We start from the raw sequence: 115,343 nt of genomic DNA, 5'->3' as shown, positions 1-115,343 counted from the left end.
CTTGGTTGCCAAGTCCAGCAAGCGTTATTGCTGGAATTAAGAAAGTACTTGAATTTTAATTCACCCAGTCGAAGGTAACAGGAGGTCGTACACGTGGCATTGTTTGAATACAAGTTCCCAGAGCTTGGTGAAGGCATACATGAAGGCGAGATCGTGAAAATGTTAGTTAAAGCGGGTGATACCGTAACTGACGAAACGATTCTTATGGAAGTACAGAATGATAAAGCTGTCGTTGAGGTTCCTTGTCCTGTTGAAGGTAAGATCGTCAGCGTAGCCGTCAAAGATGGACAAGTCTGCACAATCGGTGAGCTTGTGATGACGATTGAAGTCACAGGCGAGATGCCAGCTGCTTCGATGCATCACGGCTCCAGCCACGCGACACCAGCCGTGGCAGTAGCAACACCACCTGCTGCTGCGCCAGCACCAGCAGCGGTTGCAGTAGCAGCGCCTCCAGCCGCTGCATCAGTTCCAGCAGTAGCCGCGCCAACAGGTGGCGCGGGCCGCGAAGTACTTGCGACGCCTAGCGTGCGCAAGCTGGCAAGAGAGAAAGGCATCACACTCGCAGAGGTGACGCCTACAGGGAAGCACGGCCGCGTAACACGCGAGGACGTGCTAGGCTTTGGCGGAGCTGGCACTGTGAGTGCAGCTCCAGCAACAGACGCAGCAGCACCGGCTGCAGCTGACACAACAGCGGCACCTGCAGCAGCACAGCAGGTTGTCGTAGGCGATCGCGTCGAAGAACGGATTCCGTTCAAAGGCATCCGCAAACTCATCGCGAACGCGATGGTTAAATCCGTGTACACGGCTCCGCACGTGACATTGATGGATGAGATCGACGTGTCGGCACTCGTCGCTCTTCGCGAGCGTACGAAGCCTCTCGCAGAGAAAAAAGGCGTGAAATTGACTTACCTTCCTTTCATCGTGAAGGCGTTGGTTGCAGCTTGCCGTCAATTCCCGGTCATGAACGCAATGATCGACGAAGAGAAGCAAGAAATCGTCTACAAAAAGTACTACAACATCGGGATCGCAACAGATACAGAAAACGGATTGCTCGTTCCTGTTATCCATGATGCGGACCGTAAAAACGTATGGTCGATCGCTTCTTCGATCAAAGATTTGGCTACTCGCGGACGCGATGGCAAATTGGCGGCGAATGAGTTGAAAGGCAGCACGATCTCCATTACAAACATTGGTTCCGTTGGCGGTATGTTCTTCACACCGGTTATCAACTTCCCTGAAGTTGCAATCCTAGGTGCAGGCCGTATCACTGAGAAGCCTGTCGTGAAAAATGGCCAAATCGTTGCAGCACAAGTTATGGCGCTTTCCTTGAGTTTTGATCACCGTATTGTAGACGGAGCGACAGCACAAGGCTTCTTGAACTACATCAAACAGCTTCTGGCTGATCCAGAGCTTCTCGTCTTGGAGGTGTAACAGCATGGTTGTAGGAGATGCTTCTTTAGATATAGATTTGTTGGTCATCGGTGCAGGCCCTGGCGGTTACGTAGCCGCCATTCGGGCTGCTCAACTTGGCCAAAGCGTTCTTATTGTTGATAAAGACGCTTGGGGCGGCGTATGTTTGAACCGTGGTTGTATCCCATCCAAAGCTTTGATCTCAGCAGCGCATACGTATGAGCACGCTCAGCATGCGGACAGCATTGGGATCTCCGTAGAGAACGTGAAAGTGGACTTTGCGAAGGTACAAGCATGGAAAAACAGCATCGTTGCTAAGCAAACTGGCGGCGTAAGCGCATTGTTGAAAGGCAACAAGATCCAAACGTTCCAAGGTGAAGCAATGTTTATCAACGAGCACGAAGCACGTGTGTTCAATGATGCAGAAGCACCCCGTTACCGCTTCAAGAACTGTATTATTGCAACAGGTTCTCGTCCGATTGAGTTGAAAGCTTTCCCTTACGGTGGAAGAATCATCTCTTCAACAGAAGCTTTGAACTTGCCTGAGATTCCGAAAAGCATGATCGTTATCGGCGGTGGATATATCGGGATCGAGCTAGGTCAAACGTATGCGAAATTCGGTACAAAAGTTACTGTGTTGGAAGGCTCTGATTATGTGCTTCCAGGCTTCGAGAAAGAATTGACGAAGCTTGTTGCTAAGAACCTAGAGAAAGTTGGCGTAGAAGTTCATACAGAAGCGTTAGCACAATCCTGCACGAAAACCGACAACGATGTTACTGTAACATTTACAGTTAAAGGCGAAGAAAAACAAGTGACTGCAGATTATGTTCTTGTAACTGTAGGTCGTCGTCCGAACACAGATGGCGAGCTTGGTCTTGACCTGATTAACTTGAAAATGACAGACCGCGGCTTAATTGAAGTTGATAAACAAGGTCGTACAAGCATTCCTCACATTTTCGCAATTGGTGATGTTGTTCCGGGTCTATCCTTGGCGCACAAAGCTTCCTATGAAGCGAAAGTGGCTGCTGAAGCGATTGCTGGGCACGCAAGCATCGTAGATTACAAAGCTATACCAGCTGTAGTCTTCTCCGATCCGGAAATTGCTGGTGTAGGTCTAAGCGAAACCGAAGCTAAAGCGCAAGGTATCAATGTTACTATTGGTAAATTCCCTTACGCAGCTAACGGACGCGCGAACTCTTTGAACGCGAATCAAGGCTTTGTGAAGCTTGTCGGCGACAAAGAAACGGGCCAATTGCTTGGTGGTCAAATCGTAGGACCAGAAGCTTCTAACTTGATCGGTGAGCTTGCTCTAGCGGTTGAGATGGGCGCTAATCTGGAAGACATTGCACTAACGATTCATGCTCATCCAACATTGACAGAAATGATCATGGATGCCGCTGAAGGTGCGCTTGGACACCCGATTCACCAGCTTGGCAAATAATTATTAGTTATTTACGGTTTTCCATGCCTTTAGATAAAAGTCCCGAGAGTTCGGCTGCAAAGCCACTCTACGGGACTATTTTAATTGACGCCTCGAATCGGCTGCTTATATAATTTGGAGAGCAAGTCATGCACGCCATAACGTTGGGAGCGTTGAACATGAATACCTCGAAACCGATTATCATCGGCCATCGCGGCGCAATGGGTGAAGCGCCAGAGAACACGTTGGCTTCTTTTGCATTGGCCTTAGAGCAAGGCGCACAGGCGATTGAACTGGATGTACATATCACGAAGGATGATCAAATCGTCGTATGTCATGATGGAACATTAGATCGTACAACGAATGGTTCAGGATTCATTTGTAATCAAAGTTGGAATGATATTCAGAAACTAGATGCGGGAGCTAGGTTTTCTGGGAAGTTCATTGGAGAACGCGTACCGCTGCTAAGCGAGGTATTTGATTTAGTGCCACGTGGTACACTCATCAATGTGGAAGTGAAACATGCCTATGAGGGACGGATGGAAAGGGAGTTACTGACGTATTTGCGTGCTGCCAAGCGGTACGATGACGTGGTTGTTTCTTCTTTTGACCATAGAGTCATTCAGCGGTTAAAAAAGGCAGAACCTAAACTGAAAGTAGGCTTGCTGTATGAAGCGAATTTAAATAATCATGCAGCGTATGCGAAGCAAGTGGGCGTAGATATCTACTCCTTGCATCCCTATTATCGCCTCATTGCAAAAGAGGATGTTGAATTGGCAAAGGCCGCTGGTCTTGCTGTTTATCCCTATACGGTTAATGCGTTATCCGATTACAAAAGGATGGTTGAAGCTGGCGTATCCGGCATTATTACGAATTACCCTGGCAGGCTGAAAGCCTATTTAAATACTTAGTTCATAATTATTAGACCTCGGCCTATATGTGCTGAGGTCTTATTTTGTTTACGTGCATACAATGAACTATTGACAGGCGCTTAAGAGATACGATTAGGGGGAATTCCCATGTTTAAATGGATGTTCGTTACGCTAGTAAGGCTTTTACTTCCGTGCTTGCGTCTGTTTGTGTTGTTCGCCTTTAAAGTGAAAGTGACAGGCATGGAGAATCTCGTATTGGCGGGAAAAACGGTACTTATCCCGAATCACGTATCGCTGTTGGATGCGGTGCTGCTTGCTTTGATTTTGCCTCAAGATGCGGCATTTGTTGTCAATACGAACATCGCGAAGCGATTCGCGTGGGTGCTCCTATTCAGGGCGCATATCACGGTGGATACAGGGAATCCATATGCCGTTCGCAAAATGTTGAAAACGATACAAAGTGGAACACCGCTTGTTATTTTCCCAGAAGGGCGCATCACGACGACAGGCGGTATGATGAAAATATATGGAGGCATCGGGTACCTTGCGATGCGAGCTCAGGCTCGAATCGTGCCGATCGCCATCCAAGGCCTAGAGTATTCGAAGCTTTCCTATTTGCGAGGAAAAATAAAGCAACGATGGTTTCCTCCTGTGCATATCGCGTTTGGCAATGCCTTTTATGTACCAGCAGGGGATGAGCGGCTGACCAATAAAGTTCAAAAGGTGCAGTCGACGGAAGCTATTCGCAACAGGTTGTTGCTTCATTTGCTCGAAAGCCGGCTCCAGCCTGAGATCAACTTATTCAACGAGCTGCTGACGGCTGCTCGAAGACACGGCCAAACCACGGTCATCGTTGAAGATGTCGTGAGTAATTCCGCATTGACGTATCGGAAGCTGCAATTGGCAAGCTACACACTGGCAGTGAGGTTGGGGAAGCTTCTAGCAGGGCAAAAGCGGGTAGCCCTTCTATTACCCAATGCCGCGGGACATGTGGTGACGTTATTTGGACTGTATCGATTAGGCATCACACCAGCGATACTGAATTACTCAGCCGGGCGACAGGCAATGTTGGACGCATGTGAAACTGCTGAAGTAAAGAAGGTGCTGACGTCCAAGGTGTTTATCGAGAAGGCAGGGCTTGCGGATTTTATCCAAGGAGCTAGCAGTTCATTCGCCATCATTTATCTCGAGGATGTTAAGGAAGCGCTAACGTTACAAGAGAAGTTGGCTGGTGTGTTTCATTTTTTGCTGCGGAAGAAAGGTCCAGTGGCTGCTGGTCGGAATGAGGTTGTGCTCTACACTTCAGGAAGTGAAAGTAAACCAAAGGGTGTCGTTCTGACGCACCGTAATATCTACGCGAATATTCAGCAGGCGAAGCTTGTCATCGCTTTTAATAGTTCGGATATTGTCCTAGGTAGTATGCCAATGTTTCATTCGTTTGGTTTGACGGCGGGGACGATGCTTCCGATTCTTACGGGGATGAAGCTGGTTTTATATCCCAATCCCTTGCATTACAAGGTTATTCCAGAGCTTGTGTATGACCGGAATATTACGATTTTATTCGGTACATCAACGTTTCTTGGCGCTTATGCGAGAACGGCGCATCCCTATGATTTTGCCCATTCGTTGCGATATGTGGTAGCGGGTGCCGAAAGGCTGAAAGAGGAGGTCCGTCAAACCTGGCTGGATAAATTCGGGATTCGAATTCTGGAGGGCTATGGTACGACCGAGACGACGCCTGTTATTTCTCTGAACACGCCAATGAATGCAAAAAAAGGCTCTGTCGGCAAATTGCTCCCTGGGATTGAAGCCATTGTTGAAGAGGTGGAAGGAATTGCGACGGGAGGACATTTGCGCGTCAGAGGTCCGAATGTCATGAAGGGGTATTTGATTCACAGTAAGGGCTTCGTACCAGCCGATGAGTGGTATAGCACAGGAGATATTGTTACCTTGGATGATCAAGGGTACCTGTTCATTCAAGCTCGTTTACAGTCTTTTGCCAAAATAGGCGGGGAAAAGGTATCGCTTCTCATGGTCGAAGAGCTCGTATCAAGGAGCTTGGCGGCACCTGCGGTATGCGCTGCGGTACATGTGCCAGATCGGCGAAAGGGTGAGCGAATTATCGTGTTTCATACAAGTAAGGTGAGCCCTCTTGAAGCGCTTCGCGAGTCGATGAGACTTGAGGGGCAACCCGCCATTTATATGCCATCTGTGCTTCGGTATATCGAGAAGCTCCCGCTGCTAGGGAGTGGGAAAATTGACTATGTGACGCTGAAACAGTGGGCACTGCAGAAGGGCAACGAGGTTGGAACTGGAGAAGGAGATGGATCAACACCCACAGCTTAAGCTGTAGGTGTTGATCGAATGACGGAAATTGCCGCAGGAATAAGTTCGATGCGCAGTGGAGTGGAGCCAGCGAACTCCCCGTCCGCTTGGACAAGCAAGGACTTCTCAGTGCGAATGGAAATGGATTTCCCTTTATAAAAAGATACAGCAGGATGCTCGGTATGCTTGCCTTGATACACCGTGAAAAGAACAGGCAGGAGGCGTAAGCGGCCTTTGCTTTGAATGACAACCACATCAGCCACGCCGTCAGTTGGACTTGCTGTTGGACAAATTTGAATCGCCCCCCCGTAGAAAGGGATATTTGCAACGGCTGCCAGCCACATGTTAGGCAATTGGTTAACTCTCCCGTCAACTTCTAACCAAGCTGTGGAAGGTTGATAGGTTGCGAACACGCGAAGTATAGAAATGAAATAGGATAGCTTACCTAGTCCTAGACGGTTTAAGAGTTTTTTGTAGCTGGCTTCGTTCGTAATTTTGGCGACCATCCCGTCAAAGCCTGCGCCAATGCTATTCACAGCCACTAGTTTGTGATTGGCAAGCAGCAGGTCGATTTGCACGGTGCTGGGGGCAGATAAGGCGATTTGAAGGGCTTCCAACGGATGTTTGGGTATGCCATAGGCTTTGGCAAAATCATTGCCTGTCCCCGCAGGAATAACCGCGATGGGGCAAGTTACGCCCTTCTTTTGAAGCTGCCAAACGCCTCCTGCCACCTCATGAATCGTACCATCACCACCAATGATGATAATCCGCTGAACGTGATGCTCCTGAATCAGGGATATTGCGTGCTGCGTCGCTTCACCTGCTTGGGTCGTTAACTTTGCTAGATAAGAGATTTGATTCGCCTGAAGATGCGCTTGAATTTCTCCCCAGATGTTAGCTCCTCTGCCATTGCCTGAAAGTGGATTCACGATGATTCCGATGGATTCCATAGATATTTGCCCCTAATCCTTTAAGATGAAGTGGAAGTATTTAGTAAGTAAAATGAATGCTGTATACAGGTTGTACACGAATTTTGTCTTTACATAAGGGACGCTGTTTTGTAAAATAAACCATAGGTAAATTAAATAATCTTTATGTTAGGTTTTGTTACATAAGAATTTTTGCTTTGATTTACACTCGGGGGGAGAATGGGTCATTTTGAAATTCACATCTAAATTTAGCAGCATGAGCAGTACGGGAAAACTGAACGTCAACCTGTCTATCCTTCGAAATCTTAAACTACGTTTTAAATTGCTTTTGATGAATGCGATAGCGATCTTATTCTTATTAATTGTAGGTATTACTGGTTATCATTATATGGACAAGATGTCTAGTAATTCTACTAGAATGTACGAGGAAAGTCTGCTATCTGTCAAATGGATTAATCAATTAAAAACAAATTTCAATGAAACCGAATCTAATTTGCTAGAAATGATGCTGTCCACTGATGTGAAATATAAGGCTAAGCTCAAAGCTAAGTTAGATGAGAACTCGGGTACCAATAAAGATTTGGTTACGAAAATAGCAGGAATCGCGCTGAATGCGGAAGAGGCTGGAGCCTTCAAAAGCTTCGAGGAGCTGAATCTGAAATATCGTGAAGTCGTTGTTAAAACCATTGAACAGGCGACGCAAAATAATCAAGTTGCTTATCAGGTATACAACAATGAGGTATCCCCACAAGGTGATAAAACGGTAGAAGCATTGGATAAGCTTGTTGGGCTCAAGGAATCCGCGGCGGAACAATTCCAGAAATCGAGTACGGCTGATTCCAAGATTTCACATGGGGTCATTATTCTGACGATTATTATCGCCATTGTTGTGATGACTATAGGTGCATTGGCGCTAGACATGATCATCTCCACGCCGATTCGCAGACTTCAAGAAAACATGGAAAAAGCAGCCGGAGGTAATCTAGCTGTTAAAGGGGATTACCCGTTTGACGATGAGGTGGGTAAATTAACCAATTCCTTCAATGTCATGACAGGGAGCTTGCGCAGCTTAGTTATGCAAATCTCAGATAACGCGCTAACCCTTTCGGCAAGCTCAGAAGAGCTTCTTGCAAGCTCGGAGCAAAGCTCTTTGGCAGCGAAACAGGTTGCGACTTCAAGCCAGCAGCTATCGGAAGATTTCGATAAACAATTTGCTGGTGTGACGCAAGCCAATGAGGCTGTTAGTCTTATGTTGACAAGCACGAAGCAAATTGATGAGTCTGCGCAAGTAGTGGCCACGCTTGTGAATCAAGCAACACGCGCAGCGCAGAATGGGAAGCAATCCGTGGTATCTATCGCGGGCCAAATGTCCGAGATCTCCGAAGCGGTTCGCGACGTTAACGTGGTCATTGAAGCTTTGGGGAAAAATGCACACAAAATCGGTGAAATCGTGAATGTGATTAACGAGATTTCGACACAAACGAACCTGCTTTCGTTGAATGCAGCGATTGAAGCGGCGCGCGCTGGGGAAGCTGGACGTGGCTTTGCAGTTGTCGCAGGGGAAGTACGTAAGCTTGCAGAACAGTCGTCCACATCGGCACGAAACATTACGGATCTGGTCTCGACGATCCAAAGGCAGATCAATCAAGCCGTTAGCTCCATGCATACAGGTGCAGGAAAAGTGAAAGAGGGATTGACGATTTCCGAGGAAGCACAAGAATCGTTCGTACATATCGAGACGTCTGTCGAGAAGGTAAATACAAAAGTGGAAGATGTGAATCGGAACATTCACCAACTCGTGGATGCGAACCTGCGCATCGAGCAAGTGATGCGCATTGTGAGCTCCGTTTCGGAGACGGGGATTTCCGTCAGCCAGGAGACATCCGCTGCGAGTCAGCAGCAAATGTCGACGACGGAGGAGATCGAGAATTCCGCGAAGTCCTTAGCTGGACTAGCGGAGGAGTTGCAAATTTCGCTGCAGAAATTTAAGGTGTAATTGAGGACCCGCGGGCATTGTGCCTGCGGGTTTTTGGTTTTGAGGGGCGCCATCAAGCTGGCTGTAAGGGTGAAAAACACGCTTACAGCGTGAGGTCGGCGAGGAATGCGCCGTCAAGCAGGCTGTAAGGGTGAAAAACACGCTTACAGCGTGAGGCCGGCGAGGAATGCGCCGTCAAGCAAGCTGTAAGGGTGAAAAACACGCTTACAGCGTGGGGCCGGCGAGGAATGCGCCGCCAAGCAGGCTGTAAGGGTGAAAAACACGCTTACAGCGTGAGGCCGGCGAGGAATGTGCCGCCAAGTTGGCTGTAAGGGTGAAAAACACGCTTACAGCGTGAAGTCGGCGAGGAATGCGCCGTCAAGCAGGCTGTAAGGGTGAAAAACACGCTTACAGCGTGAAAACAACTGGCAATCCCCACGGCTTGAGCTCTAGTTGTCATTGCTCATGTTATCCCATCAACTGTTGTAACGTTTCAGCTGTAGGGCGGTAGTATTTTATTCGCTGAGTTCCTTTCCCGACGCTTTCAAGGAGCTTTTTCTCATGCATGACCTTGAGTAGTTTGCGAGCTTTCTGCTCTTTAATGGACAATACCTGGCACACATCTTGAATTGTAAGTGTAGTCTCTAAGTTTAACGCATAACGCAAGACTTCCTTCTCCACGTAGCTCATCGATTTGACTGAACCATCGTTCATCCCAAGATAGCGGCCCATGAACTGTTGTAGAATTTGTTGGCACATACGGGGGCGATCTTTGATATCGTCGTAGGAGAAACGGAGGATTTTCCAGCCATCGATGATGAGATGGTTCTGGCGAATCAACTGATCCGAGAATTGGGCGCGGCTTATTTGCGAGGCATGGGATACGAATCCATCAATTTCGATGGCAAGTTTGAGGGTGTGTCTAAGAAATGCAAAGTCAATGAATCGCTTGCCATCCCGAAAGTCGTTAACTTCATATTCGGGATGAAGATCGACAAAGCTTTTAAAGGCAGGCCACCAAACCTGCAAAAGAAATAATTTCTCGGCATAACTGTGGCCCTCCAGCAGCCTGCGAAGGGTGTCACCTTTTCGAGTGGATGCGTGGTAAGCGATAAATCCTTCATGTGCAAGTTCAAATTCTATTTTCAATTGGATTCCTCCCTGAAATAAATAAAGCCGCTTCTCTATATCAGCCCTGGCTGAAATTAGAAAAGCGGCGTATGCTCTACGACCAACTATTCCTATATAATAGCACACACACCGTATATCACCAGCGTATTGACACGCATGTACTATTGTTATATAATATTAAAGTTGATTGAAATGAAAACATATAAACACTTCATATTTAGCCTCATTTACCCCACACGAACGATTAGCGAGAAGAAAGTAACCCCTCTCCTTGTTTGTTTTTCTCCCAATGCGCAGTCCATCAGCTCATTTATGGTAAACCCGAGGCAACGTAAGTGTTTCGGCAGTAAGGTGTTTGTAACGCAATTCGCACTGGCGCGGTCATTGGAGCCGCAAGGATGAAAGAGAGGTAGGGCTTTCATTGTTTTGATTCCAACACATGAATTACGCAATTTCATAGAGATCAATTGATGTTAGATGAATCGTTTTCGTGCTGATGAGGTGCGGGAACGATTTTTTATGTTGTCGTTTTGTAAGTCGGATATACTCGTGTTGCAGTTTTCTGATAGAAAGCGTCAAATTGCTGGTGAATTCTGCCCTGTTCCTTTACAATAAAATCAAATCAACCGATGGTTTGTTAATGATAGATATGATAGCTTGGGTCTTTCTTAATATTGTTAGTGAAAAGAGGCGTAGAACCAATGGTCGAACAAGCCTTTATGCTCAAGGCAACATGGACAGGCGGTCTGGATGGAACCGGACAGTTACAGGCGGGAAGCCTTACAACGCCTATTTCCGTACCAAGTGAATTTGACGGACCAGGCATCGGATCGAATCCAGAAGAAATGCTGCTAGGTGCCGCGGCAACCTGCTATATCATCACGTTAGGAACATTACTCCAGCGGATAAGTATCACCTCACTTGAGCTCAATTCCCACATCTACGTCCAAAACCAACCTACGATGAAAGTAAACGCGATCATTCACCGTCCGCTCATTTCTGTACCTCCTCAGACGACGGAAGCGCAGCTTGATAAAATACGCAAAGCCGCCTTCCGTGCCGAACAAACCTGTATGATCAGCAAAGCATTGCGAGGCAATGTAACGATTACCGCCCAGCCAGAGATACGAATCTTAGATATATAGTTAAGTCTACCTAGAAGGAGAGCAGCGCAGCGATGAATCTGAACAAAAAAGTATTTATCGGTTTTTTACTTTTCATTATCATCCCTTTATTCGTTCTAGGGTCTGCGGTGTACACGGTCTCTCAACAGCTTATTGAAAAGAAATATGGTGATTTAACAGAAGTAACGCTGCAAGCGATCTCACGTAATATTTATTACATGTTCAAGGAAGCGAACTATTTCTCTGATTTCTGGATGGTGAAAGATAGCATTCAAGGCATCTATCGTACGATGGAAACGGTTCAGCCGAACAAGGACACGCTCTCCTCGTATGATTTGAATACGTTCGATACGCTGCTTCGCGGCTCGATCCTGACGTATTCACCTGTACAGTCTGTTGTCATTTACAACAATGGGGGCAAATCCTTCAGCGCAGGGCGAACGAGCGGAAGCGCGATTCCATGGACGACGATTCAACAAAGCATGGCCTTCAAACATATTCAGGAGCTGAACGGCAGTCCACTTTGGATTGGACCCTCGGAATTCAAGGAGTTCGGATCAGGCCGCGGTGAATTCTACCAAGCGAGAATGGTCAAGGATTTTTGGACGATGGATAATCTGGGCTATATGCTGTTGAAATTTAAATTCAATGAGCTGGATCAAATTTTCAAATCGTTCAATATGAATGAGCAAAGCTCCAAACGCTATCTGCTGATTAACAAAAACGGACTTATTTTTTACGATAATAAACAAAGCCTAGAAGGGGCCAATGTCCTGCAATTAACACAAGGGAAGTTGGATTTAGGACTCAACAATTACAGCTTCCAAGCTAATTTTCAAAGCGAAAAAAGCCTCATTTCCCTGTATCATTTAAATATTAATCAGATGGGTGTTCAGGATTGGAGTGTCGTATCCGTCACCTCGTGGAAGTATGTCGCTGGGGAAATTGAGACAATTATGAAGCTCGTAGCGGGAATTACGTTTATTTGTTTGTTCTTTGCACTCGTGTATAACCTCGTCTTCGTAAGACGTATTATTCAGTTGATTCTTCGCATGCTGAATTCGATGAAAAAAGTGGAGCGGGGAGATCTAACGACACGCATGGAAGAGAGCGGGAAGGATGAGACGACAGCATTAGCGAGAGGCTTCAACAGCTTGGTTGTGCGGGTCGAGGATCTTCTCGAAGAGGTGAAGCTTCAGCAAGACCGCAAAAACAAAGCCGAACTCATGCTGCTGCAAGCGCAGATTAAGCCTCATTTTCTTTTTAATACACTCGAGTCGATCAATGTGCTAGCCATCCAAAACCAAGGGAAGAAAGTTAGTCAGATGGTTATTCGTCTAGGGAATTTGCTGCGGATCGGGATGGAGAATCGGGAAGAGATTACACTGAAGCAGGAGCTTGAGCATCTGCGCAGCTATTTGGAAATCCAGGAGTTTCGCTTTGAGGATCAGTTCCAATACACAATCGAAGCGCCTGACGAGCTGCTGCATGAGAATATTTTGAAGCTGACGCTCCAGCCTTTGGTCGAGAATAGCTTACAGCATGGCTTTGAACCTATTGATTATATGGGCTTGATTTCAGTTAAAGTTGTGGATGAAGGAGACCGCATTGGGCTGTATGTGACAGATAACGGTGTTGGGATTAATAACGAGAAGCTAGCGAAGTTTCATTATAAAACAGAGCTGGAGACCCCTTTTCATGTCATTCTGGAATCGAATGAAGAGCGGAGAGGGCTTGGCGTAAGTAATGTGGCCGATCGGGTCCGGATTCAATATGGGGAGCATTATGGCATGTTCATTTGTTCGCAAGAAGGCCAAGGTACGACGATGAAGGTTGTAATTCCGAAGAGGAAGAGGGATAACCAATGAGATTGAAGGCTATATTGGCGGATGATGAGCCTAATATTTTACGAAATCTGCAGGCGGTCATTCCGTGGGAAGAACTTGAAATCGATATTGTAGGCAAAGCTAAAAATGGGCTTGAAGCCTTGGATCTCTGCGCTCAGCATATCCCAGACATCGTGATGAGTGATATTCGGATGCCGCAAATGGACGGAATTACGTTCATCCATAAGCTTCGGGAAATGAATGTGGACTGCACGGTGCTGATGGTGACGGGGTATCAGGATTTTGAATATGTGCGTTCGCTTCTAAGAGTGGGAGTTAGCGATTATATCTTGAAGCCGATCAATTACGAAGAGCTTGAGAACTCGATCCGTAAGCTGGCCGTCGAAATTCGAGCCAAAAAACAGATGCAGCAGGAGGAACTCCTGAAGTGGGGAAAAATCAGAAGCTTGGCTTATGAGAAGATTTTGCAGGATATAATGTTGGACTATACAGATATCACTGCGAATACGCAGCTTCCCATTGATCAAGGGGATTTGGAGACGCTGCGCTATGTATTTGCCATTATTGACGTGGATAATTACTCCCAGAAATCACTGCCGTGGTCGGAGCAGGAACGTAAGCTATGGAACTTCGCTGTGCGTAATGTCCTGCAAGATTCCTTGGCGGATGAGAAGTCGCAGTTCACCGTTCTTCAGATGCGCGAAGGCGAATGGGCTCTGCTTATCGCGTGGGAGGAGTCAGCTCACGATTCATTCGAAACGACCTGGAGTGACTTATCAGCTAAGCTGCAACAGAACGTTATGCAGTCTGTGAAGCTTGGCATCAGCATAGGCTACTTCCCTGAGGCGATAGGCTTGCAACGGCTGGCGGATACCTACAGAAAGCTGCAGCGATTCATGCAGTTGAATTTAGACAAGCAGCAATGCGTGTTTCCCTACAAAGAGAGCAAAGAGTCGGCGGATGCGAATAGCTCGCTTTGGTTCATGGTCGAGGAAATTGTAACGGGGCTTAAGCAGCTGAACCGTCTCAAAACCGAGGATGCACTTGATCGCCTGAAATTATTGCTGGAAGGTCTGTCGGAGAGCTCATTTGCTAGAGCCTTTCAGATGCTGCACTATTTAATCCTTCATGTACTCCGTGAGCTGCGTGAGATGAATGCTCTCGATAGTCAGGAAGAGGAACAGATATGGCGTGAGCTGGATAAAAGCGAGAGCATCCCGCATTTGCTGCAAGTCATGGTACAACTTGTATCGATCGGGCTGGAAGGTACGAATAAGAAGAAGAATAGTGAGTTACTTATGGCCTCAGCCAAAGAGTATATCCGATTGAATTATTCGACCGATTTTGGCATCGAGGATATTGCAAGCAGCCTAGGGATTAGCTCTAGTTATTTTAGTTTGTTGTTTAAACAGCATTTTGGGGAAACCTTTGTGGAACACGTGACGAAGCACCGAATGGAGCAGGCGAAATCCCTGTTGCTTCACAGTGACAAGAGCATTACGGACATTGGAAGATGTGTCGGCTACATGGAACGACGCTATTTTACAAAAGTATTTCAGAAGTTTACCGGCGAAATCCCTTCGGAGTTTCGGGATAAGCGAAAGGAAGGTAACTAGAGGAATTTGCCCCTAGATAAGGAATTTATCTGTCTTTAGCAGGTTCAAGGGTTCAATTATACTTAAATGGTAAGCTTAAAGGAGAACCAAGTGGATGAGAAAACGAACACTGATGAGTGGGGCGTGGGGCTTGGCTCTCACCGTGATGCTGTCGGGATGCAGCCTATTGTCGGACAAATCCGATGCACAGAGTGATGCGGCCAGCGGTAAAGGAGCTCAGAATGGTCCGATTCTGCTGACTATCCGTCATACACAGGTTAAAGATACTCAGAAGAAACGGCTAGCGATGCTGCAAGACGTTGTGAAGGCTACCGAAGCTAAGGTGCCTGGCTTGACGATTACGTTAGATGGTGTTGAGGATAAGGTAAATCGCTTCGAAAAGCTAAGGGCAGAAATGGCAGCGGGAAACCCGCCAGAAATATTTGATCTGTTCGGAGGCACGGATACGAAGGATTATGTGAAGGCCAACAGGCTGCTGGACCTCACACCTATTCTGCAAGAGCTTGGATTAACGGATAAGTTTTATAGTTTTGAAGAGTTTACTGTTAATGGCAAAATTTACGGGATTCCCATGGCTGGCTATGTGGAAGGCCTGTACTATAACAAAAAGATTTTGTCTGAGCAGGGGATCAAGCTGCCCCAAACCTGGGACGAGCTTGTAGCCGCTGCGGCTAAGCTGAAAGCGGCCAAAATTACGCCATTTGCGATGGCGGCCAAGGATTCCTGGGTTATTAATATGATGATTAACACCATGTGGGTACGCACAGCAGGTACGGATTCGATCGAGGGATTCTTGAATGGGAGTAAGCATTGGACAGACCCAGAGGTATTGAAAGCTTTTGAACAGTATCAATCGCTCATTCAGAAGGACTATTTCCAAGATGGCAGTCTAGCGCTTGCTTATGCGGAGCAGCAAAATACATTCAGCAGCGGAGGCGCAGCCTTCATGTTTGATGGCAGCTGGGCGAATACACCGCTGCTCGATCCGGAGAAATCAGTGATTGCCCGAGATGTCGGTTTCATGAACTTCCCGACCATGGGTGGTCCTGGAGATGGCTATATCAACGGCGGCTGGTCAAATGCCTATGGCTTTTCTCAAAAAGTCACGCCAGATCAGTTGGCAGCGATCAAGGAATTTATTAAACAAATGTACAATGAATCGATGCAAAAAAGACAACTCGTTGAAGAAGGCATGCCTCCGGCGATGAAGCTGAAGGATACGAGTCAAGTGAATCCACTGATTACCGAAATTTTGAATGTGTTTTCGAATAGTAAAGGAACTTTCCCAGCTTTCGATTCCCGTATTCAAACAAAGGTCAGAGAGAAACTTGAACGAGGTATGCAGGAGCTGCTTGGCGGGAGAACAGACCCAGCCTCGCTTATGATTGAGTTACAGAAGCAGCAGGAGGCTTCGAATAAAGAAGAAACCCATACCAAATAGTAGTAGGATGACATATGAACAAAATGGGAAGACATGCATGGGCGTACACGCTGTTTACTTTGCCGACGCTGCTTATATTCGCGATATTTTTTATCTACCCGATGCTGATGTCGCTTCGCTATGGATTCACAGAGTGGAACGGCATCACCCCGGCAAGGTTCAATGGACTGGACAATTTCATAACAGCCTTTCAAGATCCTTATTTTTGGATAGCTGTACGAAATAATTTGTATTTCATTGGTTTCTCAATCGGTATCCAGATCCCAATTATTCTAGCCATAGCGCTGTTGGTGAGTAAAATAAAGCGTTGGATCGGGTTTTATAAAACCCTGATTTTCCTGCCCACGATTCTCTCTACAGCGGTCGTAGGCGTGCTCTGGGAGTTCATTTACCATCCGCAGGCTGGGTTGCTGAACCAAGTTTTAGAAGCTGTCGGCTTATCCAGTTGGCAGCATGCTTGGCTGGCAGACGGCGCGACGGCGATGCTCGCCATTTTGATCACCAATGCTTGGCAATGGATGGGCTTCTACGTCGTACTCGTCGTTTCCGCCATTTATCAAATACCTAAACATTTGGTGGAAGCCGCTCAACTAGATGGTGCAGGCGGCATTAGACAGGCTTGGTCCATCATCCTTCCGCTACTGAAACCCGTCATTATCGTGATGATGCTCTTATCCATTACTGGCGGCATGAAAGCTATGGATATTGTTGTTGTCATGACGGGTGGAAATCCTTATGGAATTACGGAAGTTATGGCATCCTATATGATAAAAAAAGCTTATCGGATTGGTGAGTATGGCTATGCAAATGGCATTGCTGTGTTAATCCTACTCTTTACCGCCATGTTAACGTCCTTGTTTGGCTGGGTAACAAGAAAAGCGGATGAGGTGCGATTATGAGATGGAGCCTCTTACGTCGTGTTTTCCCGCATGCGGTACTAATCATCTACATTGGATTGATATTATTCCCGCTGGGCTGGACGCTAAATTCGTCCTTCAAAACAAATAAAGAAATCATTACTGCGCCATGGTCCTTTCCTTCAGAGTTATCCTTATCGAACTACTGGAACGCATGGACGGGTGCTCATGTAGGTCACTATTTTATGAATAGTGTGATCAATTCGACGGTTTCAGCTAGCGTCTCTCTGGCTTTAGGCACGGCAACCGCTTATGCGTTAACTAGAATGTCTTTTCCGAAGCTAAGCTTGGTGCTGAAAAGAATACTACTCCTTGCTCTGTTAGTACCTGCCGCGTCCTTGCTAGTCCCCTTGTATATGCTCCTTAGGAGCTTGCATCTGTACAACACATCCCTAGCGTTAATCCTTCCCTACATAACATTGGGGTTGCCGTGGACGGTATTCATGGTCAACAGCTTCTTTGCGTCGATTCCGAACGAGCTGGAAGAAGCGGGTATTATGGATGGGCTCTCCATTTATGGGCTGCTGTGGCGTGTGGTTGTCCCGATTTCCGTGCCGTCTCTGTTCACCGTATTTATGCTGAACTTTCTGACGAGCTGGAATGAATTCATCATGGCGAATTTATTTTTGACCAAAGAGAAGCTGCGGACGCTTCCTGTGAGTATGGTAGCCTTCTACGACCAATTGAATATGAACTATGGTTCCCTATGCGCGGCGATCATGATCGGTATGATTCCCGTTGTAGTGATGTATCTTATCCTGCAAAAAGGCATCATGGATAAAATAAAAGCATAACCACTTGATTAAGGAGCGTGTTCCATAGTGTCATCAGTAGGAATTACGAACAATAAACCGCTAACGCTACGTCAAAAGGTAGGTCAACTCTTTGCTTGCGGCTTTGACGCTTTGGAGCCTAATCCGCATATTACGCAGTTAATCGAAAAATATGGCATTGGCGGCGTCATTTATTTCCGTCGCAATGTGAAGGACGCACATCAGCTTGCGCAGCTGTCCGCTGACTTGCAAGCAATTAGTCTGAAGAGTGGAGGTCAGCCGCTATTTATCACAGTCGATCAAGAAGGCGGTATGGTCTCTCGGATTGAAAAAGGGGCAACTTTGCTGCCGGGGAATATGGCATTGGGGGCTGCTTTTGCGCCAGCTGGCGTCTATGCAAGTAGCAAGGTGATGGGCAAGGAACTTCGCCAAATGGGCGTGAATATGAATTTAGCGCCTTGTCTAGATATCAATAATAATCGATTGAACCCGGTCATTGGTGTTCGTTCCTATGGTGAAACGGCAGCGATTGTAAGTGATATGGGCACGCACGCCGTGAAAGGCTTGCAAGACATGGGTGTAATCGCAACAGTGAAGCATTTCCCTGGGCACGGGGATACGACAGCGGATTCGCATCATGATTTGCCTGTTGTTCCACATAGCATGGAGCGATTGATGGAGCTAGAGCTAGCACCGTTCATCAAAGCGATTGAGGGTGGCGTAGATGCCATCATGTCTGCACACGTAGTCTTCCAAGCCTTGGAAGACAGCAGCGTGCCTTCAACGTTATCGTATAAAATATTGACAGAATTACTTCGCGGCAAGCTTGGCTTCAAAGGGCTAATCGTGACGGATTGCTTAGAGATGAAGGCAATCTCAGAAGGCGTTGGCGTAGCGGAAGGTGCGGTTCGCGCATTAGAAGCGGGAGCAGATATTCTGCTGGTAAGCCATGAGCTGGAGCGTCAAATCGCGGCGATTGAAGCGGTCATTGCAGCTGTAGAAAGTGGCCGCATTCCTGAGTCACGTATTGATGAGTCTGTTCTGCGAATTATGACTTACAAATACAAGCGAGATATTCGCTTTGATACACTTGCTCCAATTCCCGATGGGCCCATCTCGACGCCTGAACACCAGCTCTTGGCCAAGGAATTGAGTCGTAAAAGCATCACCAAGGTCAAAGATGAGGTTGGCAAAGTGCTTCAAATTAACGATAAGACATGTGTAATTTGGACAGAAGTTCAATCGGGAACGGAGATCGACGAAGTTGTCGATCGTGAGGGAACGCTTGGCAGCGTGTTGTCCGAGTTGACGGGAGAGCCTGTTCGTGAGGTTTATTTAGGACTTCAACCAACCTATGAGGAAATTGCAGAGATGATCAAGTTTTGTGAAGGTGCAGAGCAAGTCGTTATCGTCACCTACAATGCGACCTTCTCCTTTGGTCAAACTGCGTTGGTCAAAGCTTTGGGACAATTGGATGGGGTGCAACTTATCGTAGCTGCAGGGCGTAATCCCTATGATCTGCTTGAATTCCCTGAAGTGAAGACGTACTATGCCTGCTACGAGAATCGACCGCTGGCGATGGTTTCCTTAGCGAATGTGTTGCTGGGTCGTGAAGCAGCAGTGGGTCGGTTACCTGTGACATTATCGGAGCAATATCCAGTTGGATGGAGACAGGACTAAGGAGAAAATAGGTTTACATAAATTTTCTCTAGCATCTTGCAGCATCTCTTTGTAAAATCAGATAGGCTTGTGAAACTTTTTGTTTCCTATTACGTAGGAACAATGCACATGTTTCACGCATTTCACAAGCGATCTATTTACAAAGGGGTGTTTTCTTTTCTTATGAGTCAATCCAATGCTCAAGCTGAGCCAACGATGAAATCATTTTTTGCCAGTCGATTCGTGCAAACGATTATGCTTTCTGGCCTTTTGCTCCAAGTCGGGATATGGATTCGTAACTTTGCGATCCTTCTTTATGTGACGGATATGACGAATAACGATCCCTACTCGGTATCCTTAATCTCCGTTGCAGAGTTTGCGCCGATATTCCTCTTCTCCTTCATCGGCGGAGCCTTCGCGGATCGCTGGAGACCGAAGTTGACGATGGTTTGGTGCGACATACTAAGCGCAGCCTCCGTGTTCATCATTTTGATAACGTTGTATATGGGATCTTGGAAAGCGATCTTCTTTGCCACCTTGGTATCATCTATCCTCTCCCAATTCTCGCAACCTTCCGGGATGAAGCTGTTCAAAGTGCACGTTCATGAATCCCAAATGCAAATGGGGATGTCGATGTTTCAGTCCATGATGGCGATTTTTATGATCCTGGGACCGATTCTAGGCACCTTCGTTTACTACCATTTTGGTATTGAAACGGCCGTTGGAATTATGGGAGCATGCTTCTTATTATCCGCTTTGGTCCTTACCTTCCTGCCTGCAGATCGCAAAGAAGAAAAGTCTTCAGAGCCGCGTACAACACATATTTTTGCTGAAATGGGTCAAGGCTTTCGTTATGTAATTAGAAACAAAATGCTAGTTATCCTTGGTGGATGTTTCGCTGTTTCGGGTCTGGCTATTGGTTTAATTAGCCCGCTCGGTATTTTCCTCGTTACAGAGCATTTAGGCTTGGCTAAGGATAATCTACAGTGGTTTATGGTGGCCAATGGGGTCGCGATGATTGTAGGCGGGGGCGTAACGATGGCGTTCTCCAAAAAAATATCGCCGCAAGCGATGCTTACCATTGGTATGGCTGTTAGTGCCGTTACCTTTGCGGTGATGGGAATGACACACTTATTCTGGCTGGCGCTAGTCATGCAGTTCCTTTCGGGTCTTGTCATGCCAGCTATCCAAATTGGGATAAGTACGTTAATTCTTGGAAACACGGAAGAATCTTTCGTCGGTCGTGTAAATGGTATTTTAACTCCGCTCTTTATGGGTGCGATGGTGATCATGATGAGTTTGGCTGGGACGATCAAAGCGTCGTTCTCACTTGAATCCATCTACCTGACATCGGCGTTATTGTTTGTTATCGGTATAGGTATTATGGTGCCGACTCTGAAAATGAAGTCAGCGCCAATTCCACAGCCGAGCAGTGAAATGAAATAGGAATAAAAAGCGAAAAAAGCGATCTCCCTGGCCTTGAAGGCCGGGGAGATCGCTTTTTTGTTGTATTTAGGGATTACAGGAAGGGAGTGCCGGCTTCCTTAAAGGCTAGCTTCATTTCGGGCGTGATGGAGGAATCGCTTATGATGCCGACGGCTTCCTGCACTTCGCCAATCACAAACAAGGAGCTGCGGCTGAATTTGGAATGATCAGCTACGAGATACGTTTCCATGGATTGCTTCATCATACGGCGATTCGTCTCCGCTTCAAGCTCATTGTAGATCATCATGCCGCGAGAGAGGGAGATCCCGTCGCAGCCCATGAACGTTTTGCGGATACTGAGATTCTCAAGTGTGGCATTCGCAAGCGGACCTGACAGCTCAAAGGTCTGTGTGCGAATCACTCCACCAGTCAAAATCAGCTGCAGCCCGGGCGTGCCAATGAGTTCATAGGCAATGTTCACGGCGTTCGTAATGACGGTCAAATTTTTGAATTGGTTTAGCTTTTTCGCAATAAAGGTCGTTGTCGTTCCGCCAGTCAGCCCAATAATATCACCATCTTCGATGTAACGAAGGGCCTTATCAGCGATTTCCTTCTTTTCATCGGTGAAGAGGTCCATTTTATTAAAGAAGGGGACTTCGACTTTCAAGCTTTCAAGTACGGCCCCGCCAAAGGTGCGGATGCAGCGTTTCTCTTGCTCGAGAATCTCCAAATCTCGTCGTGCTGTTGCTTCAGAGACATTGAACTGCTTCACAATATCCGTCAAGGCTATAGAGCCTTTATCTTTGATTGCATGCATGATGGCATCTCGGCGAACATCGGTCTTTCCCATGGTGTACCCCCTATCAGCTTCCCTTCTGGAAAGCTAAGTCACGATTCTATGTAAACATGCTTATTTTGCCAAAAATAACGCTTCTTTATATCTTAACATGGCGGGATAAGGTCGTCCATCAGATCATGCTTGTATCAGCCGTTAATGGCTTGAATTTTGCTTGAAGTGTGCAAAAGCAGAGAAAAGCAGGCATCCTTATTGAAAGGTATGCCTGCTTTATTCTTAGTGCGTATGCTCATTTTTTGGCTGCGAGCCAATTCGCTAATGCCTCGATATCTTCTGCTTTCAGCGTGTCTTTGAAAGGTGGCATTTCGACCTTGCCGTTCATGATTTGCGCGGCAATTTGATCTTTCGTTCTGCGCGAACCGACTTTCGTCAGGTTCGGACCGTAATCACCCGTAAGGCCTGCGCCATGGCAGACTAGGCAGTTGTCCTTGTACAGCAGCTCGGCTTTCGCGCTGCTGCTAGGTGTTGTGCTCGCCGTCGCCTCCGGCTTGACGGTAGGCACCGGGGAAGGCGATGGCGTCGCGCTCGCAGGAGCCGGCGTTGGGGCTGGCTTCGCCGTCGCTGGAATAGGCGAAGCTGAAGGTGTCGCCGCTGCTTGCGGTTGCGGCGAAGTGCTGGCAGCAGGCGACGGAGTTGCCGTAGCCGCAGCTGGAGCCGACGCTTGTGGAGTCGGCGTTGCGGATGCAACCGCCGTCGCTACAGGTGACGGCGTGGCGGTGACAGCGGCTGGCGAGCTGGCCGCTGGTTCGGCAGCTTTCTCGCTGCACCCTGTGGCAGCGAGTAGGATCATTCCACAAATGCTTATATGTATCCATTTGTTCAAAGCAATCCAACTCCTTATCATATATTCTACTTAAGGTAACGGAGGATAAAGGATATAGGTTTTCCCATTGCTGAATGTGTCACAAAATAGGGAGAAGGAGTAGTAGCTAGGTAAGTCAGTGGGGCAGAGTATGCTTAACAAGACCCAGCAACCCGTGGTTAGTTATTTGTTACTGGATCATAGAGGAAGCGGCGCAATAAAAGCCCAGCAAAGCCCGAGGTACCACGGGCCTTGCTGGGCTTCTAACGCCGCACTGGAGTAAACTGTCAGAGCTACACGGTGGCTCCGGTCAAATCAAGCCAGGCCAGCTCCTGCGCCGACAGCACAAGCTCTGCGCCATCGCGGCAGGAGACCATCTCGGCCTCGGTACGTGGACCGATGAGCGCGCAAGCCGGGAACGGCTGGCTCAGCACGTAAGCGAGCGCAATCTGGATCGCGCTGACGCCTTTCTCCTGAGCGAGCTGCTGCGCACGCTGCAGCCGCGTCCAATTCTCGTCGCTGTAGAATACGCGAACGAGATCGGCGTTGTCGCGGACCTCCGGCGAGAACCGGCCCGTGAAGAAACCGCGCGCCTGCGAAGACCAAGACAGCAGTGGGAACTGCTGCTCTTCGTACCAGCGCAAGGACTCTTCATCGGCTGACACGCAGCCAGCCCAGAATGGCTCGTTAGGCTTAGCGAGACTGAGGTTAGGCGAGCTGAAGCTAAAGCCGACAAGACCATGCTTTACGGCGTATTCATTCGCTTCTTGCAGGCGCTGATGGGTCCAGTTAGACCCGCCAATAGCGCGAATGCGTCCTGCTTCCAGATGCTCATTCAGTGCCTCGACAATGACACCTACAGGTATTGCCGGGTCATCACGATGCAGCCCATACAAATCGATGTAGTCAGTACGCAATCGCTCTAGACTTGTCATTAGATCATGGCGGATCGCTTCGGGATTGACGCGGGGACCGTTTTTATCATGATGCGCGCCTTTGGTGAAGAGCACCATTTCTTCCCTTTTACCCGTTTCCTCCAACCAAATGCCTAAGGCTTGCTCGCTTTGCCCCCCACAATAAATGTGAGCTGAATCAATCGTATTTCCGCCAATAGCCAGATAGTGATGAAGGATTTCGCTAACCTCTTGCCTGTTGTCCAATCTAAAAAAATCAGAGCCCATGACCAGCTTAGATACCGGTTTATCTAATCCTTTAATTTGAATATGCTTCATCTGTGTTCCCCAGCCTCTCGTTTAGAAATATTAGAGCTGAACGCGTGAACGCTCTGTTGCCGATTGCAAACAAGCATCAATCACTTGCATATTGAAAATGGCATCTTGAGCAGGGAAGCGTTGAGCTCTCTCACCCCATGCTGCATACGCCAAATCGTCGACTTGCAGGGCGTATTGGTTAAGGAAAGGAACCTTTTCTTCGCGCTGCTCGTTGCCAACATAGACCTGAAAATGACCGGATTCTTCAGTTGGTGTAACAAAAGCAGAAGGAATCACAATGCGCCCCTTGGAGCCGAGAATCTCAAGTGTGTTTCGGAACGATGCCCACATACCACAGTCGAAAGTGAGGGCTACATTGCCGCTGAATTCAACGAGTCCGGACATCATCATATCGACGTTATCATGTTCGGGGGAAAAGAATGCATGCGTAGTGACAGCTTCCGGCTCACGTTCTAGCAGAAATCTAGCTGCGCTGAGCGGATAGCAGCCTACATCATAGACCGAGCCGCCGCCCCATTCGCGGACGTAACGAACATTTTTGCTATCATTCGGGTTACTGAACGTAAATGAACCGTGAATACCGCGAATATCTCCGATTTCGCCGGATTGCATGATCGCTTTCACACGCTCGTAGCGAGGGTGATGGCGGTACATGAAAGCTTCAGCAAACAATACGCCTGCTTCTTCACTAGCTGTCACCATTTCTCGAACTTCAGCAGTTGTCAGAGCAGCAGGCTTCTCACAAAGCACGTGCTTACCGGCCTGAGCAGCTCGGATCGTCCACTCTTTATGTAAATGATTCGGAAGTGGGATATAGATGGCATCAATATTAGGATCCGCAATTAATTCTTCATAGCTTCCATATGCAGTAGGGATATCAAGACGAGCGGCAACCTCTTGTGACTTTTCCAAGCTGCGGCTTGCGATTGCGCTTACAACACCTGTTTGGGATTGTTGGATCCCTGGGATACAGGCTCGGATTGCAATATTTGCGCAGCCTAGAATTCCCCAACGAAGTTTGGTCATGACAGCATTTCTCCTTTTTTCAAGCGGAATATGTAACGTTATATTGCTATTATAAAATGAGTTATTTAAAATGAATATAACAATATATTGAATCGACTATCGTAATATTGTCATTAGAGATGAGGTTTGATTGTATGCGCCGTCATGTAATGTTACCTACCTTACAGCAATCCACATTCTTCATTTTCCCAGAATCCGTAGGTTGGTATCGAGAAGAGATCAATCATGAAGTCGAGCGGCCAGAGGGTTTGTGGTCGACGTATAGCTTGCATTTTGTCATCTCAGGGAAGGGTTATGTGGAGCTCGAAGGGCAGCAGTACACGCTGCAGAAGGGGGATGCTTTCTTATTTCCACCCTATCAAGAGCAGTGTTATTACAGTTCGAAAGATGATCCATGGGATATTCGTTGGGTGCACTTTTATGGGGATCAGATTAAGGAGTTTCTGTTGGAGAAAGGCTTTCTGCGCAATCTATGGACGTTAAAAAGAAGTGCCGAGCTTGAGAAAGCTTTCAATGAACTGCTGCTAGAAGCAGAACACTACCAAATTCTTCGCCCGACACAATTGAGCACATTGAATTATTTGATTTTGTGCGAATTCATGAGCTACGCCACGCCGTTAACGGTCAATCGAGGTACGGAGTCGGTGGATCGGATATTAGCCTTGCTTCCAGAGATGCAGCGAAGAGCATGCGAGCCCTTCAATCTGGAGGAGTGGGCGGAGCTCACAGGCGTGAGTACGTATTATTTTTGCAAAATTTTCCGTAAAGCCACATCGATGACACCACTCTCGTTTATTACGCTTTGTCGGATTCAATTCGCTAAGCAGCGCTTAATCGAGAAAGAAAATTGGCCGATCAAGGACATCGCGGTTGAAGCAGGCTATACCTCTGCGAGCTATTTCAATCAGCGATTTCATGAGCATGAAGGCATGACACCGAGTGAGTTTCGCAGCCTATATATGAAAGGTGTATTCAGTTGAAAGCGTGGATTTGAGGCGCGGTACTAGAAAAAGTTAGTACTTTTGGAAGGCATGCTGCCACGGTACTCTTAGTCTGTAGAGACGATGAGGGGGCTGAGCAGATGCAGACGAAAGTAAATACGAAACCTTTTAGAACCAATTGGATTTTGCATGTGATGATCGTTATATGGTTTGGTGTATGGGGATGGTTAGCGATTGCACCGCATAGCCGAGGGGACTGGGTCTTAGAAAATCTATTGATTTGGGCAGCATTAATTGGGCTCATTGCGACCTTTCGTGTCTTTACTTTTTCCAATATGTCGTATGGGTTACTTGCGATCTTTCTGTTGCTGCATAGTGTAGGAGCTCATTTTTCTTACAATGGCACGTGGTTCGATCCTTGGCTGCATCGCCTATTCGGTGCTGAACGCGATCATTTCGATCGGCTCGTTCATCTGAGCTTCGGACTGCTTTGCGCCTATCCTCTTTATGAAGGTTTGCGGGCTTGGACAACGCTTGGGAGAAGATGGATTTATGTGATGACGTGTGTTATCGTTTTGGCTATGGGTGCTTTCTATGAGCTTATCGAAATGTGGGTAGCCATGATCGTAGCTCCGGAGATCGGTACTTTATTTGTCGGTGCACAGGGGGATCCTTGGGATGCTCAGCATGATTTGGAGCTCGCGTTGTATGGAGCGATTATTGTGATGTGTGTGACGGCAGTGGGGAATCGATGGAAAGTGGGTAACCAATCATAGGATGAATGGGGAGGCAATATTGTAAATGGCGAATGAGCGTGTGAATGCAGGAGCAGATGCAAATGTGAAGAACGGTGTTTCTTACGTGTATATTGGTTCATATACGGATGAACAGCATCCAGTGGGCATTTCTTTATATAGCTTCAATGGGCAAAATGGTGAATTGACGCTGGTTGAAACCTACAGCGATTTGCCGAATGCTTCGTTTCTTGCGGTGAACAACGATCGGAATGTCTTATATGCCGTGAGTGAAACGGTAACCTACGAGGGACGTTTCGGTGGTTCCGCTGCGGCTTATGCGATAGAAGCAGGCACAGGTCGATTAAGCAAAATCAACCAACAGCCAGCGGATGGATCCGCACCTTGCTATATTAGCTTGGACGCCACAAATCGCAGGGTGTATGTGGCGAATTATTTAAGCGGCGACGTGACTGTGTATCCTGCCAACGCCGATGGCGGTCTAGGCTTACATACGCAGCTCGTTAAACACGAAGGCGAGCTTGGACCGCAAGCGGATCGCCAAGAAGCGCCGCATGCGCACTCGATTGTTCCGTCTCCGGACAATCGGTTTGCTGTTGCAGCCGATCTTGGCCTTGATCGGCTGATCATTAGCCGCATTGACGCGGAGAGCGCTAAGTTGCTGCCGCACGGCGCAGCAGCTTTGAAGCCGGGCGCGGGCCCGCGGCATTTGGTGTTTAACGCGGACAGCACGTATGTGTACGCGATCAATGAGTTGGACAGCACGGTGACTGTGCTGGCTTATGAAGCGGCCGCGGGAAGTATGACCGCGGTGCAGACCTTGTCGACGCTGCCGGAGGACTTCAGCGGTGTCAGTTACTGCGCGGACATCCACCTCTCCGAGGATGGCCGGTTCTTGTACGGCTCAAACCGCGGACACGATAGTATCGCGGTTTATGGGGTTGACCGAGGCAGCGGCACGCTGTCGGTCGTGGGTTGGCAGTCGACGCGGGGGCGGACGCCGCGGAACTTCGCGCTTTCGCCGCAGGACGAGTTCCTGCTCGCGGCGAACCAGGACTCGAACAGCATCGTTGTCTTCCGCAGGGATGCGGAGACAGGGATGCTGCAAGAAACAGGGCAAACGGCAGCGGTATCGCGACCGGTTTGCGTGAGATTTCTTTAAATAGGCGCTGAACGTGTAACGGCCAGGCGCAATAGCTGGAAAGGAAGAGGCGAGTATCTACTTGCTCCTTCCTTTTTTTCGTATTGGCATGAGGCGGGAACTCACTTTAAGGCCATAGAGAGGTCTTAAGTGAGCTCCCTGGCGCGGGGGAGGACTTTAAGGCCCAATATTGTAGGCACTATCCCAATGGCTCAGGAGGTGGATCGAAGTTTGCAGACCTGAGCGAAGGGGATAATGGCGAGAGGTAGCGTTTTGAGAATGTCGATGAATGAAAACAACCTCACAAATTTCCGCCAAAAATTAGTTGCAGATGCAACGTATTCGGCGTAAACTAAATTAGTGGCAAGTGCAACGATTCGGATGTTGTTTGTTTAATAAGTATCATTTATTTGGCACAGGAGGGGTTACTTTGATTGAAACGCGAAATTCGATTCCAAGGTGGGTCTCGTTGATTTACCGGTACGGACAGATGTACATCGGTGACCACTTGAAGCAATTTGATATCGGCAGGGGTCAGCATATTTTCCTCAATGCGCTGTATAAAGAGGATGGCTTGACGCAGGAAGAGCTCTCTGACTATTTGAAGATCGATAAAGGAACGACGGCGAAAGCTTTGAAAAAGCTAGAAGAGCAAGGCTACATAACGCGTACTGTCAGTGAAAAGGATAAGCGATGTTACGAGGTTCTTCTGACGGATAAAGCGCGTGGTATAAAGGAAGATGTGCGCAAGGTACTCACCGATTGGCGTGAGCGGTTGACGTTCGGCTTGTCAGAAGAGGAGAAGGAGATGGCCCTTGTTATTTTAGAAAAAATGGGTCATAATGCGGCACACTTTACTGAGGAAGAGGTAGACTTATGAATATGAGGACTGCGGGATCTGTGTTCATTGATCGTCATTTCCATGCCTTGACCCACAAGAATTATCGCTATATGTGGTTTGGGCAATGTGTGTCGCTTATTGGTACGTGGATGCAAAATATCGGGCAGTCCTGGCTCGTCCTGACACTTACAGGATCGTCTCTGAAACTTGGAATCGTAGCAGCGTGTCAATTCCTTCCGATTCTCTTGTTTTCGTTGTTTGCCGGTATTATTGTAGATAAATTCCCTAAGAAGAAAATCCTTATTGTGACGCAAACGGTTTCGATGATTCTCGCCTTTGCCTTGGCAACCTTGGTGCTTACAGATACGGTGAGATACGAATATATCCTAGTTCTAGCGCTGTTATTAGGATTGAATAATACGCTGGATATGCCTACTAGGCAGTCGTTCAATGTGGAAATTGTCGGTAAAGAAGATCTAATGAATGCGATCGCGCTCAATTCGACGACGTTTAATATGGCAAGAATTGTGGGTCCTTCGATTGGCGCTGTGATGATGGCGTGGTTAGGCGCTGGCTGGTGCTTTTTACTTAATGGCGTCAGCTTCCTTGCTGTTCTTTATGGCTTGTTTCATATTGAAGCAGCACCTTATGTACGTAAGATCAGATCGAAGGAAGGCGTCTTAAAAGAAATCAAAGATGGTATCGTTTACATCGCCAAAGATCCGATCCTGTCGCCGACGGTGCTACTTGTAACGGTGATTGGAACGCTTGCTTTTAACTTTAATATTCTCATTCCAGTGTTCACCAAAAATGTCCTGCATATGGGAGAGACGACCTATGGAACATTGATGTCTTGTTTGGGTGTGGGTTCGTTAGCGGGGGCACTGACGATGTCATTTCGCAGTAAGCGGGGGCCGAAGCTTAAGGTGAGTATGGCGGCGAGTTGTATGGTCGCGATTTGCTTGATATTGAATGGTCTGAGCGGTTCGGTGTGGGTCTGTGGGACGCTGTTGGCGTGTACGGGTTTCTTCAATATTATGTTCGCGACGAATAGTAACTCGGCCCTCCAAATGTTTGCCAAGGATGAGTATCGAGCACGTGTTATGAGCGTTTATGCCCTTGTGTTTGCTGGTTCTACACCGATTGGAAGCTTGTTCTCCGGGTACATTGCGGATCGATTTGGGGCGAATGGTGCATTCGTTACTTGCGGGGTTCTAACAGGACTTCTGTGCTTGTTCATTACGTGGAAATATAAATCTTCTCTCACAGCGAAATCTCTGAAAGAACAGGAAATGGCTTGAAACGACAAATAAGTCATCTTTACATTATAAAGATTCCTTTATTCGGGTTGTCAATTAACTAGGGATTCGCTACAATATGAGGATAAGTTCAAGTGTGAGGAGGAATCTTGTGCTGGGGATATGGAAGAAATGGATGCAGAAATCGAAGCAGCAACCAATGCAGGAACCGAAGCACACTGTGGATTATAAAACGATGGAAATCGACGTTGTCATTAAATGTTTTGTTTCGGATAAGGAGAAACCGTTTCGAGTCATTTTTAAAGTGGAGAAACAGGGTTCTTTCTTTTCGAAAGATATTTTTGTGAAAAATGTGGATTCGAAAACATCCTATGAGCTCGTGCATAACTTCTCCACACTTGGCATGAACAATGAAGAGTTGAACAAGTATGAAAGCACAGACTATGCTGAATACAGCTTCGCTACGTTGGAAGAAGCCAAAAAGGTAAAAGATACAACCGTCGATTACATACGCTTTTTGATCCGTGAGCATCAACAAGAAACACTCGCGAAAATTTCATAAAGGTTACGCAAAGAAAGGAGCTGGCGATTAATTCGCTGGCTCCTTTTGCTCGTGACCTCACTATGGACAATGCCTATGCGTCAGCTTTTTGTTGTTGTACAAGTTCTTTCAACCGATGTTGGCGAAGCTTCGTGATCGACGTGTATTTGGATTCGGAGCCTCTGACTTCGAAAAATACTTTGCCATCTTGAATATGTTGGATTTTACGTGTATTCACATAGCTATCGGTGTTTACTTTGAAAAAGCTGCTGTCTGAGGTCAAATTCTGGATTTGTTCTGTATTTAGGCGCTTCTTGATATGGTAGTTCTTCCCATGAAAGGAGACCAGGCCATGTTCACCAACGCGGAAATACATGATATCTTTTTCCAAAATAAAATCCTCATACGTATTCTTTACTTCGAGCGCTACATTCATTTTATTTGCCCCCTTTTTAAAATGATAACGCTTACATTTGGTAATGGCTTAATCTTACCATAATATGTGAAGCATGGGAAGGCTTTTTCCATTGAAAAAAACCAACATGTTTCTTCCAAATGGCGTGAAACGTGTTGGTTTTCTGCGGTTTTTGACAAACGAACTCTTATTTCCTCGGAAATAATTTATAGGGCGATATTGCGAGCAACCCAGACGCCAGCCGCACCTGCTTGAGCTAGTCCGCGTGTAATACCGGCCCCGTCACCGCCACAGTAAAGGCCTTTAATTTCAGTTTCAAAGCTCTCACTCAGCTTAGGACGAGCGGAATAGAACTTCGCTTCTACACCATAGAAAAGCGTATGCTCAGATGCGATACCTGGCGTTACCTTTTCGAGTGCATGGATCATTTCGATTAAGCTTTTCATCGTATTGTAGGGGAGAACGAGTCCTAAGTCACCCGGGACGGCTTCGGATAAAGTAGGTTCCAAGAAGCCTTCTCGAATCCGTTCAGCCGTAGATCTACGCCCACGCATAATATCTCCAAACTTCTGAACGATGACGCCACCGCTCGACAAGTCATTCGCGTGCTTACAAATCTCTCTCGCATATTCATTCGGTTTATCGAACGGTTCCGTAAATTTATGAGAAACAAGGAGTGCGAAATTCGTGTTGTTGGAACCAAGCGCAGGATCTTTATAGGAATGTCCATTGGCCGCCATGATGCCGCTGTGATTTTCTACCACAACATGCCCAGATGGGTTACTGCAAAAGGTTCTTACACGCGTACCGACCGAAGTGTTATACACGAATTTACCTTCATACAAATGTTCGTTGATTTCACGCATCACGACATCGGAAGTTTCGACGCGAACGCCAACATCGACTTGGTTGTTGGACATTTTGAGACGGCGTTTCTTAAGAACCTGCGTTAACCATGCAGAACCATCTCTACCTGGCGCAAGCATGACATAGTTGCTTAGGAGCTCCGTGCCATCCTTCAATCGAATACCTTGTACGACGTTTTTATCTTCTTTTTTAGTCGTGATGATATCGTCAACTTCGGTTTTGAATTGCATATCGATGCGTGTTTTCAAATATTCATAGATGGATTTGAGGATCATGAGATTTTGTTCCGTGCCCAAATGACGAACCTGAGCGCGAAGTAGCTTTAAGCCCGCTGCGTAGGAGCGTTGCTCGATCCCTTTTACGGCTTCGGTAGTAGGATCCGTTATGTTTTCAGTGGCCCCATGCTGCAGATTAATGCTATCCACATAGCGGATGAGCTCCATGACTTTGCTAGGCGCCAAATAATCCGTCATCCAGCCGCCAAATTCAGTCGTGATATTGAATTTACCATCACTATAGGCGCCTGCTCCGCCAAAGCCGGAAGTAATGGAGCAAGCAGGTAGACAACCAGAGTAGTCCTTTTTACCAGCTGGAGGTGGGCAAAGCTTGATTTTATTTTCAAGAATCGGACAACTGCGCTTGTAAATATCGTGGCCTTTGTCAACGAGTAAAATGTTCGCATTAGGGTGAAGCAATGTCATCTCATAGCAAGCAAAAATACCGGCAGGACCTGCACCAACAACGATAAAATCATAAGCGTTCATAACAGCAATCTCCTCTGGAACAGTCATATTTGGACGCAAAAAAACCTAGCCATACGGGTATGCGAAAAAGAGCACCCGTCGTAGCTAGGAAGTTATGGCTTCCTCTAGAGACCCTCAAGCCAATCCTCGAGGATATACGAACGATTCATTGTTATATGGCTAATTGTTATTGCATTGACTATCATAATACGAACGTTAACTAGTGTCAATGGGTTAATGTTCGTGAAATGGATGGCTGGTTCGCCTTGTGAAGCGACTAGTAGATGCCGAGGACGGGAATGAGCCATTACTGCATTTCCCTTCGCTTCTCGGTTGCACGTCCCAGTACGGCACGAGTAATCTCGACGTATACAAGCGCGCCATGCCGGGGCAGGAACTGAATGTCTTTTATGGCAGCGTGGAAGGAGACTTAATCAACGGAATCGAAGGCGCCTTGAAAAGAAGGGACGGCAAGACGCTTGCTTTTGCTTTTGTTATCATTCAAGCCAATCCATGGCAGGTAACTTATCAGAATTTCGTGAAGGCGAGAGAGATGTATCTCGATAACGACAATGTTGTCTTTAGACGGCCGGATATGTATTCCAGCTTGTTTGGGAAGTAAAGGCTTGCCGATCCGATCTTGTATTGACAGGTAAATGAGTTAAAACTAATATATTTATTATATCAATTATAGTTTGGTGAAAGGGTGTTACATTGATGAGTTCAATTCGTCCTTCTTCAGTGCCTCTAGTCACGATAGATCCTTACTTCAGCGTCTGGTCAGCTTCCGACCGTTTAACCGATGATTTCACCCGCCACTGGACAGGGCAGCGTCATGCCATGACGGGGCTGATTCGGATCGACGGAACGGTGTGGCGTTTTGCCGGACTTGTAGAGCCGAATGCGGAGCGTTATTATTCGGAGCCGCCTGCCATGGAGCAAGCCGGCTTGAACGTTTCGCCGCTGAGCACGGTCTATACGTTCGCAGCGTCAGGCGTGAACTTGACAGTCCGCTTCACGTCGCCGCTGCTGTTGGATGATCTGGATGTGCTGTCGCGGCCGGCATCCTACGTGGCGTTTGAGGCTTCTTCGGCGGACGGGTACAGCCACGACATCAGCATTTACTTCGATGTCACTGGAGAGTGGTGCGTTGATCATCCGGCACAGGCCGTCGTCTGCGGCAGAGCGGATGACAATGGGCTCGTTATGCTGCAGACTTCACACGAGGAGCAGGCTTATATGAACCGGTCCGGGGATGATCACCGCATCGACTGGGGCCATTTCTATCTGAGCGCGAAGCAATCCGGGAATGTGCAGGCTTATCTGAATTCGGCCTCGATCCGCAAGTCCTTCGTCCGGAACGAGGCGTTCGTACAGCGCGAAGCTTCGGCCGGCCCCCAAGTCGTTCGCGACAATCACCCCGTAATGGCGCTAGTGTACGATCTCGGCAGAGTCGGCACCGTCCCTGCAAGCGCACTGGCGGTGCTGGCGTACGACGATGTCTATGCCGTCGAATACTTCGGCGAGAAACTGCAAGCCTATTGGAAGCGGAGCGGGCAAACGGCAGAGCAGATGATCGCAGACGCCTTCGCGGACTACGAAGCGCTGCTGGAGCGGTGCTCCGAATTCGACCGCCAATTGCTTGCGGATGCCTTGAAGTCCGGCGGCAAGAGTTATGCAGACCTAATCGCTTTGTCATACAGACAGTCGATTGCCGCCCACAAGCTGGTTCTGGATACGGAAGGAGAACTGCTCTTTTTGTCCAAGGAATGCTATAGCAACGGCTGTATGGCGACGGTGGACGTCAGTTATCCGTCCGTGCCGTTGTATCTCCTTTACAATCCTTTGCTGGTTGAGGGCATGATCCGGCCGATCGTGAAGTATGCCGAAAGCGAGGCATGGCCGTTCGAGTTTGCACCGCACGACATCGGGCAGTATCCGATCGGCAACGGCCAAGTGTATAGCGACAACGCGGTCGAAGGGCAAATGCCTGTCGAGGAATGCGGCAATATGCTGATCATGGCCGCGGCAACCGCTGTGGCCGGGGGCATGATGGAATATTTGTTGAACCATATTGGGCTCTTCGCGCAATGGGCTGATTACTTGACGGAGCACGGGCTCGATCCCGAGAACCAGTTGTGTACGGACGACTTCGCCGGCCATTTGGCACGTAACGCCAATTTGTCTGTAAAAGCTGTTATGGGCGTAGCAAGCTTCTCCATTCTGAAACAGCTGCAAGGCGATGAAGGAGAGGCGAAGCGGTATCTCAAGCGGGCGCGGGAAATGGCGGTAGAGTGGGCGAAGCTAGCCGATGACGGCGACCATACGAAGCTGGCGTTCGGTCAAGAGGGAACTTGGAGCCTGAAATATAATATGATTTGGGATCAGCTATTTGAAACTGGCTTATTCGCGGAAGAGACGATTCGCAAGGAAGTGGCGTGGTACTTGAAGCAGCGCAATATTTATGGCACACCGCTGGACAGCCGAGCGACGCATACGAAATCAGATTGGCTCGTTTGGTCAGCTGCGCTGGCGGAGCGGTAGAGTGATTTCGAACGGCTGATCGAGCCGATTTGGCGCATGCTGAACGATACGCCGAACCGCGTCCCATTCTCGGACTGGACAGATACACTGACGGCGCGGCAACTGAACTTCCAGCACCGGAGTGTCGTAGGCGGCATCTTCGTGAAGCTGCTAAAGGATAAGGGGATTATGCGAGCGGGGATGGGGAGTGTACCCGATCAGCAAGTGTAGCCTCGCTTATGTGGACCATCATTCAGCTGAATGCGTGCTGGGTACTGACGCCGCCGAACGAATGAGGCTATACCCAAATCACTGACGTCCAACAGGAAGTCAACGGCTTATTGAGTGCAAACCGCGAGCCGAAAGTGTCACGAAGAAAATCCAGGCGATCAATTTGGCTTACTCGAAGCAAAGCAATCATTTACGACCACAAGGAGAGAGAATATGGACTGGTACAGACCGAAGTATCATTTTACGGCGCCGCGTAATTGGATGAACGATCCTAACGGACCTTTTCAGCTTAGGGGAGAGTATCATTTGTTTTACCAATACAATCCTTCTGCGCCAGAATGGGGTGACATCCACTGGGGTCACGCCAAGAGCCTCGATCTGGTGAACTGGACGCACCTGCCGGTCGCGCTCGCTCCTTCGCGGGAGCTCGATGAGCTTCATTGTTATTCGGGGTGCTCGGTCGTTGACGGCGACGAGGTAAGGTTGTTTTATACGAGCATCGGCGAAGGCGTGCGAAACGCGACGACGGGAGCTCAGCAGTGGACGGCCCAAGGAACGGACTTGCTGACGTGGCGTAAGCCGGACATCAATCCCGTGCTGACCTCCGACCTTCACGGGGAGATTCGAATTAAGGAATGGCGGGATCCTTACGTTTGGGAAGAGACGGACGGGTGGCGAATGCTGCTCGGCGGCATATACGACGGCAAAGGCTGCGCTGCGATCTATCGTTCCGATGATTTGGAACAATGGAGCTTCATTGGCGTTTTCCTTGAAGGAGAAGAGTCGATTTGGGAGTGTCCGCATCTATTTCGTTTCGGCGAAGATCAAGCGGTTCTGTTCTATTCGCCGAGCTCGGCGGGGCGTTACGTTTCAGGCACGATTCGCGAGAATAAGCTGATTGACATCCGGAAGCATGGCACCGTCGACTACGGTGGCTTCGAAGGCTATTATGCCTCGACAGGATTCGTCGACGAGAAAGGCCGGCGCGTTCTGCTCGGGTGGATGCCGGAATGCAGGGGGAAGGATTTTCCGCCGAGCTTGGAATGGGCGGGAGCGTTGGCATTGCCCCGTATCGTCGACTTAAAGCCTAACGGCGCGCTCAAGATGACGCCGGTTCCGGAATTGGAGTCGTTGCGGGGCGAGAGCTGGAGCTTTGAGAACGTGCGGGTTGGTGTGTCGCCGATGAATACGGGAATTCGTTCTACATCCTTCGAATGTTCGGTGGAAATCGATAGGTTGGCCGCCGGTGGAGGCGAACTAACCGTGTCCGTATTCGCTTCGCCTAGCGGCAGGGAACATACCGATGTGCGCCTGAGCTTGGCAACGAATGAGATCGTTATCGACCGAGCAAGCTCGAGCCTGTTCCCAGGTGTCCATAAGACTCCGGTAAAAGGGCAGCTTCCGACGTCGGATGGCGCCGAGTCGCTGAAGCTGCGGATTTTCGCTGATCAATCCATTGTCGAAGTATTCGTGGACGATGAAACCTGTCTTTCGGCGAGAGTATATACCGCCTTGGAGGACAGCGACGGCATCGAACTTTGCGCGAGCGGCGACGTGATCGTCTCCAAAGTTGAAGTTTGGGAGATGAAAGCAGCCGAGATCCGAAGCTAGTCTGGTGGAAGAAATCAATGATAGCCCGTCTGAGGAATAAGAGAAGAGATTGGTCCTTAACAAAGAATTCAACATACGCATGCATGTCTCAGGTAGAAGTACTTGCTGCCAGAGGGTATATTTGTATGTCGGATAATAATAAATATAGAGAGATAAATTGAAGTTTTTTTGATGGAGATGTCAAAAGAACAAGCGATAGTTGAGTTCAATCAACGGAGGTTAAAGGTACTTTTACACCTTAGTATCATTTGTACTAACCTAATCAATCTAAATGAGTTAATTTTAGATGACTAATTCATGCAACTTAATAGGTACAGGCACTTCTAGGCTCTCACCCACATACACTAATACTAATCTCAAAGCGGAGGTTTCCGAACAGCTAAGATCCGCACACACTGAAGGGGGTAGCTGGAATGCCTGGATTCTTTAGCGCGATCGCTGTATTAATAAAGCAGCTCACTTTACTTGTTTCCTATGTTAAAAACAATGCGTTTCCACAGCCACTTACCGAGGAAGAAGAAGAAAGGCACTTGCGGCAAATGGCTGAAGGGAATGAGCATTCCAGAAACAAGCTGATTGAACACAATTTGAGACTTGTCGCGCATATAGTAAAAAAGTTCGACAATACAGGGGAAGATTTGGAAGATTTGATCTCTATTGGGACGATCGGCCTGATCAAAGCTATTGAATCCTTCTCGCCGAATAAGGGCACGAAGCTGGCGACATTTGCTGCGCGTTGTATTGAAAATGAGATCCTGATGCATCTGCGCTCCTTGAAGAAAACGCGTAAAGATGTGTCTCTGCATGATCCTATTGGAACGGACAAAGAGGGGAACGAGATTACGTTGATCGACATTCTCGGCAGCGAGGCGGACGATGTGGTGGATGCGGTGCAGCTGAAGATTGAGAAGTCAAAAATTTACAGAAATTTGGAAATATTGGACGACCGTGAGAAAGAAGTCGTAGTCGGAAGGTTCGGGTTGGAGCTTGGTGGGGAAGAGCGGACGCAGCGGGAGATTGCGAAGGAGTTGGGGATTTCGCGTTCGTATGTCTCGCGGATTGAAAAAAGGGCGCTCATGAAGTTGTACCATGAGTTTTATAAGGCGAAGCGGTAAGGTCAACAAGTTGAGGTCGACACGTCGGTGAATCGTATTCTTCATTTATTTGGCTTCAAATAATGGGGGGCGAAGACAATGACAGCCTTAATTCAAATTGAGAATGTGAGCAAATTTTACCATATGGGTGGCGAAACCATACGGGCGTTGGATGACATTTCGTTGGATATCGCGCAGGGCGAATATGTTGCGATTATGGGGCCGTCGGGATCCGGGAAGTCCACGTTGATGAACATTATCGGATGTTTGGATGTGTCGGACGAAGGGCAGTATGTATTGGATGGGAAACAGATTCACGCTATGAAGGATTCGCAGTTAGCTGAGATTCGAAATCGGAAGATCGGGTTTGTTTTTCAGAGTTTTAACCTGCTGCCGAGGTTGAGCGCGTATGAGAATGTGGAGCTTCCGCTGATTTATAGAGGGCTGACGAGGAAGCAGCGGGAGCCGATGGTTATACAAGCGTTGGAAACGGTGGATCTGCTGGATCGAAGAAATCATATGCCTTCGGAGTTATCTGGCGGACAGCAGCAGCGCGTTGCGATTGCTCGCACGTTGGCTGGAGATCCTCCGATTATTTTGGCGGATGAGCCTACTGGTGCGCTGGATTCGAAGACTGGTACGGAGATTATGGATATTTTCAGGCGTTTGTATGAGCAAGGGCGGACGATTATTGTGATTACACATGATCGGCAGGTTGCGGAGCAGGCGAAGCGGATTGTAAGGTTTCGGGATGGGCGGTTGGAGCATTGAGTTCGGAATGAAAAAATATTGGGCATTATGAGCAATATTAGGTAATGGTGAAAGTAGATCTTAATCAATTATTTTGTAGAGCCTCATTAAAACATCAAAATTCGTCCTTACTCTGTAAAACCCGTGCAAAATTGCGCGGGTTTATTTTTTATGTATAAATGTATCAAGTGAAAAAGTCAGGAAAAAACAGGATGAAACTAATAACTGATCAAGGAAAATAAGGATCGTAGTTGATCAAGGAAAATAAAGATCGTTAGTGGTGTTCACTTTTGTGAACATCACTTTTTTAGTATTTGAGGTTCGTTATAAGTTAATGAGTAGACCGGCAAATAAAGAGATAGACTGGCGGCGGGGCATTAAACTAAATGGCAGTTTTGCGGAGCAAATGCTGCTCAATAGATGCAGGCTAATAAATGTCACTACTGTTCAGTAAGATGGCACAGTACAATCAGAAATTGAAGCCCCAGAGGGAGTCAGGTTGTTGAAGGCGAAATTTCTTAATTATGAGAAAAAGAATAAGGCGGCTGTAGCTTTATTCTTTTTGTTCTATATGGTCTAAACCTGGGAATAATAAAAGTTGGGTGAGCGCTCTATGAAAAGAAAAAGATACAGAAGCGGCCAGCGGCATAACAATATGGGACACAGGTGGAGTTGGGTTACTAGAAGCGGTCGACTGGGTCGTGACACTGTGATTCTAATGTTCTTGATGCTATTTGGACTGAGTATTTTCTTTTGGCCGATTTTGATTCTTGTAGTTATTGTGGCATTTATTTGGGCGGTAATTACAGTTCCTATGCCTGAGGATAAATCGTGATTGAGAAAATCAGATAAGTTAAACCTTATATAGTAAAAAATAGCAATGCAGATTAACCTCTGCCTTGCTATTTTTGTGTTGAAGTCCAACGAGAATAAAGATGTAGATTGGGAAAAAAGTATTAGACTCACGCGGTAGCGTTGAACTAACGGGCAGAATAGTTCAACAAGAATGCCAGCATGCCTGCATTGGAAAATATCACAGAACGAGAACCGTTAAGAAGATGGTTCTCGTTCTGTGTTTGTGCAAGCTTATTTTCGCACATTCGTCAAAGGTTGAATATGAAGCTCATATGTAACGTTAAATTTCACGTTCGCCCAGAGAGTAGACCATTCATCCTCGCTCATGGGCTTCGAAAAAGGACCTAGTGTAAGAGTACCAATTTCCAGAGGGTCCACTTCCGACTTTTGCATTTTCTTTAGAAGCTCTGTTGTTTGTTTTTCGAAAAGCGATTTTATCTGTTGATGAATAACCGCTAATTGATCAAGGTTGTCTATATCTCCCTTTCCACGGTACTCTTCAATTCGACCTTTGAGCTCGATGTTGAGAGATAATGTTGAGTAGTCAAGATTTAATTTCATCTTTGTCTCGGAAGTGACATTCCCCATCGTTATTGATAACTCTGGGATGGTAAGGACTTTAAGGTGATGATTATGATCAATCAGTTGGAATATTTGTTCATTTCTCTTATTGATGTTCGTTTGCAGTTTATCGTTTTTGAAGAAGGCAGTTCCTTCGTAGATAAAATGTTCTTTATCGACCTTGAAAATAGGTGCGACTGGATCGGAGTATGGTGAATAGTACCTTTTCATAAATTGATGTAGATTTACAATAGTCATATCTCCTTGTTTCTTACTTTCATAGTGTTTAAGCAAACGATAAAGCAAATAGCCGGGAATGTCTTGTGTTTTTATTTGATTTTTAATGAAATCATCAAAGCTCCCATTGACGATGACGATATAAAGGCGTTGAGAAATATCAGGGTCCGTAAATAAAGTGTTCATAAGTGATGTAATGCCTTTTTTCGCCAGTTCTTGTTCAATAAATACCATACGAAGTTGTCCTGATTTTACTTCCCGATAATAGCTTAAATTAAAATCCTTTCCTCCCTCCTTCAATAGATCGACTTCTTGGGTAAGCATTTTTTTTGGTTCAGAATATATGGGTGGTACCAGTGTGCTTATTCTTAGCTTCCCTTCTGCACCCTCAGTAATCGACCACCAAATCACAGGGGAGATTTCTTCGATCTGATTGTTATCTACAAATGGGGAGCATCCAATCATCCATAGCATACTGCTCATTATGACGAGGAACATCGTATGATTAAACAGCCTCAATGCTAGATAAGCCCCTTTCGTTTGCAAGCAATCAGAAGGAAGGTTGGGATGAACAAGTAGGTAAATGCCCGTAACCAAATCTGTAGGTTCATCAAAGGGTTCTGTTCAGTTTCACCAAACCACTTGTCTAGAATAATCGTACTTATTAAAATCATGATCCAACAGGTTATAAAACCAATTCGATTACTCTGTTCGTTTAATCTTCCTGAAACTATTCGAATAGCCCCGTAGAACCATAAGAAATAAAGGGAAATGGCCCACACATAATAAAACATCTGCAGGCAAATTAAAATGATATCAATTCGCTCAAAAACAGGAGTTTGCAGATAACGAATAAGGTCCGTTACCGGAAATCTGCTTTTGTTCAAGTATTGGGAACTAAAAAATAATAAGGAAACAACAAACATAATCAAATACTCAAAGACAGACGCGGTATTAGCAAATGTCAAATATTTCAACATCTTTTCTTTTTGGTTTAACCACGGCCCAATAAAGACCAAGTACTCCGGTCCCGAGAACGCTTGCCAAATGAATAAAAGATTCTTCCAGGAGACTGTCGACCAGTCTGCGGGGATCAAGGGATATAAATCGTGAAGTGACGCCATCGATGGGAAGAAGAAAGGAATAAAACATAAAATCATCCAAGCGGAACCAAAAAAGGCAATAACGACAAAGCGTATCGCATTCGTCATTCCTCGAGAGGCCGCGTACAAACAAATCCCAAAGAGAAATAAAATCAACCACAAAGGATTCATGGAAGGGAAGATGATACTATTAATCACTTCCACAGTCCCCAGTGTACTTACATATATTTTAGCAAAAATGAAAAACAGACCAATGAAGGCCAAAACACGAACCATCCGCTTTCCAAATAGTTGAACGAATCCTTGATATCCTTTGGTGGAAATGTCTGATGAAAACCATTTTGCAATCAAGATCATATTCAATTGTGATAAAATCCCCACGGCAATTAATGCCCAAATCATATAGGGATAAACCAATTTGGAAGGAGTGACTAAGACGAAATATAGCATTTGACTTCGGTTGACCATGAAAAAGACATAGATCCCGCCAAACGTGGCCGTTCTCTCATATAAGGAAGATGCCTTCACATTATTTTCTCCTTTGACTGGTTCGCCATTTCTGTAGGGTATGTAAATATTCAGGACGTTCCTTCATCCAATGGAAAGGACCCCGAATGAAAAGATCTAACCAATCCCTCCAGTAAAGAGGAGCTAAGGGGGCAAAATAAGGTTGTTTCAAAGATGTGATACTATTCAAATGGACAAGAATAACAATTATCCCGAATACTATCCCTAACACTCCGATATAGTTGGCAAGGAAAAGGAAAGCGAATTGAAGCAGTGTGTTTGATTTGGTCACGAGATAATTAGGGACTAGAAACGAAGCAATAGCCGTAACACCTACTAAAACAATTAATATTTTGCTTGCAAAACCAGCTTCAACGGAAGCTTGTCCTACGACAATGCCACCGATCACGCCTAGTACTTGACCCGACTTTGTGGGCATCCTAAGACTTGCTTCTTTGATGATCTCCAGGGTAAGCAGCATTAAAAATGCTTCCCAAAATGGCGTAAACGGCAATTTGGTTCTAGATTCTAATAATACAAAAAGAATTTGCATCGGGAGCATCTGATAATGATGCGTGGCTAACGCAACATAGATCGGGACTAATATTAACGAAAGTACATAGCTTACATATCGCAGCAGCCGCAAAAAACTGGCAACCAGCCAGCGATTAATGTAATCCTCTGGAGATTGAAATAGATGAAAAAATGTGATGGGAGCCGTTAACGCAAATGGTGTATTGGCTACTAAAAAAGTAATTTTTCCCATCGATAAAGAGAAAGCGCATAGATCCGGGCGGTCGCTTTGTTGAAATTGCGGGAATATACTATGATAATGATCTTCCATGAATGCCGCAACATGGGACGAATCCATAAAAACATCAAAATCAATGGTAGATAGTTTACTTCTTGCAATGGAAATAAATTCGGGATTTGTCACCCCTTCCATATACATCATGACAACCTCTGTTTTACTTACAGAACCGACAGAAAACCTTTCTGATTTTAAAGATGTCGATGGAAGCCGTCTGCGAATCATTGTCACATTTTGATCGATTTGCTCACTGAAGCTGTCCTTGGGTCCAAACATAATGGTTTCGGTTTCCGATGTTTCGATGGCGCGAGTCAATGGATTTGGAAGAAGTGCTGCCCACCACTGATTCTTCATAGGTTCATAGAGAAGGATGGATCCCGTTAATAGTTTCTGCTGACCTTCCTCCATCGTGACAATTCTGGATACCTTAGCTGTGGCTATGCATTCATTTATTTCTTCAAGATCACAGTGGAGCAGCGGTTCGATAACGGATTCATTTAAGCGTTCTTGGTCAATTAATGTTCTTATGTAGAGAAACATCACCATTTGATCATTATTGGTCCTGCGTTCGATGATTTCTGCATCGTCCATGTTGGCCAAAATTTGTCTAAATGAATCTATCGTTAGGACGGTATTCTGAGGTTCAGGTTTCTCAAAATGGTGTCCAATCTTAAGCTTCTTCCAAAACATAAACACCATCCTTACAAAGTGGGTAGTAAAAATTGAAAATATTGGTTATGCCTTTATAATTTATCCATGACTGGATCATTTATACCCTTAGGGTTCATATGTATGAGAACTGTTTCATGAGGTGCATGCGGATACATCAGTATTAAGTCTACAGGGTTTAACAAGTCATAGGATAAACTTTCTAAAAATATACACGAAAAAGCAGAGCTGCTTGTAGGGATTAACAACTTATATAAAAAACTATGCTTGAAGCTAAAGGGTTTTCTTGGATGGTTAGAGAAAGATAGGGCAACCAGAGGTAATAGAAGTGTTGGGATTATTTGAAAATGCCGAGTAGTTAAACTAACGGCGAACGATAGGGCAATAACAAGGGGGGAACTCGCCAAGCGGCAGTTGCTCCCTTGTTGCGTTAAAGTAACGGGAAGATAATTTAGCAATAATTAATCTTTATCAACTACGTCAGTAATAAGATATGTTAAAATAGTCATGGAAATAAATACCGTTTTTATGAGATTAAGACGTTGAGTGAAAACAATATCTTTATTATAAAATGTAAGGATGTCTACCTTAGAGAGTACATACTTGATGATCTTGATCAATTTCATTCTTTAATATGGCAACCTGAAATATATAAATACTTGCCTGGTTGGAACGTATCTAAAGAACGACGGTAAGATTGGTTAATGAATTATGAAATACCGGGAAACAAGCAATTTCTAAATACTGTATCTAATGGTGGAGAGATAAGTGAACATCGTCTTTGATTGGGAATCATATTGAAAGCATCGGGAGATTTTATCGGATGGTGTTGTACAGGAATTAAAGAGGGATTGCCGACTCCAAACCGAAAAATATGTTTGCAATCTCAAAAAATCATAGAGGCAATGGTTATACAACGCAAGCTACAGAAGGGTTAGCCAAGTATTTATTTGAGAATACGGACGTTGAAATGCTCAATGCAATTGCTCTTTTACGAAACGTACCGTCAAATAGAGTGATACAAAAATGCGGGTTTATTTTTCAAGGCGTTATTGATCTAGATAAAGAGAGATATAATTGTTACAAGCTTAGTAAAAGTGACTGGGAAGCTAAGGTTTAGTTCGTTTAAGTAACGAAGAACGATTGTTAAACATAACAGGGAGCAGAACCGAGCGGTGCTGCTCTCTGTCTTATTGAAGCATAGCTAAAGTGTTATTAAGAATAAGAGGAGAATTGTAGTTATCATCAATGGGATAATGCCAATATCTGCGCGCGATAAAGGTGTTACTCTAAAGGCCTATCCTCGAATGTCCTTTGCTTTCAAAACAATATCGTTTAACTAGAAAGAAAATAAGAAGATATTAAAACATAGGGTTGTCCCGTAAATCAAAAATAACGATTTATGGGACAACCCTAATCTTTGTTTAGACATTAATATAAGAGATAACCATTTCATTGCTCATGCACCATGGTTGCTTTTTTAACACAATACGCCTCGAAGAGCTGCCGCAAATTTCGAAATTCCGGACCCGATTTCATTAGCCCTAGCCCTTGCAAAAGTGAATCGCACATAACCGGAGTCCGAACCATAAACGCTGCCAGGTACAAAGATAACTCCCCTTCGAATGGATTCTTCCAACAGCTTGTTATCATTTACCTCTGGTATAATCTTGCACCACAGGTGCAAGCCTCCTTGTGGAATCGTAAAGCGGACTAGGTCGGGTAGTTCATGTTGAAGAGCTTCAATCAACAAATCCCGTTTATAGAGCAGATGCGTGCGCAAACGGCCCAAATGAGGCTGGAAATAGTGGGACTTTAAAAACTGTGCAGCAACTCTCTGCGGAACAACGCTAAGTCCGAAATCCATCTGTTGTCTTGCATCGGCAAGCCGCTCGACAACGGAATGGGGAGCGACCATCCATCCAATTCGCAACCCAGATGCTGCGATTTTAGAGAAAGAGCCTATGTAGAGGACCGAGCCGATAGGATCAATTGACTTGAGTGGCTGTGGCGGTGACCCATCGTAAGCAGTAAGGCTAAAGGGATCATCCTCTACAATCGGGAGCCCCAACTCGCTAGCAACATCAAGTAGTTCAATACGACGATCAGCATCGAGTACAGCACCTGTGGGGTTCTGGAAATTTGGATTAATAAATATCATCTTGATGCGGTGTTTTTTATACAGTGAGCGAATATCTTCGGGCCGGACTCCTTTATCATCTACGGGAAGACGGAACAACCGAAGTCCGGCCGATTGAAACATGGGCAATGAGTAGCAATAAGAAGGATCTTCAATCGCAACCGCATCTCCGGGGGTTAACAAACACTGGGTAATTAAAAATAAGGATTGCTGAGAGCCAGATGTAATGAGTATCGAGGATTCTGTGGTTTGGATGTCCCGATATTGACTAAGATATGCGACAAGCGCTTCCCTGAGCGGGACAAATCCTTGTGGATTGTCATATCCTAAATATTCTGTATAGTGATTTTCGCCCATAAGAATATTTATCTCCTCCACAGGGGAGAGATCAGATGCCAGCTCGCCGCTTGCAAAATCAATCATAGATTTGTCTTGTTGGAGAACTTCCCGGATACGTCGCAAAAAAGGCAAATTAGGCAAGAAACTCCCGCCTTCAACATACCGATGCCAGTTCGGTGTATGTGTCGGTGTAACTCCCCATTTATATTTAATTACTCTCGTTCCGCTTCCCGTATGGCTTTCGATGATTCCGAGCGCGCGTAATTCAGCATAAGCAAGGATGACGGTGCTTCGATTTACTCCCAATTGTTCGGCTAATTTTCGTTCGGAAGGCAGCAAGCTGCCAGGGGGAAACTCGCCGTATGAAATTCTTCGTTCAAGATCATCAGCAATTTGTTGATAAAGAGATTTGCCGTTAGAACGATCAGGTTTCCACATGTCATCACCTTCTATCTAGAGTTGCAAGATGGATAGATATTTATCACAGATTTATTTCCATCATAACATTTGGTTCGAAATAAAGAGCCTCTCTCTTTATCAATAAAATGACGAAATAAAATCAATCTGTTGAACATGGATGGTGGTTCTGGATTTGAATTGGATGGTACCTTGTTATTATACTTCCCAAAATTTGCATTTTTACTAATGTGCGGATATGAAATGAGCTTCTATATGAATAAATTACGGTTTGATGACTCCGGTATTAATTTCGTCATCTAAATAATAATGGAAGTTTATGTATGTAATGGCCCCTAATTTCATTCGGATAGCGGGACAACCCATTGGGTTGCCTATGTTTTTGGAAATAATCGCTTTTTTCTTTGAGGCGATTTTTCTAGGTATTTACATGTATACGTGGGACCGATTTAAACCGAAGATTCATTTTCTAAAACTATGGCTACTGCATTAATTATTGCTTTTTTGGCTGGTTTATTACTTCTTATACCATCGCTCTTTTTGTTAATGTAGCTGTTTCTATTTAATGTCAGATATGTGCAGGGACAGATGCATCGGAAAGGAGACTAGAAGATGGAATTTCTTCTTATTATGGTATTACCTCCAATTCTTGTTGTAGCTTCTTTGACTGTTGTTTTTGTTTGGGGGGGCGGTGGGGAAAGAACAATAGAGAATGAAGAAATTGCGAGAATCACAGCAAATCATTAAAACTATATCGTTGGGCCTCCAATTCAAAATGATTGATAACAAACCCAATGCCTACGCGGCATTGGGTTTGTTGCATTGCTCTGATGCTTACTTTTCCACTATTCCGGTTCCAACGTAATTGCACACAACGAAGGTGTTAATTCGAAAAGAAGGTTACTGATCTGTTACTTATTTTACATTTCCATGTATTTGTCCATTTTCTGAAAGATAAAAGGATGACTATGCACTTGGATGGGGTAATTTGGACTTAATTGGGTGGTCACATACCAGTCATAGACCATTATGATAAATACAATTAGTTATGATAGGCGGAGAAATGCCTTACATAAAATTATGAGGCAAGTATGGAATTTTTCGGTTTATTGAAGGGGGATTCTTAAAAAGATGGATAAATTAACCGGAAAGAAAATTGTTATTGCTGGTTCTAGAAAAATAAATGAAATGAGTTTACTAATTGAGAAGCAAGGCGGAATCCCCGTTATTCGACCATTACAAGGTCTCCTGTTTTTTGACGAACAGATTGTGCAAAAAGAACTTTTGTTTTGTGCCAACAATGAGGTGGATTGGTTTATTTTCACAACAGGAACTGGAACAGATTCACTGCTGTCCGCAGCAGAACAGCTTCAAATTCGTTCAGCATTGATTAATAAAATAAAAGAAGCAAAAGTAGCTGTACGAGGGTATAAGACATATTCTTTGCTTAAGAATTTAGGTGTAAAACCTACAGTCGTTGATGAGGATGGAACGACACAAAGTTTAATTAACCGATTAACATCTTTCGATTTCTCCGGCCTAACAGTGGCCGTTCAGTTGTTTGGTGAACCTCAGCCTTTATTAATTCAGTTCTTAGAGGACAAGGGGGCAAATGTCATTCAAATCTTACCCTATCGTCATATAGAGCCCGAGACCTTTATATTGGAAACGTTATGTTCTGAAATTACAATGAATTCGATTGACGCTGTTTGCTTCACTACTGCGGTACAAGTGAAATATTTTTTTGATTACGTAAAACATCTTGGGCTTTTGGATATAATTTTGAAAAAATTTTCTACTCATGTAAAAGCTGTAGCAGTCGGTAAAGTAACCCACGATGCTTTGAGAGATGAATGTCTGTCTTGTGTAATTGTTCCTCGAAGCGAGAGGATGGGAGCAATGATTATTGAATTAGTGAAGTACTATGAAAGAGAAAAAAATTATTTTTAGAAAATAGGGTGCCCGATGAAGCAATTAAATATGACAATTTGGTTTTGGGCACGTATACTACTTGCCATCGCTCTTATGATAGCTTTTTTTTCAAGGTATCAAGAGCCAAAAGCAGATAGTAAATTTGAACGATTACAATGGGTGGGCTTAGCAGAATATTGGTTGGACACGCAAGGAGGTATAAGTACTAATCAAATGAATGGAGTAATTTCAGAGCTTATTTTAAACCATCTAAATCCTAGTGCTCGATTACAATTAAGTCTACGACTAAAGCCAATCATCAACAATGATAGCTCTGAAGTAAATCCTATTGGAAGTGGTGTATTGATTCATGGGAATGAAAGAATATCTATTCTAGTTAATTCCACCTCGATATTAACTAAAACCAAATTATCAGATGGCTCTGTTTATTTGTACGGATCAATAAATGCAATTTTAAATACAAAATCCAGACAAACAAATGTATCTCTTCACATAGCTGGATTACTGGGTTCGAATGAGTTTGAAGTTAGGTATCCATACGCAGACAAAGAAGGATTCATAGTGTTTGGTAAAGGAATTCATACCCATCTTGATGAGATTTCAAAGATAAACAACTATTAGGGGATGAGAGGCTTGGATCAAATTAAGTGTGAAATTGGACTGTAAAAAAAACAGTAGATTGGATGGGGAAAGTGTTCCTATTCAATTATATAATACTAATGAAAGAAGTTACGTTAGTAGTTTTAATGGCCGAATGAACGAACATTGAAGGGAGATAATAATAATGAATAATTCACATAGAAACAACTACGAGCAAACGATGGATGGTCTTCTCCAATTAACAGTAATATTCTTCTTGTCAATCTTCTCGGGGTTCTTTTACTTTTTGATTAATCACTTTTTATGAAGTAATGGTATAAAGAGGAGGTTTTGGTTCAAAGGTTGACAATATAAATAACTTTGAAAACATCGCCACAAAAAGGAGGCCTCTGAATGAATATGAATAGCTATTATCTGATATTTTCGATCATTTTATTGATTGGTTTAATTTCTACTATTATGATTGGTTTTTCGCGCAAAAACCTTGAAGGGGATCAAACATATTTCCAAAAAACAGGGGTTAAATGGGTGAGACTTACGGCTTTCTATGTTATTGCAATTACTGCTGGTTTGTTAGCCTTGTTAGCATTCATAATTTCTTCAATAAAATAAAAAAGAACAACGTCTATCGTAAGCAATTGCGAAGACGTTGTTTTTTATTCGATATGATGCTTGGATGGCCGTTTGTATTCTAATATTATGAACTTATTATTTGTCGATTGGAGGTAATATTTCTTTGTGAATATTCAAAATTTCATGGCCGGAATCATGTCAGCTTTGCTAGCTTGCAGCGGTGGTGCCCTATTAGTTATCCAAACTGCAGAAAGTACTGGGTTTAATCGAAGTGAGATTGTTACATGGATGTTTGCTGTTTATTTTTTAGGTGGACTACTTAACCTCATAATGACGCTCAAGTATAAGATTCCGTTTGGAGGAGCACATTCTATCACTGCAATCGCTTTCTTGACTTCAACAGCCGCTCAGTTCACGATTCATGAATTAGCTGGCGCTTATATCATGTCGGGCCTGGTAATAGCTTTACTTGGTTTCTCTGGTTTATTGGATAAGGTTCTCTACTATATACCAAGGCCGTTTATTGATGCACTACTTGCCGGACTAATCCTAAACTATGTTGTGAAAATAGTACCAGCAGTAAAGGAAATGCCAATTGCCGGATTGCTAGCTATTTTCGGATTCTTTATTACGCCCTTCTTATCAAGAAAAATTCCTCCATTTATAGGCGTTCTTTTTTTGGGTTTAGCAGGTTTACTCTTCAGTTACCACTTTCCAATTATGCAGTATACAGGTTTTATTTTGCCTCATCCCGTGATACCTTCATTTACTATGGATGCTTTACTATCTATATCCATTCCTATTTCGATATTAATTGTGAGTAATGATATTGTTGTAGCTTTAACTTCGGTGAAAAGGAATGGGTTTGATCCTCCAGTGAATAAGTCGCTTATTATTTCAGGAATATTTTCTTCAGTTGCCGGAGTATTTTCTGGCCATGCCGCCAATATAGGTGGAATGATGAGTGCACTTTGTAGTGGAGAGGATTCGGGCCCTAAAGATCACCGTTATTTAGCGGCAATCGTTTCAGGGATACTGGTTACGTTATTTGGAGTATTTTCTTGGAAAATTATTGATATCATCGAGTTGCTTCCTACTTCATTCGTCACATTAATTACGGGATTTTCTCTAATCGGAGTACTGTTGAATAGTGTTCAATCCGCATTTTCCGATATAAATTACAGATACTCTACGATGTTTACGTTTATTTTGGCCATCTCAAATATTTCTTTCTTAGGTATTTCGTCTCCTGTTTGGGCATTGTTAGTAGGTATTGTTACTGCGAAGATTTTTAGAGAAAATACAATGGTGGAAGTATTGTCAAAAGAAGATTTGAAATCCTGAGCGCCTATTCATTCGAGTAACGGGCAATATGCGTAACAAAGATATCAGTTAATACGAAAAGCGCGGCACCTGCTCCCTGTTTTCATTAAAGTAACAAGCAGTAATACGTGGTGATGGACATGCTAACTGGCCAGACTTCATTAGATTATTGTTTCCGAAAATATGTCAACTGGTAGTACTTGTATTTGCAACGAGGTGGTTTTATCGTGATAATGTCAATAAAGAAAATTGTTTGGCAAGAAAACTCGGTGTATATGGCATATCATTTCGAAGCCAAGCAACGATTATACCAATTAAAGCTGAAGAACCATACCAAATGGCGATGTCGGTTTGAATATTTGCCGTTGAAGAACGGGGTTGGCTCTGCGTGTTTTCCAGCCTTTCAATAACCAATTCTGACAGCAACTTCAACAGCCGTTCTGTAAAAATCGGAATACGGTTAGTAGCGAGAGTGGCTTTGTAAAATATCGCATTTTCAGCAATATGTTCAAGAAGCTTCACCAAAGGTAAATTTATGTCCTCTATCTGAGTTGGATGTGTTGATGTTTTGTCACGAAGAATCTCATAAATGTCTTCGATCATTTCTTCCGAAATTTTGTCCACCATATCAGGAATATCCAAATAATGCAGGTAAAAGGTAACGCGGTTGATCCTGGCGCGCTCTGCAAGGCGATTAACGGTTATTTTCTCTGGATCCAATTCTTGAAGCAAGTCAACATAGGCATCCATAAGCAATCGACGGGTACGGAGTTTGCGGGGATCTACTCGAGTTGCTTCTTTATCCATTTCTATCTCATCCTTTTATAAATTGAGCTAATGGTTAATTGTAAAGAGTGCATTGTTATTCCAATATTTCAGGGTGAGACCATTGAGTAGGAGTAAGCTTCCCGGCGCTAGACCCAGCATCGACCGTAATTGCTGAACCACTAATGTAACGAGCCAAATCTGAGGCTAAAAATAAGGCTAAATGTGCGACTTCCTTAGGATCACCTAGTCTTCCATTCGGAGATAGCAACTTAGCATATTGTTGAATAACTTCATCGGGTGCATTCCCCCAAATTGATGTCTTGATAGTCCCCGGACAAATTGCATTGACTGTAATATTGTAAGGTGCGTAATCGAGTGCAGCACTCTTTGTAAGACCCACAACGCCATGCTTGGCAGAAGTATAAATAGCCATGGAACTATTGCCTAGCAAGCCAGCTAAAGATGCAACATTGACTACGAATCCTGATGATGATTTCGATTTGAGGATCGCTTTGATTCCAAACTTCATTCCCAGGAAGACACCCTTTAGGTCAATAGAGGTTAATCTATCAAACTCAGATACTGAATATTCATGAGTCGGTCTACTCTCGGCGCTAATTCCAGCGTTATTTACAATACCATCTAGACGACCATATGTTTCAAGAGCAAAGTCGACCATTGCTTTTACTTCTTCCTCTTGGCTGACATCCGTTTGAAAGAAAGATGCTTCTCCACCAGTAGCTTTAATTTCTTCTACTACCTTGGAACCCTTTTCGGTATTAATATCAGATACAATGACCCTCATCCCATTTTCTGCATAGCACATAGCAATTGCCTTGCCAAGGCCATCTGAAGCGCCAGTAACAATGGCTACTTTGTTTTGTACACTAGTGAAGTCTGTCATGAATAAATTCCTCCTAATGATTAATTAGATTAGTAGTTCGGGTTTCGTAGTATAACTTTTCAGTTTAACTTTACGTCATACATTGTTTCTTCACTAACGTTTTGACGACATCATAATGGTACTTAAACGACTATTATAATAAATATTTTTCATTGTTAGAGGCCTAGCATTAGGTCTCTTTTGCGTTTTTAGAAAGTCGTCAAAACGTTAGTGAAGAGTCGTTGAATTGTTAGTTGCCGCCATAAGATCTTTATAAAATGAGATTGCAGCAATTAATCGAAGTTGAGGAGGAGCAAACATGGCACGTTTTCCAGAAGGTTTTTTATGGGGGGCATCCACTGCAGCACATCAGGTGGAAGGCAATAATACGAATTCTGATTTTTGGCTGATGGAAAACTTGGAAGGATCGGTGTTCAAGGAACCATCAGGCAGCGCAGTAGACCACTATAACCGTTTTAAAAGTGATATTGCTGAGATGGCTAGATTAGGATTGAATTCCTATAGATTCTCCATTGAATGGGCTCGAATTGAACCAGAAGAGGGACGATTTGAAGCGTCAGAGATCGAACATTATCGGGAAGTTCTACTCGCGTGTAAAGAAAATAAGATAACTCCGATTGTGACTCTCCACCATTTCAGCTCACCTCAATGGCTCATTCGGCTTGGGGGTTGGGAGTCGGCGGATACGCCTGCCCGTTTTGCACGATATTGTACACATGTCATGCGTGAATTAGGCGAGTTGATCCCATACGTATGTACAATTAATGAGGCAAATATCTCCATCGGGATTAAAAAGATTATGAAGCGATACGCAATGAAGTCTGGTTCTCCTGGTGCACAAGTCGGCATGAATATGGAGAATATGGCGGAGAAAATGCAAAAATACTTTACGGGGCTAAGTAAAGCGTTTGGAGTCCCTCCTACCGAAGTTCACTCGTTTTTAGCTCCACGTTCGGAGGAAGGATTGGCAGTTATTTTTCAAGCGCATGTGGAAGCAAGAGCAGCTATTCGGCAGGTTAGTCCTCAAACTAAAGTAGGAGTTACCTTGTCACTCTACGACATCCAAAGTGTTCCTGGCGGTGAAGAAAATGCAAGAGATGCATGGCAAGAGGAATTTGTTCAATTTGTTCCATACCTGAATGATGATGACTTTTTCGGGTTACAAAACTATACGCGTGCTGTTTATGGATCAGATGGTCTTCTTCCCATACCTGAAGATGCAGAGACGACACAAATGGGGAACGAATTTTACCCGGAGGCACTTGAGGCAGTTGTCCGTTATGTTAGCACGCATCTTAAAATGCCAATTATGATTACCGAAAATGGCATAGCAACGGATGATGATACACGTCGTGTAGCTTTCATCGATCAGGCATTGAAAGGTGTCCATGATTGCATTTCAGACGGATATCAGGTTTTAGGCTATATGCATTGGTCTTTAATGGATAATTTTGAGTGGCAGCTTGGGTTCTCTAAGCGTTTTGGACTTATTGCTGTAGATCGTTCTACACAGGAACGTACTGTTAAATCTAGCGGCATTCATCTAGGTAATATTGCAAAAGAGAATGCAATTTAATGAGAGGAGTCAGACATGAAACTACAGAATAAAGTAGCGATTGTAACAGGAGCCGCTTCTGGTGTTGGCAAAGCGATTGCAGAATTGTATGCGAAGGAAGGCGCCAAGGTCGTAGTAGCAGATCTGAATGAAGAAGCTGCCTCGGCAGTTGTGGACGCGATTAGGCAAAATGGTGGAACCGCCATAGGCGTTGTCGCTAACGTCATGAAGGAAGAGGACATTCAGGCGATGGTGGACAAGGCTGCCGAAGTATTCGGAACAGTCGACATTCTCGTGAACAACGCAGGAATCATGGATGGCTTCAGATTAATCGAAACGATCGAAGACGATTTATGGGAGCGGGTAATAGGCATTAATTTGACAGGTCCAATGCGTGCCATTCGCAAAGCACTTCCGTTTATGTTGCAACAAGGAGGGGGCGTCATTGTAAATATTGCATCCGCTGCTGGAATAACTGGGGGCAAAGGGGGAGTAGCCTATACATCCTCCAAGCATGGTCTAGTGGGGCTTACCAAAAATGTTGGTTATAATTACGCGAAATCCGGCATTCGCTGTAACGCTATTGCACCAGGCGGTGTTCTAACCAGTATTATGAATTCCATGGGCAATATTGATATGACAGCTTTACAGGAGTTCCAAAATGGAGCGGGTACTCAACGGCGCGAACCTGTAGATCCAAGTGAAATTGCTACCGTTGCTCTTTTCCTTGCATCTGAGGATTCAAAGTTTGTGAATGGGACTGTCATCACGGCTGACGGTGGTTGGACGTCATATTAAAGCAAATGAACGGCTGAACGGGATTTTCCCGATCAGCCTTTTTTTTGAAGAAGCGAAAGTCGTTAAAACGTTACTATGTGGTCGTTAGATTGTTAGATGGACGAGATCGAATCCCTTAAAATCAAGGTATGACATTATAGAAATAATAAACGGAAAGGAAGGGTTTCTAAGATGGAAAAAGCTTCGGCAACAGTACCGCGGGTGGGTATTCAGTACAAGAAAAAAGAAAATAAGTTCCGTAAATACTTGCCACTTCTAATCATGATGGCCCCTGGACTTCTTTACCTATTATTTAATAATTATCTCCCAATGTTCGGAATCGTCATTGCCTTCAAAAAAATAAATTTTGCTAAAGGCATTTTAGAAAGTGATTGGGTTGGTTTTAAAAACTTTGAATATCTATTTAAGACATCGGACGCTTTTATCATTACTCGAAATACGATTCTATACAATTTAGTATTTATTGTGTTAGGAACCATTTTGTCACTAGCCTGCGCGATTTTGTTGAATGAGATTAAGAACAAAATCTTGCTTAAGTTTTATCAAAGTGTGATTACGTTACCGCATCTGATTTCGATGGTTATCGTCAGCTATTTGGTTTATGCCCTATTAAGTGCGGATACGGGATTTATGAATCATACGGTACTCCCTTGGCTTGGAGTGAAAGACGGTATTTCTTGGTACACCGAGGAAAAGTATTGGCCTTGGATTCTAACTCTGGTTCACTTCTGGAAAAGTGTTGGCTATTCGAGCATTGTTTTCTTTGCAGCATTACTTGGCATTGACGAGGAGTATTATGAAGCTGCAAAACTCGATGGCGCAAGCCGATTGCAGCAGATCCGCCATATTACTTTGCCTATTTTAACACCAGTCATCATTATGCTGACGCTGCTCAGTATCGGAAGAATATTCTATTCTGATTTCGGTTTATTTTATCAGGTTCCTATGAATTCTGGAGCATTATTCAATACAACAGCTACGATTGATACGTATGTATTTAGAGGCCTAACAGGCAATGGTGATATTGGGATGTCGACAGCAGCAGGTGTTTATCAATCTGTGGTTGGATTCGTACTCGTTATGGTTGCAAACTACATGGTACGACTATACAGCAAAGATAGTGCATTGTTCTAAGGAGGAGGTAGACATCAATGAATACAGAGAGCAGAGGTTTGACGTTGTTCAGCCACATCATGATGTTCATATTCGCAATTATTTGTATTCTCCCTTTCATTCTACTTATTTCCGCCTCGCTAACGGACCAGAATGATATTATAGCGTATGGTTATTCGTTCATTCCCCGTACGTTTAGTACGGAAGCGTATGAATATTTATACGAAAGAGGGGGAGAGATCGCTCGTGCTTACGGAGTGACAGTCTTCATTACAGTAGTCGGAACAGTTTTAGGAGTATCCATGACGGCTCTTTTGGCTTACCCGTTATCCAGAAGTGTGACTCCATATCGCAATTTGATTATGTTTATCGTCTTCTTTACCATGTTGTTTCATGGAGGACTGGTTCCATCCTACTTGGTTTACACACAGTTATTCCATATTAAAAATACGATCTGGGCCTTGATCGTGCCGGGGCTTCTGATGAATGGATTTTACGTGATGTTGATGAGAACCTTCTTCCAAACGACGATACCTAGTGCATTGATCGAATCAGCACAAATAGACGGAGCTGGCGAATATCGGACTTTATGGTCTATCGTGCTTCCGTTATCAACCCCTATTCTAGCGACGATTGGGCTCTTTGAATGTATCATGTACTGGAATGATTGGCAGCTAGGCATGATCTATATTACCGATCCTAAACTTTACAGTATACAAAATCTGCTTAATCGAATCATGCAGGATATTCAATTCATAAGCACGAACATGACGAATAATGCAAGTGATGCTATGCAACAAATGCCTACAGATGCTGTAAAAATGGCCATTGCAGTCATCGGGGTCCTCCCGATCTTGGTGGCGTACCCATTCTTCCAAAAATACTTTATCAAAGGAATTATGATTGGTGCTGTAAAAGGATAAGCAACAGATTTGGACATCTCAATATGCTCAACGCCACAACTGACTTATTATGGTTGTGGCGTTGCTAGTTCTTATAAGAGTATGATAGATTTGAAATTTAAATTTGAGTAACAAAAGGAGACGAAACGACATGAAAACACCCGCATGGTACTGGAGACGAGCCTCATTGAGAGTCAAGTTAATCGTCAGCGTGTTTATAATGACGATGCCGTTGGTGGGGATGCTCTTATACAACAACTACTATGCTATTCATGTCGTTAGGGGGCAGGTTGCGGATTCTTATAAGAATACGTTGAACCTGTATACGAACCAAAGTGATTCTCAATTAGACGACATCGATTCGTATATGCGTACCGTTGCCGGTACTGGATACGACCTGTTATCTCTTAGCCAGGAGTCAGCTGATGGAGAATATTACAGTGCTAAAATATATTTGTTTAACAAGTTAAGTAAGGATATTAACTTGTACGATCCGATTAGTTCATTTTTTGCATATACGGATCATCGGCAAGATTTCTTAAATGTATCTAAGAGTAATGCTTCAGCTATTAAGGAAAATGACATTATTGAGAAATATCTGATTGCATATATTCATTCTGAGTTATTTACTAAGGGGGGTTCCTCTAAGGTTTGGAAATATGTTCAAATTAACCAAGTTAATTACCTTGTTGATATTGTGCGTGCTGGGGACACCTACCTAGGTGCTTTGATTAATACGGAGGAATTGGTAAATCCCCTTCGTTCGCTTCAAATTGGAGAAGAGGGAGAGGTTTTATTAGCCAATACACAAGGCGAACCTATTTCCAATTCAAAACTAGTAAGTGAATATGGGATTGAACTTCAACAGAAAGTAAACGAATATTATATTTCAGGCACGAAAAAGAAATTTCTTGTAGTGAGTGCTCTGTCTAATCGAGGAGATTTTGGTTTAAATGTGTTGATACCCGATCATTATATATTAGCAAAGCTTCCCTATCTGCAGTCCCTTGTTTGGATTATCACGATTGCTGCATTTCTTTTTATCCCTATAGGTCTGTATGCCATGAGGCAATCTGTTCTGGTGCCACTTTATCGATTACTGCGCACAATGAAGAAAGTTCGAGAAGGAGATTGGAGCAGTAGGGTAGAGCTTAGCAATACTTCGGGAGAATTTCAACTAATGGGTGGGGCGTTTAATGCCATGATGTCCGAGGTTGAACGGCTTCGAATTAACGTCTATGAGGAACAGTTGAATAAGCAAAAGGAGGAATTACAGCGGCTACAGCTGCAAGTCAATCCTCATTTCTTTTTGAATACACTCAATATTATTTATAATCTGGCTAAGATTAAGAATTATGATCTAATCTTGGATATGACCATGTCTTTAATCGAATATTTCCGATTTATGTTCCGGAGCAATACGTCTTTCGTACCGCTTAAAGACGAGCTTGCACATACTCGTAATTATTTAAAGATCCAGAACTTGCGTTTTCCTGAAAAATTGAAATGGACGATCCACTCACCAGATTACTTATTAGATGTCCCTATCCCTCCACTCGTCATTCAATCCTTTGTTGAGAATTCAATTAAGCATGCCGTTACGTTGGATGAACCGCTCATTATTGAGGTTCAGATTGAATTTCTGATTGAAGAGCACGGCTCCAGAATGAAAATAAGCATAAGAGATACAGGACCAGGATTTAAGAAAGACATACTTGAAAAACTGCAGGCAGGCAGAAGTGTGGAAAATGAACGTGGTGAGCATACTGGGATTTGGAATGTGGAACGACGATTACGACTCTTGTACGGTGAAGTCGCATCCATTGTATATGATAACGATAAAGATACCTTTGGAGCTAAAATAGAAATTATTATGCCTACAAACCCAGGATTGGAGGAAACCAGATGAATTATCACCTGCTCATTGTAGACGACGAAGTTCTGGCCATTGAAGGGGTGAAATCTGACCTCGATCTGAATAAATTAGGCATCAGCAGACTGTACACAGCTCTTAATCTCAGACAAGCCAAAGAATTATTCGTAAGGGAAAGAATCGATATCTTGTTGTGTGATATCGAGATGCCCCAAGGAAGCGGTTTTGATTTGCTGACTTGGGTGAGAGAACATCATCCGAATACAGCGACGATCTTCTTCACAAGTCATGCTGATTTTAAATATGCGAAAGAAGCACTTCAGCTTGGTAGTGTTGATTATTTACTTAAGCCTGTTCGTTCTGTTGACTTGGAAAATGCCATACGAAAGGCACAGGCTCTTATTAATCGAAACAGTGAATTCTATAGAAATAGTCAATCTCACCAACTATGGCTTAAGCATCATTCCTTTATTATTGAAAGGTTTTGGGTGGACTTAATCAACCACTCAATACCCAGCCAGCCCACCGCGATACGAGATCAAGTGGAATTGCATCACATTCCTATAACGGAGGAATCGGTATTTCTCCCCGTTCTCATTTCAATCCAAAAATGGAAAAAAGAGTTAAATCGAAGAGACGAGAAGATTCTAGAGTACGCCCTAAAAAATTCAGCCGAAGAAATGATTATCGGTGACGGTTCAAATGGAATATGTTTTCACTTGGATCGGGGAATGCTCTTGTTGATTATGGTCGCAAATAGGGGGACGAATTGGGAATACGAACAGCTATTCCGAGCTTGCGAACTATATATCGATTCGTGTAACGATTATTTTTACTGTGATCTCTCATGTTATTTTGGACACGACGTAGAATCTTATGAAATGGCCGAAATGGTAGCAGAATTAAGGAGACAAGATCGGAATAATGTTGCCTTCCTGAACCAAGTCTATCTTCAGCATGATAACGACACTTCTAAGCCGCATGCAAAGCTGCCAGCACTCAGCATAGTCGCCTCACTTATGAAAACGGCGACGAAGGATGCAGTCGTTCATGAAGTGGAAACGATTTTGGACAGTCTCGTCAACAACCAGGGAATTAATGCGGATATCTTGCACCAATTCAATCAAAATTTCACTCAAGTCGTATACTCCTTTCTGAACTTGAAGGGCATTGAAGCCAATCAATTATTTGGTGATGAAGAATCAAGACATATCTCGGAATCGGCTGGGCGGTCCATCATGGATATGCTCATCTGGGCTCGTCATGCTGTTAACAAAGCGATGATCCATGCAGAAGCGATCAAAGAGACAGAGAAAATAGTCCAGATCGTTAAAACATATATCTCACATAACCTGGATCAAGATATGACACGTGAAATGATCGCAGATCAAGTCTTTCTACATCCCGATTATTTAACGAGAATTTTCAAAAAAGAGACGGGTTATGTTTTATCTGATTATATTGTGATTGAAAAAGTCAAAGTGGCCAAAGAGTTATTGTCACATACAGATCGCCCTGTAAGCTCAATTGCATCGACTCTGGGGTACACGAATTTTTCCTACTTCACAAAACTATTTAAAAAACACGTTGGGTTAGGGCCAATGGAATACAGAAGTCAAAATAACAAAGATCAATAAGTCGTGAAAACGCTATTATGATGTCGTTTGAGTGTTAGTCGCCCACTTCATTGAAGGATATGATGAAGTTGTAACTGATTGATACTTTTGGGGGGATACGATGAAAAGGAATTTGAAGTTGGCGACTTTGTCGCTTGTCACAGTTATGTTAACGGGAGCAATTGCCGGTTGTTCGTCTTCGAAAAGCGAAGAAAACAGTGGGGCTACGGCATCTTCGGCTACAGTTAGTGCTAGCCCAAATACTGCTACGAAGGACCCGTATGAGATTGCAATTGCTATGCCTGCATTCGGAGCAGTACCTAAGGATACGCAAGCCGTGCAAGATGAAATAAGCAAAATCACTAAGGCCAAAATCAACGCAACAGTCAAAATCATACCTATTAGTATCGGGGCCTGGGCTCAACAAAAGAATTTAATGACTTCTGGCCGTGAGAAACTGGATTTGTCCTTTGAATTTGGTGCAGGGTACAGTTCGAGTGTAGCGACTGGAAATTTTGTCGCGATCGACAATCTGTTGGATAAGTATGGCGATGGAATTAAAAAACAAATCGATCCTGCCTTTTTGACTAGTGTTAAAATTGATGGGAAGACCTATGGCGTGCCTGTCTATAAGGATTATACGACAGGAGTTCCTGGAGTACTTATGCGGAAAGATTTAGTAGAAAAGTACAAAATTAATGTTGCATCCATCAAGACGATTGATGACCTGGATCAAGTGTATAAGACGATTAAGGAAAATGAGCCTACTATCGCTCCACTCGGAGCAGGATTATCCATGCCGTCAGATGTCTATGTTTGGTATGATAAATTGGGGGATCGCTTAGGTGTATTACCTGGGTATGACAATGGTTTGAAAGTCGTGAATTTGTTCGAGACCAAAGAGTACGAAAACTATTTGAATAAGGTTCATAGTTGGGCTAAGGCGGGATATATTAACAAGGATGCTGCTACAACGCAAGCTAACGCCTCTGATTTGTTGAAGGCTGACAAGGCATTTTCTTACTTTATCGGCCTTAGACCGGGCAACTTGGAGTCGGAAATCCGAGCAAATGGCAAAGAACTCGTATATGCGCCTTTGATGTCTAATATTTATTCGACTACTTCCAATACTCAAGGTGGGTTGTGGACCATATCCGTAAATTCTACTAATCCTGAACGCGTCATGATGCTTATGAATCTGATGTACACGGATAAGGATCTTGCTAATTTATTTATCTATGGCATTGAAGGGAAGCACTATGTGAAAGCGTCGGAGAATTCGATCGATTACCCTACAGGTATTGATTCGAAGACAGTTGGATATTCGATTCAAAGTTGGATTTACGCTAATCCATCCATCGCCTATTTAATGAAGTCAGACTTGCAGGACATGTGGAAATTGACTGCAGAAGCTAATCAAAAAGCTATCAAGTCTAAAGCACTTGGATTTACATTCAATTCGGAACCTGTTAAAAATGAGGTTATTGCTCTTAAAAATGTAACAGATCAGTATGTAAAAGGTTTAGAGTCAGGAACACTTGACCCTGCCGATAAATTGCCAGACTTCAGAGATAAACTGAAAGCAGCGGGTATCGATAAAGTTATTACGGAGAAGCAAAAGCAGCTTGATGCTTGGGCGGTTGCAAACAAAAAATAAGAACGTTAAGACCAGGTTTCCATTCTAATGGGCCTGGTTTTTATTTTCCCTTCATAGATAAAAGGAAGTCGGTAAAACGTTATCGATGTGTCGTGAGAGTGTTAGTGCCATATTTAGATTGACATTAAGATGTTAGTAGAGCTTTTCACAAAGAAAGGACGATTAAAATGGCAGAGTCAACGATTCAATATTCAAACCCGGTAATCCCAGGCTTTCATCCTGACCCAAGTGTATGTCGCGTAGGTGCAGATTTTTATTTGGTTACAAGTTCTTTTGAATACTTTCCTGGCGTCCCAATCTTCCATAGCCGTGATCTCGTTCATTGGAAACAGATTGGACATTGCCTTACCCGCCAGAGCCAGTTGGATCTGGAAGGCTGCAGAAGCTCGATGGGCATTTATGCGCCAACGCTTCGCTATCATAACGGCCGTTACTACATGATTACAACGAATGTGAAAATGTTTCGCAATTTCTACGTCTGGGCGGAAAATCCAGAAGGTCCTTGGTCCGATCCTATATGGCCAGAGTGGCCGAGTGTAGATCCATCCTTATTTTTTGATGAAGATGGCCGAGTTTATATTACAGGGACTGGTGGATTCTTTGGAGATGAACCCAAGGGGATTTATCAAGCGGAAATCGACATCGAGTCGGGTAAGTTGTTATCTGAACGTCGACTAGTCTGGCAAGGCACGGGTGGTAAATCAGCGGAAGGTCCCCACCTGTATCGGGTGAATGGGCAGTATTACTTGATGATTGCAGAGGGTGGAACCGAATACGGGCATATGGTTACGATCGCGAGGAGCGATTCGCCATACGGACCATTTGAGAGCAATCCTGCCAATCCGATCCTAACCCACCGGAGTACGGGAAGTTCCATACAAGCGACAGGTCATGCGGATCTTGTCCAACTGGAAGATGGAAGTTGGTGGGCGGTTTTTCTGGGCATTCGTCCCGTATCTGTGCCATTTAGCGGAAGGCATCACCATTTGGGACGAGAAACGTTCCTTGCTCCTGTTACTTGGTCAGCGGATGGCTGGCCGGTGATCGGGGATGGCGGCAGGATTGCCGAGAAAATGGATGCTGGAACGCTGCCTATCGTACTAGATGATATGCCTACACCGGACGTTGATGATTTTAATGCCAACAATCTGGGGCTGGAGTGGAATTTCTTAAGAAATCCGCGTGCCGAGGATTGGTCTCTTGAAACGCGGCCGGGCTGGTTGACGCTTCATGGTTCAGAAGTGACCCTGAATGATGCGAGTTCTCCTGCATTCGTCGGGCGGAGACAGCAGCACTTCAAGTGTAACGTTGCTACGTTCATGTCGTTTGATCCTGTTCATGAAGGCGAGGAAGCGGGACTTACCGTGTTTATGAACAATCGTTTCCATTATGAGATTGCGCTGACTAGTGGCGTGGATGGACAACGCAAGGTCATTCTGCGCAGGCGAATTGGCTCGTTATGGAAAGTTGAGCTGGAAGAGGCTTATGATGGCTCAGACATCATCCTTGGTTTGGAAGCGGAGCCTGTACAGTATTCCTTCTACTTTGCGGCACCGAATGGAGAACGTAAGCCTTTCGGATCGGGGGAGTGCTCATTGATTTCGACCGAAGTGGCCGGTGGTTTTACAGGTGTGTATTTCGGCTTGTATGCGACAGGTAATGGCAAACGTTGCGAATCACCAGCGTCATTCGATTGGTTTCAGTATAAACATAATTCGTAGCTAAGGGAGGTCTCCGACATGTTGGAAGTCATAGCATTACGAACGGAATATTTGGAAAATCCATTGGGACTGGATGCCAAAAAGCCTCGTCTCGGCTGGAAGCTCCGTAGTGACGGCAGGAATGTTTTACAAACTGCCTATCAAATTCAAGCTTCGGCAACCGAGAGCTTCACGGATCTGATGTGGGACAGTGGCAAGGTGGAGACGAGCCAATCGCAGGGTGTTTTGTATGAAGGCCCGGAATTAAGATCACTTGAGCGCGTGTATTGGCGAGTTAATGTTTGGAGTAATCTGGGAGGAGAGTCATCCTTAAGTAGTCCTGTTTTTTTTGAAACGGGGATGTTGAATGCTTCAGATTGGGTAGCTCATTGGATTGAACCGGAGTCAGAAGTGGACATATCCGTATATAAACCGTCTCCCTATATTCGTAAAGAATTCACTGTAAAAAAGGGACTCGTATCAGCTAGAGCCTGCCTTACTGCGAAGGGGTTATACCGTTTTTATCTGAACGGAATTGAGGGGACGGATCATCTGTTCACGCCAGGGTTCACTTCGTATCATAGACGCTTGCAATATCAGGTTTACGACATAACTACTATCCTGCAAGAAGGCCCAAATGCATTAGGCGTCATCCTCGGAGATGGTTGGTGGAGGGGATCTACAGGCGGAGCAAATCTCAATAACAATTTTGGTTATAAAGTAGCTTTCTTAGGGCAATTTGTGTTGGATTACGAGGATGGCAGCCGTGAAATCTTCGGCAGTGACGATTCTTTTAGAACTTCTAGCGGACCGTTGCTGAAATCGGATATGAAAGCGGGTGATGTGTATGACGCTAGAATCAACATCGAGGGATGGAATCAGCCGTCGTACGACGACTCCACTTGGGAGCACGTCCAGCTCAAAGCTGATGGATTCGATAATTTAATCGCTACCCGAAGCGTCCCGGTAAGAGCGAAGGAAAGATTTACTCCCAAAGTGATGCACACGCCAAATGGAGAGACGATTCTCGATTTTGGTCAAAATATCGCTGGCTGGGTAGAAATGAACGTTCAAGGCGATGCAGGGACTGAGATTGTACTTATCCATGGAGAAGCCTTAGATCAGCACGGGAACTTCACCCTACAAAATCTATCAGAGCATGGAACAGTGGAGGATTTCCAAGAGGTTCACTACATCACAGCTGGTGATAGTGTAGAGAGCTATAGTCCACGTTTTTCAATTTTTGGTTTCCGTTATGTACACGTCAAGAATTATCCGGGAGAAATCACACCTGAGAATTTTACAGCTGAGGCGGTGTATTCCGATTTAGACGAAACGGGAGATTTCACTTGTTCGAATCCGTTAATCACACAGTTAGTATCTAACTCCAAATGGAGCCAGAAGGGCAACTTCATGGAGGTGCCTACTGATTGTCCAACTCGGGAAAGAGCGGGATGGACAGGGGATGCGCAAGTATTCTCTAGAACGGCGTCAGACTTCATGCATGTGTACCCTTTCTTTGAAAAGTGGTTGGCTGACGTTGCAGCAGAACAATTTGCTGATGGTTCTGTCGGCAGCACCGTGCCTACCGTTATCGGGCATCACAGTTTGGAGGAATGGGAACGATTCATGGCTGATAACAAAAATCCGATGATAGCCATGCGCAGGCCGAAACCGGGTACAGCCAGTATTCTTGACGGTTCTGCAGGCTGGGGCGATGCAGCGGTTATCATTCCTTGGACGATGTATCTATGTTACGGAGACAAGACGATCTTAGAGAAGCAGTTCGATTCAGCTAAAGCATGGGTCGATTACATGGCTACCTGTGCGAAGAATGCGAATGAGCTATTCCAAGATTCGCCTGCTTATCACCATTTTACGGATGGGGAACGTGACGCTGATTACATTTGGGATACGAAATTCCATTGGGGGGAATGGCTTGAAACGGACACGGAAATGAGAGATCTCATGGCCGTACTTACTAAAACCAAAGGAAACCATCCGGATGTATCCACCGCGTACTTCGCCTATTCGACTCGATTGTTGGTTGAAATGGCAGCTGTGCTCGAGAAGAAAGAGGAAGAAGCCAAGTACCAAGCGCTGTATGAGAAAATTAAACGCGTATACAACCAGTATTTTATTAAAGAAGATGGCTCTATCTTGGAAGGCAGACAGGCACCGAATGTCCGTACGCTTGCATTTGACTTGGCATCTGAGGATAAGAAACAGGCGGTCGCCGACAAGCTAGCTCAGCTGGTTATTGAACAGGACTATCACTTGAACACAGGATTCCTTTCGACACCTTTCATTCTTCAAGTGCTGGCGGATTACGGTCACGCAGATGTCGCTTTCCGGTTGTTGGAGCAGGAAACGTGCCCTTCATGGCTGTATGCGGTCAGCAACGGTGCGACAACCATCTGGGAGAGTTGGAAAGGTATTAAGCCTGATGGCGAATTGTCGGGTTCGTTGAATCACTATTCTTATGGAGCCGTGTGCAACTTCCTCTATGCGGGTATAGCGGGCATTCGTCCTGTTTGGGAGATGCCTGGTTACAAACATGTTATATTGAAGCCTTTGGTTGGCGGAACGCTGACCCATGCATCTGCGACCTATGAGTCCTCATATGGCACGATTACATCAAAATGGGAAACAACGGATCGTGGCATAACCTATCAGTTTGAGGTCCCTGCGAATACGACGGCGACGATCATGCTTGCAGGCAATGAAGACGATCTGTATGGTGTATCAGGCGATTACCCAGATGCTTACTACGAAGATGGACATATTGTTGTTACGGTGGGAAGCGGCAAATATCAGTTTACAATTCAAGTAGGGAGTGTGGCTGCACAATGAGAAAAACGATTGGGTTCAATAATACTTGGAAATTTATTCGGCAGAACATAGAGCAAGCTGCAAGTGTAGGGTTCAATGATGAGAATTGGCAAAGTGTAACTATTCCTCATACATGGAACGCGATAGATGGCGCAAATGGCTATGAATATTATCAAGGTGCCTGTTGGTATCGAAAGACTTTTACGGTTGAGCCTTCTTATGACGGAAATAAACTATTCATTGAGTTCCAGGGTTCGAACAGCATCACGGATGTCTATGTCAACGGCCAACACTTGGGCCAGCATAAAGGTGGGTATTCCACCTTTATGTTCGACGTAACAGACGTTGTTAAATATGGTACGGCTAATGTACTTGCGGTAAAAGTGGACAATACCGTTGTAGATGATGTTTATCCGCAAAAAGCAGACTTCACATTCTACGGAGGGATTTATCGTGATGTGAACATGGTTGTTACAGCGCCTGTTCATTTTGACTTGTTGGATCATGGTTCGCAGGGGGTTTATATTGTTCAGGAAGAAGTAACGCAAGAAAGAGCCAAACTGAACATTAAATCTATCCTGGTGAATGACAGTAAGGAAGAAAAAAAGGTTAATCTTTGGGTCGATATTTATGATGCCGACAAGCAAGTTGTCACCTACGCCACGAAGGATGTTGTGCTCGCTGCAGGAGAAAAACAAACCGTAGAACTGCCTTGCGTCATCGACAATCCAACGCTTTGGCACGGCAGAAAAAATCCATATATGTACAGTGCCAACCTATCCTTGATTAGCTTTAATGACACGATTGATGCGTTGTCGATCCCTGTTGGCTTCAGATACTTCCATGTGGATCCTGAAAAAGGTTTCTTCTTAAACGGCGAGCATCTGCCTTTGAACGGCGTATCAAGACACCAAGACAGGAAGGACATGGGCTGGGCCATTTCGGAAAAAGAGCAAGTCGAAGACATGGAATACATTCGAGAAATCGGTGCTTCATCCATCCGGTTAGCCCACTACCAGCACAGCCAATTTTTCTATGATTTGTGTGATCAAGAAGGCGTGGTCGTATGGGCAGAAATCCCATTCATTTCGATTATGTCGCAGAATGAATTGGAAGGAATTAATGCGAAACAGCAAATGGTTGAGTTGATCAGACAGAACTTTAATCATCCTTCCATCATCTTCTGGGGAATTCAAAACGAAATTCAAATCGGCGGTGAACGACCTGAGGTTAGAAGACTCGTTAGAGAGCTGAATGAATTGACGAAAAAGGAAGACTCAACAAGGTTAACGACAATGGCCAATGTTCTATTTGTCAATGAGGAAGATGAATACAACCGAATGACGGATGTGATTGGTTACAACAAATATTATGGTTGGTACCACGGGAAGACGGAGGATTTTGCACCTTGGCTGGATAAGTTCCACCGGATTAACCCCGATGTGCCGTTGTGTATTTCTGAATACGGGGCAGAAGGTATTGTCCAATATCATAGTTCTAATCCAAAAGTTAAAGATTATACGGAAGAATATCACGCTCTGTTCCATGAAAAGGTTTGGAAGACTTTCGCGGAAAGACCTTATCTTTGGGCAACGTATGTCTGGAACATGTTTGATTTCGGAGCGAATATCCGAGACGAAGGCGGCGTGCAGGGAAGGAACAACAAGGGTCTTGTTTCCTATGACAGAAAGATCAAGAAAGATGCTTTTTACATGTACAAAGCGCATTGGTCGGAAGATAAATTTGTTCATATCACTAGCAAGCGCTATGTCGATCGAGTAGAGAACAGCATCCAAGTTAAGGTATATTCCAACTGCAAGGAAGTAACGCTCTACGTCAATGGAACTGAATGTCAAACTAAAATCAGTGATGATAAAGTATTTATTTTTGAACATGTATCCCTTGCTGAGGGTATTAATGAATTACGAGCGGTGGCCACTGAAGGGAACACGCGATACGTGGATATTGCGAAGTTTAACAAAGTGGACGAACCGAATCCAAGTTATGAAGCCCCAGTTGAGGAAAAAGGGGAAGAGGTTCAGAACTGGTTCCAAATGCCTGATATGGATGGCCCTATGGAAGAATTACAGATTACGGACGATGTTTACTCGACGCGTTGTACGTTTAAAGAGCTTTTCGAGAATGATGCTGCGGCAGCAGTGTTAAATAAATATTTAGGAGAAGGCTTAAGATCGCAACCAACATATAGCATGACGCAAGGATTTAAGATCGATATGTTGGCAGAAATGGCGCCCGACCATTTCACTGAAAAGCTCATATATGCACTCAATAGAGAGCTTACAAAGATTAAAAAGAACATGTAATATCCATGAAAGTGTAACGAAAAAAGCCGATGATTGCGGCTTTTTTTCGTATTTTCACCAAAAGCAAGTACAATGTTGGGCTTGAGTCCTCACAATGATATAATATTAAGATATTTGGAGATTGAAAGGGGCAAGAAAGATGGCAGTACAATCAAGAATGATGCGGATGATCGTATTGTTAACCGTAGGCGCATTGCTTGCCCTATCAGTAACAGGATGTTCAAGTGCTGGTTCAGATGGGAATGACACCGCAACTGGAAATGCTTCTGAGAGTGAACAGAAAAAAGAAGTTAAGACAGTTAACATTCTCATGTTCAGCGATTATGGGAGAATGCCTGGGCCAAACGATAAGCAAATGAAATATGTTACAGAGCAAACAGGTATTGTAGTTAATACATCAACGCTTCCTTGGAATGGTGGCACTGACTTTACAAAAGGTTTAAATGTTAAGATTGCTGCTAATGAACTACCGGATCTGTTCTTACCTCACGGGGTTGAAGATACGCTACTCAAGCAAGGTGCTTTACTTGCCTTGGATGATTTGCTGCCACAATATGCGCCTACCCTATGGAAGGCAATTCCTCAAGATGTGTGGGAAAGTGTGCGAGCCAATTCTCCAGATGGAAAAATTTATTTTATCCCGAGAGTTAATTTGTATCCAAGATATAGTTCATTGATTCGCAAAGATTGGCTAGACAAGGTAAACATGAAGATACCGACAACAATGGATGAATATGTTGCTGTCCTTAAGGCATTTCGTGATCAAGATCCCAATGGAAACGGTATAAAGGACGAGATTCCTACCAGCGGACGAGAAGCGGGGCGATGGATGGATGACATATTTTTAATGTACGGAGTCGCTATGGTAGAAGGGTACCCAGTTTGGGATTTGTATAACAATGAACTTACGTACTCGGCTGTCACTCCCAATATGAAGGCAGCTCTTACTTTTGCCAGAGAACTTTACAAAGACAAATTGCTGGATAATGAAACATTTTTGAATAAAGAATTAACATGGAAAGCTAAGATTCAGCAAGATAAAGTTGGCGTCTGGTACCATGTTCCCTATGGAATTAAGCAAAACTTTTTCGAGAATTTACCTAAATTAAATCCGAATGCCTATATTGTCGGAATGCCGGTCCCCAAGGTAGAAGGGTTCGATGGTTTTACTCCGAGACCGCTTATCAATAATATGGAGTGGGCGATTCCCAAATCGTCCAAAAACGCAGTGGAAGCTATGAAGCTGCTTGAATTTTATGCGAAGCCCGAGAATCGTAATTTTGCTTCTTTTGGAATTGAAGGCGAACATTATGAAATGAAGGATGGCAAAAAGAAGAGGCTGCCTATCAGTTCGGACCAAACGTATCTCATCGACTTATTTCCAGTAATAACAACGGAACAGATGGCACTGACGCTTCAGGATCAATATGAACCGAAGGTTGCCCAAATGATGATAGATGCGATGATGGTAGCCGGAAGAGATGGTAAACGGATTGCCGGAGATGGCATCCCGATATCGATCTATGATGGCTTCCCGGACATTAAATCGAACAAGCTCTATCAAGAATACATGTCCAAAATAATTGTCGGTGATTGGCCGATTGAGAAATTTGACGAATTTATTCAAAGATGGAAAAGCAGTGGCGGAGATGAAGTCACGAAACGGGCACGTGAGTGGTATGCGAAAAAGAAATAATGAGGGAAAACGGCAGGGGAAAGCATGAATGTATACAAGTACAAAGCGAAACTGATTTTCTCGAATATCAAAACTAGATTAATTCTTATACTTACACTGGTCATTTGCCTCGCTATTGCTTTGGTTGGTACTGTCATGTACAGCCTCGCTAGACATTCACTATTAGAGGAGATTAAAGTTCCGCACCAGCAGATGTTGACCTTCGCCAGGGACGATGTTGATAGGAAAATGAACGATATGATGACAACGTCTATTTATGCAGTTCTCGACCCGCTGACGATCGATTTCTTGCGTTATGACAATCATAAAAGTATGGATACCATACTTGGGGTTGTATCCATGTTGGATACATTAACTCAAAATAATTCGATCATTGACAGTATTTATCTATATGATGAAAAAAATCGCCATGTTGTTGGCAGTTCTCCTTTCGGGTTTAATTCCAGTATTGATACCTTTGGTGACAAGGGCTGGTTGTCTCAATTGTCTTTAGCTGAACAGGACGCAAACAATGTGACTTTCGCTAAAAGGATGAAGGATCAAGGTGAAATAATAAGTTTCATTAAACGAATATATGAAGATAACAAAATATCAGGATACCTTATCATAAACATGAAATCCTCCAAACTATTTTCTCAAATCATTCCTGAAGGTTCTGCTAACAATGAGGCAGTTCGAATCATTCAAGACTCAAAAGGAAAAACTTTATTCTCCATTGGCGAAAATAATAAAGAGCAGGTGAACCCCAATAAATATTTTATTACTCGCCTGACTTCAGCTTCAACGCAATGGAATTACGTTTATGCGGTTCCTCAAAAACAAATTTTTGGCAAATTGTATTGGATTCGGACCATGACTTTCGTAGTGTCCGCGGCTACCATGTTGATCGGAATGCTGATTATCTTCCAAGTTAACCGCATTACGTTTAGACCTATTGAACGATTGATTAAAACAGTTCGGAGCCATAGGAATGAAGCGTTAGAGGTTGACTTCACTCAGTTGGAGTCCTACGTCGGCAGACTGCTCACGCAACTAACTTTTTTGCATGGCAGTAACAAAGAACTAAAAGCCAAATTTATTCAAGATATGGTTTATGGGAGACTTCGTCGTAAGGAATTTGATCGCAAATGGCGGTTGCTTTACTCAGAATGGCGTTCTGACTTACCTGTTTATGCTGTTATTGTTTCGGTGGATGCCTATTACAATTGGTTGAATGGGTACAAGCAAGATGATCAGTTATTACTTAAGTTTGCAGTAGGTAATATTTTCGAGGAAATTTTGGGAGAGAGTTTTAGGGTGCAGTTTGAGGATTTAACTCAGGATCGCAGTGCCCTCATTGTACAACCCTTGTCTTCTGATATGGAGTTGCAAATGCTCTATGATAAACTTTTAAATGGGATTGAAGTCACGGATAAACTATTGAAAATTTCATTATCAGTAGGTGTTGCCGAATCGCTATTTCCGATTAGCGGTGATCTCAGCAGTCGCTACAAGCAAGCTGAAGTGTTGCTGCTGGATCGCTTGTATATGGGGTATAAAAAACTTCATATGCCCGAGCAAGCATTACCCTACTCAGAAGCGCAAGGCCCTGGCTCTAAAAATGAAACTATTCATGAAATTGTTCAAGGCATTAAAGAAGGAAAGACGGAATATACAAACAGCATTTTAGAAAAAATGCAGTTGGAGTGGGAAACGTCAAACTCAAAGCCTCTGCACGTATACCGTTGGTATTCCAATGTAATTAAGGAAATGATAACGAAATTCAGAGACCCAGAAGATGAACAGTTCCAGGAAATCATGGATTCGTTGGATTCCCTTCAAACGTTAACGTTTTCGGATTTGCATCAAATGACATTAGATGAAGCTACCTATCTAGCAGAAGAAGTGAAGAAGAGAAAACCAACAAAGCATGAGAATTATTTTAGGAAGATGGTCGAGTACATCCAAGAGCATTATCCAGAAAATATTGGCGTATCGCACGTAGCCGAGGCAGGAAGCGTCAGTCAGTCTCAGGCAAATGTCCTTTTTAAACAAGAAACCGGAACTTCGATTTATGATTATATTACACAAGTACGAATTGAGAAAGCGGAAGATTTACTTAAGAATACGAATTTGAAGGTCATTGAGATTTCTGAGAAAGTTGGATACGCTAGCGAAAACAGTTTTATTCGTAACTTTAAAAAAATTAAAGGGATTACCCCTGGTAAATTTAAAGAATAAAAAGATTAATAACTGAAGCGGAGTAGCTGAAAAAGCTCTCCGCTTCTATTTTTTTTACCATCATATTCAACAAATCATATCTATATCCACCATTTATCCGGTAATTTACTGGATTCAGTGATGGATTGAAGAACTTCGATGTTGAGTCCAGATACAGATGGCCGTATTGTTGGATCAAATAGAAATGGAGCAGTCAGGTGGAGCTGAAGCCAATCACATTTCTAACATCAGGGGGGAAATAAGTTGAAAGCAGTTGCATCTCATCGAATGAAGGTGTTTTGGCCACTATACGTCATGGCCATACCAGGTATAGTTTTTCTAATCATTTTTAAGTACATTCCGCTGGCGGGTTCCGTAATCGCTTTTCAGAACTATTCCGTGTTCAAAGGGTTTCTTGATAGCCCTTGGGTAGGCTTTAAAAATTTCGAAACGCTATTCCATTATCCCGATTTTATGAGGGTGTTCAGTAATACATTGGTGCTTGGATTTCTGCGAATTGTAATCGTATTTCCAATCCCCATTATATTGGCGCTCATGATCAATGAAATTCGAAAATCGGCCCTGAAGAAGGGAGTCCAAACGGCTCTGTATGTGCCACATTTTCTTTCATGGGTCATCGTATCTGGTATTGTGTTTGATTTATTCTCAGTAAGCGGATTGTTTAACATTGTGATGGGATGGTTTCACCATGAACCCACATTGGTTATGCAAGAAAGCTCCTACTTTCGTGTTGTATATGTGTTGACTTCCATTTGGAAAGACGCGGGATGGGGAACGGTTGTCTACATGGCAGCCATCAGTTCGATAGACCCACAGTTATACGAATCAGCGATGATCGACGGAGCATCTAGATTCAAGCAAATCCGACACGTTACATTTCCGCTGCTGCTGCCGACCGTTTTGGTGTTGCTATTACTTGAAATCGGCAATTTCTTGGATTTAGGTTTTGACCAAGTATTTAATTTACAGACGCCAATGACGTATAGCGTAGGGGATATCTTAGATACTTACGTGTTCCGGACAGGCATACAGCAAGGGCAATATAGCTTTGCGACTGCCGTCGGACTATTTCAATCGTTAATCGGATTCATTCTGGTATTTACGTTCAATAAGTTATCCAAAAAAGTGTCAGACGGGGGGTTGTGGTAAGCATGCTTGAATCTAGAGGGGAAAAACTATTCGGTTCAGTCGTTACAATGATCCTCCTGCTTGTATCCGTTATCGCAATGATACCACTGCTTTCTGTGCTCTCGACATCGTTCAGTTCTAAACGGATGGTGGATATGAATCTGGTCACCATTTGGCCGAAGGAATTTACGTTCGCTTCCTGGGATTTTATGATGTATCGTCCCGACCTATGGAAGTCGTTCTTCTTGACGCTGGGCACAACAGTAATTGGAACGATTTTGGCGCTGCTGGTCACGGCCCTTCTTGCATACCCACTGTCGAAAACGGAATTTCGCTGGGGGCCAGTCATTATGATCGGCGTCGTGATTGCGATGATCTTCAAAGCGCCGCTTGTTCCTTATTTTCTGACAGTTAAAGGTATCGGGCTTTACAATAACCCATTGGTGTTAATCATACCCCATATCTTAAATCCATTTAATTTAATCATTATGCGCACATTCTTCAAGCAGTTTTCCAAGGAGTTGGAGGAAGCTGCATTCATAGAAGGATGCGGATATTTCCGCATGCTGTTCCAATTTGTACTTCCGCTTTCTAAAGCCGTGTTAGCCACGTTGGCTTTATTCTACGGTGTTGTGTTGTGGAACCAGTTCCAGCATCCACTGATGTTCTTGCAAGATACGAATTTATTTCCGTTGCAAATCAAGATACGTCAATTCATCACGGATGATAACGTCTTGGTTACGGGAGCCGTCTCTACAGCTGGTTTAGCCTATAATGAGCGCACACTTCGGGCGGTAACGGTTATTTTTGCCATGATTCCTGTTGTCGCGGTATATCCGTTCTTGCAAAAGTACTTCGTTAAAGGAGCTATGCTCGGTTCTGTGAAAGGGTAAGCTTACATTGGTTTTACGGCTCATGGAGTCTTGGAACATATACGATTTCAACTATTAGGGGGAAACTTGGAATGGTCATTAAAAAGCTTGGGGTACTCGCGACCGTCAGTGCTCTTGCGTTTACAGTCGTGACAGGCTGTAGCGACAAAACGAATTCATCCGAAAGTGCAGCTACTTCGTCGGCTAAGCCGAATCAGGAGGCATCTGCGAAAGCCGAAGATATTGTAGATATTGAAGTTTGGGGAACAAACATCGGCTATAAACCAACCGAAAAAGGCAGCAAATTGTATGAATTTTATAAAGAAAAATTAGGCGTAGGCGTGATTAGCCCTTATGTGGAATGGAATGGTGGAACTGCTTATTTAAATCAGTTAAATCTAAAAATCGCATCAGGTGAACTGCCCGATTTGTTTTTACCCCAGCAGGGTCTCGAAAATAGTTTAGCAAAAAACGGAGCTATCGCCGATCTGACAGATTTGCTACCGAAATATGCGCCTAATTTATGGGCAGCTATTCCGAAGGATATGTGGGACATTGTGAAAGCGAATGACCCCACAGGTCAAGGCAAAATTTATTATATTCCTGGTATGGTCGATTACGGAAGATATTCAGGCATGATCCGCCAAGATTGGTTAGATAAACTGGGCTTACAGATGCCGAAGACGCAAGACGATTATGTTAAGGTTTTGGAAGCATTCCGGGATAAGGATCCTAACGGCAATGGACAGAAAGACGAGCTTCCGGCTGGCGGCCGTCAGGAAGCGCGCTGGATGGATCAACTGTTTGCGATGTATGGTGTAGCTATGTTTGAAGGCTATCCGGATTGGGATCTATACGATGGCAAATTAACGTACTCGGCAGTATCACCGAATATGAAAGCCGCTCTAGAGTTCATCTCCAAGCTGTACAAAGACGGATTAATTGATAAAGAATCCCTGTTGAACGATAAAGCGAAATGGGACGGCAAGGTAGCAGCTAACAAAGTCGGAAACTATTTCCACTGGGCAGAACAAACCAATCTTTATTTGGATAATTTGCAAAAGAACAGCGGTGTGAAAGGCACTTTTGCTTCACTTCCACTACCAGAAGTTCAAGGATATAAGGGCTTCTATACATGGAAGCGGTTTACACCTCCAGCATGGGTTGTGAAGAACAACAAGGATCAAAAGAAGTTGATGGCAACTTTAAAATTACTGAACAACATGTATGACAAGAAGAATTGGAACGCTTTGTACCTTGGTGTTGAAGGCATGCACTATACGATGAAGGATGGAAAAGCCGTCAAATTACCGGATGACAAGAGTACCCAAGAAAATCTTATTCTTGATCCTTATTCCAAAATCTCAACGCTCGATTTTACAAGCAATCTCTTAAAGAGCACAGCATCGGAAGACAGAATGTGGGAGATCGATCAAACCGTTCAAATCATGAAGGATGCTCAGAAGTATGCGAAAGTCATTGCTGGAGATGGAATGCCGGCGAGCGTCTATGACGGGTTCCCAGATATCAATAATCGTACACTCTATATTGAGTACGCTAGCAAGATCATTACAGGACAGTTCCCGATCAGCAAGTTCGATGAATTTGTGGAGAAATGGAACAAAGCTGGCGGCGAAGAAGTTACGAAGCGTGCAAGAGATTGGTATGCAAAAGTGAAAAAATAAGTTGTGAGTGCTACATATCCGCTCGGCTTCTCATTGGAGTCGGGCGGATATTTCCATCCAAGCCGGGGTCTAAGAATCCTAGCTGTTATAGGGGGCAATAAATCATGAGTAATCGTATTAAGGAAGTACTTGAGGGTCAAGAACATAATTATATCCTTCCATTTCTCTGGCAACATGGTGAGGAAGAACAGGTGATACGTGAAGAAATCGCCCGTGTTCATGAATCTGGAATCGGAGCCGTCTGCATTGAAGCACGTCCTCATCCCGATTTTCTGGGACCAAAATGGTGGACGGATATGGACATTATTATGGATGAGGCTCGGAATCGCGGTATGAAGGTATGGCTGCTGGACGACGATCATTTTCCAACTGGGCATGCGGCGGGGAAAGTGAAGGAGTCTCCGGAAGAGTTCCATCGTAAATTTTTAGCTGAACGTTACATTGATACTCTTGGTCCTGCACAAGGAACCTCTCTGCTGCTGGATACTTTGTTACTGCGTGAGCTCAGACCAACGATATCTCACATCGAGCGAGCAACTGGCAAAAATAAATTAATCTCCGTTGTCGCGGTACGCCGAGATCCTTCGACTGGAGATTTACTTGATGAAAGTATCGACATCACTGATCTTGTTCAAGACGGTATCCTCTATTGGGATATCCCTGAAGGGTACTGGCGCGTATTTATTATGTCAGAAAATAAGGATGGCGGCAGCCTGCAGCAGGAAGATTATCTGAACCCGCTAGACCGAAATTCCGTTCGAATTCTACTCGACACGGTCTATGAAGCTGTGTATGAACGCTACAAGGCAGATTTCGGAAAGACATTTGCTGGATTCTTCTCGGATGAACCTGGATTTTACAACGATAAGACGACATTTGACTTCCATTCAAGACCTGGTAAAAAAGGAGTGCCACTTCCTTGGAGCAGTGAAATGCCGGCCTTGCTTGAGCAGGCGTTGGGCGAGAACTACCGTGAGCAGCTATATTTACTCTGGCATGATAGTGGAGAAAAATCTAATATCGTACGTTATTCCTATATGAATATCGTCAGTAAGCTCTACGCGGACAACTTTTGCGGCCAAATCGGTGAGTGGTGCAGAACTCGAGGGGTAGAATACATTGGGCATGTACTTGAAGACAACAATGTGCATGCAAGGCTTGGCCCCGGCCCAGGTCACTTCTTCCGCTCAATGTGGGGACAAGATATGTCTGGCCTTGATGTGGTGCTGTGGCAGATTGTTCCCGGCTTTGATGAATTGTCTTATAGCAAGCCTGGCGGGGATACGGATAGTGAATTTTTCCACTATGGCCTTGCTAAGCTTGGTGTATCCCTTGCACATGTCGATCCGAAAAAACAAGGTCGAACCATGTGTGAGGTGTATGGTGCGTACGGTTGGGCAGAAGGTCTGAAACTAATGAAATGGCTAACTGATCACATGTTAGTTCGTGGTGTTAATTATTTTGTCCCGCATGCGTTTTCTCAAAAAGCTCCTGATCCGGATTGTCCGCCGCATATGTATGCAGGTGGGAAAAATCCGCAGTACCGCTATTACAAGCATTTAAACCAATATATGAATCGAATTAGTCATCTGATCTCAGGCGGAAGACATGTGGCGACTGCGGCAGTCGTGTATCATGCTGAAGCTGAATGGTCTGGGGAAGCGATGTATTTTCAGAAGCCCGTTAAGCAATTGATGCAGCATCAGATCGATTGCGATGTGCTTCCTATCGATATTCTTTTAGGTGACGTAGATGTGATAAACAACAAGTTGCATGTCAGTAACGAGGACTTCCAATGCCTTATCTTCCCTTATGCAGAGGCAATTCCCGCAGCGATGATTCGGCGGTTAGTGGAGTTTGCCGAGCAAGGACTTGCCGTTCGTTTTGTAGACGGACTACCGGAAAGATCTAGCGAGGGCTCCGAGGTTTCTGACGATCTAGCTTACCTTGCCGATCACAAGAACGTAAAGGTTGTTGCTTTAGAAGATCTGGCTCAAGTACTTATTACTGACGGACATTATGAAATTAGTTTGGACGAACATGAGCCATATCTTCGGAACTATCAATATACGCATGACGGGTTAGATGTGTTTATGTTCTTTAACGAACATCCGCATCAAACGATCCGTAGGAAAATAACTTTGCCTGTTCAAGGTGATGTATATGTTTATGATGCATTTCGTAATCAGTTGACCAGTTTACATGTAACTCGCCAGAATGGTGCGAATGTGGTGGAGGTCATTCTTCATCCGTATGAGTCCATCGTACTTCTACATGGTACTGCCCTTGAAGGTTGTGAGGCATTGCCGCAGCATACAGTTGGCGCTGTAGTTGAGTTGAAGGGCGAATGGAGCGTATCCACTGCAGAGTCTGAGCACTATCCTCGTTTTAAGGAATGGGGAAAACTGGGGGCTTTAACGAATATGAGTGGGCCTAGTTATTTACCTCGATTTACAGGCACATTCCGTTATGAGACGGAATTTGAGTGGAACGAGTCTGCTGACCAAGCAATTTTAGACTTAGGTGAGGTTTATGAGACGGCGCAAGTGTGGATCAACGGTGAGGAAGCAGGCGTGCGCATTTGTCTGCCTTATCACGTTGAGATCCATAGATTAATTAAAAAGGGCAAAAACAAGCTAATTATTGAAGTTACGAATACGTTAGTGAAAGAACAACCTGATTTCTTATCGGCATTTGCGCAGCAAGAACCGAGCGGTCTCCTTGGGCCAGTTCGAGTGATCAAATTATGAGAAAGCAAGGCCCTATGATTCAATCGTAGGGCTTTTGATTTGATAACAATTTACGTTGCTTCGTGTTCACAACCTCAAAAAATTCGACAATACAGGAGAAGATTTGGAAGATTTGATCTCCATTGGGACGATCGGCCTGATCAAAGCTATTGAATCCTTCTCGCCGAATAAGGGCACGAAGCTGGCGACATTTGCAGCACGTTGTATTGAAAATGAGATTTTGATGCATCTGCGGTCATTGAAGAAAACACGCAAAGATGTTTCTCTGCATGATCCCATCGGCACAGACAAAGAGGGGAATGAAATTACCTTGATTGATATCCTCGGCAGCGAGGCAGACGATGTGGTGGATGCGGTGCAGTTGAAGATTGAAAAGAGTAAAATTTACAGAAATCTGGAAATTTTGGACGACCGTGAGAAAGAAGTCGTAGTCGGAAGGTTTGGGTTGGAGCTCGGGGGCGAAGAACGGACGCAGCGGGAGATTGCGAAAGAGCTGGGGATTTCGCGGAGCTATGTGTCGCGGATTGAGAAGCGGGCGCTGATGAAGTTGTATCATGAGTTTTATAAGGCGAAGCGGTAATTGGAATTGAATCGTAGACTTCATTCATTTGGCATCAAATAATGGAGGCGAAGACAATGACAGACTTAATCCAAATTGAGCATGTGAGTAAATTTTACTATATGGGTGGAGAGACGATTCGGGCTTTGGATGACATCTCGCTAGACATCAAGCAAGGTGAATTTGTCGCTATTATGGGGCCTTCGGGTTCAGGGAAGTCTACGTTAATGAACATCATTGGGTGTTTGGACCTTTCAGATGAAGGAGTCTACACTCTCGATGGGAAACAGATTCACGCTTTGAAGGATTCACAGCTGGCTGAGATTCGTAATAGGAAGATCGGGTTTGTTTTTCAGAGCTTCAACTTGTTGCCGAGATTAAGCGCTTATGAGAATGTGGAGTTGCCGCTGATTTATCGTGGATTCTCGAGGAAGCAGCGTGAGCCGCTTGTCATGCAAGCGCTGGAAGCGGTGGATTTGCTGAATCGCAGGAAACACTTTCCTTCGGAATTATCTGGTGGACAGCAGCAACGTGTTGCTATTGCTCGCAGTTTGGCAGGCGATCCACCGATAATTTTGGCAGATGAGCCAACGGGAGCGCTGGATTCAAAGACAGGTGCGGAGATTATGGATATTTTCAGGCGTTTGAATGAGCAGGGGCGGACGATTATTGTGATTACGCATGATCGGCAGGTTGCGGAGCAGGCGAAGCGGGTTGTGAGGTTTCGGGATGGGCGGTTGGTACATTAATATGAATAATATCGGCCTTACGATAAAAATCGTAGGGCTTAAAACATTCATTCAATAATGATGAGTAAACTATTTATTTCTTGACATTTTTTAGGACTAACATTGTTGATTACTAAAGTGAAAATACATAATTACAATAATGAAGTTTTATAGGGTAAACTACAGAAAGTGAACGAATGAAGATGGTGATCAAGGAAGGCGGGTGATCAAGAAAATAAAGATCGTTAGTGGATGTTTACTTTAGTAAACATCCACTTTTTTTAGGTGGATCGTTAATTAATGAAGGAATATAACTAAGACTAAGTCGAGCCTTCTTCTCAGCTAACAACTTTGATTACTGAAACGTTCCAAACAGGTTCGGATGCTTCACATTTGACTTCGGTCACCGGTACTCGGGGTGTAGCTGATGCTCGCTATAGCCTAAACACACCGGCAACTGATCGGCTCCAAATACAATATATCCGTTCATAACACATCAGTAACTGGTGGCGATATCACAATGATCTCCGATGGCAAGGCCCAAAAATAATTCCGTCTTAACAGACAACTTCTCCATGTTGATTAACTATTAGGATGAGTACATTTATATCCCTGTTTTTTCCAGGATAACTCCATCGAAGCTGTAAGTTGGGAATCATTCTTTCTATTCCAATTCCTTTCTATTCTCCTGCTTTGAATAGTCATTAGGCGTAATGCCAGTTGAAGTCTTGAATACACGTCCGAAGTAAGTGAGGTTACTGTAGCCTACCAGATAGGCGACTTCGTTGATCTTGTATTCTCTGGTGTCGAGCAGTTCTTTGGCAAGGTCCACCCGGAACTGCTGTACAAAGGAAATGAACGTGACTCCAGTAACCTTCTTGAATACATTGCTGGCGTATACGGAGTTGACATGAAAATGTTCCGCGATCTCATTCAACTGCCACTCTTTCATGTAGTTGGCCCCAACATAAAGGATCAGCTGGACAACGAGCTCATGTCTTATCCGAAGGGCTTCGATATATTCCCGACTCTTGCGAATGCCCATATCTGATGACAGAGATGACGGTAACGGCTGCAAAGGAGTAATTCTGTGGAACAGATCTTGCAGATTGGCTGTACTCAGCGGCTTCAACAGATAGTCTCTCGCCCCGTAGCGAAGAGCGGTCTGCGCATATTCAAAGTCAGAATGTGCAGTGACAATGACATACTTGGTAGAAGGTGAGAGCTGTTGCTCATGCACCTGACGCATCAGTTCGAGTCCATTTTTTAGCGGCATGCGGATATCGATCAATGCGACATCAGGCTTTAGCAGTCGGAGCTTTTCTAGTCCCTCCTCGCCGTCCTCGGCCTCTCCGACAATCACTATATCCATATTCAGTTGTTGCAGCAAGTAAATGGTTCCTTTGCGAATCGTTTCTTCGTCATCAATGAGTAGTATGCGCATCGGTATTCACCTCGTCCAATTCAATCATCAGTTTAATCGCTGTTCGCTTGCCGGGTTGACTGTAGATATAAACCTGACACTGGGATCCATAATATAAGAACAGACGCTTCAGTGCGTTGTGCATGCCAATTCGATCGCGGGTGAGACGTAGAATGGACAAATGATCAACGTACTCATCCAACTCATATACGAAGCCACATCCATTGTCTACAATTTCGAAAATGAGTTTTCTAAGCTTTTTGTCCCAATAGCCGTTTATGTTCAGCAACCCGCCACGTTTGGTATTCTGAAAGCCGTGTTGGATGGCATTTTCGATGAATGGCTGAAGAATTAAACGGTATATTCGCATATCATAAATGCTCACATCAATCTGGAAGAACACCTCGAACCGCTGCTTGAAGCGAAGCTTCTGTAAATAAATATAGCGTTCAAGCCAATCGACCTCTTCACGGATTGTTACCTTCGTGCTCGTATTTTCAATCGTATATCGTAGGTTCACGGACAAGGCATATAGCATCTCGCCAACCTCTTCGTTTCCTTGCTCAATCGATTTAAAGCGGATCGTATCCAGCGTATTGTAAAGAAAGTGTGGATTGATCTGCGCCTCCAATAGTGCCTTCTCGGTTTCAGACTTCTCAAGTCGATGCTTGAAGTCGAGCTGAAACAGATCCTGCAGCCGATCCATCATACGATTGAAGCTGGTACCGAGCTGCCCAATCTCGTCGCTTGTCGATACCTCAACCCTGCGATCGAACGGCTCACGAATGCTCTCGGGCATTAAGTGAGCTAGCTGGTGCAATGGTTTTACCCGTTTCCGGAAATAATAAATGGAGGCGCAAATGAGCAGTAGCATGGTGAAGGCAATGACAGCATTCATCCGCAGCATATAGTTCATTTTCTCTGAAACTAGCGATTCAAGGGGAATCATTTGGATAAGTTTAATAGAATACCGTTCCAATGTGTCATAAATCACCAGTTGTGAAGAGCCGTCAACACCCATTGTTTCCGAGCCTGCCAAATTACGATTAACATAATGCTGAACTTGATACGGTGTTTGCTCTGATTTTGGCAGGCGTGGGGGAGTTTCCACTGTTCCGCTCCGGGTTATGATATTGCCGTCAAAATCACTGACCAAAATCTGACTGTGTTCAGTTGCTGCTTTGTTGATGACTCGCTGCAGCACCTCGAAACTGAAATCGAGCATGACAATGCCTATTGGCTTACTGCCTAACTTGACCAACCTGGCTAGAGAAAATACGGACTTGTTTGGATCTTGAAAAGGCAGTGGTTGGGTGATCAGTACCGTTTTTCCTCCTGCGAATTTTGTGTGTTCAAACCACTCCTCAAGCTGTACATTCACCTCATGATGCTTATAATACGTATTGGGATCACCATTGAAGTAACGAAGTAGCCCGTCAATGTCAAAGTAGTACATGCCGACGACATCGGAGCGGGAATAGGACATGTCATAAAATAGCTTATCCAGAGCCTGATTGATTTCAATGGACCTGACCTCAGTTAGTCTGCGAGGATCATTTTCCAAATCGGAGACTAGTCCTTGATTCGCATAGATTAGTCCCGATAACTTTTCCATTTGCTGAAGTTGAGTATCAAAAGATTCTTTGGTGAATTGCAGCAAGCTTTTCGATTGGGCAACTGATGCTTCCTTTGAGGTATTCCACCAATACGTCGTTGTTAATAAGTAGGACGAGGCAAATGGTAGCGCTGTCATGAGTAAATAACCTAACGTAATGCTCCAAACGAGACTGTTATTACGAACTTTCCATGCTAGTTTCATACGAGTAACCCCGTTCCATTGCGGTCATTCTGTTTGCCTTAATTATAATAAGATAGATGTTACTTGCACAATAAAAAGTTGAAGGTAACTTATATAGGCATATTTTTGCACGCCTGTACAAATGAAGTGGAGGAACAGGAATAATACGGTGTCAGGAGAATCTATATACAATCAAATGGATGTAAATAAGTGAATACTGTATTTTGTATGAACATCTGTGTTTTGTATGATACCCGATTCCGTCAGAAAACGATAAATTAGACATGTGAACAAAAGAATGAATTGTCGAGGGAAGGGTTGATGAAGATGAGAAAGTTGATAATAAAGCAAAGTGCAATAGCTCTGACAACAGCCGTGTTGGTAACGCTTACTGGATGTGGTGGTGGGGGTTCGCAAACCGCAGAAACGAAACCTAGCAGCAGTGAAGCTGTTAAGGAAGCGCCGAAAGTTGATTTGACGTTCTGGACGTATCCGAAATGGAGCGGTATTACCGGTACCGAGCAAGGCGGACAGCTTGGGGACTATGAGAAGGATGCGGTGAAGCGGTTTACTGCTAAATATCCGAATGTCAATATTAAGGTCGAGGTCCTTGATTTTAACAATGGCCCGCAAAAGGTGAACGTAGCACTGGCTGCCAATGAAGCTCCTGATATTTTGATGGATGGACCGGTTCGTTTTCTTGGCTATGCACAGCTTGGTTATCTGGAACCGCTTGACACGCATCTTGGGAAGGATTATATCGGTGCAATGATTCCATCTATGTGGGACCAAACAACGATTGGTGACGGCAAGCATTACTACATTCCATGGGGAGCAGCACCACAGGTTATGCTGGTGAATAAGACACTGGTTGATAAGGCTGGTTTGTCAGATAAGCTGCCTAAGAATGAAGAACGTACTTGGACCACAGACGAGTATGTCAGTTTAATTAAAGGTGTACAGGAGAAAACCGGTGTGAAGGGTATGGGCTTGTTCGCTGGTAGTGAATCAGGTGATGCTTTCATGTACAATCTGATCTGGTCTGCCGGTGCACTCACGTATAATGACAAATTCGATAAAATTGCACTGAACAGTCCGGCAGGACTAACAGGGATGAAATTTATCAAGCGTTTGGTGGATGAGAAGCTTGTGAATGATGGAGGAGCAGGCATTAAAGCACCAGATTCCTACAATTTATTCTATGATCAGAAGCTCGTGTCCATTTCGGGCGCACCCGTACATTATTCCCGTGGAATGGCAGCAATTCGTGATAAGAAGTCACCTCCCTATGAGATGTATATGACCTCTTATCCGACATATCCAGGAACGAAGAATGCAACTACCGTGTTGAGTTCCTTCGGTGTCGCTGTATTCAAGAATAAAGATGCCAATAAACTGAAATATGCCGTAGAATTTGCCAAGTTCCTCGGAAGTAAGGAGAATGCGACAGCTGTAAAGGCAGCGAGTTCCTATAGTGCTTATGAGGATGTGAACAAGACGTTATTCGCTAGTGAAAAGGACAACAATATGGATTTTGTAGCTAAATTGCTGAAGTATGCGATTAATGAAGGCTTTGCGGCACCAGGGTATAACGACATCCGCAAGAACAATATGGCACACTTGCAGAAGGTCATCCTTGGAACGGAAGCACCGGAGGATGCACTTAAGAAAATTGAAAGTGAAGGCAACTCCATTTTAGAGAAGCAATTAAAAATTATTCAAGAGCAGCGCAATTAAGTCACTGACTTAGACAAAGCATTTAAAATTTTCGCAAGTTCTAGATATAGGAGGGGGGAGGAACTATGGCTGGAGTGCGCCATGATTCATCGCTAGCTGTTTCCCGTCAGCTACGACCAATCCGGAGGAGAATGACGGGATTGTTGTTCAAGCAACAATTAACGGGCTACTTGTTTATTTTGCCCATTAGCTTATTTTTTATTGTGTTCACCTTATATCCGGCATTGGATGCTGTACGAATGAGTTTCTTTGATTTCCGTAGGTCTGGGGACCTTTTCGTCGGAATGCAAAATTACTTCGATATTTTCCATGAAGAACGTTTTCTTCGAGCGTTAACAAATACTTTCCTCTATGTGCTATATATCGTTCCCAGCACGATTGCTTTTGCTATTGTGGCAGCCACGATCATCTATTCCATGAGTGAGCGTTGGACGGGTTTTTTTCGAGCAATCTTCTATTTACCAAGTGTTACTTCGGCTGTGGCGATATCACTTGTTTGGGGATGGATGTTTAGTTCGGGTAAAGAATCGCTTGCCAACAGGATATTAGCCTTCTTCCATCACTCTTCGCAAGTATGGTTTATTGATCCGTCGATGGCAATTTATTTGATTGTATTGATCATCCTAACTGTATCGGTCGGTCAACCTATTGTGCTATATACGGCAGCAATGGGAAGCATATCCACGGATTATTACGAAGCGGCAAAGGTTGACGGGGCGAGCAAACTGCAGCAATTTATGAAAATAACAGTTCCATTGTTAGCACCAACCACATTGTACTGTGTTGTAATCACGACGATAAACGCATTCCAGACCTTCATCTTTATTCATTTATTGACTTCAGGTGGTCCAGATAATGCCACAACTTCAATTATTTATGAGTTGTATGTTGAAGCTTTCAACTATAACAAATTCGGAACTGCTTCAGCAATGGGAATTGTCTTGTTCGTGCTCGTAGGTTTAGTGGCGATATTCCAATTTCGTTCGATGACCTCCAAGGTCGAATATTAAAGGGGGAAGAGCTATGCATGAAGCGCGTCCTTTGCGCACATTGCTATGGAAACCGATTCTGATGATCCCGGCATCTATTTTCTTTCTATTGCCCTTCGTATGGATGGTCATGGGATCCTTGAAGCAAAGCTTTAAAATCAATGATTTCTTTGCTCCCCTTACGTTGGATAATTATAAACTGCTGTTTCAAACTACACCTGCGTTTCGATGGTTTTTTAACAGCGTCTATGTTTCAGTGATTGCTACATTGTTGATTTGCGTATTAAGTGCTCTGGCGGGTTATGCTTTTGCCAAGATACAGTTTAGAGGCTCAAATGTGATTTTCTTTCTTATGATTGCAACCATGATGCTGCCAAAGTACGTCATGCTGGTCCCGCTCTTCAAGCTTATAAGGGATTTAGGCTGGTTCAATACGTACTCAGCGCTTATTTTTCCCGAGATCGGATATGCATTTGGCGTATTTATGATGCGTCAGTTCATACAATCGATTCCAACCGAGATGATTGAAGCAACAAGGATTGATGGCGCCTCAGAATTCAGAATTTTCGCTCAAATCATTGTTCCCCTCGTTAAGCCCGCACTTGCTGCCCTTGGTATATTCTCAGTTGTCCGGGTGTGGAACGATTTCATGTGGCAGTTGGTCGTCACCCAATCGGAAGAGATGAAGACCATGCCGCTAGGTGTAGCGGGTTTCAGTTCTGTCGCTGGTCTAACTGATTATGGCTTAATGATGGCCGGCGCTGCTGTAGCGTCATTGCCAATTATCATATTGTTCCTTTGCTTTCAGGGCTTATTTACAAGAGGCATTACAATGGGTGCACTCAAAGGTTAGCTGCCTCCTTAAGGAGGCTCAGATACTATCAATTTTGTATGAAAAGGAGAAATACCATGATAAAACAATACAGTTATGATGTGGTCGTTGTTGGCGGTGGAGCAACAGGAATTGTTGCTGCGATGGCAGCAGCTCGTAATGGTGCAAAGACAGCGATCGTAGAATACAACGGGTTTGTGGGAGGAAACGTCATTCCGGGGCTTCCTCTGCTGGGTTACCATAACAACAGTGGGGAGCTAATTGTGCGCGGAATCGCTTATGAGATCGCTAAGCGCCTCCAGGAAATGGGTGCGGCAACAGAGTTTTACCTTGATCCAATCACCAGCGACGTACTGGGTGTCGATCCGCACTGGTTCAAATATCTTGTGACGAAGATGCTGCTCGATGACGGTGTGGATTTCTATCTTCACAGTATGCTCAAGGATACGATTGTCGAGAATGGACAGGTCAAAGGTGTCGTGATTGCCAATAAAGAGGGCGAACAGGTTCTCGCCAGCAAGGTTGTCATTGATTGCAGTGGTGACGGGGATGCGGCAGTTAAAGGCGGTGCTGAGTATGTATATGGGCGCAATTCGGACAACAAAACGCAGGTTTCATCCTTGGTATTCCGTGTACGCAACATTGATTTCAAGCATCTGATCGCCTATTTCAGAGAAAATCCGACTCAAATTCGTCCGTTTGAGATGAGCGAAGAGGTTGTCACGAACTTGATCAATCAGATGGAAGGTGCAGAGGTTTTTGTGACCGGTGGTCTGCAAAATTTTATACAGCAAGCCATTACGGACGGTATTAAGTTCCCGCGTACTAATCTGGTGGGGGTCTGCCTACCAAAGTTCAATCAGATGATCGTTGTGACTAGTCGCGTTGAGGGTGTGAATCCTAATGACAACCGCAGCTATTCGAATGGGGAGGTAGAAGGACTGCTTCAGGTGAAGGAAAGCTTCGATTTCCTGAAGAAATATGCCCCTGGTTTTGAAAATATTGAGTTATTGGATACTGCCCATCAGATGGGTGTTCGTGAGTCGCGCCATATCGTAGGCGATTATTTGCTGACAGGTGAAGACCTAATTGAGAGTAAACGATTCGATGATGTTATCGGCCTTGGCGGCTATCATCTGGATATTCACTCCCCTGATCATAAGGGGTTGCAAACCAAGAAGGTAAGCACTTATGAGCTCCCTTTTTCATGCTTAATTCCCAAAGGACTAGAAGGAATGCTGCTTGCAGGCCGTCATATCTCAGCCACGCATGAAGCAATGTCTTCTACACGTGTGATTCCCATTCAGATGGCACAAGCGGAAGCGACCGGTGTTGCAGCGGCTATGTGCGTACAGCAAGGAAAAGCAATCCGGGAGTTGGATATATCCGAATTGCAGCGCAAGCTGGTAGCTCAGGGAGCAGAGCTGGGTCAAAGCTTAGGCAGAAGAACATTCTAGCTCAATGGCAATGTTGTAGTGAAGGCCAGCGTACAATTTAAGTAGACTCGACCCAATAGGAGGATTACTGAAATGACAAGACTAGCGCATTCAGAATTACTGAAGTTGAAGAGATGGAACACACCAACGATCTATAATGGCTGGGAAGCGATTACTAAGCATGACATTACAAAGGGCTTTAATATGGAAGAAACGCGTGACTATATGCCTCAAATGGGGCCAATGGTCGGCTATGCCGTTACTGTACAATTCGAACCAAGCAATCCGGACCATCCGAAGCAGAATTCAAACGCATGGCACGAGTACCGTCAGTATATCGCAAGCATGAAGGGCCCGAAAATTGTCGTTGTTCAGGATATGGATAAGCCAAACGTGATTGGCGCATTCTGGGGAGAAGTAAACAGCAATATTCATCGTTCGCTCGGGTGTGTTGGTACAATTACAGATGGTGCCATTCGCGATACCGACGAAATGTGCAATGCCGGCTTTAAGGCGCTGGCTCGAAGAACGTGCGTAGGTCATGCTTATAGCACACCGGTGCGCTGGGGGATTGAAGTAGAAGTGTTTGGCTGCAAGGTAAAACCAGGTCAGTTAATTCACGCAGACAAACATGGCTTTATTGTCATTCCAGAAGAGGATGAGGTGCCCCTGCTAGAAGCTGCAGTCTTTATGGATGGTAATGAATGCAACACTGTCATTCCTGCGGCCAGGAATACAGTTGGAATGACAACTGAGGAAATTCTTAGCGAGATCAATGAAGCGGGCAGGCAATTTGGATTTAAAATGAAAGAAAAATTTGGTGCCACTGGCGAGTGGTAAGAAAAGAGGACCTAGGATGATCATCGGTGATTTGAGGACGTGGGATCAGGAAAAGCAGGCGTATGCTCCTATCCTTCAGGAAGCCATCCAATATCTTCGTACGACAGATTTTACCAATGCCCCAATTGCACAGACAGATCTCCGCGGAAGTGATATGTATGTCATGGTGCAGGAGGCAAATACTGTTGTTCCCGAGGAGCGTAAGGCTGAGCATCACGCCAAGTATATTGATGTTCAGATGGTCGTCTCAGGTGAGGAGATTCACCGGGTGGCCCGACAATCGGACAACAATTTTGCTGTTGAGAATAAACTTTCGGATAATGATTACGCGTTATATGATGATGTGGATAATGAATTTGATGTTCTTATGACACCAGGGATGTTCGCCATTTATTTCCCAGACGATCTTCATCGTCCGGCCTGCAGTCTTCGCGGAGGAACGACGACAAAACGGGTTGTCATAAAAATTAATAAAGCTTTGCTATAAGCTGTGGAGTGTGATTTCAATGAAAATTGTCGTGCTGGACGGGTATACTCTGAACCCGGGGGATCTAAGCTGGGGGGGTCTCGAAGCGCTTGGTGAAGTAACCATATATGACCGAACCCCTCCAGAGCTGATTCTCGAGCGAGCAGTAGGAGCAGAAATCTTATTAACAAATAAGACACCTATACGGATGGAAATCTTAGAGCAGCTGACTAGGCTGGCGTACATTGGTGTCTTGGCTACGGGCTTTGATGTGGTGGATGCGCAGGCAGCTAAAGCCAAAGGTGTATACGTCACTAACATTCCGAGCTATGGTACCGACTCCGTCGCCCAGTTTGTTATAGCGTTGTTGTTGGAGCTTTGTAATCATGCAGGTCTCCATAATGAATCGGTACATAAGGGGGAATGGTCATATAATAAGGATTGGTGCTACTGGCACAAACCACTTATCGAGTTGACAGGCAAGACGATAGGGATCGTAGGAGCAGGCCGTATTGGACTCCAAGTGGCACGCATTGCACATGCGATGGGAATGCGTATCATGGCTCTCGACAGTAAAGGTTCGACAAATCGCGAAGTACCATACGGTGGATTCCAATGGGTAAATAAGACGACCTTGTTTGAAGCATCCGATGTCATCAGTTTGCACTGCCCTTTGACAAAGGATACGAAAGATATGATCAATGAAAGCAATATCGCCCTGATGAAGCGGAGTGCCTATCTTATTAATACCGCTCGAGGCAAGCTCGTTAACGAACAGCAATTGGCGGACGCGTTGCATCGAGGAGACATAGCGGGGGCTGCGTTGGATGTTTTATCCATGGAGCCTCCCGATGCTTCCAATCCGTTATTACGTGCACCTAATTGTTTAATTACACCGCATATCGCTTGGGCATCCAAGGAAGCGCGGAGTCGATTGCTACAAACGGCCATCGATAATGTAAAAGCATTCCAAGCTAATAAGCCAATCCACATCGTAAACGCCTGAATTTAAAGCATGATAGAACTTCTCAAACCAAAAGGAGTTGGTCAGGTTGTTATTAAAGGGAGATAAGCGATTTTATTGGGTGTTGATGTTCGTAATGGCACTCAGCATGTTTGGGTTGTATGTTCATCCTCAACCAGTCAAGGCTGCAACCACACACGAATGGGAGCTTGAGAATTACATGGTTGGCAGGGAAACGAATGGAGATTCTAATTCTACGGTCAACGAGACGAATGCAAGTGGCGGTAAGATGGTATTGTTTAATTCGGACGAGACAGGGGACTGGATCCTGTTTACGATTCCAAATGTTCTTCCAGGGACCTACAACGTGAAGTTAGCCTACAAACAGCATACGCAGCGGGGAATAGCCCAGCTTTCGATCGGGCAGGCAGATGGTCTCGCTCAAATTGACCTAGGAAGCGAAATTAACATGCAGGGACCGGATAACGTATTTACAACCGTTTCACTAGGTACGAAGTCATTTGGCACAATGGGTTTTAAAACGTTTAAATTTCGAGTCACCGGTGGGAATTCCAGTTATTATAAGCTTTCCTTCGATAAGCTTATTCTAGAAGAAGCGTTTACTGGAACGGTTAATGCGGCTTCCGCTCTGTCCATTACACAAACGGGCACATCCTACTTTAATTTAAGCTGGGCAGACAATTCAAACAATGAGAACGGCTTCCTTATCGAGCGAAGCGACAGCCCGTTCACAAGCTGGAAGGTAGTAGGATTTACACCAGCCGATACGACGAGCTTTGTAGCGACAGGAATGAAAGACAATGCGCAATATAAATACAGGGTGACAGCGTATAATGGAGGATCTAGAGGCACAGCATCCAACGAGGTGACTGGAACAACCGGCATAGCCAGTCATACGCAACAGGGCACGGTTATTGATACGGCTGGTGGCAGGTCTGGCGAAGGGACCATGGTCAAACTCAATGACGGAACATTGCTGATGTACTATAACTATCAAGCGATTGGTGGGGACTTTGGCATATTTAAAATTTATCAAAAGAAATCGACCGATAATGGGTTAACCTGGTCTTCAGGTACGGAGATATTGGGAGATTCTACGGGCAGTTATTCTTACATGATGCCATCACTTATAAAAATGGCTAACGGTCGTCTCGGCTTCATGTATACCAAGAAGGATATGTCGACCTTAGAAGCGCACCGGTATTTCAAATACTCAACAGACGATGGGCTCACCTGGTCCACACCGGTAAAAATTACAACGGATTTACCAATGTCCTACGGTGGATTCACATTAAAAGCGGCAACCGGTCCACATGATAGACTGATCCAAACATCCAGCGGCCGTCTCATCTTCCCGGTGCACGTCGGACCTGGAGAAGAGCTTGCAGATCCGTATAACGATGCAATTCCGGATCATTTATTTGCTACGACTTTCGTCTATTCTTCAACAGATAACGGAGCAACTTGGACGAGGAATGCTGGTCCCATGACCATGAAAGGTACTACGGAACAATCTTCACGCAATCAAGTTTTGATGGAACCGAGCATTGTCGAAACTTCGACCGATCATCTGCTTATGTATATGCGCAACCAATCCGGTTTTTATTATCAGAGCACCTCAACAGATGATGGGGCGACGTGGTCCGGCATATCACAGACGCCAGTCATGGCTCCATTGACACCGGCAAAGTTGGTTAAGATCGATTCGACCAAGATTGGGCTCTTGTTTAATCCTTGGGTTGATAAGACGCAAAGCCTTAATGGTGATCGATTCGTGCTTGGAACGATGTATAGTACGGATTCGGGGAAGACATGGAAAAATTTTAGGGCTTTGGAATTCAGAAATCCAAGTTCTTCGTTGGTTGGAGCGCCTTCCTATCCGTACATTCTTTTTAATGGCAGCTATCTTCATATCGGATACTTCGGGATGACGGGGTTTGATATGATGTATCGCAGAGAAAGCTCTACCTGGTTTACAGATTAATACAACATGCTGCAGGTGGCTTCAAAGGGCTCCGATCAGGAGCTCTTTTTTATGTATGCCACGCATGATTAACTAGGTGGTGAAAGTCCACTGTGGGGTGTGTAGTTACCGACCTGCCGATTCGGGTAGCATCCCCGCTCGCAATAATTGTCCCGTTTTCATCCATCACATTGATGTTTCGTTGCAAACGAAGCATGGTCTCATGTGCGATTTTTTCGGCCAATTCTCTGGTAAGCATACTTTAATCATTCCCAAACTAGCTTTTTGATGTATTATACAAAATAATTAAAATTTACTGATGGTTTTTTAGATATTACATACAAAGATTAATTAATATTCATCTACAATTTAATAGTGAAGCATGGACGAAGAGACTAGAAAAATCTACGAAAGAAGGGATGAAGATGAAGTTTGTTGTCGCTCCGGATTCTTTTAAAGGTAGCCTGTCAGCGGTGGAAGTTGGAGAAACGATGGCACGGGCTCTACAGCTGGAAATTCCTTCGGCTGAGGTACAGATAATCCCGATGGCGGACGGTGGAGAGGGGACCATTAACGCGTTGGTAGGGGCAGTTGGAGGCCGAATTAATCGGGTGCAGGTTTCAGGGCCGCTTGGAGAACGAATCGATACCTATTACGGAGTCATCTGGGAAGACAGTGAGCCTGTAGCGGTTATTGAGGCGGCGAACATTTTTGGATTGCCTATGGTGCCGCCAGAGCAGCGAAATCCGATGCACACCACATCCCGTGGAATGGGAGACATCATTCGCGTAGCGCTTGACCAAGGGTTTCGGCGGTTTGTAATCGGCATTGGCGGCAGTTCCACGAATGATGGCGGTTTGGGAATGCTATGCGCATTAGGAGCTTCTTTTACCAAAACGAACGGCATTGCGGCGGAGGGATTCGGACGGGAGCTTGCAATGCTTGCGGAAGCAAATTTCGAAGGACTTGACCCGCGCCTTGGCGAATGTCGGTTAACAGTGGCCTGCGATGTTACGAATCCGTTACTAGGCCCGCAAGGAGCTTCCTATATATTTGGGCCGCAAAAAGGAGCCACTCCCAAACAAGTACTGCAATTAAATAAAGCGATGCGCGCATACGCGGATCTGGTGGAGGCGCGATTGTCGCTTAGGTTGCGGAACCGGGCGGGAGCTGGCGGGGCAGGAGGCCTAGGTTTTGCTTTAATGGCTTTGGGGGCGGATATCGTACCCGGCGCTCAGGTAGTGGAGGAAATGACTGCACTGAGGCGGCACATTACTGAAGCGGATTGGGTTCTGACCGGCGAAGGCTGCAGCGACGAACAAACCTTTTTCGGCAAGCTACCGTATCACGTCGCGCAAGTGTCGAAGGAAGCAGGTAAAGAAGTCATCCTCATCTCGGGCAGCCTTGGTGCGGACAGCGAGCGGCTCAGCGGTCATTTTGCCGGTTGCTTCTCCGTCGTGCGTGTACCTTCCACCCTTCAGGCATGCATGGAAGAGGCCGAGCATAATTTGTTTGAATGCACCAGAAATGTTGCCCGGCTGCTCAGTATTGCTGCTAATAAACGAGTCAATAACATTAAACTGTAAGCTGTTTTACATCCAGGCTGTATTTCTTTATACCCGTTCCGAAAGCGCAGAGTGGGACGATGGCAGCAAGCGAATCTCCATAATCGTAAGCAAGCTCATAGACGCCACGGCCACCCATGCTGATACCTGTCGCATAAACGCGAGGGGATCGATGTTCAGCACTGGGATGAGCTCATCGAGCAGATCAGCAAGGAGGTCTGGCTGCCAGCCGCTTCGCGAACCTGGACACTGCTTTAAGGCCAAGAGCAAACTATTCTTTCTAGACGTCGATGTATCACTGGGGAGCAATAGTTGAAGCTCCTGGTTATACGGAACCAGTTATTTTCGCTTCAGGTGGTAAGCCTTATGGAACTAGTGTGACCGTGTATCAGTCCGGAAAATCGTTGAAGATGCTGAAAAGTCTGTTAGACATCAAGCCATGCGTACAATTCAGGTAGCCCGCTCAATCAAAAATGGTTTAACTAGCTAAGAGTCAATATAAATAAGAGGCTGCTTTTTGCAGCCTTTTTACCTAAATACAATTAGTTTCTTTTCATTTCATAAAGATCTTTCCGATTCTGAGATTTAGCGTCAATCATGTTGACAATTTATCAAACGGAAGTCAGTTCGAATAGGTTGCAGTTGTCCAATATTATGTGTAAGATTTCCGCACTTTGGAGATGTAAGGCTGCACATCTTGCACATCTCCATTTTCCATCCCCATGATCTCGGCTGGCCCCTCAATCATCATCTTGATAGGCTGATCAGCCCTGTAAACGGGCTTTCTGGAAGCATCAGCTTTTTACACACACTCTCAAGCACTAGCTCTTTCCTTCAACTACCCTTAACCATTAATCAATTTTTGAATATGTTCTTCAAGTTGCTCGGGTGAAAGCACATGTATAGCTTCCTTCAGATTTCCTTGTTTGTCTATTAAAAATGTAGTAGGCACAAACACGACTCGATATGCCTTTACCGCATCATTTTTCGAATCAAGCAAAACCGGGAAATTCAAATCCTGAATTTTTATGAGATGGCGAACTTCTCCCAAGTTGTCTTTCATAGTGACGTTCACTGCATACAGATCGAGTTGCGATTGATATTTGTCGTATATCTGTTTTAATGCCGGTAGTTCTTCTTGACATGGGACACACCATGTTGCCCAAAAGTTAACGATCAGAGGCTTTTCTCTTATACCACCAAGCTGATATTCTCCCCCATCCAATCCTAGTAACGAAAGAGTAGGCACAGTTCCAGTATTCCTCATATTATTGGCCGAAGATTTTAGATTCTGCGATTCCGTGTAGGTATGATAACCCTCATATGAAATCATTATTAAAGCTATTACTATCACCATTATAAGGATCAATTTTTTCATTTACTTTGTCCCCTTAGCAAAAAACGGAATGGTTATGAATGCGACATAAATTCTACCACATCAGATTAAATTATAGAAACCACAAGTAAGCATTAACAAAATCTTATTATCTAGTTAACCTTGGCATGACAAATTCTTAATAATATAAAGATCAGATAAAGTAAGTCTTAGTAATGATTAGCTAATGTAGGAATGACTTGTATACAAATGAATCGCATCCGTACCAACAGGGTCGGTTAAACCGACCCTGTTTTTATTCATTTGCTAGTCGCAATGAAAGATCCAAGGGAATAGGAGGCACATAATTTTGAGAGTCTTAAGCAGCAAGAAGAGCAAGTTGTCTCTAATAGCCTTCGTATTGATTATATGTTTATGCGGATGTGGTCAAAAGAAAACGGAGGAATCCATTCCTAAGACGGCTAAGTCACCCGCACCTATAGCTGCTCATGTTAAAAAGGAATACCAGAAGCTGACTTTTGATGATCTTTATGAGGATTTAAAAACGAAAACTCTTTCGCAAAAAGTAATAGAATTGTCAGGGCAGTCTGTACGTATGGATGGTTTTATGGCCCCTCCGCTTACGCCGGAAATTGAGTTTTTCGTTCTAACTCGATACATGATGGAGCAGTGCCCGTTCTGCGCATCTCTTGCACAATGGCCAGCAGATATTGTAGTTGTATATTTGCCGGAAGGGCAGCCAATGGATGTTACGGACCATCCGCTTGTCGTCAAAGGAAGACTAGATGTAGGGGAACATAAGGACGAACAAACCGGCTTTGTAAGTCTTGTAAGGTTGTATGTAGATAAAATCGAGGTGCTTGAATAATGCTGCTGATTAAACAATTGATCAAAACGTACCCCTCTGAACATCAGAGCATAACTGTATTAACACTGCCTTTTCTTGAAATATCCGCTCAGCAAAAGATTGCCTTGGTTGGTCCGAGCGGGTGCGGGAAAAGCACTTTGCTCAATATCATTGCTGGAATAGACCGCCCCTCTTCAGGAGAGATAACCGTACTCGATACTGATATTTTGCAGTTAAGTGAATCACGGATGGACGCTTTTCGCTCCCTGCATATCGGCTATGTGTTTCAAAATTTTAATTTACTGCCCGGGTTCTCTGCCTTAGAAAACGTAATGATCGCTATGCATTCTGCTAAAGTGATTCCTCCCAAAGAACAGAAGAAGCGTGGACGGGAACTGCTGGAGAGAGTAGGTCTTGATCATCGATTGCACCACAAAGTGAATCGACTTAGTCAAGGAGAGCAACAGCGCGTTGCGATCGCCCGTGCTCTCGCCAATAAACCGTCCCTCGTTTTGGCGGACGAGCCTACCGCAAGTCTGGACAGTGGAAATGCGGAAGCCGTATTTGCTCTCCTTGTCCAAATGTGTTCCCAGTTTAATTCCGGACTGATTATCAGCACACACGACATGGAGTTGGCAGGTCAAATGGATCATATCGTCCACTTGCGAAAGCGCCATGTGACCGGGGATGTGGAGGCAAGTCGCGATGTTTCTGCTTAATATGATTTGGCGCAATCTTATGAACCGGAAGCTTCAATCGGTGGTTACAATCATCATTGTGGCTGTCGGAGTCTCACTTTCTCAAGGCATAATGCTTGTATCCGATGCAATGAAAGAAGGGATGAAGCAGACAAGCGGGCCGTACGGTATGCTGGTGGGGTCCAAAGGGAGCTCAACGCAGCTGGTTATGAACACCATCTTTCTTTCGGATACACCGCTCGGCAATCTGGATTATTCTTATTTTGAAAATCTGCGTAAAGACGCCAGAGTCACTCAGGCCGTGCCTATCGGCATGGGAGATAACTATAAAGGATTTCGCATTATTGGCACGAACACAGACCTGTTTGAAATCAGGGAGAAGCCAAACGATCCTCCCTACTTTCGCTTGAAGGAAGGACGGTTTTTTGAACTGCCATTTGAAACGGTATTGGGTGCCGAAACGGCACGGCAGGAGAATCTCAAGGTAGGGGATACCTTTATAGCAAGCCACGGCGTTATTTCCGGTCATGATGAAGGAGAGCAGCATAAAGAGAAACCGTATGTCGTGGTCGGTATTCTTGCCGAAACACTAAGTTCTGCTGACCTGGGGATATACACGCCTTTGGAAAGCTATTGGATAAGCCACGACCAAACGGAATCTTTAACTTTGGGTAATAGTGTGGAGGCACAACGGGGCGTGACGGCAATTGTTGTAAAACCCGACAGTTATGTGAATTTGTTCGCGTTGTATCAGGAAATCAATCTCAGTAAAGAAGCTCAAGCTGTCTTCCCAGGCAAAGTGTTGGCCCAATGGTTCGACATGATTGGAAGCAGTGAGAAAGTGTTGAATTGGATTAGCTTCGCTGTATTGGGTATGGCAGGTTTATCGATCATGCTTTCGCTGTATGGTTCTATGTTGGAAAGAAAACGGACCGTAGCCATATTAAGAGCTATAGGTATGAGCAAGAATACGATACTTGTGTTGGTGTTTCTAGAATCGTTTGTTTTGATAGTGTTCGGTACGCTGCTTGGGATCGTATCGGGATACGGTATCGCCACAGCATTTGTAACTTTTATGACGAGTGGTCATGGAATCGGCATTGTTCCTATATTCCAATTCAAGATTTACGCGGTCGTTTTCGTTGTCTGCTTCATTGGAATGGCAGGAAGCCTCATTCCCGCATTCAGCGCTTACCGGACAAAAGTATCCCAATATTTGAATCCGGTATAACGAGTGGAGGATGGATAATGATGAATAGCCGGAAAACAAGTTTTGGAGTTGCCGTATTCCTGTTGATCTCGATGTTGTTTTCGATATCAGTGAGTACCGTTCACGCTCATTTTCAAACGATCGCTTATTCGGAAATTTCGATTAAGGATAAAACGATTCAATATGACCTGTTCTTGGATCCATACGAAGTGCTTCAAGTATTCCCGGATTTGGATGCCAATCACAATATGTACGTCGAACCTGAGGAAGTAACAGCCTTTCGCAATCGTTTATCTGAATATGTGAAATCAAATTTATCCGCAAAAAACGAGGGAATCGTTGGAGAAGTCGAATTGAAGGGGGTGAGGCTTGAAGATCGGAAGGATATACCGATGCTCCGTTTCGATCTGGTATACACATTTTCGCAGCCGGTTGGTCGATATGAATTGGACTATAGCTTCTTTTTTAAGAACGAAGATCCGCTCCATCAAAACTTCGTCACCTTAAAAGCAGAAGACCGCAATATAGAGACGGTCGTTGACAAAGAACATCATATCTTAACACCGGAGGTTTTTGGAATTAGTACTATCACTATCGCAGTCCCCGATTGGACACGTATTTTACTTCAGTACATTGGTCTTGGTATGGAACACATATGGTCTGGGATTGACCACTTGCTGTTTCTCGTTGCTCTTATTATCGGCGGTGGAAGCAAACGCGATTATTTGAAAATTCTCACGGCGTTTACGATCGGTCACAGCATTACGCTGGCCTTGTCGGTCATGGAAGTTGTCGTAATCTCACCCAAGATTATCGAGCCCCTGATCGCATTGAGCATTGTTTATGTAGCAGCAGAAAACATCGTTTGGAGAAGGCTAAAGTGGCGCTGGCTGGTTACCCTTGTTTTCGGATTAATTCATGGCTTCGGATTTTCTTACATTCTGCAGGGTGTGCTGACTAGTCATTTCGCTTTGTCGCTATTCTCGTTTAACCTAGGTGTCGAGGCGGGACAAATCGTTGTTCTTGCCGTCCTGTTGCCCCTTGTTTGGGTTTTGGCGAAAATGAAATGGCTGTTAAAGACGAGCTATGGAATATCGGGTCTCGTCGGTGTAATAGGAGTTTATTGGTTTATCGAAAGAATTTTATAAAGGACGCGATAAGCGGAGGAGAAAAACATATTATGTTTGCAAAAACTAGAAAAAAATTAAAAAAGTTGATGCCTTTGGTTCTTTCTACAGTTATTATGCTGCAGGTGATTCCGCAAGGGATATCAATGGCCAGTGATATAACGGCCGGTAAAAGCAACGATGCGCTGAATTTTACATATGGGCCGAATGGTAAAGATATTGCAGACGGGGAAACCTATCATTTTTTAGCCAATAGCAAAGCGAAGGTAGTTGTTTCCAGTAAAAGCGTAGGAAACAATGCCGCAGGTTCATTCGGGGCGAAATACATGCCTGTTGATTTCGTGCTGAATGATTCGATACATGATGAAACGCTCGACTGGACACAGTTTTATTTAAGCGACCAGATGACGGATAAATGGAATGTAAATGGGAGTTTGCTTGATTTTAATTCGCTGGATGTGCAAAACGGAACCAAACTTGTTGCAACTGGCGCAGCTCAGGCGAATCCAAACCTTGAAGCCAAGGTAACCTATCAAATGCTTCCTGAAGCGCCGATCATGAAGATTACCCTGCACCTGCAAAATTACGGCACGTCTGATTACAAAGGTTACATAAACTATCAGATGGACCCTGACCAGGGGCAGCAATTGGCTTACGCACCCGGATTGGGTTTTTCCCCTGCAAGCGGCGCCAATGCAAACAAGTTGTACCTGTCTGGATGGACAGGTAATTACTTGTATGACGGTGATAACTCAGCAACGGGAATTCCCGCGCACGGAATTGCCTGGTACGAGAATCAACCTACCGGACTGAACGCGCAAGGCTACATAGCGGGAGCGTGGTTCGATGCCAGTGTCAATGCAGGCGGTAGCCGGGACATCATTGTATATCACATTACCGACTATCCTGACGCTACAGCGCCGTACGCCAAGATCGCAGCTTGGGCCAATAAAATCCCTTCGCTATTGGTTGGAGAGGAACAGATGGCCACAGTCACCGGTACGGTATACGATTCAAACGGCTTCGGTGTTAACGGGGTGAAAGTAACGGCAAGAAACATTGGCGCTAATGCGGTAGCTTCCGCCACATCAGATAGCAGGGGCCAATATACGATGACGCTTCCCATAGGCACTTATACATTGACGGGGAATAAAATGACTTATAGCGATTCCTCCAATTCGGTGGAAATCTCCAATATCAATTCTTCGTATAATGTTAATTTGTATATGGAAGCTGTTGAAGTATTGGCCAGTACAGGCAAACAGATCCCCGGCAGCTTATCGGAAGGAACTGGAAACGATATTGTTCTGGAAAATCAGAAGATGGCTATGACTGTGGCAAAGACTTTCGATGACTCTCAATTGGTCGGAGCGACGCTCGGAAAGCCGATCGATATGGCGGTTCAGGGAGGGAATGATGGAATCGACTGGATTAACCTCCCCTTAGTGAGCCGAGACCAGCCGTTAACCCAGGATTCGTGGAATATTTTAACGGCAAAGAATCAAAGTGTGGAAATTGTGGAAAATTCAAATATTCAATCCGTAGTAAAAACAAGGGGGGTCGTTGAGGATGTTTATACTCCTTTTCCCATCGAGACGACATATACGATAAAGCCAAACGAAGATTGGGTTTATGCGGAGAGCGTCATTATGAATTCGTCTGATGAACCGCAAACCGTATGGATCGGAGATGCGATGGACGTTGATGGCAGCAGTAATACTTCTTATGTGCCTGGAATTGGCGTTGTTTCAGGCAATCTCAATCCAGTCGCCGGAAGCAAGCCAAACCTACCTTGGATTGCGATGTACAATGGCGATGATCCTGAAGCATTTGGCATTATGTATGATGGTGATTTCGCTGAAGGTTTCAGTGCAATGGGCTACGCGCAATGGTTGGGAAGCCAGAAGCAGGTGACGATTCCTGCAGGAGGAAATTACAAGCTCCAGCGTTATTTGGTAGCCGCAAGCACCACAGGATTCGCCAATAAGTATGATGCGGTGAATGCTGTATATGATGAATTTCTAAAACAGAAAACAGGAATCAAAACCGACTTCCAGTTAACCCCCTCCGGTATCATAACTCCTGGAGCGGACGTAATGGCAATGTTATCTGTGACCAATAGCTCTTCGCAATCGGTCGATGGATTGAAGGCCAGTTTGCTTTTGTCTGCAAATTTGACGACGACCAAAGATCAGGAGCAGGTGATCGGAACCATTGCGCCCAACAGTACCACGACTGTGGAATGGCCTTTAAGCTCATTGGAGGGCGGCAGGGGAACGGCAAGCGTTGATATTAAGCAGCAAAACAATACCTTGACTTCCAAGTCGCAACGCGTTTTTGTTCAAGGCACAGGCTGGTATGCCGGAGACAATCACTCACACAGTAAATGGAGCGATGGCAGCGGATCGATTCATGACAATTTTACATCGGCAAGAAATAAAGGGTTGGACTTTTTGACGGCGACTGACCACAACACAGTAAGTCAACGAGGCGATGTAGCTCTAGAAAATCGTGATGATTTTGTAGCTTTGTGGGGCGAAGAAATTTCGACGTCTGGAGGACACTCATTGGCTTACAACATCAAAGAAGTCATTGATTGGACTTTGCCTGCACAGCAGTACATTGATGCAACAAAAGCTAGTAACAACGGACAGGGTATCCACTACATTGCCCATCCTTTTTATCCTGGTTTAGAGTGGGATAACTGGGATGTTGATAATTTCACGGGGCTTGAAGTATGGAATGGTTTTTATCCACCTAAGCATCCCGTCAATGCAAAAGCTTTTGCCAAATGGGACGAGCTGAATAATCAAGGTAGGCATGTCTATGGCATATCAAATTCTGATGCCCATAATCCAGGTAAAGTCGGAGCCAATTACATCAGAGGCTATATGCCTGTACTTGAGAAACAAAACATCTTGCAAGTATTAACGAATGGAACCTATTACGGAACCAATGGACCTCATCTGGCCTTTAATATGAATGGAAAGATGATGGGTGAAGATGTAGGTGTTCCAAAGAACGGCGGTAATGTTACCCTTGATTTCACTGGTTATTCGGAGCAAGGTCTGTCTACTGTACGTCTGATCAAAAATGGTAATGTTGTTCAGCAATGGACACCAAGCGAAGATGAGATTACTGAACAACTCACTATTCAAGTAGCTCCCGGAGATTTCTTGCGTATGGAACTTGATGGCAATAACGGACAGTTCGCATACACAAATCCAATCTTCATCGTCGAAGATAATAAAGACGGCGATGCCACATTGAAGGATTTGAAACTAAGTACAGGCAGCTTAAATCCTGATTTCAATGCAAATGTAACCAACTATACAGTGAATGTTGGCAACGAAGACAACAGCATCACGGTCACGCCGAAAATCACTAATACCAAAGCATCATTAGTGGTTATGGCAAACAACTCACTAGTGAACTCTAGTGGCGGGGTGTACGGTCCGATCAACCTCAACGTTGGTAACAACCAACTCACTTTTGAAGTAACAGCAGAGAACCAAACGAAGAAAAAATATACGGTTGTAGTGAATCGTGCGGCTGATCAACAATCCGATGATGCCACACTGAAGCAGCTGCAATTAGATAAAAAATCAATTAATTTATTAACAAACCAAACAGAGTATGCGGTAAGCGTAGGTAATGGGACTGACACTGTTACTGTTAAGGCAACCGCCAATAATAATCAGGCTAAAGTTGATATTAATGATGAAGCAGTAAGCAATAAGAAGATAAATCTAAATGAAGGGTTAAATACGGTTAAGATTAAAATAACGGCGCAAGACGGAAAAACAGTTAAAATTTATACGCTGTTAATTACAAGAGCCGTTTCTCAAACAGTATCCAATACACCGGTTCAAGTATCGACGGATCCTTTAACCTTACTAGTTCCAAATGGAGTGACTAATGCTCAGATCCATGTTACACCTAGTCCAACAGGGAATACTAATCAAGCAACTCTGCCATTAGTGGAAGCGATAGCAGCTACGTCTCTAGGTGAAGTTAGTATGTCTATCCCTTCTGGAGTAACGGTATCGGCTCCTTCTACGTGGGATGGAACAATTAAACTACCAGAGCTTCAACCCAATAATAGTGTATCAGTTAACGGAAATGTTAGTGCTGTAATTGAGGTTGGTGTAGAAGGAATGGCACTAACTTTCGATAAAGCGGTAAGACTTCTTTTACCAAACCAGAAAGATAAAAACGTTGGATTTGTAAAAGATGGGGTAGTTGTACCGATCACAGAATCTTTAAGTGAAGATACGCAGGAGGCTGCAGATCAGTATATTGCTGCGGGTAAAGAGGCTAAAATTGTCGTAGGCAACGATACGGTGATCTGGACAAAACACTTCACCAAATTTGTAAGTTTTACTTCGGTTTCACCTGATGACTCGGATAACAACACTGGTTCGAATCCGAACTCGAGTATGATTTCTTCTGCTGGTGGAACGGTTACTATTAACGGCGTTCAAATCATAATACCTGCAGGTGCTATCGATACCGCTATTAATGTGACGGTTGAAAAAGTATCAAGTACAGTTGACTTAGTTGCAGATACGTCTTTAAAACTAGTCAGCGATATTTTTGATATTAAGAAAGATAAAGAAAACGCATTTAGTAAATCTGTTTCTGTTACCCTGCCGTTCGATAAATCGAAAGTTAATCCAAACAAGTCAACGATGTCTGTTTATTGGTATGATGAAACAGCAAGGAAATGGATTTCATTGGATAATCCTCAAGTAGATTTCGAAAAAGCTTTAGTGACCGGAACTGTAAATCATTTTACCAAGTTTGGGGTATTCGCAATAGATAAACCTAAGCCTGTAGAACCAATACCAGTTTCAGTAAATCTATCCGATATTAAGGGACACTGGGCAGAAAATAGCATTTATGAACTCATAAAGCTAGGTGGTATCGAAGGGTACCCGGATGGAACTTTTGGTCCTGAGAAAAACATCACCCGTGCTGAATTTGCAGTCATATTAGTAAAAACCCTTAAGCTCAGTGAAAAAAGTGGAAAGGTATTTGCAGATTCAGTGAACCATTGGGCGAAAAAATCGATTGAGACAGCAGCGGCTTACGATATCATCTCGGGCTATACCGAAAACACGTTCGGACCTAACGAGCTGATTACTCGAGAGCAAATGGCAGTAATGATTGTAAGAGCAGTTAAGCTAACAGACGCAACGAATAAAAGTACATTTACGGATAGCTTGGATATTTCCGAATGGGCAACTACGGCAGTGTCCACTGCGTTGGCTAATGATTTAATCACTGGCTACGAAAATGGTACGTTCAGACCTAAAGCACATGCAACACGCGCTGAAGCCGTAACTGTTATTCTAAAGGCTATTAGAAATAAGAAAAATTAATAATAACTAGAGCCAAAGCTGAACTGTGACCACTGTGAACGGTTTGAAACTACGGCAAAGTGCCGGGGTGACTTCTGAATTATCAGGAGTCATCTTTTTTTATTATGAAACTCCTTTTGATACTTCGGGTTCACAAGAACCGCAACACAGATTTGGTATAAAAACTAGTAAAGGCACCTAAGTATGAGGGTGAGTTAGTTGTTAAACTATCGAGAAACGTTAGTTCAATAAAAATTAGCAAGGCTGCCGGCAAATTTGATCCGGAAGCCTTGTTGTGTTAACGGGCAGTTTACTAACATACTAGGAAAATGGTTAGAATAACCAAGAAATTAAAACCTATCTTTGTTAACAGAGTGGAGCGATGTTGTTGTTGAAACAGAAAGTTATTTATGGTCTTGTCGGTGTTTTGTGCATTTCGGTTATAGCAAGTGTTGTAATGATGAAAGAGACAGATAAACCAATCCTACCTATCCATCATATAGAAAGCTTTGGTAGTCTAGGATATGAAATTAAACTAGATAAAAACCAATTTGGTTTAGATGAAGTAATCGAGGTAGACGCTAAGTTGACAAATGAAGGGAAGGAGACGTTCACATATCAATCTGGAAGTTCTAGCTGTCCTACACATATCGACATTCGAATTGTTAATAAAAATAAGAAGACTGAGCTGGTGATGAGGTCAGAGAAGAGGAGCTGTACCTTTGACGAAAGTATTACGCAATTAGCTCCTGCTCAAACCGTTGAAAACAAGTATCTTTCAATTCCAGGGAACTCCAGTGATCTTAGTTTTAAACCTGTGTCCGCTGGTACTTATTATGTGGAGGTTTATTTGCCCCCTGAGGGGGGATTTGGAACAGAGAGAAAATGGAAGCTTGTAAGTAAAATACCGATTACTTTGCAACAAAATTGACGCTATCGGATTATTGTATCGCTCCGCTAACGGAGTACGATAGTTAGATGAAGGACTGGATACAAACGATAAAGGAACTCCCGGACATCTCATTTTGACATGCTCACAAATGGCAGCATATCCGACCTTCACCTCATATATTCGCAGTTCAACAACAAAAAGAAGGCAGCAAACCCATGTAGATCGGCTGCCTTCTTTATACCGTGGGGTGTTTGATAAATTATTCATGCGTCATATAATCGCTAAAACGGAAGAAGGTAACTGGGTCCGCCGAATCTAGACCAGGAAAAAATTCCTCAACAGTAGTTTCTAATAACGTATTGCCATGTCCGGCAACGGAGCTAATTTCAAGTTTCCCAATAGAAGCGCGGCTATCATCCGTTTTGAAATCACCCCTAGCCGTAATACGAAGATACTGACGATTGCTTGCCAAAAGCTGCATTTCCAAATGCATGGAGGTATTGGGATCAACGATCACTTCGCCGAAATCAACAAGTAATATTTTTTGTGATTGATACTGGAAAGGGGTAGAAGTAAAGCCAGTATTAAGCACATCATAATAGTATACCTTTACATGCGCCTCTTTGGTTTTTTCGCTGGGGTTGGTTAAGGTAATGACCAAACGATCATTTTCCATTCCGTTTGGATTCTGGTCAGGAACATGAAAAGTACTGCTCGTCAATAACACTTTTTCATGTGACATTTCACTCACTTCTTTCTCACTCCTTAATTTTCAATGATGATTCTCTAGTCTAGAGCTGACTAAATACAGTGTTTACATCCGCAACGGAAGAATTGTTATCGAATGATGCAATGATCGTATCTTTTTGGTCACTGGCAATGAGAAGGATTTGATTATTATGGTAAGAGAGACGGTAGAGGGAACCCTTCAATCGAAATAGGCCGCCGTTCGATGTTAAAACTATGTGCGAATTAATGTCTTTATACGTGCTAACTGCGTTGAAAATCGGCTCTATGATTTTTGAAATATTTTGAGCGTGATCTGCAACCGCTGCCTTTAAACCTTTAAAAATACTTTGCATATCTTCCTGAGTCTTGATAGTTTTAAGCATTCTATTACTCCTCTCATAAAGATTTTAACAAGCCCTTTCCTTTCTTTTTATACTATGTTGTAATGTATTGCCCGCTTGGACCTTTATCTCTTGTTTCACAAAATTCAGCGATAGATTACTAACTTAACAATGAAAGGCGAGCCTCACGGTTTATTCAAGTAACGTGCAGGTTAACGTGGCTGATACTGCCTATCGGTTAGGCTATTAAGAGCAAATGTTTTTAGTAAATTCTCGTGCCATAATTGAAAGTATAGTAAACGGAACATTAGAAATAGTAGTACAGACAAGGGATAAAGCAGGTGAAGCGAAAAGAATTGAACTTCCTGGTGGCAGAATCGAGCAATACTAATCATTAACACAAGCTCTAATATAATAAGGGAAGTTAAGGAAGAGACTGGACTGGATGTAGTTGAAATTGAAGGCGAGGATACACGTGTTGATACAACAGGTATCGACCTAGACTTCCAAGTGGAGTGTATAAGACCGTTTGGAGCTTATCAAACAATAAAGGGTCCATTCGAATCAGTTGGAGTTTATTTCCGCTGTAAAGTGCAAGGGGAGTTATTATCTTCAGGTGATGAAACTAAGAACCCACGATGGATTTCAGTAGACGAATTAAGACGTTTAATGGATGACGAGCCTTTGCAATTTTCTAATGTGGACAGAGCAGGGATAATGTTTTACTTAAAATCACTAGAGTAGAAGGTTTAATTTCAAAGCTCGTTATGCTGGCGAACTATTGCTTTATGACAACAGGCTTAAAGTGAATCGAGAGAAAACAACAGTGGATGAGGCGAAAGGGATCAAATCAAATTTCTTGGGTTTTCATTCTACCGAAACAGAGGAAAAGCAAGATTCAGAATACACCCGAAATCTATAGCAAAACAAAGATGAAAGCGAAAATAAAGGCGCTTACGTCAAGAAGCAATGAAATGGGAAATGCGGAACGAGCAGAAAAACTGAAACGTTATATTATGGGAGGGGAACTACTTTAAAATAGCGAACATGAAGAAACTTCTCCAAATAACGGATGAATGGATGAGAAGGCGGATTCGCATGATCTACTGGAAGCAATGGAAACGGGTTAGAACAAGGTTTAACATGCTGCAAACACTCGGAGTACAGCTACAGAAAGCATGTACCGTCTTTTAACGGGCGGGAGAGTTTCATAATTATTTTTACGAAAAGAGCAACCACCCTCACAAGTGTTGATAATAATATTAACAAAAAGAATAGGCAGGCCTTCTGGCTTGTTTTTTTATTTTTGAGAGGTCGGTCATGTTGGTTAGTCCAATCAACATCTGGTAGTACTAATATAATAGTAAATAAAAAAGTGGAAAATGAATAAAAGACAACTGAATGCGTGGTGAAACAACTAATATCTATTTGGAAATAAGAACAGGTATAAAGGAGGTACCACGTTGTATGGGAAAATATAGAAGAGTAGAGAATGCTATTGAGTCTGTAGATATCGAAGAAATTAAAGAGATAGAAATTAAATACTTTAATGGGGATAAATCTGAGTTAACTTTCGATAAAGACGAAGATGAGGATGAAAGAGAATGTGAACTTGAGGAATTTCTGGAAAGAATCGATTGGAAAAAAGTTAAGGAAGTGAAAATAAAACTTTACAACGGAAATAAAATTGAAATCGAATTTCATGATGATGACGATCATCATTCTCATCATGGTAGACGCGGCCCGACAGGAGCTACAGGAGCTACAGGATCCACAGGTGAAACTGGTGTAGCAGGAGCAACGGGAGCAACGGGAGCCACAGGTGAAACTGGTGCAAAAGGAGCGACAGGAGCAACAGGAGCAACGGGAGCAACAGGAGCAACGGGAGCCACAGGAGCAACAGGTGAAACTGGTGCAGCAGGAGCTACGGGAGCGACAGGAACTACAGGAGCTACGGGAGTAACGGGAGCAACAGGAGTCACGGGAGCGACAGGAGCCACAGGTGAAACTGGTGCAGCAGGAGCTTCGGGAGCGACAGGAGCCACAGGAGCCACAGGAGCCACAGGTGAAACTGGTGTAGCAGGAGCTACGGGAGCGACAGGAACAACAGGAACAACAGGAACAACAGGAGCTACGGGAGTAACGGGAGCAACTGGTGTAGCAGGAGCAACAGGAGCCACAGGTGAAACTGGTGTAGCAGGAGCTACGGGAGCGACAGGAACTACAGGAGCTACGGGAGTAACGGGAGCAACAGGAGTCACAGGTGAAACTGGTGCAGCAGGAGCTACGGGAGCGACAGGAGCCACAGGTGAAACTGGTGTAGCAGGAGCTACGGGAGTAACGGGAGCAACTGGTGTAGCAGGAGCAACAGGTGAAACTGGTGTAGCAGGAACTACGGGAGTAACGGGAGCAACGGGTGCAACAGGAGCAACAGGTGAAACTGGTGTAGCAGGAGCTACGGGAGCGACAGGAACAACAGGAGCTACGGGAGTAACGGGAGCAACTGGTGCAACGGGAGCCACAGGAGCGACAGGAGCAACAGGAGCTACGGGAGCTGCTGGAGCCACAGGTGAAACAGGAGCAACAGGAACAACAGGAGCTACGGGAGTAACGGGAGCAACTGGTTTAGCAGGAGCAACAGGAGCCACAGGTGAAACTGGTGTAGCAGGAGCTACGGGAGCGACAGGACCAACAGGAGCTACGGGAGTAACGGGAGCAACTGGTGCAACTGGTGCAACTGGTGCAACTGGAGCCACAGGTGAAACTGGTGCAACTGGTGCAACAGGAGCTACGGGAGCTGCTGGAGCCACAGGTGAAACAGGAGCAACAGGACCAACAGGAGCTACAGGAGTAACGGGAGCAACGGGTGCAACAGGAGCCACAGGTGCAACTGGTGTAGCAGGAGCTACGGGAGCTGCTGGAGCCACAGGTGAAACAGGAGCAACAGGACCAACAGGACCAACAGGACCAACAGGAGCTACAGGAGTAACGGGAGCAACGGGTGCAACAGGAGCCACAGGTGAAACTGGTGTAGCAGGAGCTACGGGAGCGACAGGAGCAACAGGAGCCACAGGTGAAACTGGTGTAGCAGGAGCTACGGGAGCGACAGGAGCCACAGGAGCCACAGGTGAAACTGGTGTAGCAGGAGCAACGGGAGCAACGGGAGCCACAGGTGAAACTGGTGCAACAGGAGCAACGGGAGCAACAGGAGCAACAGGAGCTACGGGAGCAACGGGAGCCACAGGTGAAACTGGTGCAACAGGAGCAACGGGAGTAACAGGAGCAACAGGAGCAACAGGAGCAACAGGAGCAACAGGAGCCACAGGTGAAACTGGAGCAACGGGTGTAACAGGGGCCACAGGTGGAACTGGAGCAACTGGAGTAACAGGAGCAACAGGAGCAACAGGAGCAACAGGAGCCACAGGTGAAACTGGAGCAACGGGTGTAACAGGGGCCACAGGTGGAACTGGAGCAACTGGAGTAACGGGAGCAACGGGTACAACAGGATCCACAGGAGCAACGGGAGCAACGGGAGCCACAGGGACCACAGGAGCTACGGGAGCCACTGGTGCAACCGGAGCAGTTGCAACAATACAAAACGGGCTCTTCCTTGTTAGTGTATCACCTATTGCAGACGGTACAGACATTTCATATGCAACCTCATTTATTAATGGTTCTAATATTTCGCATCCAACAGCTACAACCTTTTTATTAGCAACAGGACACATTTATATGGTTTCATATACTTTCAGGGCAACTAGTTCAGTAGTGGGAAACATTACTGTTACACCAAGGCTTAATTTAGTATTTAAAGGTGATTTTTCAGGTAAGGCAAATACTGGGACTTTAGATGCTAATGCAAGTGTATCTGGTACGTTCTTAGTTGACGCTACTGCAAGTGCTGTTACAGTGGATTTTCTTTATAATGGCTCTGCCCCAGCTAATCCGACTGATGGTTCTGTTTCGATTATTCAGATTCAGTAAAATATGAGAGGCTGACATTTGATCCAATTCAAGATTTCGATCTAACAATATTCCCAGTTGATTGGCCACAAGATCGACCGGATCCTTCAATTCCTCGGTAAACCATGATTCGACGAGCCCTACGATGGCTGTTCCAAGAAAATGGATCAATACTTCCTTGTTTAACCCATGGTAATAAACGGTTAACGAAAGAACTATAGTTTAATCACGACTTGACGGCAGCCGGTATAGATTGGGCTGCCGTTGTCCGTTTACGTAACTGGCAGAATAGTTTTTAATATCAAATTCTACCTACTTAATACGTGGGATAATAGTTATACTAAAATGAGCTGCAGGAAAAACCTGCAGATGTATCTTATCAGCAGAGGTAGTCAATTTCATGAGAGGTTATCGTACCATGATAAAGGGTGATGAAAATGGAAATTAAACAGTCAGTTGGTTCGGGTTTTCTGGATGTAAATGGAACTAGTTTTTATTACGAGGTAACAGGGACGGGAGAACCGTTGCTGTTGAGTTTGCGCTCGCTTATCCGGAAATGGTGAAGAGCCTGACTTTAGTCTCGTCAGCATTGATGGGGCATCCCCGCACAGATCTGCGACTGCGTGATATGGAGCGTTTTAACGAGATATATAAAAACGGGACACGCGAGGAAGCACTGGAAATGGATATCCAGATGTATTTTGACGGTCCTGGATCCCTTGCGAATGAAGTAAATAGGAAAGCAAGGGAAAGGTACCGGATGATAGCGGAGCACGCGTTTTCTTTACCGGAGTTCGGTAAGGGGCTTACATTGCTATCACCTCCTCCAATTGAACGTCTGGAAGAGATTAAAGTACCTACGCTGGTCATTGCGGGTGATCAGGATTATCCTGATTTCCTGCAGATTGCGGATGTACTTACTGAAAGAATTCAAGGGGCACAAAAAGTCGTTATCAAAGGTTCTGCTCATTTACCTCCGATGGACCAACCTGAGGTCTTTAACCGTTTGGTTCTACAGTTCCTTGAACAACTCTCTTAAATTCGAATCGAAAACACCTGTTTTAAACTATGTCCTTCCAAAAATTAGAAAGTATTAAGCTAACGGATAACTATAGCTTAATAGATATCAGGAGAAGGCAGCCGACATTAAACGGCTGTCTTCTCCCCGTTAAAGAGTTATACGTGTTCTCATAAACGTGAATTCGAATAAACGGTTGACATAGAACAAGATAACTCCATCTCATCTCGAATACTATCTGTTGATTTACGATTCGCACAATTCTTCAGGAGCAGCATTGAAGCTGCTCCTATTTACTTTTATTGAAGTAACGGGAGTGTACATATTTGGCCTGGTTGGTGATATAAGGTCAAGGGGTTTAACCTACAACGGTGAGAGATCTTATGGATGTGAAGAGAAAGCTGTTAAATCTCTTTCCATTTTGTACATATGGGTAAGTACTTGATAACTGTTGTGTGCTGTTATATACTGTTTATTATGAGGGGGAGGTGGTTAAACTGATTATAATTATACAACACTCATCAATGGTTCCGATTTATGAACAAATTGTTGATCAAATAAGAGGACAAATAATAAAAAGAAAACTTAATGAAAACGAACCCCTTCCTTCAGTACGAAGTTTAGCCAAAGAGCTTAACGTTAGTGCTTTAACAGTGAAGAAAGCCTATGATGTGCTTGAACAATCAGGGTATATTGTTACAGTGCACGGAAAAGGAAGTTTTGTCGCAACGTTAAATTTGGAATTCGAGAAAGAAGCTCAACAAAAGGAAATTCAAGAAGAGTTAGCAACCATCATTAAGAAGGCTAAACTTTATGGAATTTCCAACAGTGACTTACTAGATTTATTTCATATTTTGCTGGAGGGATAGCCATGTTAGAAGTGAAAAATGTGTTGAAGACATATAACGATTTCCAATTAGATTGTTCATTCACGATAGGGGATGATCAAGTTGTTGGACTAGTCGGTCGTAATGGAGTTGGGAAAACGACAATTTTTCGATCGATTCTGGGATTACTCCATCTAGACGCAGGTGAAATCAGTTTATTTGGAAAAAGTGTTTCACTGCTATCTGAAAATGAAAAAGAGCGAATTGGTGTTACATTTCCAAACAGTTTTTTTTCTGAGCAATTTACAATAAACGAAATAAAAAAAATTATGAGCGCTACTTATCCTACAAAATTCAATGTTGCTGACTTTGATCAGAAATGTAGTCTGCTACAATTACCTTTAGATAACAAAGTGAAGAATTTTTCTACAGGGATGCAGGCCAAATTAAAGATTTTGTTAGCTATGTCCCATGAGGCTGACTTCTTACTTTTAGATGAACCAACATCTGGCTTAGACGTAATCGTAAGAAAAGAAATTCTAGGTATGTTGCAGGATTACCTGGGGCAGAAAAGTAACCGAAGTGTATTAATAAGCTCGCATATCTCCAGTGATTTAGAGCAATTGTGCGATCATATCCTTTTAATCGATAATGGTAAAATTATTTTACAAGAAGAAACAGATCAAATTCTAAACAGTTATGGGATTTTAAAAGTAGCTGAGGAGGATTACCCTTCATTAGATGAGCGATATATTTTTGCAACGAAAAAAAGAAGCTATGGTTATGCTTGTTTAACAAAGGAAAGAAGCTACTACCAAGAAAATTATCCGAAACTTGCAATAGAAAGAGGCTCGATTGACGAAGTATTGCAGCTACTAACGAGGGAGGAAGAATAATGAAAGGTTTATGGGTAAAAGACTTGATAGTTTTGAAAAAACAGAAACTAGCTGTCATCATTACTTTAATCTTGGCCATTTTTAGTTTAGCATTTTTTGGTCAAAAAGGGATTATGATCGGGATGGGCATTTTTTCAGTAACCCTCTCCTTCGTCATTTTAAATTCTTTAACATTTGATCAGCAAAATCATGGACTTATGTACCTGTTCACTATGCCTTTTAAAAAGAAACAATATGTTATTCAGAAATATTTATTTCTTCTGATGGCTGCAATTTGCTCTATTGTACTTATGACGCTTATTAGTGAATTTTTTTCGGAAATCGCAAAGTGGGAGATTAGTTTTGCAGATATATTTATTCGTATATACAGTGTTGGCGTAGGGGTATTAATCATTCTCATCCTTACGACACAATTTCAAATTAAACATGGACCAGAAAAAGTACAAGTTGCCATGTCAATGATTGGAGCGATTGTTGTTATTGGGGTAGGAGGAGTCATTACATTAATTAAGTACACGGAATTTGGTGAGAACGTTTTTAATCAAATTTATACTTATTACATTGATTACGGCAGTCTTCCTTTTTTGTTACTCTTTACTGTAGTCGGAGCTATTATAATCGGTATATCTTGTAATAAAAGTATCAGAACACTCCAGACAGTAGACATTCAATAATTGCTAATCATTATGGCAACCGGGCATAAGCCGCGATACTGGATTACGCTAACGGATAACGAGAGTTCAATAACAACAAGAGGCAGCCGACCCTATTGGATCGGTTGCCTTTTCTCAACTATCGGGCAGTATAGTTGAATGGTTAGTTTATTTTTCGTGGTATAATTAACTGGAAATAGTTTCTATTATTAATATCAACATCACAAAGGAAAGGGACACATTCATGAACTTATCTGGTCTTAAAAAACACATACCCTCGATGACGAATATTTCCGAAATTTCTTTGGTTACAATGGGATTCTCATTCGACGGTAAGTATTTCTTATATGAGGAAGGTGATTTACCTAAATATGTATTACGTACCGCACCTAGGCAACAGATTCAGCAAAAAATGCAAGAGTTTGAAGTAGTTACTAACCTTTATAATAGTGGGGTCAAGACTTCAAAACCGGAAAACTTTGAGGAAATTGTCCCCATCTGGTTTAAGTCGTAAGTTAACATCTATCGATTACCTACAAACAAGGAACAATTGAGCTAACAGTGAACGAGAGCTGAATAAGTACAACGAGAAGGGCAAGGTTCTTCTTTATTCTCTGTTTCTGCTTGTGTGCATGTTTCAAACTGGGTCAGAAGGAGATATACAATCCGTATCGAATACTCATAAAGATGAAGTATAAGGAAGTATTTGGAGATTTAACTTACTAAAGGTATTTCAACTATGGGGTGGTGAACGTGCGCAGCAATAGATTGATTAATCCTTTGACCGTGAAAGCAATTCGTATTATGACAGCTTTTGTTAGATTATTTCGTAACCCTTTCGCTACTTCTTCGCTTAGGAAACGAATTGTCGTAACTCTGATATCGAGCTTCTTAGGGTGTTCCATTTTAATGGCAGCTGTCTCGTACAATGCGATTAACACGATGCAGCAAAACAAAATTAAAACGAACATGGCCTTCGATTTGTACCAGCAATCGATGAAGCTCACGCAAGTTTACTACAATCTGCTCCAAGTCACACAACAAATGACTCCTCAAGGCAATGTCGGCAACCTCATGGATACATATTTCTCCACTGACGATCTTTACAAGAGATATCAACTTTCGCTTAGCGTTTCGAATAATATCGGACTGATCTCATTTTCTAACCCG

93 protein-coding genes, 6 pseudogenes and 1 riboswitch (1 of these 100 running past the window's edge) are annotated in these 115,343 nt (G+C 44.2%); of the genes and pseudogenes, 76 read left to right on the top strand and 23 right to left on the bottom strand.

Annotated elements, in window-relative coordinates:
• From AC58QO_RS20960 to AC58QO_RS20940, 5 genes are all read left to right on the top strand, one after another.
• Positions 1-59, top strand: the end of a protein-coding gene (locus AC58QO_RS20960) for an alpha-ketoacid dehydrogenase subunit beta (RefSeq protein WP_477589338.1). The gene continues 922 nt to the left of window position 1, outside the view; the window shows 59 of its 981 coding nt (coding positions 923-981); its start codon lies off the left edge, out of view; it ends in the stop codon at positions 57-59.
• A 34-nt stretch (positions 60-93) separates the two neighbouring features.
• A complete protein-coding gene (locus AC58QO_RS20955) occupies positions 94-1,431 on the top strand; it encodes a dihydrolipoamide acetyltransferase family protein (protein WP_497268898.1) in 1,338 nt (445 codons plus the stop codon).
• 4 nt (positions 1,432-1,435) lie between these two features.
• A complete protein-coding gene (gene lpdA, locus AC58QO_RS20950; RefSeq protein ID WP_497268896.1) occupies positions 1,436-2,851 on the top strand; it encodes a dihydrolipoyl dehydrogenase in 1,416 nt (471 codons plus the stop codon).
• A 158-nt stretch (positions 2,852-3,009) separates the two neighbouring features.
• Positions 3,010-3,741 (top strand): glycerophosphodiester phosphodiesterase, encoded by a 732-nt coding sequence (locus tag AC58QO_RS20945; RefSeq protein ID WP_497268894.1) that lies wholly within the window; start codon positions 3,010-3,012, stop codon positions 3,739-3,741.
• A 108-nt stretch (positions 3,742-3,849) separates the two neighbouring features.
• The gene (locus AC58QO_RS20940) at positions 3,850-6,048 is read left to right on the top strand and encodes an AMP-binding protein (RefSeq protein WP_497268893.1); all 2,199 of its coding nucleotides are present in this window, start codon (positions 3,850-3,852) and stop codon (positions 6,046-6,048) included.
• Here AC58QO_RS20940 and AC58QO_RS20935 read toward each other — a convergent pair.
• Entirely contained in the window at positions 6,045-6,977 is a 933-nt protein-coding gene (locus tag AC58QO_RS20935) for a diacylglycerol/lipid kinase family protein (protein WP_497268891.1), read from the bottom strand. The two genes, AC58QO_RS20940 and AC58QO_RS20935, sit on opposite strands and share 4 nt — an antisense overlap.
• Before the next feature lie 208 nt (positions 6,978-7,185).
• Here AC58QO_RS20935 and AC58QO_RS20930 point away from each other — a divergent pair, with 208 nt between their 5' ends.
• The gene (locus AC58QO_RS20930) at positions 7,186-8,952 is read left to right on the top strand and encodes a methyl-accepting chemotaxis protein (RefSeq protein ID WP_497268889.1); all 1,767 of its coding nucleotides are present in this window, start codon (positions 7,186-7,188) and stop codon (positions 8,950-8,952) included.
• Between the two features lie 265 nt (positions 8,953-9,217).
• On the opposite strand, the gene AC58QO_RS20925 is transcribed toward AC58QO_RS20930, so the two are convergent.
• Entirely contained in the window at positions 9,218-9,391 is a 174-nt protein-coding gene (locus AC58QO_RS20925; RefSeq protein WP_497268887.1) for a hypothetical protein, read from the bottom strand.
• Between the two features lie 8 nt (positions 9,392-9,399).
• Entirely contained in the window at positions 9,400-10,080 is a 681-nt protein-coding gene (locus tag AC58QO_RS20920; RefSeq protein ID WP_497268885.1) for an endonuclease domain-containing protein, read from the bottom strand.
• 683 nt (positions 10,081-10,763) lie between these two features.
• On the opposite strand from AC58QO_RS20920, the gene AC58QO_RS20915 reads away from it, so the two are divergent.
• The 8 genes from AC58QO_RS20915 (at position 10,764) to AC58QO_RS20880 (ending at position 20,885) form a co-directional block, all read left to right on the top strand.
• Positions 10,764-11,207: an OsmC family protein gene (locus AC58QO_RS20915; RefSeq protein WP_497268883.1), complete on the top strand. Its 444-nt coding sequence runs from the start codon at positions 10,764-10,766 to the stop codon at positions 11,205-11,207.
• Positions 11,208-11,239: 32 nt separating this feature from the next.
• Positions 11,240-13,054 (top strand): sensor histidine kinase, encoded by a 1,815-nt coding sequence (locus tag AC58QO_RS20910; protein ID WP_497268881.1) that lies wholly within the window; start codon positions 11,240-11,242, stop codon positions 13,052-13,054.
• Entirely contained in the window at positions 13,051-14,649 is a 1,599-nt protein-coding gene (locus AC58QO_RS20905; RefSeq protein ID WP_497268880.1) for a response regulator, read from the top strand. Before AC58QO_RS20910 ends, AC58QO_RS20905 begins: the two co-directional genes overlap by 4 nt.
• Positions 14,650-14,743: 94 nt before the next feature.
• Entirely contained in the window at positions 14,744-16,090 is a 1,347-nt protein-coding gene (locus AC58QO_RS20900) for an extracellular solute-binding protein (protein WP_497268878.1), read from the top strand.
• Positions 16,091-16,104: 14 nt separating this feature from the next.
• Positions 16,105-16,989 (top strand): carbohydrate ABC transporter permease, encoded by an 885-nt coding sequence (locus AC58QO_RS20895; RefSeq protein ID WP_497268876.1) that lies wholly within the window; start codon positions 16,105-16,107, stop codon positions 16,987-16,989.
• Entirely contained in the window at positions 16,986-17,801 is an 816-nt protein-coding gene (locus tag AC58QO_RS20890; protein ID WP_497268874.1) for a carbohydrate ABC transporter permease, read from the top strand. Before AC58QO_RS20895 ends, AC58QO_RS20890 begins: the two co-directional genes overlap by 4 nt.
• 27 nt (positions 17,802-17,828) lie before the next feature.
• A complete protein-coding gene (gene nagZ, locus AC58QO_RS20885) occupies positions 17,829-19,460 on the top strand; it encodes a beta-N-acetylhexosaminidase (protein ID WP_497268872.1) in 1,632 nt (543 codons plus the stop codon).
• Between the two features lie 162 nt (positions 19,461-19,622).
• Positions 19,623-20,885 carry an MFS transporter gene (locus AC58QO_RS20880; protein ID WP_497268870.1) on the top strand — a complete coding sequence of 421 codons (1,263 nt, stop codon included), beginning with the start codon at positions 19,623-19,625 and terminating at the stop codon, positions 20,883-20,885.
• Positions 20,886-20,958: 73 nt separating this feature from the next.
• On the opposite strand, the gene AC58QO_RS20875 is transcribed toward AC58QO_RS20880, so the two are convergent.
• From AC58QO_RS20875 to AC58QO_RS20860, 4 genes are all read right to left on the bottom strand, one after another.
• Positions 20,959-21,714 carry a DeoR/GlpR family DNA-binding transcription regulator gene (locus tag AC58QO_RS20875; protein WP_497268868.1) on the bottom strand — a complete coding sequence of 252 codons (756 nt, stop codon included), beginning with the start codon at positions 21,712-21,714 and terminating at the stop codon, positions 20,959-20,961.
• 235 nt (positions 21,715-21,949) lie between these two features.
• Positions 21,950-22,543, bottom strand: coding sequence for a c-type cytochrome (locus AC58QO_RS20870; RefSeq protein WP_497268866.1), 594 nt, complete (start codon positions 22,541-22,543; stop codon positions 21,950-21,952).
• Positions 22,544-22,815: 272 nt separating this feature from the next.
• Positions 22,816-23,754, bottom strand: a complete 939-nt coding sequence (locus tag AC58QO_RS20865) for an aldo/keto reductase (protein ID WP_497268864.1) — start codon at positions 23,752-23,754, stop codon at positions 22,816-22,818.
• 30 nt (positions 23,755-23,784) lie between these two features.
• Positions 23,785-24,780: a Gfo/Idh/MocA family protein gene (locus AC58QO_RS20860; protein WP_497268862.1), complete on the bottom strand. Its 996-nt coding sequence runs from the start codon at positions 24,778-24,780 to the stop codon at positions 23,785-23,787.
• Between the two features lie 134 nt (positions 24,781-24,914).
• Between AC58QO_RS20860 and AC58QO_RS20855 the strand changes: the two genes are divergently transcribed.
• The 6 genes from AC58QO_RS20855 to AC58QO_RS20830 all read left to right on the top strand — a co-directional run bounded on the left by AC58QO_RS20855 (position 24,915) and on the right by AC58QO_RS20830 (position 30,279).
• Positions 24,915-25,760: a helix-turn-helix transcriptional regulator gene (locus AC58QO_RS20855; RefSeq protein WP_497268860.1), complete on the top strand. Its 846-nt coding sequence runs from the start codon at positions 24,915-24,917 to the stop codon at positions 25,758-25,760.
• Between the two features lie 101 nt (positions 25,761-25,861).
• Positions 25,862-26,497, top strand: a complete 636-nt coding sequence (locus tag AC58QO_RS20850; protein WP_497268858.1) for a DUF2238 domain-containing protein — start codon at positions 25,862-25,864, stop codon at positions 26,495-26,497.
• Positions 26,498-26,522: 25 nt separating this feature from the next.
• Positions 26,523-27,638, top strand: coding sequence for a lactonase family protein (locus AC58QO_RS20845; protein ID WP_497268856.1), 1,116 nt, complete (start codon positions 26,523-26,525; stop codon positions 27,636-27,638).
• 409 nt (positions 27,639-28,047) lie between these two features.
• Positions 28,048-28,497 (top strand): MarR family winged helix-turn-helix transcriptional regulator, encoded by a 450-nt coding sequence (locus AC58QO_RS20840; protein ID WP_497268854.1) that lies wholly within the window; start codon positions 28,048-28,050, stop codon positions 28,495-28,497.
• Positions 28,494-29,759 carry an MFS transporter gene (locus AC58QO_RS20835; protein ID WP_497268852.1) on the top strand — a complete coding sequence of 422 codons (1,266 nt, stop codon included), beginning with the start codon at positions 28,494-28,496 and terminating at the stop codon, positions 29,757-29,759. The genes AC58QO_RS20840 and AC58QO_RS20835 overlap by 4 nt, the downstream gene beginning before the upstream one ends.
• Positions 29,760-29,868: 109 nt before the next feature.
• A complete protein-coding gene (locus tag AC58QO_RS20830; protein WP_497268850.1) occupies positions 29,869-30,279 on the top strand; it encodes a hypothetical protein in 411 nt (136 codons plus the stop codon).
• 73 nt (positions 30,280-30,352) lie between these two features.
• Here AC58QO_RS20830 and AC58QO_RS20825 read toward each other — a convergent pair whose 3' ends face one another.
• Positions 30,353-30,694 carry a LytTR family transcriptional regulator DNA-binding domain-containing protein gene (locus AC58QO_RS20825; protein WP_497268848.1) on the bottom strand — a complete coding sequence of 114 codons (342 nt, stop codon included), beginning with the start codon at positions 30,692-30,694 and terminating at the stop codon, positions 30,353-30,355.
• 185 nt (positions 30,695-30,879) lie between these two features.
• Complete coding sequence (locus AC58QO_RS20820) at positions 30,880-32,304, bottom strand: NAD(P)/FAD-dependent oxidoreductase (protein ID WP_497268846.1); 1,425 nt, start codon at positions 32,302-32,304, stop codon at positions 30,880-30,882.
• Between the two features lie 61 nt (positions 32,305-32,365).
• A riboswitch (purine riboswitch) is annotated at positions 32,366-32,464 on the bottom strand.
• Positions 32,465-32,551: 87 nt separating this feature from the next.
• Here AC58QO_RS20820 and AC58QO_RS20815 point away from each other — a divergent pair.
• The 6 genes and pseudogenes from AC58QO_RS20815 (at position 32,552) to AC58QO_RS20790 (ending at position 39,327) form a co-directional block, all read left to right on the top strand.
• Positions 32,552-32,905: a hypothetical protein gene (locus tag AC58QO_RS20815; protein WP_497268844.1), complete on the top strand. Its 354-nt coding sequence runs from the start codon at positions 32,552-32,554 to the stop codon at positions 32,903-32,905.
• A gap of 95 nt (positions 32,906-33,000) precedes the next feature.
• Positions 33,001-35,037, top strand: a pseudogene (locus tag AC58QO_RS20810) (glutaminase family protein).
• Between the two features lie 213 nt (positions 35,038-35,250).
• Positions 35,251-36,648 carry a glycoside hydrolase family 32 protein gene (locus AC58QO_RS20805; protein ID WP_497268842.1) on the top strand — a complete coding sequence of 466 codons (1,398 nt, stop codon included), beginning with the start codon at positions 35,251-35,253 and terminating at the stop codon, positions 36,646-36,648.
• Positions 36,649-37,061: 413 nt separating this feature from the next.
• Complete coding sequence (gene sigK / locus AC58QO_RS20800; RefSeq protein WP_477589383.1) at positions 37,062-37,763, top strand: RNA polymerase sporulation sigma factor SigK; 702 nt, start codon at positions 37,062-37,064, stop codon at positions 37,761-37,763.
• 78 nt (positions 37,764-37,841) lie between these two features.
• The gene (locus AC58QO_RS20795) at positions 37,842-38,513 is read left to right on the top strand and encodes an ABC transporter ATP-binding protein (RefSeq protein WP_497268840.1); all 672 of its coding nucleotides are present in this window, start codon (positions 37,842-37,844) and stop codon (positions 38,511-38,513) included.
• Between the two features lie 592 nt (positions 38,514-39,105).
• Positions 39,106-39,327: a hypothetical protein gene (locus AC58QO_RS20790; protein WP_497268838.1), complete on the top strand. Its 222-nt coding sequence runs from the start codon at positions 39,106-39,108 to the stop codon at positions 39,325-39,327.
• 251 nt (positions 39,328-39,578) lie between these two features.
• Here the strand turns inward: AC58QO_RS20790 and AC58QO_RS20785 are convergent, their stop codons facing one another.
• The 3 genes from AC58QO_RS20785 to AC58QO_RS20775 are packed head-to-tail and all read right to left on the bottom strand — an operon-like array spanning position 39,579 to position 43,256.
• Positions 39,579-40,643, bottom strand: a complete 1,065-nt coding sequence (locus tag AC58QO_RS20785; protein WP_497269184.1) for a Ger(x)C family spore germination protein — start codon at positions 40,641-40,643, stop codon at positions 39,579-39,581.
• Between the two features lie 23 nt (positions 40,644-40,666).
• Positions 40,667-41,776 carry a GerAB/ArcD/ProY family transporter gene (locus AC58QO_RS20780; protein WP_497268836.1) on the bottom strand — a complete coding sequence of 370 codons (1,110 nt, stop codon included), beginning with the start codon at positions 41,774-41,776 and terminating at the stop codon, positions 40,667-40,669.
• Position 41,777: 1 nt separating this feature from the next.
• Positions 41,778-43,256: a spore germination protein gene (locus AC58QO_RS20775; protein ID WP_497268834.1), complete on the bottom strand. Its 1,479-nt coding sequence runs from the start codon at positions 43,254-43,256 to the stop codon at positions 41,778-41,780.
• 521 nt (positions 43,257-43,777) lie between these two features.
• Here AC58QO_RS20775 and AC58QO_RS20770 point away from each other — a divergent pair.
• A pseudogene (locus AC58QO_RS20770) lies at positions 43,778-44,355 on the top strand (GNAT family N-acetyltransferase).
• A gap of 360 nt (positions 44,356-44,715) precedes the next feature.
• On the opposite strand, the gene pdxR reads toward AC58QO_RS20770, so the two are convergent.
• Positions 44,716-46,152, bottom strand: coding sequence for a MocR-like pyridoxine biosynthesis transcription factor PdxR (gene pdxR / locus AC58QO_RS20765; protein ID WP_497268832.1), 1,437 nt, complete (start codon positions 46,150-46,152; stop codon positions 44,716-44,718).
• A 313-nt stretch (positions 46,153-46,465) separates the two neighbouring features.
• Here pdxR and AC58QO_RS20760 point away from each other — a divergent pair.
• The 6 genes and pseudogenes from AC58QO_RS20760 to AC58QO_RS20735 all read left to right on the top strand — a co-directional run.
• Positions 46,466-46,609: pseudogene (locus AC58QO_RS20760) on the top strand (cytochrome ubiquinol oxidase subunit I); the annotation flags it as partial.
• Between the two features lie 134 nt (positions 46,610-46,743).
• On the top strand, positions 46,744-46,878 hold the full coding sequence (gene cydS, locus AC58QO_RS20755; RefSeq protein WP_497268830.1) for a cytochrome bd oxidase small subunit CydS family protein: 135 nt from the start codon (positions 46,744-46,746) through the stop codon (positions 46,876-46,878).
• A gap of 384 nt (positions 46,879-47,262) precedes the next feature.
• Positions 47,263-48,081, top strand: coding sequence for a uroporphyrinogen-III synthase (locus tag AC58QO_RS20750; RefSeq protein ID WP_497268828.1), 819 nt, complete (start codon positions 47,263-47,265; stop codon positions 48,079-48,081).
• Positions 48,082-48,096: 15 nt separating this feature from the next.
• Complete coding sequence (locus AC58QO_RS20745) at positions 48,097-48,684, top strand: hypothetical protein (protein ID WP_497268827.1); 588 nt, start codon at positions 48,097-48,099, stop codon at positions 48,682-48,684.
• 372 nt (positions 48,685-49,056) lie between these two features.
• The gene (locus AC58QO_RS20740) at positions 49,057-49,275 is read left to right on the top strand and encodes a hypothetical protein (protein ID WP_497268825.1); all 219 of its coding nucleotides are present in this window, start codon (positions 49,057-49,059) and stop codon (positions 49,273-49,275) included.
• A 126-nt stretch (positions 49,276-49,401) separates the two neighbouring features.
• The gene (locus AC58QO_RS20735) at positions 49,402-50,580 is read left to right on the top strand and encodes a benzoate/H(+) symporter BenE family transporter (protein WP_497268823.1); all 1,179 of its coding nucleotides are present in this window, start codon (positions 49,402-49,404) and stop codon (positions 50,578-50,580) included.
• Positions 50,581-50,781: 201 nt separating this feature from the next.
• Here the strand turns inward: AC58QO_RS20735 and AC58QO_RS20730 are convergent, their stop codons facing one another.
• Positions 50,782-51,366, bottom strand: a complete 585-nt coding sequence (locus tag AC58QO_RS20730) for a TetR/AcrR family transcriptional regulator (protein ID WP_497268821.1) — start codon at positions 51,364-51,366, stop codon at positions 50,782-50,784.
• Between the two features lie 55 nt (positions 51,367-51,421).
• On the bottom strand, positions 51,422-52,231 hold the full coding sequence (locus AC58QO_RS20725; protein WP_497268819.1) for an SDR family NAD(P)-dependent oxidoreductase: 810 nt from the start codon (positions 52,229-52,231) through the stop codon (positions 51,422-51,424).
• A gap of 298 nt (positions 52,232-52,529) precedes the next feature.
• Here AC58QO_RS20725 and AC58QO_RS20720 point away from each other — a divergent pair, with 298 nt between their 5' ends.
• The 18 genes from AC58QO_RS20720 to AC58QO_RS20635 all read left to right on the top strand — a co-directional run bounded on the left by AC58QO_RS20720 (position 52,530) and on the right by AC58QO_RS20635 (position 80,260).
• On the top strand, positions 52,530-53,807 hold the full coding sequence (locus tag AC58QO_RS20720) for a glycoside hydrolase family 1 protein (protein WP_497268817.1): 1,278 nt from the start codon (positions 52,530-52,532) through the stop codon (positions 53,805-53,807).
• Between the two features lie 15 nt (positions 53,808-53,822).
• The gene (locus AC58QO_RS20715) at positions 53,823-54,584 is read left to right on the top strand and encodes an SDR family oxidoreductase (protein ID WP_497268815.1); all 762 of its coding nucleotides are present in this window, start codon (positions 53,823-53,825) and stop codon (positions 54,582-54,584) included.
• Between the two features lie 171 nt (positions 54,585-54,755).
• A complete protein-coding gene (locus AC58QO_RS20710; protein WP_497268813.1) occupies positions 54,756-55,718 on the top strand; it encodes an ABC transporter permease in 963 nt (320 codons plus the stop codon).
• A 17-nt stretch (positions 55,719-55,735) separates the two neighbouring features.
• The gene (locus AC58QO_RS20705) at positions 55,736-56,620 is read left to right on the top strand and encodes a carbohydrate ABC transporter permease (RefSeq protein WP_497268811.1); all 885 of its coding nucleotides are present in this window, start codon (positions 55,736-55,738) and stop codon (positions 56,618-56,620) included.
• A 130-nt stretch (positions 56,621-56,750) separates the two neighbouring features.
• A complete protein-coding gene (locus AC58QO_RS20700) occupies positions 56,751-58,508 on the top strand; it encodes a sensor histidine kinase (RefSeq protein ID WP_497268809.1) in 1,758 nt (585 codons plus the stop codon).
• On the top strand, positions 58,505-60,109 hold the full coding sequence (locus AC58QO_RS20695) for a response regulator transcription factor (protein ID WP_497268807.1): 1,605 nt from the start codon (positions 58,505-58,507) through the stop codon (positions 60,107-60,109). The genes AC58QO_RS20700 and AC58QO_RS20695 overlap by 4 nt, the downstream gene beginning before the upstream one ends.
• A gap of 100 nt (positions 60,110-60,209) precedes the next feature.
• Positions 60,210-61,745 (top strand): ABC transporter substrate-binding protein, encoded by a 1,536-nt coding sequence (locus tag AC58QO_RS20690; RefSeq protein WP_497268805.1) that lies wholly within the window; start codon positions 60,210-60,212, stop codon positions 61,743-61,745.
• Positions 61,746-61,912: 167 nt separating this feature from the next.
• Positions 61,913-63,466, top strand: a complete 1,554-nt coding sequence (locus AC58QO_RS20685) for a glycoside hydrolase family 43 protein (protein ID WP_497268803.1) — start codon at positions 61,913-61,915, stop codon at positions 63,464-63,466.
• A gap of 18 nt (positions 63,467-63,484) precedes the next feature.
• Entirely contained in the window at positions 63,485-66,298 is a 2,814-nt protein-coding gene (locus AC58QO_RS20680) for an alpha-L-rhamnosidase (protein WP_497268801.1), read from the top strand.
• Positions 66,295-68,601 (top strand): glycoside hydrolase family 2 protein, encoded by a 2,307-nt coding sequence (locus AC58QO_RS20675; protein ID WP_497268800.1) that lies wholly within the window; start codon positions 66,295-66,297, stop codon positions 68,599-68,601. The genes AC58QO_RS20680 and AC58QO_RS20675 overlap by 4 nt, the downstream gene beginning before the upstream one ends.
• Before the next feature lie 139 nt (positions 68,602-68,740).
• On the top strand, positions 68,741-70,297 hold the full coding sequence (locus AC58QO_RS20670; RefSeq protein WP_497268798.1) for an extracellular solute-binding protein: 1,557 nt from the start codon (positions 68,741-68,743) through the stop codon (positions 70,295-70,297).
• A 135-nt stretch (positions 70,298-70,432) separates the two neighbouring features.
• Positions 70,433-72,517, top strand: a complete 2,085-nt coding sequence (locus tag AC58QO_RS20665) for a helix-turn-helix transcriptional regulator (protein ID WP_497268796.1) — start codon at positions 70,433-70,435, stop codon at positions 72,515-72,517.
• Between the two features lie 243 nt (positions 72,518-72,760).
• The gene (locus AC58QO_RS20660) at positions 72,761-73,666 is read left to right on the top strand and encodes an ABC transporter permease (protein WP_497268794.1); all 906 of its coding nucleotides are present in this window, start codon (positions 72,761-72,763) and stop codon (positions 73,664-73,666) included.
• 2 nt (positions 73,667-73,668) lie between these two features.
• A complete protein-coding gene (locus AC58QO_RS20655) occupies positions 73,669-74,538 on the top strand; it encodes a carbohydrate ABC transporter permease (RefSeq protein ID WP_497268792.1) in 870 nt (289 codons plus the stop codon).
• A 71-nt stretch (positions 74,539-74,609) separates the two neighbouring features.
• Positions 74,610-76,202: a type 2 periplasmic-binding domain-containing protein gene (locus AC58QO_RS20650; RefSeq protein ID WP_497268790.1), complete on the top strand. Its 1,593-nt coding sequence runs from the start codon at positions 74,610-74,612 to the stop codon at positions 76,200-76,202.
• 104 nt (positions 76,203-76,306) lie between these two features.
• Complete coding sequence (locus AC58QO_RS20645; protein ID WP_497268788.1) at positions 76,307-78,952, top strand: glycosylhydrolase-like jelly roll fold domain-containing protein; 2,646 nt, start codon at positions 76,307-76,309, stop codon at positions 78,950-78,952.
• A 55-nt stretch (positions 78,953-79,007) separates the two neighbouring features.
• Positions 79,008-79,532 carry an RNA polymerase sporulation sigma factor SigK gene (gene sigK / locus AC58QO_RS20640; protein WP_173115694.1) on the top strand — a complete coding sequence of 175 codons (525 nt, stop codon included), beginning with the start codon at positions 79,008-79,010 and terminating at the stop codon, positions 79,530-79,532.
• A gap of 56 nt (positions 79,533-79,588) precedes the next feature.
• Positions 79,589-80,260, top strand: a complete 672-nt coding sequence (locus AC58QO_RS20635; protein ID WP_497268787.1) for an ABC transporter ATP-binding protein — start codon at positions 79,589-79,591, stop codon at positions 80,258-80,260.
• A 643-nt stretch (positions 80,261-80,903) separates the two neighbouring features.
• Here AC58QO_RS20635 and AC58QO_RS20630 read toward each other — a convergent pair.
• Together AC58QO_RS20630 and AC58QO_RS20625 are read right to left on the bottom strand one after the other, a co-directional pair.
• Complete coding sequence (locus AC58QO_RS20630; protein ID WP_497268785.1) at positions 80,904-81,683, bottom strand: response regulator transcription factor; 780 nt, start codon at positions 81,681-81,683, stop codon at positions 80,904-80,906.
• Positions 81,664-83,481, bottom strand: a complete 1,818-nt coding sequence (locus AC58QO_RS20625; protein ID WP_497268783.1) for a cache domain-containing sensor histidine kinase — start codon at positions 83,479-83,481, stop codon at positions 81,664-81,666. Before AC58QO_RS20625 ends, AC58QO_RS20630 begins: the two co-directional genes overlap by 20 nt.
• Positions 83,482-83,787: 306 nt before the next feature.
• Between AC58QO_RS20625 and AC58QO_RS20620 the strand changes: the two genes are divergently transcribed.
• The 8 genes from AC58QO_RS20620 to AC58QO_RS20585 all read left to right on the top strand — a co-directional run bounded on the left by AC58QO_RS20620 (position 83,788) and on the right by AC58QO_RS20585 (position 92,729).
• Positions 83,788-85,197 (top strand): ABC transporter substrate-binding protein, encoded by a 1,410-nt coding sequence (locus tag AC58QO_RS20620; protein ID WP_497268781.1) that lies wholly within the window; start codon positions 83,788-83,790, stop codon positions 85,195-85,197.
• Between the two features lie 65 nt (positions 85,198-85,262).
• A complete protein-coding gene (locus tag AC58QO_RS20615; RefSeq protein ID WP_497268779.1) occupies positions 85,263-86,207 on the top strand; it encodes a carbohydrate ABC transporter permease in 945 nt (314 codons plus the stop codon).
• A gap of 13 nt (positions 86,208-86,220) precedes the next feature.
• Positions 86,221-87,039, top strand: a complete 819-nt coding sequence (locus AC58QO_RS20610; protein ID WP_497268777.1) for a carbohydrate ABC transporter permease — start codon at positions 86,221-86,223, stop codon at positions 87,037-87,039.
• A 56-nt stretch (positions 87,040-87,095) separates the two neighbouring features.
• A complete protein-coding gene (locus AC58QO_RS20605; RefSeq protein ID WP_497268775.1) occupies positions 87,096-88,475 on the top strand; it encodes an FAD-dependent oxidoreductase in 1,380 nt (459 codons plus the stop codon).
• Positions 88,476-88,547: 72 nt separating this feature from the next.
• Positions 88,548-89,294, top strand: a complete 747-nt coding sequence (locus AC58QO_RS20600; protein WP_497268773.1) for an RraA family protein — start codon at positions 88,548-88,550, stop codon at positions 89,292-89,294.
• Between the two features lie 16 nt (positions 89,295-89,310).
• Complete coding sequence (locus tag AC58QO_RS20595) at positions 89,311-89,781, top strand: NanQ anomerase/TabA/YiaL family protein (protein WP_497268771.1); 471 nt, start codon at positions 89,311-89,313, stop codon at positions 89,779-89,781.
• Positions 89,782-89,800: 19 nt separating this feature from the next.
• The gene (locus tag AC58QO_RS20590; RefSeq protein ID WP_497268769.1) at positions 89,801-90,766 is read left to right on the top strand and encodes a D-2-hydroxyacid dehydrogenase; all 966 of its coding nucleotides are present in this window, start codon (positions 89,801-89,803) and stop codon (positions 90,764-90,766) included.
• Positions 90,767-90,812: 46 nt separating this feature from the next.
• Positions 90,813-92,729, top strand: coding sequence for an exo-alpha-sialidase (locus tag AC58QO_RS20585; protein WP_497268767.1), 1,917 nt, complete (start codon positions 90,813-90,815; stop codon positions 92,727-92,729).
• Between the two features lie 49 nt (positions 92,730-92,778).
• On the opposite strand, the gene AC58QO_RS20580 is transcribed toward AC58QO_RS20585, so the two are convergent.
• Positions 92,779-92,967 carry a sugar diacid recognition domain-containing protein gene (locus tag AC58QO_RS20580; RefSeq protein WP_497268766.1) on the bottom strand — a complete coding sequence of 63 codons (189 nt, stop codon included), beginning with the start codon at positions 92,965-92,967 and terminating at the stop codon, positions 92,779-92,781.
• A 166-nt stretch (positions 92,968-93,133) separates the two neighbouring features.
• On the opposite strand from AC58QO_RS20580, the gene AC58QO_RS20575 reads away from it, so the two are divergent.
• Positions 93,134-94,294: a glycerate kinase family protein gene (locus AC58QO_RS20575; RefSeq protein WP_497268764.1), complete on the top strand. Its 1,161-nt coding sequence runs from the start codon at positions 93,134-93,136 to the stop codon at positions 94,292-94,294.
• A 27-nt stretch (positions 94,295-94,321) separates the two neighbouring features.
• Here AC58QO_RS20575 and AC58QO_RS20570 read toward each other — a convergent pair whose 3' ends face one another.
• Positions 94,322-94,582, bottom strand: coding sequence for a hypothetical protein (locus AC58QO_RS20570; protein WP_497268762.1), 261 nt, complete (start codon positions 94,580-94,582; stop codon positions 94,322-94,324).
• On the opposite strand from AC58QO_RS20570, the pseudogene AC58QO_RS20565 reads away from it, so the two are divergent.
• Positions 94,558-94,763: pseudogene (locus AC58QO_RS20565) on the top strand (NAD(P)H:quinone oxidoreductase, type IV); the annotation flags it as partial. The gene AC58QO_RS20570 and the pseudogene AC58QO_RS20565 sit on opposite strands and share 25 nt — an antisense overlap.
• Before the next feature lie 162 nt (positions 94,764-94,925).
• Here AC58QO_RS20565 and AC58QO_RS20560 read toward each other — a convergent pair.
• Both AC58QO_RS20560 and AC58QO_RS20555 read right to left on the bottom strand, forming a co-directional pair.
• Positions 94,926-95,057: pseudogene (locus tag AC58QO_RS20560) on the bottom strand (hypothetical protein); the annotation flags it as partial.
• A 60-nt stretch (positions 95,058-95,117) separates the two neighbouring features.
• On the bottom strand, positions 95,118-95,651 hold the full coding sequence (locus AC58QO_RS20555) for a TlpA family protein disulfide reductase (RefSeq protein WP_497268760.1): 534 nt from the start codon (positions 95,649-95,651) through the stop codon (positions 95,118-95,120).
• Between the two features lie 307 nt (positions 95,652-95,958).
• Here AC58QO_RS20555 and AC58QO_RS20550 point away from each other — a divergent pair, with 307 nt between their 5' ends.
• The 6 genes from AC58QO_RS20550 to AC58QO_RS20525 all read left to right on the top strand — a co-directional run bounded on the left by AC58QO_RS20550 (position 95,959) and on the right by AC58QO_RS20525 (position 105,785).
• The gene (locus AC58QO_RS20550; RefSeq protein ID WP_497268758.1) at positions 95,959-96,477 is read left to right on the top strand and encodes a hypothetical protein; all 519 of its coding nucleotides are present in this window, start codon (positions 95,959-95,961) and stop codon (positions 96,475-96,477) included.
• Positions 96,477-97,175, top strand: a complete 699-nt coding sequence (locus tag AC58QO_RS20545; RefSeq protein WP_497268756.1) for an ABC transporter ATP-binding protein — start codon at positions 96,477-96,479, stop codon at positions 97,173-97,175. Before AC58QO_RS20550 ends, AC58QO_RS20545 begins: the two co-directional genes overlap by 1 nt.
• The gene (locus tag AC58QO_RS20540; RefSeq protein ID WP_497268755.1) at positions 97,162-98,385 is read left to right on the top strand and encodes an ABC transporter permease; all 1,224 of its coding nucleotides are present in this window, start codon (positions 97,162-97,164) and stop codon (positions 98,383-98,385) included. Before AC58QO_RS20545 ends, AC58QO_RS20540 begins: the two co-directional genes overlap by 14 nt.
• A gap of 17 nt (positions 98,386-98,402) precedes the next feature.
• Positions 98,403-99,512 (top strand): HupE/UreJ family protein, encoded by a 1,110-nt coding sequence (locus AC58QO_RS20535; protein WP_497268753.1) that lies wholly within the window; start codon positions 98,403-98,405, stop codon positions 99,510-99,512.
• 32 nt (positions 99,513-99,544) lie between these two features.
• Entirely contained in the window at positions 99,545-104,875 is a 5,331-nt protein-coding gene (locus AC58QO_RS20530) for a CehA/McbA family metallohydrolase (protein WP_497268752.1), read from the top strand.
• A gap of 370 nt (positions 104,876-105,245) precedes the next feature.
• Positions 105,246-105,785, top strand: coding sequence for a hypothetical protein (locus AC58QO_RS20525; protein WP_497268750.1), 540 nt, complete (start codon positions 105,246-105,248; stop codon positions 105,783-105,785).
• Positions 105,786-106,005: 220 nt separating this feature from the next.
• Here the strand turns inward: AC58QO_RS20525 and AC58QO_RS20520 are convergent, their stop codons facing one another.
• Together AC58QO_RS20520 and AC58QO_RS20515 are read right to left on the bottom strand one after the other, a co-directional pair.
• Positions 106,006-106,497, bottom strand: coding sequence for a hypothetical protein (locus tag AC58QO_RS20520; protein ID WP_497268749.1), 492 nt, complete (start codon positions 106,495-106,497; stop codon positions 106,006-106,008).
• A 40-nt stretch (positions 106,498-106,537) separates the two neighbouring features.
• Complete coding sequence (locus AC58QO_RS20515; RefSeq protein ID WP_497268747.1) at positions 106,538-106,858, bottom strand: hypothetical protein; 321 nt, start codon at positions 106,856-106,858, stop codon at positions 106,538-106,540.
• Positions 106,859-107,200: 342 nt separating this feature from the next.
• Between AC58QO_RS20515 and AC58QO_RS20510 the strand changes: the two genes are divergently transcribed.
• The 9 genes and pseudogenes from AC58QO_RS20510 to AC58QO_RS20470 all read left to right on the top strand — a co-directional run.
• Positions 107,201-107,560, top strand: coding sequence for an NUDIX hydrolase (locus AC58QO_RS20510; RefSeq protein WP_497269182.1), 360 nt, complete (start codon positions 107,201-107,203; stop codon positions 107,558-107,560).
• A gap of 303 nt (positions 107,561-107,863) precedes the next feature.
• Entirely contained in the window at positions 107,864-108,010 is a 147-nt protein-coding gene (locus tag AC58QO_RS20505; protein ID WP_497268745.1) for a group II intron maturase-specific domain-containing protein, read from the top strand.
• Positions 108,011-108,283: 273 nt separating this feature from the next.
• Positions 108,284-110,800 (top strand): hypothetical protein, encoded by a 2,517-nt coding sequence (locus AC58QO_RS20500; RefSeq protein ID WP_497268744.1) that lies wholly within the window; start codon positions 108,284-108,286, stop codon positions 110,798-110,800.
• Positions 110,801-111,314: 514 nt separating this feature from the next.
• Positions 111,315-111,818 (top strand): annotated as a pseudogene (locus tag AC58QO_RS20495) (alpha/beta fold hydrolase); the annotation flags it as partial.
• A 467-nt stretch (positions 111,819-112,285) separates the two neighbouring features.
• A complete protein-coding gene (locus AC58QO_RS20490) occupies positions 112,286-112,666 on the top strand; it encodes a GntR family transcriptional regulator (RefSeq protein WP_497268742.1) in 381 nt (126 codons plus the stop codon).
• 2 nt (positions 112,667-112,668) lie between these two features.
• A complete protein-coding gene (locus AC58QO_RS20485; RefSeq protein ID WP_497268740.1) occupies positions 112,669-113,520 on the top strand; it encodes an ABC transporter ATP-binding protein in 852 nt (283 codons plus the stop codon).
• Positions 113,520-114,194, top strand: a complete 675-nt coding sequence (locus AC58QO_RS20480; RefSeq protein ID WP_497268738.1) for an ABC-2 transporter permease — start codon at positions 113,520-113,522, stop codon at positions 114,192-114,194. Before AC58QO_RS20485 ends, AC58QO_RS20480 begins: the two co-directional genes overlap by 1 nt.
• A 223-nt stretch (positions 114,195-114,417) precedes the next feature.
• Positions 114,418-114,687, top strand: coding sequence for a hypothetical protein (locus tag AC58QO_RS20475; RefSeq protein WP_497268736.1), 270 nt, complete (start codon positions 114,418-114,420; stop codon positions 114,685-114,687).
• Between the two features lie 239 nt (positions 114,688-114,926).
• On the top strand, positions 114,927-115,343 hold a 417-nt coding region (locus tag AC58QO_RS20470), incomplete at its 3' end, for a hypothetical protein (RefSeq protein WP_497268734.1).

This window comes from Paenibacillus sp. J31R30, assembly GCF_059692115.1.
Note: the sequence above shows the minus strand (reverse complement) of the source record. Positions and strands in the feature narration are given on the sequence as shown.

Bases quoted from the DNA above. Each gene is read 5' to 3' on its own strand.
- AC58QO_RS20595 (WP_497268771.1), top strand. From the start codon at position 89,311: ATGATCATCGGTGATTTGAGGACGTGGGATCAGGAAAAGCAGGCGTAT.
- AC58QO_RS20665 (WP_497268796.1), top strand. From the start codon at position 70,433: ATGTACAGCCTCGCTAGACATTCACTATTAGAGGAGATTAAAGTTCCG.
- AC58QO_RS20630 (WP_497268785.1), bottom strand. From the start codon at position 81,683: ATGCGCATACTACTCATTGATGACGAAGAAACGATTCGCAAAGGAACC.
- AC58QO_RS20485 (WP_497268740.1), top strand. From the start codon at position 112,669: ATGTTAGAAGTGAAAAATGTGTTGAAGACATATAACGATTTCCAATTA.
- AC58QO_RS20475 (WP_497268736.1), top strand. From the start codon at position 114,418: ATGAACTTATCTGGTCTTAAAAAACACATACCCTCGATGACGAATATT.
- AC58QO_RS20745 (WP_497268827.1), top strand. From the start codon at position 48,097: ATGAAGCAATTAAATATGACAATTTGGTTTTGGGCACGTATACTACTT.
- AC58QO_RS20600 (WP_497268773.1), top strand. From the start codon at position 88,548: ATGACAAGACTAGCGCATTCAGAATTACTGAAGTTGAAGAGATGGAAC.
- AC58QO_RS20935 (WP_497268891.1), bottom strand. From the start codon at position 6,977: ATGGAATCCATCGGAATCATCGTGAATCCACTTTCAGGCAATGGCAGA.
- AC58QO_RS20610 (WP_497268777.1), top strand. From the start codon at position 86,221: ATGCATGAAGCGCGTCCTTTGCGCACATTGCTATGGAAACCGATTCTG.
- AC58QO_RS20700 (WP_497268809.1), top strand. From the start codon at position 56,751: ATGAAAACACCCGCATGGTACTGGAGACGAGCCTCATTGAGAGTCAAG.
- AC58QO_RS20865 (WP_497268864.1), bottom strand. From the start codon at position 23,754: ATGAAGCATATTCAAATTAAAGGATTAGATAAACCGGTATCTAAGCTG.
- AC58QO_RS20500 (WP_497268744.1), top strand. From the start codon at position 108,284: ATGGGAAAATATAGAAGAGTAGAGAATGCTATTGAGTCTGTAGATATC.
- AC58QO_RS20705 (WP_497268811.1), top strand. From the start codon at position 55,736: ATGAATACAGAGAGCAGAGGTTTGACGTTGTTCAGCCACATCATGATG.
- AC58QO_RS20695 (WP_497268807.1), top strand. From the start codon at position 58,505: ATGAATTATCACCTGCTCATTGTAGACGACGAAGTTCTGGCCATTGAA.
- AC58QO_RS20845 (WP_497268856.1), top strand. From the start codon at position 26,523: ATGGCGAATGAGCGTGTGAATGCAGGAGCAGATGCAAATGTGAAGAAC.
- AC58QO_RS20540 (WP_497268755.1), top strand. From the start codon at position 97,162: ATGTTTCTGCTTAATATGATTTGGCGCAATCTTATGAACCGGAAGCTT.
- AC58QO_RS20625 (WP_497268783.1), bottom strand. From the start codon at position 83,481: ATGAAACTAGCATGGAAAGTTCGTAATAACAGTCTCGTTTGGAGCATT.
- AC58QO_RS20590 (WP_497268769.1), top strand. From the start codon at position 89,801: ATGAAAATTGTCGTGCTGGACGGGTATACTCTGAACCCGGGGGATCTA.
- AC58QO_RS20875 (WP_497268868.1), bottom strand. From the start codon at position 21,714: ATGGGAAAGACCGATGTTCGCCGAGATGCCATCATGCATGCAATCAAA.
- AC58QO_RS20575 (WP_497268764.1), top strand. From the start codon at position 93,134: ATGAAGTTTGTTGTCGCTCCGGATTCTTTTAAAGGTAGCCTGTCAGCG.
- AC58QO_RS20900 (WP_497268878.1), top strand. From the start codon at position 14,744: ATGAGAAAACGAACACTGATGAGTGGGGCGTGGGGCTTGGCTCTCACC.
- AC58QO_RS20635 (WP_497268787.1), top strand. From the start codon at position 79,589: ATGACAGACTTAATCCAAATTGAGCATGTGAGTAAATTTTACTATATG.
- AC58QO_RS20740 (WP_497268825.1), top strand. From the start codon at position 49,057: ATGAATATGAATAGCTATTATCTGATATTTTCGATCATTTTATTGATT.
- AC58QO_RS20825 (WP_497268848.1), bottom strand. From the start codon at position 30,694: ATGAATGTAGCGCTCGAAGTAAAGAATACGTATGAGGATTTTATTTTG.
- AC58QO_RS20690 (WP_497268805.1), top strand. From the start codon at position 60,210: ATGAAAAGGAATTTGAAGTTGGCGACTTTGTCGCTTGTCACAGTTATG.
- AC58QO_RS20615 (WP_497268779.1), top strand. From the start codon at position 85,263: ATGGCTGGAGTGCGCCATGATTCATCGCTAGCTGTTTCCCGTCAGCTA.
- AC58QO_RS20730 (WP_497268821.1), bottom strand. From the start codon at position 51,366: ATGGATAAAGAAGCAACTCGAGTAGATCCCCGCAAACTCCGTACCCGT.
- AC58QO_RS20505 (WP_497268745.1), top strand. From the start codon at position 107,864: ATGAAGAAACTTCTCCAAATAACGGATGAATGGATGAGAAGGCGGATT.
- AC58QO_RS20555 (WP_497268760.1), bottom strand. From the start codon at position 95,651: ATGAAAAAATTGATCCTTATAATGGTGATAGTAATAGCTTTAATAATG.
- AC58QO_RS20850 (WP_497268858.1), top strand. From the start codon at position 25,862: ATGCAGACGAAAGTAAATACGAAACCTTTTAGAACCAATTGGATTTTG.
- AC58QO_RS20685 (WP_497268803.1), top strand. From the start codon at position 61,913: ATGGCAGAGTCAACGATTCAATATTCAAACCCGGTAATCCCAGGCTTT.
- AC58QO_RS20720 (WP_497268817.1), top strand. From the start codon at position 52,530: ATGGCACGTTTTCCAGAAGGTTTTTTATGGGGGGCATCCACTGCAGCA.
- AC58QO_RS20785 (WP_497269184.1), bottom strand. From the start codon at position 40,643: ATGTTCCTCGTCATAATGAGCAGTATGCTATGGATGATTGGATGCTCC.
- AC58QO_RS20940 (WP_497268893.1), top strand. From the start codon at position 3,850: ATGTTTAAATGGATGTTCGTTACGCTAGTAAGGCTTTTACTTCCGTGC.
- AC58QO_RS20650 (WP_497268790.1), top strand. From the start codon at position 74,610: ATGGTCATTAAAAAGCTTGGGGTACTCGCGACCGTCAGTGCTCTTGCG.
- AC58QO_RS20890 (WP_497268874.1), top strand. From the start codon at position 16,986: ATGAGATGGAGCCTCTTACGTCGTGTTTTCCCGCATGCGGTACTAATC.
- AC58QO_RS20895 (WP_497268876.1), top strand. From the start codon at position 16,105: ATGAACAAAATGGGAAGACATGCATGGGCGTACACGCTGTTTACTTTG.
- cydS (WP_497268830.1), top strand. From the start codon at position 46,744: ATGGAATTTCTTCTTATTATGGTATTACCTCCAATTCTTGTTGTAGCT.
- AC58QO_RS20855 (WP_497268860.1), top strand. From the start codon at position 24,915: ATGCGCCGTCATGTAATGTTACCTACCTTACAGCAATCCACATTCTTC.
- AC58QO_RS20805 (WP_497268842.1), top strand. From the start codon at position 35,251: ATGGACTGGTACAGACCGAAGTATCATTTTACGGCGCCGCGTAATTGG.
- AC58QO_RS20675 (WP_497268800.1), top strand. From the start codon at position 66,295: ATGAGAAAAACGATTGGGTTCAATAATACTTGGAAATTTATTCGGCAG.
- AC58QO_RS20620 (WP_497268781.1), top strand. From the start codon at position 83,788: ATGAGAAAGTTGATAATAAAGCAAAGTGCAATAGCTCTGACAACAGCC.
- AC58QO_RS20655 (WP_497268792.1), top strand. From the start codon at position 73,669: ATGCTTGAATCTAGAGGGGAAAAACTATTCGGTTCAGTCGTTACAATG.
- AC58QO_RS20605 (WP_497268775.1), top strand. From the start codon at position 87,096: ATGATAAAACAATACAGTTATGATGTGGTCGTTGTTGGCGGTGGAGCA.
- AC58QO_RS20915 (WP_497268883.1), top strand. From the start codon at position 10,764: ATGGTCGAACAAGCCTTTATGCTCAAGGCAACATGGACAGGCGGTCTG.
- AC58QO_RS20860 (WP_497268862.1), bottom strand. From the start codon at position 24,780: ATGACCAAACTTCGTTGGGGAATTCTAGGCTGCGCAAATATTGCAATC.
- AC58QO_RS20925 (WP_497268887.1), bottom strand. From the start codon at position 9,391: ATGACAACTAGAGCTCAAGCCGTGGGGATTGCCAGTTGTTTTCACGCT.
- AC58QO_RS20580 (WP_497268766.1), bottom strand. From the start codon at position 92,967: ATGCTTACCAGAGAATTGGCCGAAAAAATCGCACATGAGACCATGCTT.
- AC58QO_RS20835 (WP_497268852.1), top strand. From the start codon at position 28,494: ATGAATATGAGGACTGCGGGATCTGTGTTCATTGATCGTCATTTCCAT.
- AC58QO_RS20795 (WP_497268840.1), top strand. From the start codon at position 37,842: ATGACAGCCTTAATTCAAATTGAGAATGTGAGCAAATTTTACCATATG.
- AC58QO_RS20515 (WP_497268747.1), bottom strand. From the start codon at position 106,858: ATGCTTAAAACTATCAAGACTCAGGAAGATATGCAAAGTATTTTTAAA.
- pdxR (WP_497268832.1), bottom strand. From the start codon at position 46,152: ATGTGGAAACCTGATCGTTCTAACGGCAAATCTCTTTATCAACAAATT.
- AC58QO_RS20645 (WP_497268788.1), top strand. From the start codon at position 76,307: ATGAGTAATCGTATTAAGGAAGTACTTGAGGGTCAAGAACATAATTAT.
- AC58QO_RS20820 (WP_497268846.1), bottom strand. From the start codon at position 32,304: ATGAACGCTTATGATTTTATCGTTGTTGGTGCAGGTCCTGCCGGTATT.
- AC58QO_RS20480 (WP_497268738.1), top strand. From the start codon at position 113,520: ATGAAAGGTTTATGGGTAAAAGACTTGATAGTTTTGAAAAAACAGAAA.
- AC58QO_RS20530 (WP_497268752.1), top strand. From the start codon at position 99,545: ATGTTTGCAAAAACTAGAAAAAAATTAAAAAAGTTGATGCCTTTGGTT.
- AC58QO_RS20945 (WP_497268894.1), top strand. From the start codon at position 3,010: ATGAATACCTCGAAACCGATTATCATCGGCCATCGCGGCGCAATGGGT.
- AC58QO_RS20715 (WP_497268815.1), top strand. From the start codon at position 53,823: ATGAAACTACAGAATAAAGTAGCGATTGTAACAGGAGCCGCTTCTGGT.
- AC58QO_RS20790 (WP_497268838.1), top strand. From the start codon at position 39,106: ATGAAAAGAAAAAGATACAGAAGCGGCCAGCGGCATAACAATATGGGA.
- lpdA (WP_497268896.1), top strand. From the start codon at position 1,436: ATGGTTGTAGGAGATGCTTCTTTAGATATAGATTTGTTGGTCATCGGT.
- AC58QO_RS20880 (WP_497268870.1), top strand. From the start codon at position 19,623: ATGAGTCAATCCAATGCTCAAGCTGAGCCAACGATGAAATCATTTTTT.
- AC58QO_RS20670 (WP_497268798.1), top strand. From the start codon at position 68,741: ATGGCAGTACAATCAAGAATGATGCGGATGATCGTATTGTTAACCGTA.
- AC58QO_RS20775 (WP_497268834.1), bottom strand. From the start codon at position 43,256: ATGTTTTGGAAGAAGCTTAAGATTGGACACCATTTTGAGAAACCTGAA.
- AC58QO_RS20545 (WP_497268756.1), top strand. From the start codon at position 96,477: ATGCTGCTGATTAAACAATTGATCAAAACGTACCCCTCTGAACATCAG.
- AC58QO_RS20725 (WP_497268819.1), bottom strand. From the start codon at position 52,231: ATGACAGACTTCACTAGTGTACAAAACAAAGTAGCCATTGTTACTGGC.
- AC58QO_RS20750 (WP_497268828.1), top strand. From the start codon at position 47,263: ATGGATAAATTAACCGGAAAGAAAATTGTTATTGCTGGTTCTAGAAAA.
- AC58QO_RS20710 (WP_497268813.1), top strand. From the start codon at position 54,756: ATGGAAAAAGCTTCGGCAACAGTACCGCGGGTGGGTATTCAGTACAAG.
- AC58QO_RS20910 (WP_497268881.1), top strand. From the start codon at position 11,240: ATGAATCTGAACAAAAAAGTATTTATCGGTTTTTTACTTTTCATTATC.
- AC58QO_RS20905 (WP_497268880.1), top strand. From the start codon at position 13,051: ATGAGATTGAAGGCTATATTGGCGGATGATGAGCCTAATATTTTACGA.
- sigK (WP_477589383.1), top strand. From the start codon at position 37,062: ATGCCTGGATTCTTTAGCGCGATCGCTGTATTAATAAAGCAGCTCACT.
- AC58QO_RS20535 (WP_497268753.1), top strand. From the start codon at position 98,403: ATGATGAATAGCCGGAAAACAAGTTTTGGAGTTGCCGTATTCCTGTTG.
- AC58QO_RS20680 (WP_497268801.1), top strand. From the start codon at position 63,485: ATGTTGGAAGTCATAGCATTACGAACGGAATATTTGGAAAATCCATTG.